Origin of the sequence: Thioalkalivibrio sp. ALE21 (assembly GCF_003208255.1) — a bacterium.
In the GTDB taxonomy this organism is placed as follows: Bacteria; Pseudomonadota; Gammaproteobacteria; order Ectothiorhodospirales; family Ectothiorhodospiraceae; genus Thioalkalivibrio; species Thioalkalivibrio halophilus.
The window spans coordinates 1-115,343 of the sequence record NZ_QKMA01000007.1; the positions used below are offsets into that span (position 1 = coordinate 1).

General features: G+C 67.0%; 100 protein-coding genes and 6 tRNA genes (1 of these 106 running past the window's edge). 87 read left to right on the forward strand and 19 right to left on the reverse strand.

All coding sequences use genetic code 11. The features are described 5' to 3' along the window. Nucleotides 1-990: 990 nt before the first annotated feature. Together D893_RS07515 and D893_RS07520 are read right to left on the reverse strand one after the other, a co-directional pair. Nucleotides 991-2,709 (reverse strand): proline--tRNA ligase, encoded by a 1,719-nt coding sequence (locus tag D893_RS07515; protein ID WP_110619480.1) that lies wholly within the window; start codon nucleotides 2,707-2,709, stop codon nucleotides 991-993. 49 nt (nucleotides 2,710-2,758) lie between these two features. Then, nucleotides 2,759-3,100, reverse strand: a complete 342-nt coding sequence (locus D893_RS07520) for a phenylpyruvate tautomerase MIF-related protein (protein ID WP_018946422.1) — start codon at nucleotides 3,098-3,100, stop codon at nucleotides 2,759-2,761. A gap of 287 nt (nucleotides 3,101-3,387) precedes the next feature. Between D893_RS07520 and D893_RS07525 the strand changes: the two genes are divergently transcribed. The 5 genes from D893_RS07525 (at nucleotide 3,388) to D893_RS07545 (ending at nucleotide 12,125) form a co-directional block, all read left to right on the forward strand. Further along, nucleotides 3,388-4,437, forward strand: a complete 1,050-nt coding sequence (locus D893_RS07525; RefSeq protein ID WP_110619481.1) for an efflux RND transporter periplasmic adaptor subunit — start codon at nucleotides 3,388-3,390, stop codon at nucleotides 4,435-4,437. Further along, nucleotides 4,434-7,733, forward strand: coding sequence for an efflux RND transporter permease subunit (locus D893_RS07530; RefSeq protein ID WP_110619482.1), 3,300 nt, complete (start codon nucleotides 4,434-4,436; stop codon nucleotides 7,731-7,733). The genes D893_RS07525 and D893_RS07530 overlap by 4 nt, the downstream gene beginning before the upstream one ends. 103 nt (nucleotides 7,734-7,836) lie before the next feature. Continuing rightward, nucleotides 7,837-8,055: a hypothetical protein gene (locus D893_RS07535; protein ID WP_018870032.1), complete on the forward strand. Its 219-nt coding sequence runs from the start codon at nucleotides 7,837-7,839 to the stop codon at nucleotides 8,053-8,055. 19 nt (nucleotides 8,056-8,074) lie between these two features. After that, entirely contained in the window at nucleotides 8,075-8,281 is a 207-nt protein-coding gene (locus tag D893_RS07540; protein ID WP_018870031.1) for a hypothetical protein, read from the forward strand. Then, complete coding sequence (locus D893_RS07545) at nucleotides 8,265-12,125, forward strand: PAS domain-containing protein (protein ID WP_110619483.1); 3,861 nt, start codon at nucleotides 8,265-8,267, stop codon at nucleotides 12,123-12,125. Before D893_RS07540 ends, D893_RS07545 begins: the two co-directional genes overlap by 17 nt. On the opposite strand, the gene D893_RS07550 is transcribed toward D893_RS07545, so the two are convergent. The 3 genes from D893_RS07550 to D893_RS07560 are packed head-to-tail and all read right to left on the reverse strand — an operon-like array spanning nucleotide 12,116 to nucleotide 14,736. Further along, complete coding sequence (locus D893_RS07550) at nucleotides 12,116-13,462, reverse strand: nucleoside recognition domain-containing protein (RefSeq protein WP_018946418.1); 1,347 nt, start codon at nucleotides 13,460-13,462, stop codon at nucleotides 12,116-12,118. The genes D893_RS07545 and D893_RS07550 overlap by 10 nt on opposite strands. Nucleotides 13,463-13,481: 19 nt before the next feature. After that, a complete protein-coding gene (locus D893_RS07555) occupies nucleotides 13,482-14,342 on the reverse strand; it encodes an SDR family oxidoreductase (protein ID WP_110619484.1) in 861 nt (286 codons plus the stop codon). Nucleotides 14,343-14,358: 16 nt separating this feature from the next. Beyond that, nucleotides 14,359-14,736 carry a DsrE family protein gene (locus tag D893_RS07560; RefSeq protein WP_018946416.1) on the reverse strand — a complete coding sequence of 126 codons (378 nt, stop codon included), beginning with the start codon at nucleotides 14,734-14,736 and terminating at the stop codon, nucleotides 14,359-14,361. A gap of 170 nt (nucleotides 14,737-14,906) precedes the next feature. On the opposite strand from D893_RS07560, the gene D893_RS07565 reads away from it, so the two are divergent. The 28 genes from D893_RS07565 to D893_RS07700 all read left to right on the forward strand — a co-directional run bounded on the left by D893_RS07565 (nucleotide 14,907) and on the right by D893_RS07700 (nucleotide 38,704). Beyond that, the gene (locus tag D893_RS07565) at nucleotides 14,907-15,203 is read left to right on the forward strand and encodes a zinc ribbon domain-containing protein (protein WP_018946415.1); all 297 of its coding nucleotides are present in this window, start codon (nucleotides 14,907-14,909) and stop codon (nucleotides 15,201-15,203) included. Nucleotides 15,204-15,208: 5 nt separating this feature from the next. Then, nucleotides 15,209-15,859, forward strand: coding sequence for a DUF502 domain-containing protein (locus D893_RS07570; RefSeq protein WP_018946414.1), 651 nt, complete (start codon nucleotides 15,209-15,211; stop codon nucleotides 15,857-15,859). Nucleotides 15,860-15,959: 100 nt separating this feature from the next. Continuing rightward, nucleotides 15,960-17,747 carry an aspartate--tRNA ligase gene (gene aspS / locus D893_RS07575; protein WP_018946413.1) on the forward strand — a complete coding sequence of 596 codons (1,788 nt, stop codon included), beginning with the start codon at nucleotides 15,960-15,962 and terminating at the stop codon, nucleotides 17,745-17,747. Between the two features lie 19 nt (nucleotides 17,748-17,766). Then, a complete protein-coding gene (locus tag D893_RS07580; RefSeq protein ID WP_018946412.1) occupies nucleotides 17,767-18,396 on the forward strand; it encodes an alpha/beta hydrolase in 630 nt (209 codons plus the stop codon). Nucleotides 18,397-18,453: 57 nt separating this feature from the next. After that, the gene (locus D893_RS07585) at nucleotides 18,454-19,197 is read left to right on the forward strand and encodes a YebC/PmpR family DNA-binding transcriptional regulator (protein WP_018870022.1); all 744 of its coding nucleotides are present in this window, start codon (nucleotides 18,454-18,456) and stop codon (nucleotides 19,195-19,197) included. Between the two features lie 29 nt (nucleotides 19,198-19,226). After that, nucleotides 19,227-19,739 carry a crossover junction endodeoxyribonuclease RuvC gene (ruvC, locus tag D893_RS07590; RefSeq protein WP_018946411.1) on the forward strand — a complete coding sequence of 171 codons (513 nt, stop codon included), beginning with the start codon at nucleotides 19,227-19,229 and terminating at the stop codon, nucleotides 19,737-19,739. Then, nucleotides 19,736-20,347 (forward strand): Holliday junction branch migration protein RuvA, encoded by a 612-nt coding sequence (gene ruvA / locus D893_RS07595; protein WP_018946410.1) that lies wholly within the window; start codon nucleotides 19,736-19,738, stop codon nucleotides 20,345-20,347. Before ruvC ends, ruvA begins: the two co-directional genes overlap by 4 nt. A gap of 98 nt (nucleotides 20,348-20,445) precedes the next feature. Next, nucleotides 20,446-21,474 carry a Holliday junction branch migration DNA helicase RuvB gene (gene ruvB, locus D893_RS07600; protein ID WP_018946409.1) on the forward strand — a complete coding sequence of 343 codons (1,029 nt, stop codon included), beginning with the start codon at nucleotides 20,446-20,448 and terminating at the stop codon, nucleotides 21,472-21,474. After that, a complete protein-coding gene (gene ybgC / locus D893_RS07605) occupies nucleotides 21,471-21,908 on the forward strand; it encodes a tol-pal system-associated acyl-CoA thioesterase (protein ID WP_018946408.1) in 438 nt (145 codons plus the stop codon). The genes ruvB and ybgC overlap by 4 nt, the downstream gene beginning before the upstream one ends. 30 nt (nucleotides 21,909-21,938) lie before the next feature. Beyond that, nucleotides 21,939-22,616, forward strand: a complete 678-nt coding sequence (tolQ, locus tag D893_RS07610) for a protein TolQ (RefSeq protein ID WP_024329003.1) — start codon at nucleotides 21,939-21,941, stop codon at nucleotides 22,614-22,616. A 3-nt stretch (nucleotides 22,617-22,619) separates the two neighbouring features. Next, nucleotides 22,620-23,069, forward strand: coding sequence for a protein TolR (gene tolR / locus D893_RS07615; protein WP_018946406.1), 450 nt, complete (start codon nucleotides 22,620-22,622; stop codon nucleotides 23,067-23,069). A 10-nt stretch (nucleotides 23,070-23,079) separates the two neighbouring features. After that, nucleotides 23,080-24,039 carry a cell envelope integrity protein TolA gene (gene tolA, locus D893_RS07620; protein WP_019569115.1) on the forward strand — a complete coding sequence of 320 codons (960 nt, stop codon included), beginning with the start codon at nucleotides 23,080-23,082 and terminating at the stop codon, nucleotides 24,037-24,039. Between the two features lie 43 nt (nucleotides 24,040-24,082). Then, on the forward strand, nucleotides 24,083-25,372 hold the full coding sequence (gene tolB / locus D893_RS07625) for a Tol-Pal system beta propeller repeat protein TolB (protein ID WP_018946404.1): 1,290 nt from the start codon (nucleotides 24,083-24,085) through the stop codon (nucleotides 25,370-25,372). Between the two features lie 53 nt (nucleotides 25,373-25,425). Further along, nucleotides 25,426-25,995 carry a peptidoglycan-associated lipoprotein Pal gene (gene pal, locus D893_RS07630; protein ID WP_018946403.1) on the forward strand — a complete coding sequence of 190 codons (570 nt, stop codon included), beginning with the start codon at nucleotides 25,426-25,428 and terminating at the stop codon, nucleotides 25,993-25,995. After that, entirely contained in the window at nucleotides 25,995-26,822 is an 828-nt protein-coding gene (gene ybgF / locus D893_RS07635) for a tol-pal system protein YbgF (RefSeq protein WP_018946402.1), read from the forward strand. Before pal ends, ybgF begins: the two co-directional genes overlap by 1 nt. Before the next feature lie 2 nt (nucleotides 26,823-26,824). Further along, complete coding sequence (queE, locus tag D893_RS07640; RefSeq protein ID WP_110619508.1) at nucleotides 26,825-27,517, forward strand: 7-carboxy-7-deazaguanine synthase QueE; 693 nt, start codon at nucleotides 26,825-26,827, stop codon at nucleotides 27,515-27,517. Next, complete coding sequence (gene queC / locus D893_RS07645; RefSeq protein WP_018946400.1) at nucleotides 27,517-28,203, forward strand: 7-cyano-7-deazaguanine synthase QueC; 687 nt, start codon at nucleotides 27,517-27,519, stop codon at nucleotides 28,201-28,203. Before queE ends, queC begins: the two co-directional genes overlap by 1 nt. Nucleotides 28,204-28,365: 162 nt before the next feature. Continuing rightward, nucleotides 28,366-29,637, forward strand: coding sequence for a YeeE/YedE family protein (locus D893_RS07650; protein WP_018946399.1), 1,272 nt, complete (start codon nucleotides 28,366-28,368; stop codon nucleotides 29,635-29,637). 103 nt (nucleotides 29,638-29,740) lie between these two features. Continuing rightward, nucleotides 29,741-29,816: transfer RNA gene (locus D893_RS07655), tRNA-Lys, on the forward strand. A gap of 95 nt (nucleotides 29,817-29,911) precedes the next feature. Then, nucleotides 29,912-29,998, forward strand: a tRNA-Leu gene (locus D893_RS07660). Between the two features lie 76 nt (nucleotides 29,999-30,074). After that, a complete protein-coding gene (gene tig, locus D893_RS07665) occupies nucleotides 30,075-31,382 on the forward strand; it encodes a trigger factor (RefSeq protein ID WP_018946398.1) in 1,308 nt (435 codons plus the stop codon). Then, entirely contained in the window at nucleotides 31,379-32,032 is a 654-nt protein-coding gene (gene clpP, locus D893_RS07670; protein WP_018946397.1) for an ATP-dependent Clp endopeptidase proteolytic subunit ClpP, read from the forward strand. Before tig ends, clpP begins: the two co-directional genes overlap by 4 nt. Before the next feature lie 91 nt (nucleotides 32,033-32,123). Continuing rightward, nucleotides 32,124-33,404, forward strand: a complete 1,281-nt coding sequence (gene clpX, locus D893_RS07675) for an ATP-dependent Clp protease ATP-binding subunit ClpX (RefSeq protein ID WP_018946396.1) — start codon at nucleotides 32,124-32,126, stop codon at nucleotides 33,402-33,404. 87 nt (nucleotides 33,405-33,491) lie between these two features. After that, nucleotides 33,492-35,972 (forward strand): endopeptidase La, encoded by a 2,481-nt coding sequence (lon, locus tag D893_RS07680; RefSeq protein ID WP_018946395.1) that lies wholly within the window; start codon nucleotides 33,492-33,494, stop codon nucleotides 35,970-35,972. Between the two features lie 232 nt (nucleotides 35,973-36,204). Then, nucleotides 36,205-36,492 carry an HU family DNA-binding protein gene (locus tag D893_RS07685; protein WP_255349426.1) on the forward strand — a complete coding sequence of 96 codons (288 nt, stop codon included), beginning with the start codon at nucleotides 36,205-36,207 and terminating at the stop codon, nucleotides 36,490-36,492. 11 nt (nucleotides 36,493-36,503) lie between these two features. Further along, nucleotides 36,504-36,579: transfer RNA gene (locus tag D893_RS07690), tRNA-Val, on the forward strand. A gap of 40 nt (nucleotides 36,580-36,619) precedes the next feature. After that, nucleotides 36,620-36,696 (forward strand) — tRNA-Asp (locus tag D893_RS07695). 118 nt (nucleotides 36,697-36,814) lie between these two features. Next, nucleotides 36,815-38,704 (forward strand): SurA N-terminal domain-containing protein, encoded by a 1,890-nt coding sequence (locus tag D893_RS07700; RefSeq protein ID WP_110619485.1) that lies wholly within the window; start codon nucleotides 36,815-36,817, stop codon nucleotides 38,702-38,704. A gap of 108 nt (nucleotides 38,705-38,812) precedes the next feature. On the opposite strand, the gene D893_RS07705 is transcribed toward D893_RS07700, so the two are convergent. Both D893_RS07705 and D893_RS07710 read right to left on the reverse strand, forming a co-directional pair. Further along, nucleotides 38,813-39,613 carry an enoyl-ACP reductase gene (locus tag D893_RS07705; RefSeq protein ID WP_018870002.1) on the reverse strand — a complete coding sequence of 267 codons (801 nt, stop codon included), beginning with the start codon at nucleotides 39,611-39,613 and terminating at the stop codon, nucleotides 38,813-38,815. An 88-nt stretch (nucleotides 39,614-39,701) separates the two neighbouring features. Further along, entirely contained in the window at nucleotides 39,702-41,294 is a 1,593-nt protein-coding gene (locus D893_RS07710; protein ID WP_168409934.1) for a LysM peptidoglycan-binding domain-containing protein, read from the reverse strand. A gap of 91 nt (nucleotides 41,295-41,385) precedes the next feature. Between D893_RS07710 and D893_RS07715 the strand changes: the two genes are divergently transcribed. From D893_RS07715 to dnaQ, 3 genes are read left to right on the forward strand one after another with little or no spacing between them, the layout of a single operon-like run. After that, nucleotides 41,386-42,060: a hypothetical protein gene (locus tag D893_RS07715; RefSeq protein WP_018870000.1), complete on the forward strand. Its 675-nt coding sequence runs from the start codon at nucleotides 41,386-41,388 to the stop codon at nucleotides 42,058-42,060. Next, nucleotides 42,053-42,514, forward strand: coding sequence for a ribonuclease HI (rnhA, locus tag D893_RS07720; protein WP_018946391.1), 462 nt, complete (start codon nucleotides 42,053-42,055; stop codon nucleotides 42,512-42,514). Before D893_RS07715 ends, rnhA begins: the two co-directional genes overlap by 8 nt. Before the next feature lie 37 nt (nucleotides 42,515-42,551). Next, a complete protein-coding gene (gene dnaQ, locus D893_RS07725; RefSeq protein WP_018946390.1) occupies nucleotides 42,552-43,268 on the forward strand; it encodes a DNA polymerase III subunit epsilon in 717 nt (238 codons plus the stop codon). 7 nt (nucleotides 43,269-43,275) lie between these two features. On the opposite strand, the gene smpB is transcribed toward dnaQ, so the two are convergent. Further along, nucleotides 43,276-43,755, reverse strand: a complete 480-nt coding sequence (smpB, locus tag D893_RS07730) for an SsrA-binding protein SmpB (protein WP_024328995.1) — start codon at nucleotides 43,753-43,755, stop codon at nucleotides 43,276-43,278. A 110-nt stretch (nucleotides 43,756-43,865) separates the two neighbouring features. Here smpB and D893_RS07735 point away from each other — a divergent pair, with 110 nt between their 5' ends. Genes D893_RS07735 through D893_RS07745 form a run of 3 tightly spaced genes read left to right on the forward strand, consistent with a single transcriptional unit; the run spans nucleotide 43,866 to nucleotide 45,986 of the window. Continuing rightward, nucleotides 43,866-45,224 carry a sodium-dependent transporter gene (locus tag D893_RS07735; protein WP_018946388.1) on the forward strand — a complete coding sequence of 453 codons (1,359 nt, stop codon included), beginning with the start codon at nucleotides 43,866-43,868 and terminating at the stop codon, nucleotides 45,222-45,224. After that, nucleotides 45,224-45,664, forward strand: coding sequence for a type II toxin-antitoxin system RatA family toxin (locus tag D893_RS07740; protein ID WP_018946387.1), 441 nt, complete (start codon nucleotides 45,224-45,226; stop codon nucleotides 45,662-45,664). Before D893_RS07735 ends, D893_RS07740 begins: the two co-directional genes overlap by 1 nt. Then, nucleotides 45,657-45,986, forward strand: a complete 330-nt coding sequence (locus D893_RS07745; protein ID WP_019589306.1) for an RnfH family protein — start codon at nucleotides 45,657-45,659, stop codon at nucleotides 45,984-45,986. Before D893_RS07740 ends, D893_RS07745 begins: the two co-directional genes overlap by 8 nt. A gap of 28 nt (nucleotides 45,987-46,014) precedes the next feature. Here the strand turns inward: D893_RS07745 and bamE are convergent, their stop codons facing one another. Continuing rightward, nucleotides 46,015-46,374, reverse strand: coding sequence for an outer membrane protein assembly factor BamE (bamE, locus tag D893_RS07750; protein ID WP_018869993.1), 360 nt, complete (start codon nucleotides 46,372-46,374; stop codon nucleotides 46,015-46,017). 101 nt (nucleotides 46,375-46,475) lie between these two features. Here bamE and fur point away from each other — a divergent pair, with 101 nt between their 5' ends. After that, the gene (fur, locus tag D893_RS07755) at nucleotides 46,476-46,901 is read left to right on the forward strand and encodes a ferric iron uptake transcriptional regulator (protein WP_018946385.1); all 426 of its coding nucleotides are present in this window, start codon (nucleotides 46,476-46,478) and stop codon (nucleotides 46,899-46,901) included. Nucleotides 46,902-46,924: 23 nt separating this feature from the next. Here fur and recN read toward each other — a convergent pair whose 3' ends face one another. Both recN and D893_RS07765 read right to left on the reverse strand, forming a co-directional pair. Then, the gene (recN, locus tag D893_RS07760) at nucleotides 46,925-48,589 is read right to left on the reverse strand and encodes a DNA repair protein RecN (protein WP_110619487.1); all 1,665 of its coding nucleotides are present in this window, start codon (nucleotides 48,587-48,589) and stop codon (nucleotides 46,925-46,927) included. Between the two features lies 1 nt (nucleotide 48,590). After that, nucleotides 48,591-49,469: an NAD(+) kinase gene (locus D893_RS07765; protein WP_077243662.1), complete on the reverse strand. Its 879-nt coding sequence runs from the start codon at nucleotides 49,467-49,469 to the stop codon at nucleotides 48,591-48,593. A gap of 115 nt (nucleotides 49,470-49,584) precedes the next feature. Between D893_RS07765 and hrcA the strand changes: the two genes are divergently transcribed. From hrcA to dnaJ, 4 genes are all read left to right on the forward strand, one after another. Then, complete coding sequence (gene hrcA, locus D893_RS07770; RefSeq protein WP_018946382.1) at nucleotides 49,585-50,646, forward strand: heat-inducible transcriptional repressor HrcA; 1,062 nt, start codon at nucleotides 49,585-49,587, stop codon at nucleotides 50,644-50,646. A 99-nt stretch (nucleotides 50,647-50,745) separates the two neighbouring features. Next, nucleotides 50,746-51,324, forward strand: a complete 579-nt coding sequence (gene grpE / locus D893_RS07775; RefSeq protein WP_018946381.1) for a nucleotide exchange factor GrpE — start codon at nucleotides 50,746-50,748, stop codon at nucleotides 51,322-51,324. Between the two features lie 159 nt (nucleotides 51,325-51,483). Next, on the forward strand, nucleotides 51,484-53,418 hold the full coding sequence (gene dnaK, locus D893_RS07780) for a molecular chaperone DnaK (protein ID WP_018946380.1): 1,935 nt from the start codon (nucleotides 51,484-51,486) through the stop codon (nucleotides 53,416-53,418). 136 nt (nucleotides 53,419-53,554) lie between these two features. After that, nucleotides 53,555-54,700, forward strand: a complete 1,146-nt coding sequence (gene dnaJ, locus D893_RS07785; protein WP_018946379.1) for a molecular chaperone DnaJ — start codon at nucleotides 53,555-53,557, stop codon at nucleotides 54,698-54,700. Nucleotides 54,701-54,724: 24 nt separating this feature from the next. On the opposite strand, the gene D893_RS07790 is transcribed toward dnaJ, so the two are convergent. Genes D893_RS07790 through epmB form a run of 3 tightly spaced genes read right to left on the reverse strand, consistent with a single transcriptional unit; the run spans nucleotide 54,725 to nucleotide 59,798 of the window. After that, nucleotides 54,725-56,791, reverse strand: coding sequence for a GGDEF domain-containing phosphodiesterase (locus tag D893_RS07790; protein WP_018946378.1), 2,067 nt, complete (start codon nucleotides 56,789-56,791; stop codon nucleotides 54,725-54,727). An 18-nt stretch (nucleotides 56,792-56,809) separates the two neighbouring features. Further along, nucleotides 56,810-58,678 carry a hypothetical protein gene (locus D893_RS07795; protein ID WP_110619488.1) on the reverse strand — a complete coding sequence of 623 codons (1,869 nt, stop codon included), beginning with the start codon at nucleotides 58,676-58,678 and terminating at the stop codon, nucleotides 56,810-56,812. A gap of 43 nt (nucleotides 58,679-58,721) precedes the next feature. Next, nucleotides 58,722-59,798, reverse strand: a complete 1,077-nt coding sequence (epmB, locus tag D893_RS07800; RefSeq protein WP_110619489.1) for an EF-P beta-lysylation protein EpmB — start codon at nucleotides 59,796-59,798, stop codon at nucleotides 58,722-58,724. 82 nt (nucleotides 59,799-59,880) lie between these two features. On the opposite strand from epmB, the gene efp reads away from it, so the two are divergent. Beyond that, entirely contained in the window at nucleotides 59,881-60,444 is a 564-nt protein-coding gene (efp, locus tag D893_RS07805) for an elongation factor P (protein WP_019589311.1), read from the forward strand. A gap of 10 nt (nucleotides 60,445-60,454) precedes the next feature. Continuing rightward, on the forward strand, nucleotides 60,455-61,435 hold the full coding sequence (gene epmA / locus D893_RS07810; protein WP_018946375.1) for an EF-P lysine aminoacylase EpmA: 981 nt from the start codon (nucleotides 60,455-60,457) through the stop codon (nucleotides 61,433-61,435). 18 nt (nucleotides 61,436-61,453) lie between these two features. Here the strand turns inward: epmA and asd are convergent, their stop codons facing one another. After that, the gene (gene asd / locus D893_RS07815) at nucleotides 61,454-62,317 is read right to left on the reverse strand and encodes an archaetidylserine decarboxylase (protein WP_018946374.1); all 864 of its coding nucleotides are present in this window, start codon (nucleotides 62,315-62,317) and stop codon (nucleotides 61,454-61,456) included. 84 nt (nucleotides 62,318-62,401) lie between these two features. Here asd and prmB point away from each other — a divergent pair, with 84 nt between their 5' ends. Further along, nucleotides 62,402-63,295 (forward strand): 50S ribosomal protein L3 N(5)-glutamine methyltransferase, encoded by an 894-nt coding sequence (gene prmB, locus D893_RS07820; RefSeq protein WP_018946373.1) that lies wholly within the window; start codon nucleotides 62,402-62,404, stop codon nucleotides 63,293-63,295. A 22-nt stretch (nucleotides 63,296-63,317) separates the two neighbouring features. On the opposite strand, the gene D893_RS07825 is transcribed toward prmB, so the two are convergent. Both D893_RS07825 and D893_RS07830 read right to left on the reverse strand, forming a co-directional pair. Beyond that, nucleotides 63,318-63,779 (reverse strand): rhodanese-like domain-containing protein, encoded by a 462-nt coding sequence (locus D893_RS07825; RefSeq protein WP_024328988.1) that lies wholly within the window; start codon nucleotides 63,777-63,779, stop codon nucleotides 63,318-63,320. A gap of 22 nt (nucleotides 63,780-63,801) precedes the next feature. Then, the gene (locus D893_RS07830; RefSeq protein ID WP_024328987.1) at nucleotides 63,802-64,317 is read right to left on the reverse strand and encodes a heme-binding protein; all 516 of its coding nucleotides are present in this window, start codon (nucleotides 64,315-64,317) and stop codon (nucleotides 63,802-63,804) included. Nucleotides 64,318-64,444: 127 nt separating this feature from the next. Between D893_RS07830 and aroC the strand changes: the two genes are divergently transcribed. From aroC to greA, 6 genes are all read left to right on the forward strand, one after another. Beyond that, nucleotides 64,445-65,572, forward strand: a complete 1,128-nt coding sequence (gene aroC / locus D893_RS07835) for a chorismate synthase (RefSeq protein WP_110619490.1) — start codon at nucleotides 64,445-64,447, stop codon at nucleotides 65,570-65,572. Nucleotides 65,573-65,711: 139 nt separating this feature from the next. Continuing rightward, nucleotides 65,712-66,878: an MFS transporter gene (locus tag D893_RS07840; protein WP_024328985.1), complete on the forward strand. Its 1,167-nt coding sequence runs from the start codon at nucleotides 65,712-65,714 to the stop codon at nucleotides 66,876-66,878. 55 nt (nucleotides 66,879-66,933) lie between these two features. Then, nucleotides 66,934-67,728, forward strand: coding sequence for a 4-hydroxy-tetrahydrodipicolinate reductase (gene dapB / locus D893_RS07845; RefSeq protein ID WP_026288907.1), 795 nt, complete (start codon nucleotides 66,934-66,936; stop codon nucleotides 67,726-67,728). A 79-nt stretch (nucleotides 67,729-67,807) separates the two neighbouring features. After that, nucleotides 67,808-68,941, forward strand: coding sequence for a glutamine-hydrolyzing carbamoyl-phosphate synthase small subunit (carA, locus tag D893_RS07850; protein WP_018946367.1), 1,134 nt, complete (start codon nucleotides 67,808-67,810; stop codon nucleotides 68,939-68,941). 73 nt (nucleotides 68,942-69,014) lie between these two features. After that, nucleotides 69,015-72,251 (forward strand): carbamoyl-phosphate synthase large subunit, encoded by a 3,237-nt coding sequence (gene carB / locus D893_RS07855; protein WP_018946366.1) that lies wholly within the window; start codon nucleotides 69,015-69,017, stop codon nucleotides 72,249-72,251. Further along, on the forward strand, nucleotides 72,248-72,727 hold the full coding sequence (greA, locus tag D893_RS07860; RefSeq protein ID WP_018869971.1) for a transcription elongation factor GreA: 480 nt from the start codon (nucleotides 72,248-72,250) through the stop codon (nucleotides 72,725-72,727). Before carB ends, greA begins: the two co-directional genes overlap by 4 nt. On the opposite strand, the gene yhbY is transcribed toward greA, so the two are convergent. Next, the gene (gene yhbY, locus D893_RS07865) at nucleotides 72,720-73,022 is read right to left on the reverse strand and encodes a ribosome assembly RNA-binding protein YhbY (RefSeq protein ID WP_110619491.1); all 303 of its coding nucleotides are present in this window, start codon (nucleotides 73,020-73,022) and stop codon (nucleotides 72,720-72,722) included. The genes greA and yhbY overlap by 8 nt on opposite strands. A 72-nt stretch (nucleotides 73,023-73,094) precedes the next feature. On the opposite strand from yhbY, the gene rlmE reads away from it, so the two are divergent. From rlmE to truB, 28 genes are all read left to right on the forward strand, one after another. Next, nucleotides 73,095-73,721 (forward strand): 23S rRNA (uridine(2552)-2'-O)-methyltransferase RlmE, encoded by a 627-nt coding sequence (gene rlmE, locus D893_RS07870; RefSeq protein WP_018946364.1) that lies wholly within the window; start codon nucleotides 73,095-73,097, stop codon nucleotides 73,719-73,721. Between the two features lie 58 nt (nucleotides 73,722-73,779). Continuing rightward, complete coding sequence (ftsH, locus tag D893_RS07875) at nucleotides 73,780-75,744, forward strand: ATP-dependent zinc metalloprotease FtsH (RefSeq protein WP_077243673.1); 1,965 nt, start codon at nucleotides 73,780-73,782, stop codon at nucleotides 75,742-75,744. Nucleotides 75,745-75,857: 113 nt separating this feature from the next. Then, entirely contained in the window at nucleotides 75,858-76,742 is an 885-nt protein-coding gene (folP, locus tag D893_RS07880) for a dihydropteroate synthase (RefSeq protein WP_110619492.1), read from the forward strand. An 11-nt stretch (nucleotides 76,743-76,753) separates the two neighbouring features. Beyond that, on the forward strand, nucleotides 76,754-78,094 hold the full coding sequence (glmM, locus tag D893_RS07885; RefSeq protein ID WP_110619493.1) for a phosphoglucosamine mutase: 1,341 nt from the start codon (nucleotides 76,754-76,756) through the stop codon (nucleotides 78,092-78,094). 120 nt (nucleotides 78,095-78,214) lie between these two features. Then, nucleotides 78,215-78,979, forward strand: coding sequence for a triose-phosphate isomerase (tpiA, locus tag D893_RS07890; RefSeq protein ID WP_018946360.1), 765 nt, complete (start codon nucleotides 78,215-78,217; stop codon nucleotides 78,977-78,979). Next, nucleotides 78,976-79,362 carry a preprotein translocase subunit SecG gene (gene secG / locus D893_RS07895; protein WP_018946359.1) on the forward strand — a complete coding sequence of 129 codons (387 nt, stop codon included), beginning with the start codon at nucleotides 78,976-78,978 and terminating at the stop codon, nucleotides 79,360-79,362. The genes tpiA and secG overlap by 4 nt, the downstream gene beginning before the upstream one ends. A gap of 18 nt (nucleotides 79,363-79,380) precedes the next feature. Next, nucleotides 79,381-79,465, forward strand: a tRNA-Leu gene (locus tag D893_RS07900). Between the two features lie 266 nt (nucleotides 79,466-79,731). Next, nucleotides 79,732-80,088, forward strand: coding sequence for an NADH-quinone oxidoreductase subunit A (locus D893_RS07905; RefSeq protein WP_018869963.1), 357 nt, complete (start codon nucleotides 79,732-79,734; stop codon nucleotides 80,086-80,088). Beyond that, on the forward strand, nucleotides 80,079-80,555 hold the full coding sequence (locus D893_RS07910; protein WP_018869962.1) for an NADH-quinone oxidoreductase subunit B: 477 nt from the start codon (nucleotides 80,079-80,081) through the stop codon (nucleotides 80,553-80,555). The genes D893_RS07905 and D893_RS07910 overlap by 10 nt, the downstream gene beginning before the upstream one ends. Nucleotides 80,556-80,572: 17 nt before the next feature. Next, nucleotides 80,573-81,298: an NADH-quinone oxidoreductase subunit C gene (locus tag D893_RS07915; protein ID WP_110619494.1), complete on the forward strand. Its 726-nt coding sequence runs from the start codon at nucleotides 80,573-80,575 to the stop codon at nucleotides 81,296-81,298. Further along, nucleotides 81,291-82,544 carry an NADH-quinone oxidoreductase subunit D gene (locus D893_RS07920; RefSeq protein ID WP_018946357.1) on the forward strand — a complete coding sequence of 418 codons (1,254 nt, stop codon included), beginning with the start codon at nucleotides 81,291-81,293 and terminating at the stop codon, nucleotides 82,542-82,544. The genes D893_RS07915 and D893_RS07920 overlap by 8 nt, the downstream gene beginning before the upstream one ends. Beyond that, complete coding sequence (locus D893_RS07925) at nucleotides 82,544-83,074, forward strand: NAD(P)H-dependent oxidoreductase subunit E (RefSeq protein ID WP_018946356.1); 531 nt, start codon at nucleotides 82,544-82,546, stop codon at nucleotides 83,072-83,074. The genes D893_RS07920 and D893_RS07925 overlap by 1 nt, the downstream gene beginning before the upstream one ends. Nucleotides 83,075-83,078: 4 nt before the next feature. Further along, nucleotides 83,079-84,359, forward strand: coding sequence for an NADH-quinone oxidoreductase subunit NuoF (nuoF, locus tag D893_RS07930; RefSeq protein ID WP_018946355.1), 1,281 nt, complete (start codon nucleotides 83,079-83,081; stop codon nucleotides 84,357-84,359). A 34-nt stretch (nucleotides 84,360-84,393) separates the two neighbouring features. Continuing rightward, the gene (gene nuoG, locus D893_RS07935; RefSeq protein ID WP_110619495.1) at nucleotides 84,394-86,799 is read left to right on the forward strand and encodes an NADH-quinone oxidoreductase subunit NuoG; all 2,406 of its coding nucleotides are present in this window, start codon (nucleotides 84,394-84,396) and stop codon (nucleotides 86,797-86,799) included. A gap of 14 nt (nucleotides 86,800-86,813) precedes the next feature. Next, entirely contained in the window at nucleotides 86,814-87,878 is a 1,065-nt protein-coding gene (nuoH, locus tag D893_RS07940) for an NADH-quinone oxidoreductase subunit NuoH (RefSeq protein WP_018946353.1), read from the forward strand. A 10-nt stretch (nucleotides 87,879-87,888) separates the two neighbouring features. Continuing rightward, complete coding sequence (gene nuoI, locus D893_RS07945; RefSeq protein WP_018946352.1) at nucleotides 87,889-88,377, forward strand: NADH-quinone oxidoreductase subunit NuoI; 489 nt, start codon at nucleotides 87,889-87,891, stop codon at nucleotides 88,375-88,377. A 14-nt stretch (nucleotides 88,378-88,391) separates the two neighbouring features. After that, nucleotides 88,392-89,030 carry an NADH-quinone oxidoreductase subunit J gene (locus tag D893_RS07950; protein ID WP_018946351.1) on the forward strand — a complete coding sequence of 213 codons (639 nt, stop codon included), beginning with the start codon at nucleotides 88,392-88,394 and terminating at the stop codon, nucleotides 89,028-89,030. 73 nt (nucleotides 89,031-89,103) lie between these two features. After that, entirely contained in the window at nucleotides 89,104-89,409 is a 306-nt protein-coding gene (nuoK, locus tag D893_RS07955) for an NADH-quinone oxidoreductase subunit NuoK (RefSeq protein WP_018869953.1), read from the forward strand. Nucleotides 89,410-89,415: 6 nt separating this feature from the next. Beyond that, complete coding sequence (gene nuoL, locus D893_RS07960) at nucleotides 89,416-91,410, forward strand: NADH-quinone oxidoreductase subunit L (protein WP_110619496.1); 1,995 nt, start codon at nucleotides 89,416-89,418, stop codon at nucleotides 91,408-91,410. A gap of 52 nt (nucleotides 91,411-91,462) precedes the next feature. Beyond that, entirely contained in the window at nucleotides 91,463-92,977 is a 1,515-nt protein-coding gene (locus D893_RS07965) for an NADH-quinone oxidoreductase subunit M (protein WP_018869951.1), read from the forward strand. Between the two features lie 13 nt (nucleotides 92,978-92,990). Continuing rightward, a complete protein-coding gene (gene nuoN, locus D893_RS07970) occupies nucleotides 92,991-94,439 on the forward strand; it encodes an NADH-quinone oxidoreductase subunit NuoN (RefSeq protein ID WP_018946349.1) in 1,449 nt (482 codons plus the stop codon). 18 nt (nucleotides 94,440-94,457) lie between these two features. Next, complete coding sequence (locus D893_RS07975) at nucleotides 94,458-94,802, forward strand: DUF2818 family protein (RefSeq protein WP_077243679.1); 345 nt, start codon at nucleotides 94,458-94,460, stop codon at nucleotides 94,800-94,802. A 55-nt stretch (nucleotides 94,803-94,857) separates the two neighbouring features. After that, nucleotides 94,858-94,934, forward strand: a tRNA-Met gene (locus D893_RS07980). Between the two features lie 174 nt (nucleotides 94,935-95,108). Continuing rightward, a complete protein-coding gene (gene rimP, locus D893_RS07985) occupies nucleotides 95,109-95,579 on the forward strand; it encodes a ribosome maturation factor RimP (protein ID WP_018946348.1) in 471 nt (156 codons plus the stop codon). Between the two features lie 48 nt (nucleotides 95,580-95,627). After that, nucleotides 95,628-97,121, forward strand: a complete 1,494-nt coding sequence (gene nusA / locus D893_RS07990) for a transcription termination factor NusA (protein WP_018946347.1) — start codon at nucleotides 95,628-95,630, stop codon at nucleotides 97,119-97,121. Nucleotides 97,122-97,187: 66 nt separating this feature from the next. Next, nucleotides 97,188-100,019, forward strand: coding sequence for a translation initiation factor IF-2 (gene infB / locus D893_RS07995; RefSeq protein WP_026288906.1), 2,832 nt, complete (start codon nucleotides 97,188-97,190; stop codon nucleotides 100,017-100,019). After that, the gene (rbfA, locus tag D893_RS08000) at nucleotides 100,019-100,471 is read left to right on the forward strand and encodes a 30S ribosome-binding factor RbfA (protein ID WP_018946345.1); all 453 of its coding nucleotides are present in this window, start codon (nucleotides 100,019-100,021) and stop codon (nucleotides 100,469-100,471) included. Before infB ends, rbfA begins: the two co-directional genes overlap by 1 nt. An 11-nt stretch (nucleotides 100,472-100,482) precedes the next feature. Beyond that, nucleotides 100,483-101,442, forward strand: a complete 960-nt coding sequence (gene truB / locus D893_RS08005) for a tRNA pseudouridine(55) synthase TruB (RefSeq protein ID WP_110619497.1) — start codon at nucleotides 100,483-100,485, stop codon at nucleotides 101,440-101,442. A gap of 18 nt (nucleotides 101,443-101,460) precedes the next feature. On the opposite strand, the gene D893_RS08010 is transcribed toward truB, so the two are convergent. Next, nucleotides 101,461-104,094, reverse strand: a complete 2,634-nt coding sequence (locus D893_RS08010; RefSeq protein WP_110619498.1) for an EAL domain-containing protein — start codon at nucleotides 104,092-104,094, stop codon at nucleotides 101,461-101,463. 172 nt (nucleotides 104,095-104,266) lie between these two features. Here D893_RS08010 and rpsO point away from each other — a divergent pair, with 172 nt between their 5' ends. From rpsO to D893_RS08040, 6 genes are all read left to right on the forward strand, one after another. Continuing rightward, complete coding sequence (gene rpsO / locus D893_RS08015; RefSeq protein ID WP_018934781.1) at nucleotides 104,267-104,536, forward strand: 30S ribosomal protein S15; 270 nt, start codon at nucleotides 104,267-104,269, stop codon at nucleotides 104,534-104,536. Nucleotides 104,537-104,665: 129 nt separating this feature from the next. Continuing rightward, nucleotides 104,666-106,753, forward strand: a complete 2,088-nt coding sequence (gene pnp, locus D893_RS08020; RefSeq protein WP_110619499.1) for a polyribonucleotide nucleotidyltransferase — start codon at nucleotides 104,666-104,668, stop codon at nucleotides 106,751-106,753. 58 nt (nucleotides 106,754-106,811) lie between these two features. Then, nucleotides 106,812-107,429, forward strand: a complete 618-nt coding sequence (locus tag D893_RS08025; RefSeq protein WP_077243682.1) for a class I SAM-dependent methyltransferase — start codon at nucleotides 106,812-106,814, stop codon at nucleotides 107,427-107,429. Nucleotides 107,430-107,536: 107 nt separating this feature from the next. Then, nucleotides 107,537-110,797 carry a hybrid sensor histidine kinase/response regulator gene (locus tag D893_RS08030; RefSeq protein ID WP_110619500.1) on the forward strand — a complete coding sequence of 1,087 codons (3,261 nt, stop codon included), beginning with the start codon at nucleotides 107,537-107,539 and terminating at the stop codon, nucleotides 110,795-110,797. Further along, a complete protein-coding gene (locus tag D893_RS08035; protein ID WP_110619501.1) occupies nucleotides 110,794-111,714 on the forward strand; it encodes a diguanylate cyclase in 921 nt (306 codons plus the stop codon). The genes D893_RS08030 and D893_RS08035 overlap by 4 nt, the downstream gene beginning before the upstream one ends. Nucleotides 111,715-111,729: 15 nt before the next feature. Further along, nucleotides 111,730-115,343, forward strand: partial view of a response regulator gene (locus D893_RS08040; RefSeq protein ID WP_110619502.1) — the 5' portion only. The gene runs 832 nt beyond the window's last position; the window shows 3,614 of its 4,446 coding nt (coding positions 1-3,614); it begins with the start codon at nucleotides 111,730-111,732; its stop codon lies beyond the right edge, outside the window.

A 115,343-nucleotide genomic window follows, 5' to 3' on the forward strand; every position in this document is an offset into this window, starting at 1 on the left:
TGCGCTCTCTCGCGAGCGCACCGCGAGGTCCTTTCTTGCTTGCCCAAGAAAGGACCCAAAGAAGGGCACCCGGAGCTCGCCCGGGAACCTTGCTCCGGGCACCCCGCGCCGGCGGCGCCGAACTCGCGAAGCTACGCTTCGCTCAGACATCCGGCGCCTTGTTTCCGGCGCGAGGCACCCTCCGCAAGGGGCTCGCAACGGGAGGGGGTAAACCGGAGGCGCTCCGGCCATTGGTGCCCCGGTCCCGGCCCGGCTGATCGTGGGGCGCCCGAATCGTGCATTCCCCGGTTCCTGATGCAGCGGCGGTCCGGTGCACCAACGGATTCAAGCTTTGGTACGGGCCCTTCGCAGAGCTCATTCCCGTCCATCCTTACAAAGGAATCGCGTGTGGGCAGAGGCTCCACCCCGAAACCCTGATGGAAGAAGATCATGTGGCTCGGCAGGGCATGCCCATGGCCCTACCCGGGCACCCTCCCGGTGCCGGGTGTGCAAAGGTGGCTGTGGGAGGCGAGCCCTCTCGCCGATCCGGCATGATCGGTCGCCAACGATCCTGTTCTCGGCCGGGCCGTTCACAGCCGCGGCCTGCCCGCCTGGCGGAAAAGGAACGGGCGGTGGGCCGGCGGCCCCGTTTGCCGCACCGAGCGCAGAGGTCGGGTGCGGGAGAAAAGGCGCTGCTTGTCTGAGCGAAGCGCAGCTTCGCGAGTTCAGCGCCGCCCGCGCCCGGCCTCGGAGCGAGGGAATCCCGGGCCGCGTCAGCGGACCGGGATGCGGCAGTCGGGGTGACTTCTTTGGGTCCTTTCTTGTTCACACAAGAAAGGACCTCGCGGCGCGCTCGCGAGAGAGCGCAACACCCCCGGCGGCAGCCGAAAACCGCCGACTCCGCAGCGTCAGCTCAAGGCCTGGCGGCAGCGGTCAAGCACGGGCACCAGCAGCCCGATCGCTTGCTTGCAAGCTCCTGCAGCCGCATCCGGGCGCCGGTGCGGGTGGCGCCTACGCGCCGTGCCCCGTGCGTTCGCGCAGGGCCGCCACCAGCCCGTCCATCGGCAGGTGTTCGGCCTCGCCGGCGGTGCGGGCCTGGTATTCGAGCTCGCCGGCGTCCAGGCCGCGCTCGCCGATCACGATCCGGTGCGGGATGCCGATCAGCTCCATGTCGGCGAACATTACGCCGGGGCGCTGTTCGCGATCGTCCAGCAGGACCTGGAAGCCGGCGGCCTCGAGCTCGTCGTGCAGCTGTTCCGCGGCCTCGCGCACGCGCTGCGACTTCTTCGCGCCGATCGGGCACAGGGCGATGTCGAACGGGGCGATGGCGGTGGGCCAGCAGATGCCGCGCTCGTCGGAGTTCTGCTCGATGGCGGCGGCGACCACGCGCGAGACGCCGATGCCGTAGCAGCCCATGGTGACGATCTGCTCGCGCCCGTCCTCGTCCAGTACCCGGGCGCCCAGGGCCTCGGAGTACTTGTCGCCGAGCTGGAAGATATGGCCGACCTCGATGCCGCGGCGGATCTCGATGGGGCCGGAGCCGTCGGGCGCGGGTTCGCCCTCGGTGATGTTGCGCAGGTCGGCACCCTCCGGGCGCGGCAGGTCGCGTTCCCAGTTGACGCCGGTCAGGTGGTGGCCGTCCTCGTTGGCGCCGACCACCATGTCGGCCATGCCGAGCACGGCGTGGTCGGCCAGCACCGGGATCGGGCTGTCCACCGGGCCCAGGGAGCCGGGGTCGGTGCCGAACACGGTACGGATCTCGGCCGCCTCTGCCATGCGCAGCGGCTCGGCGATCCAGGGGTGCTTCTCGGCCTTCACGTCGTTGAGTTCGTGGTCGCCACGCAGCACCAGGGCGACCAGATCGGCGTCGATCGCGTCGCTGGCGGCCACCACCAGGGTCTTGACCGTGCGCTCGGTCGGCACGTCGAGGAAGGCCGCGAGATCGGCGATGGTGTGGATGTCCGGGGTGGCGACCTTCTGCAGCGTCTCGGCGGGGGCGGCCGGCGCGGCCGGGCCGGGGCAGGGCGCGAGTTCGACGTTGGCGGCAAAGCCGCCCGGGGAGAAGGCGATCGCGTCCTCGCCGGAGGCGGCCAGCACGTGGAATTCGTGCGAGGCGTTGCCCCCGATCGCGCCGGTATCGGCTTCCACCGCACGGAAATCCAGGCCGCAGCGCTGGAAGATGCGGCAGTAGGCATCGTGCATCTGCTGGTAGGTCTGCCCCAGCGAGTCGGCATCCAGGTGGAAGGAGTAGGCGTCCTTCATCAGGAATTCGCGCGCGCGCATCACGCCGAAGCGCGGGCGGCGCTCGTCGCGGAACTTGGTCTGGATCTGGTAGTAGTTCACCGGCAGCTGGCGGTAGCTGCGGATCTCGCGGCGGACCAGATCGGTGATGACCTCTTCATGGGTCGGGCCATAGCAGAAATCGCGTTCGTGGCGGTCCTTGATGCGCAGCAGCTCGGCCCCGTAGAAGTCCCAGCGCCCGGATTCCTGCCACAGCTCGGCCGGCTGGATGGCCGGCATCAGCACCTCCAGGCCCCCGGCGCGGTCCATCTCCTCGCGCACGATGTTCTCCACCCGGCGCAGCACGCGCAGCCCCAGCGGCAGCCAGGTGTACAACCCGGAGGCGAGCCGGCGGATGTAGCCGGCGCGCAGCATCAGCTGGTGGGAGACGATCTCGGCGTCGGCCGGGGTTTCCTTCAGGGTGTTCAGCGGGAATTGCGAGACGCGCATGGGGCTCGGGCCTTGTGGTCGGTGGTCGTTGAGCGGACGGAGTTCGGGATCAGAACGTGGTGCCGTTGGTGCCCCAGAAATGGCGCGGGGCATCGGCGAACTCGATGTAGACGCGCGCCGGCTCCACGCCCAGTTCGGCCTGCAGGGCGTCGCACAGCTTGCGTGACAGCTCGCGGGTCAGGCCCTCGGGCAGACCGATGCTCTTGAGTTCGCAGTAGGCGAGCGCCTCGGTGCTGCCGCCGAAACGCATGTGGGCGTTGTGGCCGAGGGCGACCATCACGTAGCCCTCGGGCTTGTTCAGCCATTCGGCAACCGCAGTCGACAGGCGGGCGGTGACGGCATCCGGATCGGCGGGCAGGGCAACGTTGGTCTCGATACGCAGCAGTGGCATGGCGGTCTCCCGGGAATGAAACGGCGGTCGGGGAACGTCCCCGTGCGGGTGCCGACATGATACGGACAGACGCGGCGCGGTGCAGGGGGTTGCAGGGCTCTGCTGCAAAACCGACGGGGAAAGCTATACTCCGGGCAGTTACCGGGGTTGCGTTCGGGGATTTGCCTGCCCGTGGCCGGCTCCGTTACATTAGGGAAAACTAATATATTAAAGAACGGCCCCGTGACGGCTGACCGCCCCGCAAGAAGGGTGGCAGGAGAGGGCCGAATATCCGGAAGGACCACACCATGACACGACTCCCGATCCTCGGGGCCGCGCTGCTTGCGCTGGCTCTGCCGCTGACGGCCCAGGCCGATGATCTGCCCTTTGAAACCGCCGAAGCCGAGCGTCTGACCCTGCCGCAGGAGCGTGTGCTGGATGGCCGTGTCGAGGCGGTCCAGCGCTCCACCATCTCGGCCCAGACCTCCGGGCGGGTCCGCGAGATCTACGTGGACGTGGATGACTTTGTCGAGGAAGACGAGCTCCTGCTGCGCATCAGCGATGTCCAGCAGCAGGCGCGTCTGAGTCAGGCCGAGGGTGACCTGGCCGATGCGCGGGCACGTTTCCGCGAGGCGCGTTCGGAGTTCGAGCGCATTCGCGAGGTGTTCGAGCAGAACGTGGTGTCGCGCTCGGAGTTCGAGCGCGCCGAGGCCCAGCTGGAATCGGCCCGTGCGCGCCTGCGCTCGGCCGAGGGGCGGGTGGACGAAGCCCGCGAACAGCTGGGTTACACCGAGGTGTATGCGCCGTACTCCGGGATCGTGACCGAGCGCATGGTCGAGGTCGGGGAATCGGTGTCGCCGGGATCGCCACTTCTGGCGGGACTGAGCCTGGATCGCCTGCGGGTCGAGGTGGACGTCCCGCAGCGCCTGATGCCCGGGTTGCGGGATCGCCGCGAAGCCGAGGTCATCCTGGATTCCGGTGAGCGGATCGCCGCCGAGAATCTGACCCTCTTCCCCTACGCGGATCCGCGGAGCGGCACCTTCCGGGTGCGCGTGAACCTGCCCGAGGACGAGAACAATCGTGGTCTGTTTCCCGGCATGTTCGTGAAATCGGCTTTCGTGGTGGACGAGGTCGAGCGGCTGATGGTGCCGCAGGAGGCCGTGGCCTATCGCTCCGAGGTGATCGCGGTGTACGTGATCGACGAACAGGGCCGGGTGCGCTTTCGTCAGGTCCGGACCGGGCGCGAGCATGACGGCATGATCGAAATCCTGGGCGGGCTGCGCGAGGGTGAACGCGTCGCCCTGGATCCGGTGCATGCCGCGATCTTCATGAAGGAACACCAGCAGGTGACGCGATGAGCGGCGGCAGCGCGGAAGCGGCTCCGGAGCGCATGGGGATCTCCGGGCGCATCGCGAAGGCGTTTCTGACGACCCAGATCACGCCCCTGCTGGCGCTGGTGGGCCTTTTGCTGGGGTTGTTCGCCATCCTGGTGACCCCGCGCGAGGAAGAGCCGCAGATCAACGTCACCATGGCGGACGTGTTCATCCCGTTCCCCGGAGCCAGCGCCGAGGAGGTGGCCCACCTGGTTTCCACGCCGGCGGAGCAGGTGCTGTCCGAGATCGAGGGGATGGATGACATCTACTCCACCTCGCGTCCGGACATGGCGCACATCACCGTGCAGTTCGAGGTCGGCGAGGACCGCACCGCGGCGCTGGTACGGCTGTACAACCAGATCTTCTCCAACGATGACTGGATACCGCAGAACCTCGGGGTCGGCGAGCCGATGGTGCGGCCGATGGGCATCGACGACGTGCCCATCGTCAACGTGACCCTGTGGACCGAGGACGAGGAGCGCGGCGGACACGACCTGCTGCGGGTGGCCCACGGGCTGGAAACGCAGCTCAAGCGCGTCTCCGGCACGCGCGACATCTACACCGTGGGCGGGCCCGATCACGTGGTTCACGTGCGCTTCAAGCCGGAGATGCTGGCGGCGCACAACCTCGCGGTGGACGACCTGCGCGAGGCCCTGGCAGTGTCGAACTTCTCGCGCGATGCCGGGCATCTGTATCAGGACGACGAGGAGATCCTGATCCAGGCCGGCGATTTCATCACCGAGCCCGAGGCGTTTGCGCGGCTGGTGGTGGGGATGCATGACGGACGTCCGGTGCATCTGGAAGACGTGGCCGAGGTCGAACAGGGCCCCGGCTATCCGAGCGAGCAAGTACGCTTCGCCCATGGTGCCGCGGCCGAGGGCGGCGGGCACATCGGCCAGAGTCACCCGGCGGTGACCGTGGCGGTGGCCAAGCAGCCCGGCACCAACGCCCCTGACATCGCCGACCAGGTCATCGAGCGTCTGGATCAGCTGAAGGGGACTTACATTCCCGAGGGCGTGGAGGTCTCGATTACCCGCAATTACGGGCAGACGGCCGAGGACAAGGCGTCCACGCTGATCCAGAAGCTGATGCTGGCGACCGCATCGGTGATCATTCTGGTATGGATCGCCCTGGGCTGGCGTGAAGCCTTCATCGTCGGCGTGGCGGTGATCATTACCCTGGCGCTCACGCTGTTCGCGTCCTGGGCCTGGGGCTTTACCCTCAACCGGGTGTCGCTGTTCGCGCTGATCTTCGCCATCGGCATCCTGGTGGACGACGCGATCGTGGTGGTGGAGAACATCCACCGACACATGGTCCAGGGCGGGCGCAAGTTCCTCGAATCCATCCCGCTGGCGGTGGACGAGGTGGGCGGCCCGACCATCCTCGCGACCTTTACCGTGATCGCGGCGCTGCTGCCCATGGCCTTCGTTACCGGGCTGATGGGGCCGTACATGAGCCCCATCCCGATCAACGCCTCCATGGGGATGGTCCTGTCGCTGGCGGTGGCCTACGTGGTGACTCCGTGGCTGACCTACAAGGTGCTGCGGCGTCAGGGCGAGCAGCTGGAGGCCGGCGGCGGCCATGGTGCGCACGAGGGCGAAGCTGCTTCTGCCGGCCTGATGCGCCTGTTCAATTTCGTCCTGCTTCCGTTCCTGGGAACCGGCGGGCGGAAGAAGGTGAATCGCATGGTGCTGTGGATCGGCACGCTGGTGCTGATCCTGGGCTCGGTGTCGCTGGCGTATTACCAGCTGGTGGTGCTGAAAATGCTGCCATTCGACGACAAGTCGGAGTTCCAGGTCGTGCTGGACATGCCCGAGGGCACCAGTCTGGAACGCACCGGCCAGGTGCTGGGCGAGATGGCCGACTACCTCAAGACGGTGCCCGAGGTGCACGACGTGCAGACCTACGCGGGCACGGCCACGCCCATCAACTTCAATGGCCTGGTGCGGCAGTACTACCTGCGCGAGGGCAGCCATGTCGGCGACATCCAGGTGAACCTTGTGCACGACTCCGAGCGTGACCGCCGCAGCCACGACATCGCGCTGTCGGTGCGCGACGAGATCAATGCCATCGCCGGGCGCTATGACGGCGCGGCGGTCAAGGTGGTCGAGGTGCCGCCGGGACCGCCGGTGATGTCGCCGATCGTCGCCGAGATCTACGGTCCGGACTACGACGGTCAGATCGAGGTGGCGAAGCAGGTGCGCGAGGTGTTCGAGGACACCGAGGGTCTCACCGACATCGATGACTTGGTGGAACACCCGGGGCCGAAGAAGATCCTGCAGGTGGACCGCGAGCGCGCCGCGCACCTGGGTGTGCCGCAGATGGCCGTGGTCGAGGCCATCGATACTGCGCTGTCGGGCGAGGATGTCACCTACCTCTACGGCTCGAACATCAAGTACGCGGTACCGGTCCGTCTGGAGTTCGATCGCGCGGAGAAGGGCAGCCTGGAGCCGGTTCTGGGACTCAAGGTCCGCTCGCAGAGCGGGGAGCTGGTGCCGCTGTCCGAGGTAGTGACCGTGGTGGATTCGAGTCGCGAGCACTCCATCCATCACAAGAACCTGCTGCCGGTGGTCTATGTCCAGGGTGACCTGGCGGGGGGTCTGGACAGTCCGCTGTACGGCATGTTCGACATGTTCTTCGGGCTGCGCGACACGCCCATGGTCCATGGCGAGCCGCTGGAACAGCGGTTCATCAGCCAGCCGGGCGATCCGTATAACTACAGCCTGAAATGGGACGGCGAGTGGCAGGTGACCTACGAGACCTTCCGCGACATGGGCATCGCCTATGGCGTGGGGCTGATCCTGATCTATCTGCTGATCGTCGCGCAGTTCCGCTCGTACATGGTGCCACTGGTCATCATGGCACCCATCCCGCTCACGGTGATCGGGGTGATGCCGGGACACGCCCTGGTGGACGCGTTCTTCATGGACGCCAAGTTCACGGCGACCTCGATGATCGGGATGATCGCGCTGGCCGGGATCATCGTGCGCAACTCGATTCTGCTGGTGGACTTCATCAACGATGAGCTGCGTCGCGGGGTGGATACCATCGAGGCGGTCGTGCATGCCGGTGCGGTACGCGCCAAGCCCATCGTGCTGACGGGCCTGGCGGCGATGGTCGGGGCCGGGTTCATCCTGGATGACCCGATCTTCTCCGGGCTGGCGATCTCGCTGATCTTCGGGGTGTTCGTCTCCACGGTGCTGACCCTGGTCATCATCCCGGTGCTGTACTACCTCTACGTGCGCAACCGGGTGGATCAGATCCGCGAGCAGGCGGCGTAAGCCAGGGGGCATTGCCTGGCAATGGCACGACCGGAGTCCGGCGTTTTCGCCGGGCGACGGTACCGGCATACAATCGGGGGCCCGAACGAACCGGAGTGGCTCGATGAATGTGGACATGGGAGACGAGGGCCTGGATGTCACCGGGATCAGTCGCGAACAGTGCGCGACCCTGGTGGAGGCCCTGAAGGCCAGCAGTGATCAGAGTTTCATGGAGGATCCGGAGCTGCGCAAGCTGTTCAAGCTGCTCGCCGTGCTGCAAAGCGATCTGTGGGACGAGATGACCGCGGGTCAGTTCGATTTCAGTCAGTACAAGAAGCAGTAAGCCACTGCAGGAGCCTGTCATGTCCGATCCGTCCGGCGGCCGCCCCTCGAATTTCGTCATCGGCAATATCCTGCTGGGGCTGGCGGCCCTGATGCTGTTCTTTTTCGTTCCGCTGTGGGAGCGGATCGGCGTGGTGGCCCTGTTCCTGTGGATGGTCCTCGCTGCGGCGGGGGTGTACTTCATCGTGAAGGACAAGGACATAACGCCCGGTGGACCGCCGAACTGATGCCCCCGGGGCGGGGGAGCAGGCAGCCGGTTTCGAGGGTCCGGACACCGTGTCCGGCGGGCGCTCGCGGGCCGCTTTTCCGACCTTTCTGAGCGAGCGGCTCGCGCGCCTGCGCGATATTGCCGGCGAGATCGACCAGCTTGAATGCTCCGGTGACTGTGTGGACCGGCTGTATCGCGAGGTCAGTGCCCTGGCCCGCGTTGCGCGGATCCACGGGGTGCAGGAGATCCTGCGCCTGGCCGAGTCACTACAGGCCACCCTGGCCGGGCTGCGGGCCCGTCCGAATACCGCCGATCGCGAACTGCTGCGTCTGGGCCTCGCGCGCCTGGAGGCCGCCGCGGAGGCCTGGGCGCGTCAGGAACAGGGGGTGCCGGAGACGCGCCTCCAGCCGCAGGTGTCGGCGGATGCGGGTGGCGGCCGGGTGCAGGTGGTCGCGGAGGACCCGGAAGTGGGCGAGGCGGTGGCGGGCATGCTGTGCGACCGCGGCTTCGCCGTGGTGCTGACCGGCGCCGAACCGGAGGCGGCGGGCGCCGGCGGGTTCACCGCGCGGGTGGTCTGCGTCGGCGAGGTGGCCCCGGAGTCCGCGGTGCTCACGCGACTGCAGGAGCCGGGACGCGGGTTTCTGCCGACCCTGGTGGTGGCGCGCTCCTGGAGCCCCGGGGCGCGCCTGCAGGCCGTGCGCGAGGGCGCGGCCCGCTGCCTCGATTACCCGCTGGCGGACGATACCCTGCTGGAGCAGTTGGTGCAGATCGGCGGGGTGGTCGCGGAAACGGGGTACCGGGTGCTCCTGGCGAGTGCCCGCCCCGAGGCCGCCGACGATACCCTGGCGGCGGGCCTGCGGGAGGCCGGACTGACGGTGGAGGTCCAGCCGGACCCCGATGCCGCGCTGGTCCGCCTCCACAGCGGCGAGGTCGAGGTCCTGGTGCTGGATCTGGACGAAGGGGGGTGCAGCGCCGCGGAGTTCGCGGCGCTGCTGCGCACCCGCGACAACGGTTCCTCCAGCCCCATGCTGGTCCTGACCGCCGATCCCGGGCGGGTGAACGAGCTGATGGCCCCGCACCCCGGGGCCAGCGGGGTGTTCCTCAAACCGGTGGAACCGCGCCGCCTGGCGGATACGGTGGTGGCGCGTGCCCGCCAGCAGCGGCAGATGGACGGGGTGACCCGTGCTTATCGCCAGGCATTGTACGAGCGTGAGCGCGAACACCTGGCGGTCAACGAGCACGCGCTGGTGAGCATCACCGACGTGGCCGGCGACATCATCTATGCCAACGAGCGGTTCGCGCGGGTCAGCGGCTATAACGTATCCGAGCTGCTGGGGCGCAACCATCGCCTGCTGAAATCGGGGGTGCACACTCCCTCGGTCTATGCGGAACTCTGGGAAACCATTGCCGCGGGCCGCATCTGGCAGGGCGAGCTCTGCAACCGCGCGCGGGACGGCTCGCTGTACTGGGTCGAGACCACCATCGTTCCCTATCTGGATGGCGACGGCCTGCCGTATCAGTACGTGTCGATCCGCACCGACATCACCACGGTGAAGCGTCAGGAGCATCGCCTGCGCAGCAGCCAGCGCTTCGCCAACATGGGGACCTGGGAATGGACCCCGGGACGCGAGGAACTGCAGTGGTCCGAGCGTATCGCGCCCCTGCTGGGCCACTCTCACGGAGACCTCGAGCCCACGGTGGAAAACTTTCTCGGTGCCGTGCACCCGGAGGATCGCGAGCGGGTGGAAAACGCCATCCGCAGTTCCCTGCGTCGCGGGTCCTATCTCGAACTGGAGCACCGGGTGGTCTGGCCGGATGGCACGGTTCGCTGGCTGCTGCAGCGCGGTGACGTCGAGCGCGACGCCAGTGGCGGCGTGCTGCACATGCTGGGTGTGTCGCAGGACATCACCAAGCGCAAGCAGTCCGAGCTGGCGTTGACCCGTCAGACCACGCGGCTGCGCGAAGCCCAGCGCCTTGCGCGCGTGGGGCACTGGGAACACGATCCGGTGACCGGGGCGCTGTGGTGGTCCGACGTGGTCTACGAGATCTTCGCCCTGTCCCCGGGCGACGCCCCGGTGAGCATGGAGGGCTTTCGTGCGTTCGTGCACCCCGAGGATCGCGAGCGGCTCGACCGCGAATATGCCGGGGTGCTGGCCGAGGGGCGGGGCGAGGTGTTTCTGCGCATCCGGCGCGATGACGGCGAACTGCGGCACCTGCATCTGATTGCCCATGGCGAAAGCACCGGGGGCCGGGAACAGAACGGCCGGCTGACCGGAACCGTTCAGGATGTCACCGAGCTGCAGCAGGCCCAGGAGGAACTGTCGCTGTTCCGGCGCATCTTCGAGGCCTCGGAACAGGCGATCTCGGTCGCCGACCGGGAAGGCCGCATGGTGTACAACAACCCCGCGGTGCTGGAGATGACCGGCTTCGAGGAGGCCGATCTGGCGGGCCGATCCTATCGCGAACTGATCCCGGCGGAGGCGGAACAGTCGGCGCGCGAGATCGACGAAATCCGCGAGGCTGGCGGGGCCTGGACCGGTCAGCTGCCGATCCGCTGCCGCGACGGCGCGGTGTTCATGTCCAGCAGTACCATCGGCGTGGTGCGTGACAGCCGTAGCGAGCCGCAGTACATCTTCAACATCTTCGGTGACTTCACCGCCGAACTGCAGCGCCGCGCCGAACTGCAGCGGGCCCGCGAGGAGGCCGAGCAGGCGAGCCGGGCGAAGTCCGACTTCCTGTCCAACATGAGCCACGAGCTGCGCACGCCGATGAACGCCATCCTGGGCTTTGCCCAGCTGTTGCAGCGCGACACGTCGCTGGGCGAGCGCCAGCAGAGTCAGCTGGACGAGATCGCCCGCGCCGGTCGGCACCTGCTGGAGCTGATCAACGAGATCCTGGACCTCGCGCGCATCGAATCGGGGCGGCTGCAGGTGATGCCGGAACCGGTGGACGTGGCGGACGTGGTGGACGAGTGCCTGTCGTTGCTGCGGCCGCTGGCACAGGAGCGCGAGGTTCGCCTGGAAGGCGCGCGGGCGGCCACCGCGGATGCCCCCCGCGTGCAGGCCGACCGTACCCGGCTCAAACAGGTCCTGCTGAATCTCTTGTCCAACGCCATCAAGTACAACCGCGAAGGCGGGCGGGTGACGCTGCTGGGCGCCCCGGGGCAACAGGGGCTGCAGCTGGAGGTACATGACACCGGCCCCGGACTGACCGCCGAGCAGCAGGAACGGCTGTTCCAGCCCTTCGACCGGCTGGAGGCGGACGCCAGCGGGGTGGAGGGCAGCGGGGTGGGACTCACCATTACCCGGCACCTGGTGGAGATGATGGACGGCCGGCTGGGCGTGACGAGCACGCCGGGCGAGGGTTCCTGCTTCTGGTTCGAACTGCCGCTGGCGGCGGACAGCGATCCCGGGGCAACACCCGGGGGCGGGCCCGATCACCCGGCCGCGACCGGCGCCACGGAACTGCCGGCGTCCGGCACGCCGCGCACGGTGCTGTGCATCGATGATCAGCCGGCCAACCTGCGCTTGATGGAAGAGGTCCTGGGGCCGGAGCCGGACCTGGAAACGGTGGTGGCCGAGACCCCCCTGAAGGGCCTGGAGGAGGCGGCACGGCTGGCGCCGGACCTGATTCTGCTGGATCTGGCGATGCCCGGCATGGACGGTTATCAGGTGCTGCGCGCGTTGCGGGCCGACGACCTGCTGGCCGGCGTCCCGGTGCTGGCGGTGACCGCCGATGCCACCGACCCGACGCGTGAGCGTGCGCTGGCGGCCGGTTTCGCTGAGGTGATCACCAAGCCGGTGGATCCGGCCGGACTGCGTGAACGGGTGCGCCAGGCGTTCGCGGGCAGCGCTCAGAGGTAGAGCCAGGCGACGATCGCGACCGCGGCGACCACCGCCACCGCGTCGGCGCTCAGCGCGGCGGCCAGGGTGTGGCGTACCCGCTTGACCCCGATCGCGCCGAAATACACCGCGAGCACGTAGAAGGTGGTCTCGGTGGAACCCTGCAGGGTGGACACCAGCATGCCGACGTGGGTATCCGGCCCGGTGGCGGGATCCTGCATGATCCCGGCCATGATCCCGTAGGCCCCGGATCCGGACAGCGGGCGCAGCAGCGCCATCGGCAGGGCCTCGGCGGGCAGTCCGAAGGGTGTGGTCCACGGCCCGACCAGCCCGACGAACATCCCCAGCGCGCCGCTCTCGCGCAGCATGCCCACCGCGACCAGGATCGCCACCAGATACGGGATGATCCGCAGGGCCACGTTGAAGCCTTCCTTTGCCCCCTCGACGAAGACCTCGTATACCGGCACGCCGCGGATGACGCCATAGGTGAGGAAGCCCACCACCAGTCCCGGGATGATCCACGGGGCGATGGCCTGGCCGTAGATGATGGTCAGCGGGATGATCGCCAGCACCCCCAGCAGGACCAGGATCGAGACCCAGGCGGGATAGCCCTCGGCCGGGACCTCGATGTTCATCGGCTGGGGCTGCTCGCCCGGCTCCGTGTCCCGGTCCGCATCGGAACGCCGGTCCCCGGGGTCGGCTTCGGCGTCGGGGTCGTCAAGGCCGCCGGGCGGGATCTCGCGGGTGGCCGCCGGGGGGCGGAACCAGCGTTGCAGGACCAGCGCGCTGGTGATTCCGGCGACCGTGGCGAACAGCGTCGCGAACAGCGTGGTCGGCAGGATGGCGGCCGGATCCTCCGAGCCCAGCGAGGCACGCAGCGCGATCACCCCGGTGGGCAGCAGGGTGATGCTGGAGGTGTTGATCGCCAGGAACAGCGCCATCGCGTTGGTGGCGGTGCCCGGGTGGGGATTGAGCTTCTCCAGCTCCTGCATCGCGCGGATGCCGAAGGGCGTGGCGGCATTGCCCAGGCCCAGAATGTTGGCGGAGAAGTTGAGGATCATCGCGCCCATTGCCGGATGTTCCGGCGGGACGTCGGGGAACAGGCGCACCATCAGCGGCCGCAGCAGGCGGGCGAGGACGGTGAGCAGGCCGCCGGCCTCGGCGATCTTCATCAGGCCCAGGAACAGCGCCATCACCCCGACCAGCCCCAGCGCCAGTTCCACCGCGGCGCCGGCTGCCTCCACTGCGCCTTCGGAGAGGTCCGCCATGGGGCGTTCCTCCGGATCGGTGGAGCGCAGCTCGCGCAGCGCCGCGGTGGTGAACGCGATGACGACCAGCGCAAGAAAGATCGCGTTCATGCGCCGGGGGCCGTGATGTTCAGCGGTTCTCGCCGCGCGAGACCAGCCGCAGGAAGGCGTCCATCCAGCGCGCCGGCAGGATCGCCTTGAGGAAGGCGAACAGATGCGTGGGGAAGGTCACGCGGTAGCGCAGCTTCGGCCGCCGCGCCTCCAGGGCGTGGATCACGCAGCGGGTCACGGCCTCCGGCCCGAGGGTGAACGGGGCGTCGGCCTCCGCGTTCGCCATGCGCGCCTCGGCGGCCTCGTAGGTCCGCGCCCAGGGGCTGTGTGCCCGGTGGATGTGCTGGCGGAAGGCCTTCAGCGCGTTGGCGCGGAATTCGGAGCGGATGGGACCCGGCTGGATGATGGAGACCCGGACGCCGCTGCCGTGGAGCTCCTGGCGCAGGGTGTCGGACATCCCCTCGATCGCGAACTTGGAGGTGACGTAGGCCCCGCGCAGGCGCAGCGGGGCGAAGCCCAGCACCGACGAGTTCTGGATAATGCGCCCCTCGCCGGCGCGGCGCATCGCCGGGATCACCAGGTTGGTGAGCTCCAGCCAGCCCAGCACGTTGGTCTCCAGCTGGGCGCGCAGGGCGGCGCGCGAGAGGTCTTCCACCGCCCCCGGCTGGCCGTAGGCGCCGTTGTTGAACAGGCCGTAGAGCTTCCCGCCGGTGCGGTGCAGGACCTCGTGCGCCGCGCTGCGGATGCTGGCGGAGTCGTTGAGGTCCAGTTGCAGGGCCTCGAAACCCTCGTTCTTCAGACGCGAGATGTCTTCCGCGGCGCGCGCGGTGGCGAACACGCGATAGCCACGGTCGCGCAGAGAACGGGCTGCGTGGGCCCCGATCCCGGAGGAGCAGCCGGTGATCAGGACGGCGCGGGCATCGGTATCGGCGGCACTCACGAGGGATCCCCCGGAATCAGTAGGTGAGGGAGGCGACACCGTCCTCGACGACCTCGCCGATGAAGGCCCCGCCGCCACGCATGCCATCGAGCTCGGGCACCGCGTTGTCCAGCGTCAGGCCGTTTTCGTCCATCGCGCCGGCGCAGGCGTAGAATCGCGCGCCGGCCTCGTGGGCGTCCTGCATGAAACTGTAGACCGATTTTTCCTGCGCTTCGCCCGGGTACATCTGCTCGGCCACGCCCCGGCGCAGCAGACGGGTGGTCTGCGCGGCGAAGTAGATCTCCACTTCCAGATCCATGGCGGCGGCCACGGTGGCCTGGAAGAACGGCGCGCCCAGGGTGCCGGGGCGGTCGAGGTCCAGGTTCAGGAGCATGATCACGATCTTGTCGGCCATCTCTTCTCTCGCTTTTCAGGGCGGGTTGGATACGGTTTGCGCAATGCGCTGCATGATCCGACCTCCGGCCGCGCGAAGCAATCGCCATGGATGCTTTTAATCCGGGCCGCCGCCCGCATAATACGGCTATCCACTGTTGATCGATGAACCGACTTCGGGAGAATACCGTCATGCCGATCTATGAATACGCCTGCCAGGAATGCCGCCAGGTCTCCGAGATCCTGCAGAAGATCTCCGACCCGCCCGCCACCACCTGCCCGCAGTGCGGCGCCGAAGCCCTGACCAAGCAGGTCTCGGCCGCCGGGTTCCGCCTGTCGGGCGGCGGCTGGTACGAGACCGACTTCAAGCAGGGCGGGCAGCGCAACCTGAAGGACGGTGCAGGTTCCGGGGGGAGTTCCGGTGCGGACAGTTCGGGGAGTTCGGGTTCCGGTGACAGCGGTGGCAAGGCTGCCGCGTCCGGAGGCTGAGCCGTATGCTGGCCGCGCTCCGGCGTTACGTGATCGCGGGCCTGCTGGTCTGGTTGCCACTGGTGGTGACCGGCTACGTCATCAAGCTGCTGGTGGACCTGCTGGATTACAGCGTGCTGGTGCTGCCGGAGGCCTGGCGCCCGGAGGCATGGCTGGGCTTCGACCTGCCGGGTGCCGGGGTGGTGCTGGCGGTGGCGATCGTGCTGGTGACCGGGATGATCGTGGCCAACATCGTTGGCCGCCGTCTGGTGCACCTGGGCGAGGCGGTGGTGCGGCGCATCCCGCTGGTGAGCACCATCTATGGCGCGGTGAAACAGGTTACCGAGACGGTCTTCACCAACGGCGGGGAGTCGTTTCGCAAGGTGGTGATGATCGAGTATCCCCGTCGGGGGACCTGGTCCATCGCGTTTCTGACCGGTACCGCCACTCCGGAGACCCGCGAACGCACCGGCGAGGACATGGTGACGGTGTTCGTGCCCACCGCCCCCAACCCGACCTCCGGCTTCGTCCTGCTGACCCCGCGCACCGAGGTCACCGAGCTGGACATGTCGGTGGAGGACGGGCTCAAGTTCGTGATGTCGCTGGGGGTGGTGATACCGTCCGATGATCCCGTCAGCGCGCCGCTTCCGGTTGCGCGGGACGGGGGCAGGCCGTAACATTTCCGGCCCTTTGACGGGCGTGACGCGCCCGTTTTCCCCGATCAACCCGCGCGGCCGCCATCACCGGCATGCCGCGCCCGGCAGCTGGAACGGCGCAATGCGAACGCATCTCTGTGGGCAGGTCACCGAACGCGACCTCGATTCCGAAGTGACCCTGTGTGGCTGGGTCAACCGCCGCCGCGACCACGGCGGCGTGATCTTTGTCGATCTGCGTGATCACGCGGGACTGGTGCAGGTGGTGTTCGATCCCGACCGTGCCGAGGTCTTTGCGCGCGCCGAACAGCTGCGCAGTGAATACGTGATCCGCATGACCGGGCGCGTACGCCGGCGCCCGGAAGGCACCGAAAACCCCGAGCTGACCACCGGCGCGGTGGAGATCCTCGGGCTGGAGCTGGAGGTGCTGAACGCGGCGAAGACGCCGCCGTTCCCGCTGGATGACGAGGACGTGGGCGAGGATACCCGCCTGCGCTATCGCTACATGGATCTGCGCCGGCCGGTGATGCAGGAGCGCCTGCGCCTGCGCGGGCGGGTCACCGCGGCGATGCGCCGGTTCCTCGAGGAGCGCGACTTCCTCGATCTCGAGACGCCGATGCTGACGCGTGCGACCCCCGAGGGCGCGCGCGATTACCTGGTGCCGTCGCGCACCCACGCGGGCAGCTTCTTCGCCCTGCCGCAGTCGCCGCAGCTGTTCAAGCAGCTGCTGATGATGTCCGGCATGGACCGCTACTACCAGATCACCCGCTGCTTCCGCGATGAGGATCTGCGTGCCGACCGCCAGCCGGAGTTCACCCAGCTGGACATGGAGATGGCGTTCGTCGACGAGGCCGACGTGATGGGCGTGACCGAGGAGCTGATGCGTCATCTGTTCCGCGAGGTCATGGGCATCGAGCTGGACGATCCGTTCCCGCGCATGAGTCATGCCGAGGCGATGACCCGCTTCGGCTCCGACAAGCCGGATCTGCGCATCCCGCTGGAGTTCACCGAGCTGACCGAGGTGATGCAGGCGGTGGAGTTCAAGGTCTTCAACGCGCCGGCGAACGACCCCGAAGGGCGGGTGGCCGCCCTGCGCGTGCCGGGCGGGGCGGAGCTGACCCGCAAGGAGATCGACGGCTACACCGAGTTCGTCGGACGCTACGGGGCGAAGGGTCTTGCGTACATCAAGGTCAACGACCCCGCCGATCCTGCGAACGGGCTGCAGTCGCCGATCCTGAAGTTCCTGCCCGAGGACGTGATCCGCGAGATTCTCGCGCGTACTGGCGCGGCCGCCGGCGACCTGATCTTCTTCGGCGCGGACCGCGCCGACGTGGTGAACGAGGCGCTGGGTGCGCTGCGCGTGCAGGTCGGCCATGATCGCGGCCTGGTCGAGCCCGGCTGGCGCCCGCTGTGGGTGGTGGATTTCCCGATGTTCGAGTGGGATCCGGACGACAAACGCCTGTACGCCCTGCATCACCCGTTCACCGCCCCGGCCACCGACAGCCCCGACGCTCTGCGCGAGAACCCGCGCGAGGCCATGTCGCGGGCCTACGACATGGTGCTTAACGGCACTGAGGTCGGCGGTGGCTCCATCCGTATCCACAACCCGGAGATGCAGCAGGCCGCGTTCGAGGCGCTGGGCATCGGCGAGGAAGAGGCGCGCGAGAAATTCGGCTTCCTGCTGGATGCGCTGAACTTCGGCGCCCCGCCGCATGGCGGCCTGGCGTTCGGGCTGGATCGGCTGGTGATGTTGATGAGCGGCGCCCACTCGATCCGCGACGTGATGGCGTTCCCCAAGACCCAGACCGCGGCCTGTCTGCTGACCGACGCCCCGGCGCCGGTGGGCGAGAAGCCGCTGCGCGAACTGGGCATCCGCCTGCGGGCCGGGGTTGCCGGCGACGGCGCGCAATAGGCCCGGGGGCAGCGCGGCGATGACGGCCATGCGGACCACGGTGGTGACCCTGCATGGCTGGCACATGACCGGGGTGGAGATGGTGCTGCTGCGGCGCCGTCTGCGCGCGGCGGGCTACCGGGTGCGGGCGTTTCGCTATCCGTCGCGCCGGGCCAGTCCCGAGGAAGTCGCGCGCGCCCTGGCGGCCTGGCTGGAGACCCTGCCGGACGACATGGTGCACCTGGTCGGCCACAGCCTTGGCGGGGTGATCCTGCGGCACCTGTTCGCGGTGGCGCCGGTGCAGCGGCCGGGGCGCGTGGTGATGCTGGGTTCCCCGCTCGCCGGCAGTCGGGTGGCCGCGCGGCTGGCCGCCAACCGGGCCGGGCGCTGGTGGTTGGGGCGCGCGCTGGATCGCGGTCTGCTGGGCGGCAGCCCGGTGCTGCGCGGGCGCCAGGTGGGGATGATCGCCGGTACCCGCGGGCGTTTTCCGGGGCCGCTGCTGACCGAACTGCCCGAACCGCATGATGGCCTGGTCGCGGTGGAGGAGACCCGGGGGCCGGAAGTGTCCCGGCATCTCCAGGCACCGGTCACCCACATGGGCCTGATCTTCAGCGATCCGGTCGCGCAGGCCGTCGCGCATTTCCTGGAGCACGGGGAATTCGACCTCTGAACCCCGTTACACTGAGCAGCGTTTCCCTGAGCACAGGCAACGAGGAGGCGGAACACCATGGCCGGTCACAGCAAGTGGGCGAACATCAAGCACCGCAAGAGTGCGCAGGACGCCAAGCGCGGCAAGCTGTTCACCAAGCTGATCCGCGAAATCACCGTCGCCGCGCGCCATGGCGGGCCGGATCCGGAGACCAATCCGCGGCTGCGTCTGGCCTTTGACAACGCCCTCAAGAACAACATGACGCGCGACACCATCGAGCGCGCGGCGAAGCGGGGTGCCGGGGAGACCGAGGGCGAGGCCTACGAGGAGCTGCGCTACGAGGGCTACGGCCCCGGGGGGGCGGCGATCATGGTCGACTGCATGACCGACAACCGCAATCGTACGGTGTCGGAGGTGCGCCATGCCTTCAACAAGATGGGCGGCAATCTCGGCACCGACGGTTCGGTGGCCTATCTGTTCGAGAAGAAGGGCGTGATCAGCTTTGCTCCGGGGCTGGACGAGGAGACGGTGATGGAGCCGGCGCTGGAGGGCGGTGCCGAGGACGTGCTGGTGGACGATGACGGTTCCATCGAGGTCCTCACCGACCCGGACGCCTATCAGGACGTGCGTCAGGCCCTGCTGGATCACGGTCTGGAGCCGGAAAATTCGGAGGTCACCATGCGTCCGGAGACCCTTTCCCCGCTGGACGAGGAAACCGCCGAGACGGTGCTGAAGCTCCTGAACATGCTGGACGATCTGGACGATGTGCAGAACGTCTACACCAACGCCAACTTCCCCGAAGGGGTGGGCGGCGATGGTTGAGCTCCGGATTCGGCGGCGGGGCTGAAGCGGTGCGCATCCTCGGCATTGATCCCGGTTCGCGCCTGACCGGTTTCGCGGTGATCGAAACCGGGTCGCGGCAGTCGCGCTCGCTGGGGCACGGCGTGGTGCGCCCGCGGGCGAAGGCGTTCCCCGAGCGCCTCGGCGAGATCTTTGCGGGGATCGAGGAGGTGATCGCCGAGCTGGCCCCCGACGTGCTCGCGATCGAGAGCGTGTTCGTCGCACGCAATGCGCAGTCCGCGATCAAGCTCGGGCAGGCGCGCGGGGCGGCAATCTGTGCCGCTACCCGGGCGGGGTTGCCCGTCCACGAATACACCCCGCGCGCGATCAAGCTGGCCGTGGTCGGGGTTGGCGGTGCCGGCAAGGAGCAGGTACAGCACATGACGCAGCAGATCCTTTCTCTCGGCGAACCGGCGTCCAGCGACGCCGCCGACGCCCTGGCCGTGGCGCTGTGCCATGCGCATACCGATGCCAGCCAGGCGCGGTTGCAGCCGGCCGCCGCCATCGGCGGAGGCCGCACATGATCGCGCGTCTGGAGGGGACCCTGATCAGTCGCGAGCCCGGCGGCGTGCTGCTGGACGTTGGCGGCGTCGGCTACGAGGTGGACGTGCCGGTGTCCACGCTGGCCCTGTTACCGGACCCGGGCGAGACCGTGGTGCTGGCCACCCATCTGGTGGTGCGCGAGGACGCCCATCAGCTGTACGGGTTCCATCATCGCCGCGACCGTGACCTGTTCCGCCGGCTGATCCGGGTGAACGGCATCGGTGCGCGTCTGGCGCTGGCGATGCTGTCGACCTATGCCGGCGACGAGCTCGCCGGGCTGATCCGGTCCGGCGACACCACCGGGCTGGCGAAGGTGCCCGGGATCGGCAAGCGCACAGCCGAACGCGTGGCCCTGGAGCTGGGCGAGCGTCTGGGCGAACTCGGCTTTGGCGGGTCGGCTCCGGAGGCGGGGGGCGATGCGGCGCCGGTTACGGCCGGCCCGTCGATGGAGGACGAGGCCCTGGCGGCGCTGGAGGCCCTGGGCTATGCGCGTGCCAGCGCGGAGAAGATGGTGGCCGCGGTGCGCGAACAGGCGGATTCGGTGGAGACCCTGGTGCGCCTCGCCCTGCGTGCGACCGTGCGTTCCTGAGGCTGCATGCCGGGCGGGCGTGATCCGGCCCGGATTCCGCGAAAACCACAGCCGGGAGCCCCTGTAAATGGTTCCCGGCAGGATGCATACTGCAGCGCATGGAATCCCGCCTGGTCGACATGCAGCATCAGTCCGAGGACGCCGGCGCCGAAGTGAGCCTGCGGCCGAAACGGCTGACGGACTACACCGGCCAGCCGCAGGTCGTGGAACAGCTGGGTCTGTTCATCGATGCCGCCCGCGGCCGGGGCGAGGCCCTGGATCACACCCTGGTGGCCGGTCCGCCGGGGCTGGGCAAGACGACCCTGGCGCACATCGTCGCCCACGAACTGGGGGTGGGGCTGCGCCAGACCTCCGGCCCGGTGCTGGAACGCGCCGGGGATCTGGCCGCGATCCTCACCGCGCTGGAACCGCGCGATGTGCTGTTCGTCGACGAGATCCACCGCCTGCCCACGGTGGTGGAAGAGGTGCTGTACCCCGCGCTGGAGGACTCGCAGCTGGACATCGTGATCGGCGAAGGGCCGGCCGCGCGCTCCATCAAGGTCGATCTGCCGCCATTCACCCTGGTCGGGGCCACCACCCGCGCGGGGCTGCTGTCGGCGCCGCTGCGTGACCGTTTCGGCATCGTGCAACGCCTCAATCATTATTCCGTCACCGACCTGGCGCATATTGTCGAGCGGGCCGCCGGGCTGCTGGGCGTGGGCATCGATGCCGCCGGGGCCGAGGCCATCGCGCGGCGCGGGCGTGGGACCCCGCGGCTGGCCAATCGCCTGCTGCGGCGGGTGCGCGACTACGCCGAGGTGCGCGCCAGCGGGGTGATTACCGCCGAGGTCGCGGAGCACGGTCTGGATCTGCTGGCGATCGACGCCGGTGGCCTGGACGCCCAGGACCGGCGCCTGCTGGAGGTGCTGGTGGACAAGTTCGATGGCGGGCCGGTGGGCGTGGAGAGCCTGGCCACCGCGCTCAACGAGGATCGCGGCACCCTCGAGGACGTGGTCGAGCCGTTCCTGATCCAGCAGGGTTACCTGCAGCGCACCCCGCGCGGCCGCCAGGCCACCCGGCGCACCCTGGCGATGTTCGATCTGCCCGGCGGGGACGGCGACCTGCTGGCCGGCGGAGGGCGTGCATGACTGCAGCCACGGATTTTCGCTGGCCGGTGCGCGTCTATTACGAGGACACCGACGCCGGCGGGCTGGTCTACCATGCCAACTACCTGAAATTCATGGAACGGGCGCGCACGGAATGGCTGCGGGAACTCGGCTACGGGCAGGACCGTCTGAGGGCCGATTGCGGTGTGGTGCTCGCGGTCCGTCGCGCCAGCCTGGACCTGCGCCGGCCGGCGCGTTTCGACCAGTCCCTGGAAGTGACGTGCCGGCCGCAGCGGCTGCGCCGCGCGAGCGTGGGGTTTTACCAGGAGGTTATCCGCGACGGCGAGGTGCTGGTGCAGGGCGAGGTAATGATCGCCTGCATGGATCCGGATCGGGGCGTGCCGGCCCCGGTGCCCGAGCCCGTACACCGCGCGATGCAGACGGCCATCGCAGACACGACCGAAGCAACCGGCTGAGGGGGAGGACCCGTGGAAGTCGATTTTTCGATGTACCAGCTCATCATGGAGGCCAGTCTGGTGGTCCAGCTGGTGATGATCATCCTTGTGCTGGCCTCGGTGTTCTCGTGGCTGGCCATCATCGTAAAGGCGCGCACGCTGCGCGGCGTGGACCGTGCGGCCGATGACTTCGAGGAACGTTTCTGGTCGGGCGCGGATCTGTCCCATCTCTACGAGGGATTGCGGCGCAAGACCGTACTGAACCCGATGGAACATGTGTTCTCCTCCGGGTTCAAGGAGTTCCTGCGTGCGCGCCAGCACGGAATGGCGCCCGCCGAGCCGGCCCAGGGCGCGATGCGGGTGGCGATCTCGCGCGAGCTGGACGGCATGGAGCGCTATCTGCAGTTCCTGGCCACGGTCGGGTCGACCAGCCCGTACATCGGCCTGTTCGGTACCGTCTGGGGCATCATGCATGCGTTTCTCGGGCTTTCCGGGGTGCAGCAGGCGACCCTGGCAATGGTCGCCCCGGGCATTGCCGAGGCCCTGATCGCGACCGCGCTGGGGCTGTTCGCGGCGATCCCGGCGGTGATCGCGTACAACCGTTTCTCGGGGGACGTGGATCGCATCGCCGGGCGGTTGGAGAACTTCAGCGAAGAGTTCGCGGGCCTGCTCAACCGCCAGTCCCATCCGCGCGCAAGCGAGGCGTCGGTCGCCACGACCGGCGAATAAACCATGGCGAAGACCTCGCTCCGCAGTCAGCGTCGCAGCCGGCGGCCGATGTCGCAGATCAACGTCGTGCCGTTCATCGACGTGATGCTGGTGCTGCTGATCATCTTCATGATCACCGCGCCCATGCTGCAGCAGGGGGTGGAAGTGGATCTGCCCGAGGCTCAGGCCGAGGCGCTGGATGACGGGACCGAGGCGGCCGAACCGCTGGTCGTCACGGTGGACGCCGCGGGCGCGCTGAGCCTCAACCAGGGACCGCGGGTGAATGAACCGCTGGCGCCCGAGGAGATGACCGAGATCGTTATCCAGTTCCTCGAGGACCACCCGGGCACGCAGACCTACGTGCGCGGCGACCGCAATGTGGACTACGGACGGGTGATCGACGCGATGATCGCGCTGCAGCGGGCAGGGGGCGGCCGCGTGGGCCTGATCACCGAACCGCCGCGCGACGACTGAACCGGCCGCCGTGTTCGAACTGCTGCGACAACATCCGTTTGCCCTGCTGCTGGTGCTGGCGCTGCATGGCGTGCTGTTCGCGGCGCTGTTGCTGAACGTCAACCTTGCGCCGGACAGCCGTTCCGGGGAGCCCCTGGAGATCACGACCGGCGACGAGGTGGAAGTGGTTCAGGCCGAGGCGGTCGACGCCGAGACCTTCGACCGCATCCAGCATGAACGCGAAGTCGCGGAGCAGGAGGCGATCGCCGAGGCCCTGCGCGAGGAAGAGGAACGCCGCCGCGCCGAGGAACAGCAGCGGCTGGAAGAACAGCGCCGGCGCGAGGCCGAGGAGCAGGCCCGACGCGAGGCACTGGAAGAGGCGGAACGGGCGCGGCGGCAGGCACAGGAAGAAGCCGAACGTCTGGAGCGCGAGCGCGAGGCCGCTGAACAGGCCCGGCGCGAGGCGGAAGCGGAACGCGAGCGCGCGGAGCAGGAACGGCGCGAACGCGAGGAGGCCGAACGTCAGGCCCGCGAGGAACAGGAGCGTCGCGAGCAGGAGGAGGCCGAACGCAGGGCACGCGAGGAAGCCGAGCGGCGTGCCGAAGCCGAGCGCGAACTCGAGGAGCAGCGCCGGCGCGAACGCATGGAAGAGGAGATGCAGCGCATGGCCGAGGCCGCGGAACGGCGCGAGGCGGCGCAGGCGGCCGCCGAACGCCGCGAGGCGATCGAGGAGTGGCAGGCACAGGCCAGCGCGGTGGTCCAGCGCCGCTGGCGCGAACCCGCGGACGTCAGCGCGTCGGACCGGGCGACGGTGCACGTGCGGGTCAACGAGACCGGGCGTATCATCAGTTTCGAGGTGGAGCGCTGCGCCGGAGGGCCGGCCTTCTGCGCGTCCGTGGAGGAGGCGATCGAGCGCCTGCGTGCCCTGCCGGAGCCGCCGGATGCCGACGCCGCGGCGCGCGGAGTCCGGATCCAGTTCGAACCGCAGTGACGGTGAGGTTTCAATGGCATTGCAGGCACCAATGATGAAAAAGATGTTGCGGCCCCTGACGGGCCTGCTCGGGATTGCCCTGATGCTGGGGGCCTCCCAGGCGCACGCGGTGCTGGAGGTCACGGTGACCGAGGGCGTGTCGGGGGCGATCCCGGTAGCCGTGGCGCCGTTCGAGTGGCGCGGCGAAGGTGAGCCGGAGACCCGCATGAGCGGGATCCTGGGGGACAATCTGCATCGCAGCGGGTTGTTCGAGGTGCTGCGCGAAGACCTGCCTTCGGGGGCCACCGGGCCTGCGGACTTCATTCCGGAGCCCTGGGGTGCGGCCGGGGCCGAGTACGTGGTGGTCGGCAGCAAGCGCCCGGACGGCGACCGTGTGGTGGTGGATTTCCATGTGTTCGACGTGCTTGCCGAGGAACGCCTCGGCGGCTGGCGCATCCCGGTGCCGGCCGACATGCTGCGGCGCGGCGGGCACCGGGTGTCGGATCTCGTGTTCGAGGCCATCACCGGTGATCCGGGCGCGTTCAGTGCGCGCATCGCCTTCGTCCAGGTGCAGCGCGACGGCGACGGCCGCGAGTTCCGGCTGCAGGTGGCCGACTCCGACGGCGCGAATCCGCGCACCCTGTACCGCTCGTCGGATCCGGTGATGTCTCCGGCCTGGTCGCCGGATGGCAACGAACTGGTGTATGTGTCGTTCGAGAACCGCCAGTCCGAGGTCTTCCGCCACGACGTGCGCAGCGGCGAGCGGGTGAGCCTGGCCCGGTTCCGGGGAATCAACAGTGCGCCGGCGTGGTCGCCGGACGGACGCTACCTGGCGCTGAGCCTCTCGCGCGACGGCAGTCCCAATATCTATCGGCTGGATCTGCAGAGCGGGGACCTGGAGCAGCTGACGCGGTCCTCCGCGATCGAGACCGAGCCGGCGTGGTCGCCGGACGGCGGGACCATCTATTTCACCTCCGACCGTGCCGGGGCACCGCAGATCTACCGCATGGACGCCGACGGCGGGGATGTCCGGCGGCTGACCTTCGAGAGCGGATATGCGGCGGGTGTCACGGTGTCCCCGGACGGTGATTCGGTAGTGTACGTGGAGGGGGGCGATGGCGGCTTCCGTCTGGCCCGCCTGGATCTCGGCGACCGTCGTGTCACGCGACTGACCGATTCCGGTAATGCCGAATCCCCGAGCTTTGCTCCCAACGGCAGCATGATTCTGTACGCCATCAGCGAAGGCACTCGTGGCGTCCTGGGCTCGGTGAGCCGGGATGGCCGGGTACACCAGCGGCTGGAGGGCCGGGACGGCGAGGTGCGTGAACCGGCCTGGTCGCCACTCGGCGAATAATGAGGGTCTGCCCGGATTCTTTGATGATTGACAACACCCTGAGGAAACAAACGATGAACCACCTGATTCGCTGGGGCATTCTGGCCCTTGTCGTGGGCTCGCTGGTGGCCTGCGCCCAGCCGGTGCGCGATGCCGAGGATCCGGCCGAGCGTGAGGCACGTGAGGCGGCCGAAGCCGAAACCGAGGCCGAGCGTGAGGCCCGCGAGCGGCGCGAGCGCGAGGCACGCGGGCTGGGCGAGGACCGGCGCCTGGACGCCGCGGCGCTGGATGACCCGGACAGCCTGCTGGCCGAGCGTTTGGTGTATTTCGAATTCGACCGTGACGAGGTGAAGCGCGAGTACGAGGAGATGCTGGAGGCGCATGCCGAGTATCTCGCGGCCAACCCCGGTGCGCGGCTGCGTCTGGAAGGGCATACCGACGAACGGGGTACCCGTGAGTACAACCTGGGGCTGGGCGAGCGCCGTGCGCAGTCCGTGCGTCGGGTGCTGAACCTCAACGGGGCCGAGGACGAGCAGATCGAGGTCGTCAGCTACGGCGAGGAGATGCCGGTGGCCTTCGAACAGACCGAAGAGGCCTGGGCGCAGAACCGGCGCGTGGAACTGGTATACGACCGTCGGCAGTGATGATGGTGATGGATACGCGTCCCATGCAGGCGATTCGGCGGCGGGCCGGGCAGCGTTTCCCGCAGGGTGCCCTTCGGGGCGCCCTGCTGGCCGGGATGCTTCCGGCGCTGCTGCTGGCCGGCCCCCCGGTGCTGGCGCAGGAAGACGGCATCGTGGCGACGCAGTCGCAGGTGCGCGAGCTGGACCGCCGGCTGGATCGCATCGAGCGCAGGCTGGATTCCAGTGCGCTGGCGGACATGCTGCGCGGCGTCGAGGAGATGCAGCGGGATCTGCGCAATCTGCGCGGAGAAGTCGATACCCTGAATCACCGCCTTGACCGCCTGGAAGAGCGCCAGCGGGACCAGTTTGCTCATCTGGACGAGCGGCTGGCGACGCTGGAGGCCGGAGGCGTCGCCAGCGAAGGCGAGGCGCCGCAAGAAGAAGTGGTGGATTTCGATCTGCCGGACGCGGGCGAGCAGGAGGCCTACCAGGAGGCCTTCTCGGTCCTGATGGACGGGGATTATGCCGGGGCGATCCGGCAGCTGGAGGCGTTCATCGAGCGGTTCCCGGACGGGGATTTTGCCGCCAACGCCTGGTACTGGCTGGCCGAAGCCAAATACGCCAGTGGCGATTTCGAGGCCGCGCTGGAAGACTTCGAGCGGTTGCGTGAGCAGTTCCCGGAGAGTGACAAGCAGGGCGATGCCCTGCTGAAGATCGGTTACTCGCATTACGAGCTCGAGGATTTCGAGGCCGCAAGCGAGGCGCTGGAACAGGTGCGCGAGGAATACGGCGGCACCACGCTGGATCGCCTCGCGCGCGAACGCCTGCAGCGGATGGATGGCTCGTGAACGTGGAAGCACCGCTGCGCCGCGCCACGGCACCGGCCTCCGCGTCCGGGGGTGCACCCCGGCTGCGCCTGAGCGAGATGTTCGTTTCGCTGCAGGGCGAGGCCGCGCAGGTGGGCTGGCCCACGGTGTTCGTGCGCCTGACCGGCTGCCCGCTGCGCTGTCGCTGGTGTGACACCGAATACGCCTTCGAGGGCGGCGAGACCACCGACGTGGCCACGGTGCTGCAGCGGGTGACGGGCGAGGGGGTGCGCCACGTGTGTGTCACCGGGGGTGAGCCGCTGGCCCAGCCGGGCAGCCGTGCCCTGATCACGGGCCTGTGCGATGCCGGCCTGGCGGTCACGATCGAGACCTCCGGTGCCATGGACGTGAGCGACGTGGATCCGCGCGCCGGGCTGGTCATGGACTGGAAGGCACCCGCGTCCTGCGAGTCCGGGCGTAACCGGGCGGAAAACCTCGCGTATCTGGGGGAGGGCGACCAGCTGAAGTTCGTGCTCGCCAACCGGGCGGATTTCGAATGGGCGCGTGACGCCCTCTCCGGGATGGGCCTGGATTCGGCGGTGGAAGTCCTGTTTTCCCCGGTACATGGCGAGCTGGAGCCGCGGCTGCTGGCCGACTGGATCGTGGCCGAACGCCTGCCGGTGCGTTTTCAGATGCAGCTGCACAAGTGGCTGTGGGGCGACGAGCCGGGGCGTTGATGGCCACGGGGGCGAATGAACGCGCCGTGGTCCTGCTGTCGGGCGGACTGGACTCGGCCACCTGCCTGGCGCTGGTGCAGGAACAGGGGCTGGAATGTCACGCCCTGTCGGTCGACTACGGGCAGCGCCACGCCACCGAGCTGCAGGCGGCGCGGCGTGTGGCCGCGGCCGCCGGAGTGGCCGACCATCGCGTGGTCCGTGTCGACCTGACTGCCATTGGTGGCTCCGCGCTGACCGACTCGGCCATCGAGGTGCCCGAGGCCGGCGGCGAAGGTATCCCGGTGACCTACGTGCCGGCGCGCAACACCGTGTTTCTGTCGCTGGCACTGGGGTTTGCCGAGACCCTGGGCGCCCACCGCCTGGTGGTGGGCGCCAACGCGGTCGACTACTCCGGCTATCCCGATTGCCGCCCCGCGTTCATCGAGGCCTTTCAGTCCCTGGCGCGCGTTGCGACGGCCACCGGCGTGGAGGGCGCGCCATGGTCGGTGGAGGCCCCGCTGATGCATCTGAGCAAGGCGCAGATCATCCGCGAAGGGGCGCGTCTGGGCGTGGACTATTCGCTGACGGTGTCATGTTACCGGGCCGACGCGGACGGGCGCGCCTGTGGCACCTGCGATTCCTGCCGCCTGCGTGCCGACGGTTTTGCGGCGGCCGGGATCCCCGATCCCACCCGTTACGCCGGATGAGCCCCGGCCCCGGAAGATTCGCCCGGGGAAGCACGGAATGAAACCTCTCTCGATCTCGTCTGGTGGTCGATGTATGCTGCGCGGCCCTGAACGGCGAAACCGGATACCTTGCTCCGGTCGGTCGTGCAGCCCGAGTGACAACTGATCAAGAGGGTTTGACGCATGGAATTCTCCAGCTTTTCCGCAGCCGCCACGGCGGTGCTGGTCGGGACGTTCATCCTCGCCTTCATCATGGGGGCGGTCGCCAACAAGACCAACTTCTGCACCATGGGCGCGGTCTCCGACTGGGTGAACATGGGTGACACCGGGCGCATGCGCTCCTGGCTGCTGGCCATCGCCGTGGCCATGCTGGGCGTGAGCACCCTGGAATTCTTTGGCGTGCTGAGCGCCGAAGGTTCGTTTCCTCCCTATCGCATGGACAACCTGAACTGGCTCGGGCACGTGCTGGGCGGTTTCCTGTTCGGGATCGGCATGACCTACGGCTCGGGCTGCGGTAACAAGACCCTGGTGCGCGTGGGCGGCGGCAACATCAAGTCGGTGATGGTGATGGTCCTGATCGGCATCGTCGCCTACTTCCTGCTGAGCACGCAGTCGGTGTTCGGCACCGGCGAGACCCTCAATCAGCTGCTGTTCGGCTGGATGGACGCCACCGCGATCACGCTGTCCGGCGGCCAGGATCTTGGCTCGATCGTCGCGGGCGATGCCGACGGCACCGCGCGTCTGGTGCTGGGCCTGGTCATCGGCGTGCTGCTGCTGGCGCTGATCTTCAAGGCGGCGGACTTCCGCAAGAGCTTCGACAACATCCTGGGCGGGCTGGTGATCGGCCTGGTGGTGATCGGTGCCTGGTGGCTGACCAGCAACGTGCAGGTCGCCGACGAGATGGGTGACACCTACACCCCGACGGCCTATCTGGCCGACTGGGATTTCCTGGGCGAGCCCGGTGAAGAGCGCCCGGCCGACCAGGTGCGTTTCTGGAACAACCAGTCCTTCACCTTCATCGCGCCGATGGGCCAGAGCGCGGCCTACGTGAAGGAAGGCTTCGACAGCCGCTTCCTGTATTTCGGCGTGATGGCGCTGGCGGGCGTGATCCTGGGCTCGTTCTTCTGGTCGCTGGTGTCGCGCAGCTTCCGCATTGAGTGGTTCTCGTCCCTGCGTGATTTCTGGAACCACTTCGCCGGGGGCATCCTGATGGGCGTGGGCGGCATCCTCGCGATGGGCTGTACCGTGGGGCAGGCCATCACCGGGGTCTCCACGCTGGCGATCGGCGGGTTCCTGACCTTCATCTTCATCGTGTTCGGCGCGGCCCTGACCATGAAGATCCAGTACTACAAGATGGTCTACGAAGACGAAGCCAGCTTCGGCAAGGCGCTGATCACCTCGCTGGTGGACATGAAGCTCCTGCCGTCGAAGATGCGCAGCCTCGAAGCGATCTGATCGCCGGCGGGGCGGGAACCTTCTGCCCGGGCGGGCCGCGATCGCGGCCCGCCTTGCGTTTTGGTGACGGGGCCGTACACTACGCCCCCGTTGCAGATCACACGGGTCGTTAGCTCAGTTGGTAGAGCAGTGGACTTTTAATCCATTGGTCGTAGGTTCGAATCCTACACGACCCACCATCTCCCCGGTCCCGGACCGGCACAAGGCCCGTTCAGCGGGCCTTTTGTGTTTCCGGCATGCAGACACGCTACAATGTCGGGTTACGAAACCAACGGCGAAAGTGGCGGAACTGGTAGACGCGCTGGGTTTAGGTCCCAGTGGGGTAACACCCGTGAGAGTTCGAGTCTCTCCTTTCGCACCAGGAACCCCGTCCGGCCGCGAGACGACGGCCCCGCGCCCGGACACGACGATTTCCGAACCATTTGACGAGGCCCTCCATGCAAGTTTCCGTTGAAGCCACTGGCAACCTGGACCGCAAGATGACCGTCCAGGTCCCCTCCGAACGCGTCGACACCGAGGTCGACAACCGCCTGAAGAACCTCGCCAAGCGGGTCCGGCTCGACGGGTTCCGCCCGGGCAAGGTGCCGCTCAAGGTGGTGCGTCAGCGCTACGGGGCCGGGGTGTACCAGGAGGTGCTCAGCGAAGTCCTGCAGGAGAGTTACCGCGAGGCGGTGCAGCAGGAGGGCCTGGAGCCGGCCGGCAGCCCGAGCATCGAGCCGAAATCGGTGGAAAACGGTCAGCCGATCGAGTTCGAGGCGTCCTTTCAGGTCTTCCCGGAGATCGAGGTCGCCGACCTGTCCGGGGTCGAGATCGAACGCCCGGTGGCCGAAATCGGTGACGAGGACATCGATCGCGTGATCGACACCCTGCGCGAACAGCACAAGGAATGGCAGGCGGTCGAGCGTGCGGCGGCCTCGGGCGACCGCATCACCCTGGACTTCCTCGGCAAGCTCGACGGCGAGGCCTTCGAGGGCGGACAGGCCGAGGACTTTCAGGTGGAGATCGGCAGCGGGCGGCTGCTGGCGGAGTTCGAGAACCAGCTCGAAGGCGTGAAAACGGGCGAGGAAAAGACCATCGAGGTCACCTTCCCCGAGGATTACCCGGCGGAGGTCCTCAAGGGCCGGACCGCGACCTTCGATATCACGGTCAAGGCGGTGGAAGAGGCCCGGCTGCCCGCGGTCGACGCGGCCTTCGCGGAGAAATTCGGCATCGAGGACGGCTCGGTGGAGAAACTTCGCGAGGATGTGCGGTCCAACATGGAGCGGGAGCTGAATCAGGCTCTGAAGAGCAAGATCAAGCAGCAGGTCATGGATGCGCTGGTGGAACGCCACGGCTTCGACCTGCCGGATGCCCTGGTGAAATCCGAAATCAACCGCCTGCGCGAAGACGCCGAGAAGCGGTTCGGCGGGGCGGAGCAGACGCAGCCGCTGCCGGACAGCCTGTTCGAGGAAGAGGCGAAACGGCGGGTGCGCCTGGGCCTGGTGCTGCGGCATCTGATCGACGACAAGGGCTTCGAGGTGGATCGCGAGCGGGTCGAGCAGGAGCTCGACAACATGGCCGCGACCTACGAAGACCCCGAAGAGGTCAAGCAGTACTACCGCACGCAGCCCCAGGCCATGCAGAACCTGGAGTCCATCGTCCTGGAAGACCAGGTGGTGGACTGGGTGGTGGAACAGGGCAACGTCACCGACAAGCCCACCACCTTCCAGGACGTAATGAATCCGAACAAGGAGTCGAGCGAATGACGCACGACATGGGCGATCAGGGCGCGCAGCATACCCAGGGCCTGAACCTGGTGCCGATGGTGGTCGAGCAGACCGCCCGCGGCGAACGCGCCTATGACATCTACTCCCGGCTGCTGAAAGACCGGGTGATCTTCTGCGTGGGGCCGGTCGAGGACTACATGGCCAACGTGATCGTCGCGCAGATGCTGTTCCTGGAATCCGAGAATCCGGACAAGGAAATCAGCCTCTACATCAATTCGCCGGGTGGTGCGGTCACCGCCGGCATGGCGATCTACGACACCATGCAGTTCATCAAGCCGCAGGTGTCCACGCTTTGCGTGGGCCAGGCGGCGAGCATGGGGGCGGTGCTGCTGGCCGGCGGCGCCGAGGGCAAGCGCTACGCCCTGCCGCATTCGCGCGTGATGATCCACCAGCCCCTGGGCGGCTTCCAGGGTCAGGCGACGGACATCGACATCCATGCCCGCGAGATCCTCAAGATCAAGGAAGAACTCAACCGCGTGCTGGCGAAGCACACCGGTCAGACGGTGGAACAGATCGAGCAGGACACGGATCGCGACCGCTTCATGACCGCGGCCGAAGCGCAGGAATACGGCCTGGTCGACAACGTGCTGGCCGATCGTGCGGAAGCCGGCGAGAAAGCCGGATCCTGATGCCTAGACCGCACGAACACTTGGCTCGTTTGCACCGGTCGGTGAAACGGGGCATGTTCGAAAGGAATTGCAATCCAATCGAGGGCAACGGATGAGCGACGACAAGACCCCTCCCGCGGACGGCAAGCTGCTGTACTGCTCCTTCTGCGGGAAAAGCCAGCACGAGGTGCGCAAGCTGATCGCGGGACCCTCCGTGTTCATCTGCGATGAGTGCGTTGAGCTGTGCAACGACATCATCCGCGAGGAAATGCAGGAGGCCGGCCAGACCGAGCATGCCTCGCTGCCGCGGCCCCGTGAAATCCGGGACACCCTGGATGATTACGTAATCGGCCAGAACGACGCGAAGAAGATCCTCTCCGTCGCCGTCTACAACCATTACAAGCGCATGGAGGCGCGGGCCGGCAAGGATGAAGTGGAGCTGTCGAAGTCCAACATCCTGTTGATCGGCCCGACCGGATCCGGCAAGACCCTGCTGGCGGAGACCCTTGCGCGGGTGCTCAACGTCCCGTTCACCATCGCCGACGCGACCACCCTGACCGAGGCGGGCTACGTTGGCGAGGACGTCGAGAACATCATTCAGAAGCTGCTGCAGAAGTGCGATTACGACGTCGAGAAGGCCGAGAGCGGGATCGTCTACATCGACGAGATCGACAAGGTGTCGCGCAAGGCCGACAACCCCTCGATCACCCGTGATGTCTCGGGCGAGGGCGTGCAGCAGGCCCTGCTCAAGCTGATCGAGGGCACGACCGCCTCGATCCCGCCGCAGGGCGGACGCAAGCATCCGCAGCAGGAATTCCTGAACGTCGACACCAGCAACATCCTGTTCATCTGCGGTGGTGCCTTCTCCGGCCTGGACAAGGTGATCCAGCAGCGGGCGGAGAAAGGGACCGGCATCGGTTTTTCCGCGGCGCTGGCAAGCAAGGACGAGGACGCCTCCTCGGACCGCTGGCTGAAGCAGCTGGAGGCCGACGATCTGGTGCGTTACGGCCTGATCCCGGAATTCGTCGGGCGTCTGCCGGTGCAGGCGACCCTGGACGAGCTCGACGAGGATGCGCTGATCACGATCCTCACGCAGCCGAAGAACGCGCTGATCAAGCAGTATGCACGGCTGTTCGAGATGGAGGGTGTCGAACTGGAGTTCCGCGACGATGCACTGCACGCGATCGCCGCGAAGGCGCTGGAGCGCAAGACCGGTGCCCGCGGCCTGCGGACCATCCTGGAGAACATCCTGCTGGACACGATGTACGAACTGCCGTCCATGGAGGGGGTCACCAAGGTCGTGATCGACGAGGCGGTGATCCGCGGGGACGCCGAGCCCTACCTGATATACGACAACACCTCGTACACCCGGCAGGCCGCCGCGGACTCCTGAGCGGGAAACATCGGCCGGGCGACCCTTGAAAGCCGCGCGGGTCGCCCCCATTTCCCCCCTACATTCGCCCAGCCCTGAGGGGGCCACATGACCGACGACCGTCCTTCCCAGAACGAGGTGGAATCGCCCGTGAAGCGCGTTGCGGTGCTGCCGCTGCGCGATGTCGTGGTGTATCCGCACATGGTCATTCCGCTGTTCGTCGGGCGCGAGAAATCGATTCGCGCGCTGGATTCGGCGATGGCAGAGAACAAGCAGGTCCTCCTTGTCGCGCAGAAGAGCGCCGAGGTGGACGAACCCGACGCCGGGGATCTCCACGAGATCGGAACCCTCGGCAACATCCTGCAGCTGCTGCGCCTGCCCGACGGCACCATCAAGGTGCTGGTGGAAGGCGCGCAGCGTGCCCGCGTGATGGATGTCTCCACCACCGGGGATCCGGAGCAGGAAGAAGACTACTTCGTCTCCGACATCAAGCTGATCGACGAGGAATTCGATACCGAGGACAAGGAACTCGAGGTCCTCGGGCGCTCCGCGCTGAACCAGTTCGAGCAGTACATCAAGCTGAACAAGAAGGTCCCGCCCGAGATCCTGACCTCGCTGGCCGGGATCGACGACACCTCGCGCCTGGCCGACACCATCGCCGCGCACATGTCGCTGAAGCTCGAGGAGAAGCAGCAGGTCCTCGAGATCGCCAACGTGCGCGAGCGCCTGGAGCATCTGGTCGCCAAGATCGAGGGCGAGATGGACGTGCTGCAGATCGAGAAGAAGATCCGCGGCCGCGTGAAGCAGCAGATGGAGAAGTCCCAGCGCGAGTACTACCTGAATGAGCAGATGAAGGCCATTCAGAAGGAGCTGGGCGACCTCGAGGACGCACCCAACGAGCAGGAGGACCTGGCGGAAAAGATCGAAAACGCCGGGATGTCCGAAGAGGCGAAGAAGAAGGCGACCGCCGAGCTCAACAAGCTCAAGATGATGTCGCCGATGTCCGCCGAGGCCACGGTGGTGCGCAGCTACATCGACTGGCTGGTGTCGCTGCCGTGGAAGAAGAAGACCCGCGTCTCCAAGGATCTCAAGCGTGCCGAGAAGATCCTCAACGAGGATCACTACGGGCTGGAAGAGGTCAAGCAGCGCATCCTGGAATACCTCGCCGTGCAGTCGCGCGTGCGCAAGCTGAAGGGCCCGATCCTGTGTCTGGTGGGGCCGCCCGGCGTCGGCAAGACCTCGCTGGGGCAGTCCATCGCGCGGGCCACCAACCGCAAGTTCATGCGCATGGCGCTGGGCGGGGTACGCGACGAGGCCGAGATCCGCGGTCACCGGCGCACCTATATCGGGTCGCTTCCGGGCAAGATCATCCAGAACCTGTCCAAGGTCGGGGTGCGCAACCCGCTGTTCCTGCTCGACGAGATCGACAAGATGGCCATGGATTTCCGTGGCGATCCGGCCTCGGCGATGCTCGAGGTACTGGATCCGGAACAGAACCACACCTTCAGTGACCACTACCTGGAGGTGGACTTCGATCTCTCGGACGTGATGTTCGTGGCCACGGCCAACAGCATGCACATCCCCGGGCCGCTGCTGGACCGCATGGAAGTGATCCGCTTGTCCGGCTACACCGAGGACGAAAAGGTCAATATCGCGCACACCTACCTGATCCCCAAGCAGATCAAGACCAATGGTCTGAAGAAGGGCGAAATCAACATCTCCGATGCGGCGGTGCGCGACGTGGTCCGCTACTACACCCGCGAGGCCGGGGTGCGTGCGCTGGAGCGCGAGATCGCCAAGATCTGCCGCAAGGTGGTCAAGCAGCGCACCCTGTCGAAGGGCAGAGACGCCGACCGCATGACTTCGGTGACGCCGAAGACCCTGGACAAGTACCTGGGTGTCCGGCGCTACCGCTTCGGCCAGGCCGACGAGGCCGACCGGGTCGGCCAGGTTACCGGGCTGGCGTGGACCGAGGTGGGCGGTGAACTGCTGACCATTGAGGCCTCGGCGGTGCCCGGCAAGGGCAAGACCCAGCAAACCGGCAAGCTGGGGGACGTGATGCAGGAGTCCATCCACGCCGCGCTGACAGTGGTCCGGTCCCGCGCTGCCGCCCTCGGTCTGGAAGAGAATTTCCACGAGAACAAGGACCTCCACATCCACGTTCCCGAGGGGGCCACGCCCAAGGACGGACCGTCTGCAGGTATCGGTATGTGCACGGCCATCGTTTCCGCCCTGACCGACATCCCCGTGCGTGCCGATGTGGCCATGACCGGCGAGATCACCCTCCGCGGGCAGGTGCTGCCGATCGGCGGGCTCAAGGAGAAACTGCTGGCGGCGCATCGCGGGGGTATCCGTACGGTCCTGATCCCCGAGGAAAACGAGAAGGATCTGGTGGATATCCCGAAGAACATCAAGCAGAAGCTGGATATTCGCCCGGTGCGCTGGATCGACGAGGTGCTGGAAGTCGCCCTGGCCGAGATGCCGGAAGCCCGTACCGGCGAGCCGGCGGAGGGCGAGGAGCCCGCCGAAGAAGTCGTCTCCGGCAAGAAGAAACCGTCGCGGGGGCGTGGTCGAGTCCGGCATCACTGATCGGTCCGCACACCCGGGGGAGAGGGCCCGGGGGAGAGGGCTTTTGTCGAGCCGGTCGCAGGGAGCGGCGACCGGCGTTTGACACCATTTTCGCAGCCTTGCTATAACCCTGATCGCATTGTCCGGATCCGGCTGTCGAACCCATTCCCGTTCCCTGCACAGGCCGTGGCGGCATCGGCCCGGATTGTTGTAAGCTTGGCTCTGCCGGCTGCACGCCCGAGTCACCAAAACGATAAGGAACCGTTTCATGAATAAATCCGAATTGATCGACGCGATCGCCGCGGAAGCCGATGTTCCCAAGGCTCAGGCCGGCAAGGTGGTCGATGCCATGGTCAGCGTAATCGGGGATTCCCTTGCCAAGGGTGATCAGGTATCATTGGTTGGCTTCGGGACGTTCCTCGTCCGCGAACGTGAGGCGCGCACGGGGCGCAACCCGCGCACCGGCGAGACGATTCAGATCGCCGCGTCGAAAACGCCCGGTTTCAAGGCTGGCAAAGCGTTGAAGGATCGGGTAAACTAAAGAGCTTTACCGGGTGCTTAGCTCAGTTGGTAGAGCGTCGCCCTTACAAGGCGAATGTCGGCGGTTCGAATCCGTCAGCACCCACCAGGCGCAGACCTGCTTGATGCGGCTGCGCTGAAAAGAAAACGGAGCGGTAGTTCAGTTGGTTAGAATACCGGCCTGTCACGCCGGGGGTCGCGGGTTCGAGTCCCGTCCGCTCCGCCATATTTCGAAAGGCGCCCTCCGGGGCGCCTTTTTTGTTGGTGTGTCCGACAGACGGCGGAGGACGCGCCTGCTACCATTGATCTGTTTTCCCTGCTGAACCCGAACGGACAAAACCAGCATGCTGCAAGCAATTCGAGATCGGGCGACCGGCTGGCTCGCCTACGTAATCATCGGCCTGATCGCGGTCCCCTTCGCCCTGTGGGGCGTGGGCGAATACTTCGGCGGAGCCGGCGACATCGTGGCTGCCGAGGTCAACGGCGTGGACATCGATACCCGGTCCGTGCATCAGGAGGCGCGTGCCCAGCGGGATGAACTCCGCCGCATGTTCGGCGGCGAGATCCCGGACGAATTCGACGACGAGGGGATTCGGCTGCAGGCGCTGGAGAGCCTGATTCGCGAGACCCTGTTGCGTCAGGCGGCCGATGATCTCGGGTTTACCGCCGCCAGCGAATCCGTGCGTCGCGAGATCCGTGCGATGCCGGTGTTTCAGGAGGGCGGACAGTTCAGTCCCGAGCGCTATTCCCAGCTGCTGTCGGCTCAGCGCATCAGCCCCGCGGATTTCGAGGATGACATCGGTCGCTCGCTGGTGATGTCGCAGATCCAGACCGGGATTCGGGAGTCGGGTCGCTTCGACGAAGGCCTGGTGGACGAGTACGCCGCGCTGCGCAATCAGGTGCGCACGGTGAGCTGGCGGGTGTTCGCGGCGGAAGACTTCGATCGCCCCGGCGTGGTGGACGAGGACGCCGTTGAGGCGTACTACGAGGCGAATCCGGAGGAGTTCACGACCGAAGAGCGTCTGCGGGTGGAGTATCTTCAGCTCGATCCGGCATCGCTGGAAGAGGCCGTCGAGCTGAGCGAGGAAGACATCGAGGAGCACTACCGCGCCAACCGGTCGCGTTACGAGGAACCGGAACTGCGTGACGTCCGGGTCATTCGTCTGGCGGACGAGGACGACGCCGAGGCACGGATTGGCGAGCTGCGTCAGCGTATCGAGGACGGCGAGGATTTTGCGGAGCTTGCCGAGGAATACTCCGAGGATTCCCTGAGCGCGCCGCGGGGCGGACGCATGGGGGAGCTGGCCCGCGGGGATCTGGGATCGTCGACCCTGGAGACGGTGATCTTCAGTCTGCCCGAGGGGATGGTGAGCCAGCCGGTGCGGACCGATCAGGGCTGGTACATCATCCAGGTGACTGCGGTCGAGGATGCCCGCGCACAGCCGCTGGAGCAGGTGCGTGACGACGTGGAATCCGACCTGCGCGACCGGCGTGCCGAGCAGATGCAGATCGATGCACTGGACGACTTGATGTCGCTTACCGTCGAGTTTCCGGAAAGTCTGGAGCCCGCGGCCGAGGCGACCGGGCTGGAGATCCGCACGACCGACTGGTTCACCCGCGACTCGGGCAGCGGCATCGCGGACTCACGTTCCGTGCGCGATGCGGCCTTCGGCGAGCGGGTGCGCGAGCGCGGAGAGAACAGCGATGCCCTGGATCTTGATGATGGCTCGACGATCGTGCTGCGCGTGGCCGAACGGGAAGAGTCGGAGCTGCGTCCGCTGGCCGAGGTCGAGGACGAGATTCGGTCCCGGCTGCAGGCCGAAGCGGCCGCCGACGCGGCGCGCGAAGCCGGCGAGGCCCTGCTGGAAGACCTGCGCGAGGCTGACGACTGGGCGGCTGCCATCGAAGACGAGGGCAGCTGGACGCGCTCGCGCGAGCTGCGCCGGGATACCCGCGACGGTGACGTGCCGGACGGCCTGGTGGCACCGGTGTTCCGTCTGGCCGCACCCGAAGAGGACGGGCCGCGGCTGGCGGGCCTGACGCTGTCCGGCGGTGACTTTGCCGTGGTGGCCCTGGAGGCGGTGCAGGCCGGGGGCGTGCAGGAGGACCCGGCTCTGCGCCAGCAGGCCCGCGATCAGCTGCGCAACGCCTACGGCGGTGCCGAGATGCGTGCCTATCTGGCGTGGCTGGAGGCCGAGGCGGATATCCAGCGTTATCCGGAGAACCTGGAGTAGGGGAAGAGTCGGGCGGTACCAGGCCGCCCGGCCGCGCACAAAAAAGGCCCGGCCAGATGACTGGTCGGGCCTTTCTCGGTTCAGAGACCCGGCAGCCGGGCAGGCCGCCTAACTGTCCAGGCCGATCTCGTGCTGGCCGAGGCCCACGGTGTTGTAACCGGAGTCGACGTACATCACCTCACCGGTGATTCCCGAAGCCAGGTCGGAGCACAGGAATGCCCCGGCATTGCCAACCTGATCAATGGTGACGTTGCGCCGCAGCGGGGCGTTGCTCTCGACATGGTCGAGGATGCGCTTGAAATCCCCGATCCCGGATGCCGCGAGGGTGCGGATGGGACCGGCGGAGACGGCGTTCACGCGGGTGCCCTCCGGCCCGAGGGTGTAGGCCAGATAGCGGACATTCGCTTCGAGGCTCGCCTTCGCCAGACCCATCACGTTGTAGTTGGGCATGGATCGCTGGGCGCCCAGGTAGCTGAGCGTCAGGATAGAGGCATCGCGATCCTTCATCATCGCGCGTCCGGCCTTGGCGAAGGCCGCCAGCGAGTAGGAGCTGACATCATGCGCGGTGCGGAAGCCGTCGCGGGTCATGTTGTCGAGGAAATCGCCGTCCAGTTCCTCCTTGGGCGCATAGGCCACGGAGTGAACCAGAATGTCGACGCCGTCCCAGTAGTCGTCCAGGTGTTCGAAGACCTGTTCGATCTCTTCGTCACTCTCGACGTTGCAGGGGATCAGGATGTCCGAGTCGAAATCGGCGACCAGTTTTTCCACGCGGTCGCGCATCCGTTCGTTCTGATAGGTGAAGGCCAGCTCCGCGCCCTCCCGGTGCAGCGCCGCGGCGATGCCATAGGCGATGGAACGGTTGCTGGCGACCCCGACGACCAGGGCGCGCTTGCCGGTGAGAAAGCCCATGAAACTCTCCTTGCTGGTTTGATGCGATTGGCGTCGCGGACGCGTGTTTCCGGGATCATACCGATGTGCCCCGGGTCGGGCCAGCGCGTCAGGTGTCCACGCGGGCGACGGTCGCGTCGTCGTGATCGATGTGCAGGACCAGGGTCTCGCCGGCGCGGATGCGGTCCCCGTTAAGGCCGTTCCAGCGCCGCACGTCTTCCACCGAGACCTCGAAGCGCCGGGCGATGCCGGACAGCGAATCCCCCGGGCGGACCTCGTAGTGCACCGTGCCTTCATCGCCGTGTGCCGCCGCGACCTGGAGTACATCCCCGGGCTGCAGGGTGGTGTCGCGCCTGAGGTCGTTGACCCGGCGCAGTTCGCTCAGGCTCATGCCGGTGGACTGGCTGATGGTCCAGAGGCTGTCGCCGCGGCGGACTTCGTATTCCGTCAGTGAATCCGCATCGCCGGCCTCGGCGACGGCCGTGGCGGCCCCGGCGTCGTCCCCGCCCACCGGCAGGCGCAGGGTCTGGCCCGCGCGAATCAGGTCGCCATTGAGATCGTTCATCTGCCGTACGACCGCGACCTCGGTACCGGCGTCGCGTGCGATACGGCCGAGGTTGTCGCCCGCGCGCACGGTGTATTCGCGGAAACGCAGCAGCGGATCGTCGCCGTGTTCCGCCAGCGCGGTTTCCAGACGGTCCGCGGCTTCGGCCGGCACGAACAGGTGCCGCGCATGTTCGGGGTGCGTGGCGTGCCGGTGGTAGCCGGGGTTCAGGCGTTCCAGCTCGGCGCGGTCCAGATCGGCCATGTCCGCGACCAGGGCCAGATCCGCCTGACGTTCCGGGCGGACGATCTCGAGCGCCGGTTCGTTGGCCACGGGGGTCAGGGTCACGCCGTGTTCATCCGGCGCGCGGAACAGCTCGCGCAGGGCCAGCAGGCGGGGAACGTAGGCATGCGGTTCGGCCGGCAGGTCGAGGCTCCAGTAGTCGGTGTCGCGGCCCTGCGCGGCATTGGCCTCCATCGCCCGGCGGACGTTCCCCTGGCCCCAGTTGTAGGCGGCCAGGGCGAGGTACCAGTCGTCGAAGCGGGAATGCAGGTATTCGAGATAGTCGAGTGCCGCCAGGGTCGACTGGTAGACATCGCGCCGGCCGTCGTACCAGTCGTCGCGGTGCAGGTCGAAATGATCCCCGGTGGACGGTATGAACTGCCAGATCCCGGCGGCACGTCCGCTGGAGGTGGCTTCCGGGGCATAGCCGCTCTCCACGATGGGAAGCAGCAGGAGTTCCGCCGGCATGTCGCGAGCCTCGAGCTCCGACAGGATAAAATAGGCGAAGGGTTCGGCCCGCCGCGTGGAGAGTTCGATGATCCGCGGCTGATCGCGATAATGGTCGAGATAACGCTGGACGCGATCGTGGTCGAGTTCGTCGCTGAAACCGTAGTTCAGCCGGGCACGTTCCCACAGGTCGTCGGTTTCGGCGGCACGCTTTTCCGCCTTCTCGGCCTGGCGCTGCATGGCGGCTTCGACGTCTTCGGTGTCGTAGGTGCGCGCCTGTGGCGTACGCGCCTCGGCCGGACTCCCGGCACCGGTGTCGGCAGTATCCAGTGACCGCTCGCGGTCGTGTAGGCTACAACCGGAGAACAGGGCCACGGTAACGGCGAGGGCCAGCGGGCGAACGGGGACAGCGGGGCATCGAAGTTTCATGGGGACGAAGGATAAACCAGCCAACCCGGAGCACCAAGCACGGGCACGCGATTGCCTCGCCCGGTGGTATGCCCAGCCTCAGGGCCAGCGGGTGCGCGAGCGCCTGCTGGATCGCATGCGCCGCCACGCGACCGGGAGCCCGTTGAACGTTGCGGTGGAACTGGCGCCGGCGCCGTTGATGGATCCCGACGCCCCGGATCAGGCACGGGTGCTGCGCGTGGCGGATCCGGGGGCGCAGGTCCGGATCGATCCGGAGGCCTGGGCGCTGGAATCCGCCGGGGCGCGGATCATCGTGCTGGGCCATCCCTGCAGCTGGAGTCCGGAGCCGCAGGTGGTGGTCAACGAGGCGGCCCGGGTCCTGGAGCCCGAGGGGCATCTGTTCATGCTGGAGGCCAACCGGCTGCACGGCGATCCGGAAGCCGGCCTGCGCCCGTCCCCGCTGCCCGAGGGACTGCGCAGCGTACGCTATCGCGGGATGCTGGCGGCCGCCGGCCTGGAAGTGCTGGAGCAATGGAACCTCAGCGTGCTGCCGCCCGGCCTGTCGGTGGCCTGGCAGCGCCGGCTGGCACGCCTGGACCGCTGGGCTCTGCGTGGACTTCCCCCGCTGGCCGGGGTCATCCTGACCATCGCGCACAAGCGGGTGGAGGAGCCCCTGCGGCCGGCACGTGCGCTGCGCTTCGCGCCGCCGACGGGTGCTCCCGGCGCGGCCGTTTCGCGCGTATCATGCGCCGGCGAACGCGGCCGAACGAGGGACGGCAATGAGTGACGACGACGAGCAGGTGTACATCTATACCGACGGCGCCTGCCGCGGCAACCCCGGTCCCGGCGGCTGGGGGGCGGTGCTGCGCTACCGCGGGCACGAGCGCGAGCTGTACGGCAGCGAGGCCGAGACCACCAACAACCGCATGGAGCTGACCGCGGCCATCCGGGCGCTGGAGACCCTGCAGCGGCCCTGCCGGGTGGAGCTGGTCACCGATTCCAAGTACGTGAAGCAGGGCGTGACCGAATGGCTGCCCGGCTGGAAACGGCGCAACTGGCGCTCGGCCAGCGGCCAGCCGGTGAAGAACCGGGATCTTTGGGAGGCCCTGGATGCCGAGGCGGCGCGCCATTCGATCGAGTGGTACTGGGTCCGCGGCCACAGCGGGCACCCGGAGAACGAACGCGCCGACGAGCTGGCGAATGCCGGCATCGATGAACTCCTGAGCGGGGCGGCCAGCTGAGCCATCCGCGGGACGACCGAACTGAAGGGAACGCAACATGCGCCAGATCGTGCTGGACACCGAGACCACCGGCCTGGAACCGGCGGACGGGCACCGCATCATCGAGATCGGCTGTCTGGAGGTGGACAATCGCCGGCCGACCGGCCGGGTGTGGCATCACTATATCCAGCCGGACCGGGAGATCGATGCCGGTGCGGTGGCGGTGCACGGGATCGACAACGAGTTTCTCGCGGACAAGCCGCGTTTCGCCGATCTGGCCGGGGAATTCGTGGAGTTCGTGCGCGGGGCGGAACTGGTGATTCACAACGCCCCGTTCGACATCGGCTTCCTCGATCACGAGCTGGCGCTGCTGGGCGAGCAGGCGCCGGCGGGCTCCATCGGCGAGATCTGCGGGGTGCTGGATTCGCTGGTGCTGGCGCGGCGCATGCATCCGGGCAGCCGCAATTCGCTGGACGCGCTGTGCAAGCGTTACGGGGTGGATGCCTCGGACCGGACGCTGCACGGCGCGCTGCTGGACGCGGAGCTGCTCGCCGATGTCTACCTGGCGATGACCGGCGGGCAGGTGAGCCTGACCCTGGACAGCGACAGCGAGCAGGATGCGGGGGATCAGGCGCCGGCGCGGGCGCGGCGGTCGGGGCAGCCCCTGCCGGTCGTGGAGCCGTCGGCGGAGGAGGCGGCCGCCCATGCCGAGCTGCTGGCGGTGCTGGACGAGGCGGCCGGGGGTGCCTGCCGCTGGCGCGCGGCCCGCGAGTGAGGCCGCGTCAGCCGTTCTTCATGATGCGCGCGCGTTCGCGCTGCCAGTCCTTTTCCTTCTTGTCGGCGCGCTTGTCGTAGGACTTTTTGCCCTTGGCCAGGCCGATCTCCACTTTGGCCCGACCGCGTTTCCAGTACAGGGCCAGCGGGACCAGGGTGAAGCCGCGGCGTTCCACCGCACCGATCAGTCGGTTGATCTCGGAGCGGTGCAGCAGGAGCTTGCGCGTGCGGCTCGGATCCGGATTGATGTGCGTGGAGGCGGTGGGCAACGGAGTGAAATGGGCGCCGAACAGGTATGCCTCGCCGTTGCGCAGCAGGACATAGGCCTCGCTGATCTGTGCGCGGCCGGCCCGCAGCGACTTGACCTCCCAGCCCTCGAGGGCCAGCCCGGCTTCCAGCCGGTCCTCGATGTGGTAGTCGTGACGCGCGCGGCGGTTGAGCGCGATGGTACTGGAGCCGTCCCCGGCGGTTTTCTTCTTCTTGCCCATGGGGGCGGAGTGTACTCCAGGCGTCAACGTCGGGCATCCATGGACCGGCACTCAGTTGAGTGCCGGCCGGCCTTGGCTCACAATCCACGGGCAAAAACACGGAGATCCGCATGCCACCCACCGCATCGATCCATGGTCAATGGACCACCCGTCTGGCCTTCATCCTCGCGGCGACGGGCTCGGCCGTCGGGCTCGGGAATATCTGGCGTTTCCCCTACATCGCCGGCGAGAACGGCGGTGGCGCCTTCGTGCTGGTGTACCTGGGCTGCATATTGCTCATTGGCCTGCCGGTGATGATCGCCGAGATCATGCTGGGCCGTCGCGGGCGGCAGTCGCCGATCAACACCATGACCAGCCTGTCGCGCGAGGAAGGGGTGTCGGCCGGCTGGTCGTCCATCGGCTGGATCGGCGTGGTGACCGGTTTCCTGATCCTGTCGTTCTACTCGGTGGTCGCGGGCTGGGCCCTGTCGTACATCTTCAAGAGCGGGGCGGGTGGCTTTGTCGGCCTGGACGCCGGGGGCTCCGAGGCGATGTTCGACGGCATGCTGGCCTCCCCCGAGGCGCTGCTGGCCTGGCACACCATCTTCATGGTGATGGTGGGCATTGTGGTCGCGCGCGGGGTGCAGTCGGGGCTGGAGAAGGCCGTGACCATCCTCATGCCGCTGCTGTTCGTGATGCTGCTGGTGATGGTCGGCTACGCGGTGGTGCAGGGGAACTTCGCCGAGGGCCTGGCGTTCATGCTGGCGCCGGACTTCTCGGAGCTGTCCGCCAACGCGGTGCTGCTGGCCATGGGGCAGGCCTTCTTTACCCTGAGCCTGGGCATGGGCGCGATCATGATCTACGGCAGCTATCTGCAGAGCGACGCCTCCATCCCGCGCACCGCCGGGGTGGTCGTGGGGGCGGATACCCTGGTCGCGATCGTGGCCGGGCTGGCGATCTTCCCGATCGTGCTGGGCGCCGGACTGTCGCCGGGCGAGGGGCCGGGGCTGATCTTCGTGACCCTGCCGCTGGCCTTCGGCGAGATGCCCGGCGGGCTGATCTTCGGCACGGTGTTCTTCATCCTGTTGAGTTTCGCGGCCTGGACCTCGGCGATCTCGATCGCCGAGCCGGCCGTGGCCTGGCTGGTGGAAACCGTGGGCATGACGCGGGTGGCCGCGACCACGGTGCTGGCGATCGCGGCATGGACTCTGGGGCTCGCCGCGCTGCTGTCGCTCAACGTCTGGTCGGACTACACCCTGTTCGACATGGGCGTACTCGATTTCCTCGACTACCTGACCGCGAACATCCTGCTGCCGCTGGGCGGATTCCTGATTGCCGTGTTCGCCGGCTGGCGCATGACTCGCGGGTCGGTGAGTGCGGAGCTGGCGATGCGCTCCCCGGCGCTGTTCGGGCTGTGGTACTTCCTGGTGCGTTTCGTCGCGCCGGTCGCGATCCTGCTGGTGTTCCTGCGTGCGGTGGAGCTGATCTGATGGGCTCGAAGATCCAGCGTTCGGCCGACGTACCGCATTCGCGCGAACAGATGTTCGACCTGGTGGACGACATCGACGCCTACCCGGAATTCCTGCCGGGCTGTCGCAGCGCGTCCGCACGCAACCGGACCGAGACCCAGGTGGAGGGCACCATCGAGCTTGCCAAGGGGGCGCTGCACAAGTCCTTCACCACCCGCAACACGCTGCGGCGGCCGGAGTCCATCGACATCCGTCTGGTGAAGGGGCCGTTCCAGCGCCTGCACGGTACCTGGCGCTTCACCGAGCTGGAGGGCGGCGGCACGCGTATCTCGCTGGAGCTGGAATTCGAATTCGCCAGCCGGCTGATGTCGTTCGCCATCGGTCCGGTGTTCCACCAGATCGCCAACTCCCTGGTGGACGCCTTTGTCCGCCGGGCGCAGGAGGTGCACGGGAATGGCTGAGGCAGACGATGGTGGCGAGGGGCCGATGACGGTCGAGGTCGCCTATGCGCGGCCCGACCGTCAGGTGATCCTGTCGCTGGAGGTCTCGCCCGGAACGACCGTGGAGCAGGCGCTGCGCCAGTCCGAGATCGACCGGCAGTTTCCGGAGATCGATCTGGACAATGCGAAGGTCGGCATCTTCGGCAAGATTACCCGCCGCGATACCGTGCTGCGGCCGCGCGACCGGGTGGAGATCTACCGCCCGCTGATCGCCGACCCGAAAGAGGTGCGGCGCCAGCGTGCCGGCAAGGGCAAGACGAAAGAAAAGGGCGGGGAGGCGTGACCCCGGTGACGCGGCCCGCCCGTCTCCCTCAGTCGTCCATGTCCACCGGGTGGTCCTCCAGGGCGACCGGCTGCGGCACGTCGGAGTCGATGTAGGCGACCACGCCGTCCTGGAAATACACGCTCACGCGCTGGCGTTCGGTGGGGCCGATCCCCGGACGCCGGTAATAGACATAGTCCCAGCGGTCCTCGCTCTTGAAGGCCGCGTCCAGTTGCGGCGTCCCCAGCAGGAAACGCACCTGGCCGGGCGTCATGCCGGGCTGGACGCGCGCCACGTCGGTGGCGTCGATCACGTTGCCCTGCTGCACGTCGAGACGGAACTGGTTAAAGCCACTGCACGCGGTAAGCGTGCTTGCGGCGACCGCGATAGTAATGAGAATCTTGTACATCGAGCGCGCGGGACCTTGAACGAGTCTGGAAACGCGCATGGTACACCAAAGCATCCGGTGGCTCTCAATGCCCGGAGCCCGACGCGATGCAGGGATCGTGCATGGAAACGAGCAATCTCAAGAAGGCCGGTCTGAAAGTCACGCTGCCGCGGATGAAGATCCTGGAGATCCTGGATCAGTCGGAGACGCGGCACCTCACGGCCGAGGCGATCTACCGCGAGCTGCTGGATTCCGGCGAGGAGATCGGCCTGGCCACGGTGTATCGCGTGCTCACCCAGTTCGAGGCCGCGGGCCTGGTGTGCCGGCTGCATCTGGAAGGCAATCAGGCGGTATTCGAGCTGGAGCGTGGCGGTCATCACGACCACATCGTCTGCAACCAGTGCGGGCGGGTCGAGGAGTTCTACGACGAGACCATCGAGCAGCGCCAGCAGAAGATCGCCAGTGACCATGGGTTTTCGATCCGGGATCATGCCCTGGTGTTGTACGGCGACTGCAGCGACGAGGCCTGCCCTCGCCGCCCCGCCTGAACCTTCTCCCCCGGGAGCGGGGATCAATCGCCGGGCGTTTCCAGCAGCTCCCGTGCGTGGGCGCGACTGCTCTCGGTGAGGGCGCTGCCGCCGATCAGACGGGCCAGGGCGTCCACCCGGTCCTCGTGATCCAGGCGGCGGATGCCAGTGCAGGTGTGATCCTCGGCCGTGGTCTTGGCCACTTCCAGCTGATGATGGGCCTGCGCGGCGACCTGCGCGAGGTGGGTGACGCACAGCACCTGATGGCGTTCCCCCAGTCGCCGCAGCTTGCGCCCGACGACCTCGGCCACCGCGCCGCTGATGCCCGAATCGACCTCGTCGAAGATCAGGGTGGGCACGGTCTGCTGCTGGCTCGCGAGCACCTGCAGGGCCAGGCCGATACGTGACAGTTCGCCGCCCGATGCCACCCGGGCCAGTGGCTGCGGGGTCTGGCCGGGGTTGGCGGCGACGCGGAATTCCACCCGGTCGGCGCCGTGGGCGCGGGGTTCGTCGTCGGGTTCCACGGCGATCTCGAAGCGCCCGCCGGCCATGCCCAGTTCCTGCATGGTTTCGGTGACAGCGGTCTCGATGCGCCGCGCGGCCTGTTCGCGTGCGCGGGTGAGTTCCGCCGCGGCGTCCTCCAGCGCGGAACGCGTCTGTGCGGCCCGGGTTTCCAGTTCTTCTACCGTGCGGTCTCCGGATTCCAGACGCTCCAGTTCGTCCATCAGACGCCGTTGCAGCCCGGGCAGTTCCTCCGGTTCCATCCGGTGCTTGCGCGCCAGACGCAGGTACTCCCCCAGTCGCGCATCCAGTTCCGCCAGGCGCTGCGGGTCGGGGTCGATGTCCTCGGCCAGCCGGCGCAGGGTGTCTCCGGCCTCGTCGATCTGGATGCGGGCCGATTCCAGCAGCTCGATCCCGGGCTGCAGGCGGTCGTCATGGCGGGCCGCCTCCTGCAGCCGGTGCAGCATCTGGCCGAGGAGGGCATCCAGCCCGTTGTCCTCGCCGATGGTGTCGTCGGCGGCCTGGAGGGCCTGCAGGACCTCGGTGCCGTGCGCCAGCCGGCTCTGTTCGGTGGATAGCTCGGGGTATTCGTCGGGCTCCGGCGCCAGTTCGGCCAGTTCGCCGGTCTGAAAGCGCAGCAGGTCCAGCCGGTCGCCGGCCTCGGCCAGTTCCGCGCGGGCCTTTTCCAGGGCGCTGCGGGCCTCGCGCCATTGCTGGAAAGCCGTGGTGACTGCGTGGCGCAGGGGCGCCTCGACAAAGCCGTCGAGCCAGGCCCGCTGGGTATCGCGCCCGAGCAGCTGCTGATGGGCATGCTGCCCGTGGATGTCGACCAGCCACTGGCCCAGTTCCCGCAGCTGGGTGACGGTCGCGGGGCGCCCGTTGATCCAGGCGCGGCTCTTGCCCTGGCGCGTGAGCACGCGCCGCAGCAGGAGCGGGTCGCCGTCCTCGCCGGCCAGGCCGGCCTCGGCGAGCCAGGCATGCGCCGGGCTGTTGTCCGGGAGTTCGCATTCGGCCCCCAGTTCCGCCTGTTCGGCGCCCTCGCGCACCATGGAAGCGTCGGCCCGGTCGCCCAGCAGCAGGCCGACCACGTCGACCAGGATGGACTTGCCGGCGCCGGTCTCGCCGGTCAGGGCGTTGAGGCCGTCGTCGAGCTCGAGTTCGAGTTCGTCGACGATGGCGAAATCGCGGATGTGGATCAGGCGCAGCATGTCAGGGCTGTTCTCCCCAGCGCAGCTTGGAACGCAGCATGCGCAGGAACTGGTGATTGTGCGGGTGGATCAGGGTCATGCCGTATTCGCGGCGGCGGATGCGCAGGCGGTCGCCGGGCCCGAAGTCGACGTTCTCCTGACCGTCCAGCGCGACCTGTGCCGGCGAGCGGCTGTCGGGGGACAGCTGGATCTCGATGACCGAATCACCGCCCACCACCAGCGGGCGGTGGTTCAGGCTGTGCGGCGCGACCGGGACGATCACCATGCCGTCCATCTGCGGGGTGAGGATGGGGCCGCCGGCCGACAGGGCGTAGGCGGTGGAGCCGGTGGGCGTGGCAACCACCAGTCCGTCGGCACGCAGGCGCCCGACGTCCACGCCATCGATGGTGGTGTCGAACTCGATGATGCGCACCACGCTGAGTACGTGCAGCACGGCGTCGTTGACCGCGACCCCGGTGTGCACGGTCACGCCGTCGCGCACCACTTCGGCCTCCAGCATGGAGCGCGGTTCCAGCACGTAGGCGCCGTCCAGGACCTCCCCCAGTTCCTCCGGCGCGGTATCGGGGGATACGTCGACCAGGAAGCCCAGGCGGCCGAGATTGATCCCCAGCAGCGGCGTGCCGATCCCGGCGGTGACCCGGGCGGTCGCCAGCAGGGTGCCGTCGCCGCCGATCACGATCAGCAGGTCGGCTTCGCGCGCCAGCTCGCCGACCGGCCGGATCGGTACATCGGCCGGGCGCTGGAAACCCTCGATGTCGGCCTCCATCAGTATGTGTCGCTCGCGCTCGCACAGCAGCTGCACCAGCCGGTCCACCAGCGGAGCGGTGCGCGGGTCGTTGGCCTTGCCGATCAGGCCGACGGTCTTGAACTCTGGCATCATGCCGGCATTATCCGGAAAACGGGGTGGTCCTGCATCCAGCCGCTTGACGCTGGCGCAACGCCCCCGAAAACTTGGACGGTTGTGGCACTCGTCCGGAAGGAGCGCTGATACCAGCATGAATGACTCGTCGATCCAGCTCGATTCCCGCGAGCGGACCCTGCTGCGGACGCTGATCGAGAGCTATATCAGCGACGGTCAGCCGGTGGGGTCCCGCAACCTCGCGCGCGCATCGGGCCTCAAGGTGAGCGCCGCGACGGTGCGCAACGTGATGGCCGATCTCGAGGATCGTGGCCTGATCCAGGCGCCGCACACCTCGGCCGGGCGGGTTCCGACCACCGCCGGCTACCGGCTGTTCGTCGACAGCCTGCTGGAGGTGCGCAAGCCCAGTCGCGAGCAGATCGATGCGATCGAATCGCGCTTCGATCCCGGCGCCTCCACCCAGGACCTGCTGGACAGCGCCAGCAGCGTGCTGTCCCAGGTGACGCGCATGGCCGGGATGGTGCGGCTGCCACGGCATCGCAACGTCGCGTTGTCGCAGATCGAATTCCTGCGCCTGGGCGAGGGCCGGGTGCTGGCGATCCTGGTGATCGACGGCCGCGAGGTGCAGAATCGCGTCCTCGAACTGGAGCGGGACTTCAGTCAGGACGACCTGCAGCGCATGGCCAATTATCTCAACGCGCATCTCGCGGGGAAGAGCCTGCATACGGTGCGCGCCGAACTCCTGCGGGAAATGCGCGAGGTGCGCGACGACCTGGACGTGCAGATGCTGGCTGCCATCGACCTGGGCGAACAGGCGCTGGGCGACGAGGACCCCGACGACGTGGTGGTGGCCGGTCAGACCCAGCTGCTGGGTTACGAGGAGCTCGCGGACATGGAGCGCCTGCGGCAGCTGCTGGAAGCGTTCAACGAGAAGCGCGAGATCCTCGGTATCCTGGACCAGTGCATCCGCGGGGACCGGGTGCAGATCTTCATCGGCCGCGAGTCCGGTCTTGACTGGTTCGAGAACTGCTCGGTGGTGACCGCCCCCTACAGCGTGGATGGCGAGGTCGTGGGCGTGCTGGGTGTGATCGGTCCGACACGCATGTCCTACGACCGGGTCGTCCCCATCGTGGACGTCACCGCCCGATTGCTGGGCTCGGCCTTGAATGTGCGCGGGGAATCCCCAGACTCCCAGTAAACACCGCGAAGGCGGGGCCGCGAGCCCCGCCTTCCTGCTTGTGCGCCGGCGACAGGCGGCGCCCGTCCGAACAACACTCGATACGAACGCGAGGGAAGCATGTCCGAACAGCCGGAATCCCGGGAAACCCCCGAAAACGAAGCGCAGGAGTCGCCCTCCCCCGAGGAACAGGAAGCGGCCGCGGCGGCCGGCGAGGCCGATCGCATCCAGGAGCTGGAGGCGCTGGCCGAGGAGCGGCGCGACCAGGCCCTGCGCGCGCAGGCCGAGCTGGAGAACCAGCGCCGGCGCTTCGAACGCGAGCTGGAGAACGCGCACAAGTATGCGATGGAGAAATTCGCCTCCGAGATGCTGGAGGTCTGTGATTCCCTGGAGATGGGGCTGCAGGCCGCGCGCGAGTCGCAGGACGTGGACCGCGTCATCGAGGGCGTGGACCTGACCCTCAAGAACCTGCACAAGGTCTTCGACAAGTTCGGCATCCAGGCCGAGGAGCCCACCGGCGAGCGTTTCGATCCGGAGCGCCATCAGGCGATGTCGATGCAGGAGGATCCCGAGCAGCCGCCGAACACCGTGGTCGCGACCATGCAGAAGGGCTACATGCTGCAGGACCGGGTCCTGCGTCCGGCGATGGTCATGGTTTCCAGGGCTCCCAGCTCCCCTGGCATCGACGAGAACGCCTGATCGCCCTTCGCGCCCGGTGGCGAGCGTCCCGGGCGTGGCGGCTCGACAACGATTTTTTGTCCGCGGCGGTTGAAAAGACCGTCACGGCCCCCAGATCACCGGACAAACGGGCAGGGTTCCCCCTGTCCCGCGAACTTTCAATTTCAGGAGAATTCAGCCATGGGCAAGATGATCGGAATCGACCTCGGGACCACCAACTCCTGCGTCGCCGTGATGGAAGGCGACCAGGCCAAGGTCATCGAGAACGCCGAGGGCGCGCGCACCACGCCGTCCATCGTCGCCTTCAGTGAAGACGGCGAGGTGCTCGTCGGCCAGGCGGCCAAGCGCCAGGCGGTGACCAACCCGCAGAACACGATCTTCGCGGCCAAGCGTCTGATCGGCCGCAAGTTCGACGAAGGCGAAGTGCAGAAGGACATCGATCTGGTGTCCTACAGCATCGTCAAGGCCGACAACGGCGATGCCTGGGTCGAGGCGCAGGGCAAGAAGATGGCCCCGCCGGAGATCTCCGCGCGCGTGCTGCAGAAGATGAAGAAGACCGCCGAGGATTACCTCGGGGAAGAGGTGACCGAAGCGGTCATCACCGTGCCGGCCTACTTCAACGACTCGCAGCGCCAGGCGACCAAGGACGCCGGCAAGATCGCCGGGCTGGAGGTCAAGCGCATCATCAACGAGCCGACGGCCGCCTCGCTGGCCTACGGCATGGACAAGCAGCGCGGTGACCGCAAGATCGCGGTGTACGACCTGGGTGGCGGTACCTTCGACATCTCGATCATCGAGATCGCCGAGGTGGATGGCGAGCACCAGTTCGAGGTGCTGGCGACCAACGGCGATACCTTCCTCGGTGGCGAGGACTTCGACAACCGCCTGATCGACTACCTGGCCGACGAGTTCAAGAAGGACCAGGGCATCGACATCAAGGGCGATCCGCTGGCCATGCAGCGCGTGAAGGAAGCCGCCGAGAAGGCGAAGATCGAGCTGTCCTCCGCGCAGCAGACCGAGGTCAACCTGCCGTACATCACGGCCGACAATACCGGGCCCAAGCACCTGGCGATCAAGGTCACCCGGGCCAAGCTGGAGAGCCTGGTCGAGGACCTGATCCAGCGCTCCATCGAGCCCTGCAAGGTCGCCCTGAAGGACGCCGGCCTGTCCGCCTCCGAGGTGGACGACGTGATCCTGGTCGGCGGTCAGACCCGCATGCCCAAGGTGCAGGAAGCGGTCTCCGGCTTCTTCGGCAAGGATGCACGCAAGGACGTGAACCCGGACGAGGCGGTCGCGGTCGGCGCCGCGGTGCAGGCCGGCGTGCTGGGTGGCGACGTCAAGGACGTGCTGCTGCTGGACGTGACCCCGCTGTCGCTGGGCATCGAGACCATGGGCGGCGTGATGACCAAGCTGATCGAGAAGAACACCACCATCCCGACCCGGGCGCAGCAGGTGTTCTCCACCGCCGAGGACAACCAGACCGCGGTGACCGTGCACGTGCTGCAGGGTGAGCGCGACATGGCCAGCGCCAACAAGTCGCTGGGCCGCTTCGACCTGCAGGACATCCCGGCCGCGCCGCGTGGCGTGCCGCAGATCGAGGTCACCTTCGACATCGACTCCAACGGCATCCTGAACGTCTCGGCCAAGGACAAGGCGACCGGCAAGGAGAACAAGATCGTCATCAAGGCCTCCTCCGGCCTGTCCGAGGACGAAGTCGAGCAGATGGTCAAGGATGCCGAGGCCCATGCCGAAGAGGACAAGAAGTTCCAGCAGCTGGTGCAGGCGCGCAACCAGGCCGATGCGATGGTGCACTCCGCGGAGAAGTCGCTCAGTGATCTGGGCGATCAGGTCTCCGACGAGGAACGCTCCGAGATCGAGTCGGCGGTGAGCGAGGTCAAGACCGCGATGGAAGGTGACGATGCCGAAGCCATCGAACAGACCACCCAGAAGCTGGCCGAAGCCTCCGGCAAGATCGCCGAGAAGGCCTACGCGCAGCAGGGCGGCGATGCCGCCGGGGACGATGCCGGCGGGGAAGCCGGCGGCCAGCAGCAAGGTGACGACGTGGTCGACGCCGAGTTCGAGGAAGTCGACGACAACGACAAGAAGAACGGCTGATCCGCCGTGGCCGGCCGGCCACGCGCCGGTCGGCCCCCCCTTGCCAGCCACCACGCCCGGGCCCGCGCACGCGAACCCGGGCGCTTTCGTTCCCGGCAACGGCTGAACGCCCCGGACTATCCGCAGGAAAACGATCATGGCAAAACGCGATTACTACGAGGTGCTGGGGGTGTCGAAGGACGCCTCCGCCGCCGACATCAAGAAGGCCTTTCGCCGTCTGGCGATGAAGTATCACCCCGACCGCAACCCCGGGGATGAGGATGCCGAGGCCCGTTTCAAGGAGGCCCGCGAGGCCCACGACGTCCTGAGCGACGATCAGAAACGGGCGGCCTACGACCGTTACGGCCACGCCGGTGTGGACGGCTCGGCCGCCGGCGGCTTCGGCGGCGGTGCCGGAGGGTCCAACTTCAGCGACATCTTCGAGGATATCTTCGGCGACATCTTCGGTGGCGGCGGCGGTCGCGGCGGGCAGCGGGCTTACCGCGGTTCGGACCTGCAGTACAACCTGGAGCTGACGCTGGAGGAGGCGGTGTTCGGGACCGAGGTGCAGATCCGGATCCCGACGACCAGCACCTGCGAAGTCTGTGACGGATCGGGGGCCGAGCCGGGGACCTCCACCGAGACCTGTCCCACCTGTAACGGCATGGGTCAGGTCCGTATCCAGCAGGGCTTTTTCTCGGTGCAGCAGAGCTGCCCCCGCTGTCATGGCAGCGGGCGCATCATCCCCACGCCCTGCAAGGCCTGCGGCGGCCAGGGCCGGGTGCAGGAACAGAGCACCCTGGATGTCAAGGTGCCTGCCGGAGTGGACACCGGCGACCGCATCCGCCTGTCCGGGCAGGGCGAGGCCGGACTCAACGGGGGCCCGCCGGGGGATCTCTACGTGCAGGTGCGGGTCAAGCCGCATCAGTTGTTCCGGCGTGACGGCAACGACCTGCACTGTGAGGTCCCGATCTCCTTCGCCACCGCCGCTCTGGGCGGCGAGCTGGAGGTGCCGGCGCTGGACGGCCGCGTGAACCTCAAGATCCCGCCGGAGACCCAGAGCGGCAAGCAGTTCCGCGTCAGCGGCAAGGGCGTGAAATCGGTGCACGGTGGCGGCGTGGGCGATCTGATCTGCCGCGTGGTGGTGGAGACGCCGGTTAACCTGACCAAACGGCAGAAGGAACTGCTGCAGGAATTCGAAGAAGAGACCCGGGCCGGCGGCACCAAGCACAGCCCCAAGGAACACTCCTTCTTCGACGGGGTGCGCTCGTTCTTCGACGACCTGAAGTTCTGGTCGAAATAGGGGCGCGAGCCGGCCCCGATTGCCTCAGACGGACTCGAAGTCGAAGTCCGGCTCGGGCATCGGGGCCTGCAGGAAGAAGCCCTGCACCAGGTTGACGTTGAGGCCGTACAGCACGGCAAGCGCGGAGGCGTCCTCGATGTGCGGGACGATGACCTGCTTGCCCTTGGCGTGGGCGGCCTCGGTATATTCGCGGATCGTCTCCTGGTTTTCCTCGCTTTCGGCGAGGTTCTTGACGAACGAGGCGTCCAGCTTGATGTGGTCGGCATCCAGGTGTTGCAGCAGCTGGAACGGCTTGAGGCCGTTGCCGAAATCGTCCACGCACAGGTGACTGTGCATTTCCTTCAGCCCGCGGCCCACGTTCATCGCCGGCTTGAGATGGGTGACGATGGTCGGTTCCTTGAGTTCCACCACCACGTTGTCCGCGGGGATGCGCAGGGCGTGCAGGTCGTCGTTCAGCCAGGTCAGGACGGACGGGTCGCCCAGCGAACCGTTGGTCAGCTTGAGGAAGAACTGCGTGCGCGAGTCCTTCTTCAGCTGCCGGGCCAGCACCGCCAGGGCATGGCGCAGGATCCAGCGGTCGATCCGGGTCGCCACCTCGGTGCGTTCGGCGCTGGGCAGGAATTCCACTGGCTCGTGTACCGTGCCGTCGGCGTCCAGCAGGCGTACGAACACGCTGTAGCGCGGCCGGTCGGCGCCGTGCAGGTTGACCACCGGCTGATAGCGCAGCTCCAGACGGTTCTCTTCCAGCGCCTCGAGGATGCGGTTCTTCCATTGCTGATCCAGCTGCGCCTGGGTCAGCTCGCCCTCGGCGGGGCGGTAGAAGCGATGGGTGCCGCCACCGGCCTTCACCGCGTCTTCCAGTGCACGGTCGGTCTGCGCCAGCAGTTCCTCGGTGTCCGGCGCGGTCTCGTCGGCGATGACCCCGCCGGCCGAAACGCTGCCGTGGGTGGACAGCGTGCCCACCTCGAACACCCGCGAGGCGATGGCCTCCTGCAGCGCATTCAGGCGTTCTTCTGCGGCGGCCTGCTGGGCTTCGGGCAGCAGCACACCGAAGCGTTCGGCCTCCAGCCGTGCGATCACCGCGGTTTCCGGGAAATGGCTCTCGATGATCTGGCCGACGTCGGCCAGCATCAGGTCGGCCCCGGACATCCCGGCGTTGGCGCGGATTTCGGGGAAATGGTCCACCGCCACGGTCAGCAGGGCGAAGGGCTTTTCGGTTTCCGCGGCCCGCGTGCGCGTGGTTTCGATGGCGTCCTGGAAGTACTGCCGGTTGTACAGGCCGGTGACCAGGTCGCGCTGTGACAGATAATCGATCTTCTGCGCCAGCTCCTTGTCTTCGCCGGAGCTGAGCTGGACCTGGGTCGCGGCCTCGCCTTCCACGGTCGTGGAGGACAGGTGCAGCTCCGCCTCGAAGGCCTCGCCGTCCAGCGTGCGTAACTGGAAATGTTGCGCCATGGCCTCCTCGCTGCCCTCCTGGTAGCTGCGCAGGAAGCGCTTGAGGTCGTCGCGGCTGTCCGGCGCGACCAGATCCATCAGCGGCAGACCCTCGATGTCGTCGGGATCGTCAACGCCGAAGCGTTCGCGCCAGGAGGCGTTGGCGTACACATGCATGCCGTCATGGATGTAGGCGATGGCGTCGCGCGAGTTGTCCAGCAGCAGCTGGCTGCGCCGCTCGGACTCCTGCAGCGAGTTCTCCATGCGCTTGATCTGCTGTCGCAAATGCAGCGAGTCGGCCGCACGCAGGGTCAGGATCGCGGTGAGCTCCACCAGCTGATGGTCCACCACGGCGAATACACCGGCCTCGTAGTCGGGCAGGCGTTCCTCCTCCGGGCGTTCCGTCATCAGGACCAGGGGGGTGCGGCGGCCACTGGCCTGCAGGGCCGCATCCACGTCGCTGCGCGCCAGATTGAGACCAGGTTCGGTGAAGACGACGACCTCGAAGCGGGTTTCCCGCAGCGCCGTGGTCAGACCCTCGCCGTCATCGACCTGTTCCGGGCGCACCGCGCACCCGCGGGACCGGATGCTGCTGATGACCTGTTCCGCCAGGTTGGGATTGGCGGTCACGAAGAGGACGCGAATGGATTCGATCATGGAAGTGGGGGCACTCGGTTAATGCGGGTCCAGGGAGAGCGCATCTCCCGCATCCGGGGTTCCCGGTTCGTCCGTCGGGGCCTCGTCCAGCTCGATATCGGTCATGCGGCAGCCGACTTCCGTGAACAGTGTAGTGCCCGTGCGCTCTGCGTCCAGAGCCAGCACGCGTGCGCGGCCGTTGAGCCAGACCACGAGGCGCTGTTCGTGATCCAGTTCCTGTGCCGGCAGCATAAGTGCCGCCCCCTCCTGACCGATGCGGACCGGCGCGAACAGCCCCGGTCGTGGCTCGCGCACGGCACGGCCGGCGCGATACAGCTGGACCAGGACCGGCATGCAGCGCTGGGCGAGATATTCCACGCCGATGCTGATCTCGTCGTCGGTTTCGAAGCGGATCCAGCGCAGCACGCCCACGGTCCACCCGATCTGACCGGGGTCCTGTTCGCGCAGTCCGACCAGATCCCCGATCAACAGTGTCTGCTGCGGATTCTGCAGGCGCAGGCGGACACCGCCGGCGCCGATGTCCTCGACCTGCCAGTGCTCCGGCTGCTGGCGCTTGACGATCGGGGCCTTTGGCTCTTCGTGGTCTGCGATTTCCAGGCCCCGGCCAACGTCCTCCCAGGCGTGGCCGGCCCGGTCGGTACCCTGGTCGGCCAGGGGGTGCGGATCGTCGTCGGGCTCCGTGGAACGGTGGCCGTCACTGAGGCTCAGTCCGCTGTCGGCGCGCGCAGCATCCGACATCTGAATCACGTTAACCGTGGCCGGTCGTCCATCGGGATGAACGTCGTCGTCTTGCGGGGCCTCGGTTGTCGCCGTATCGGTGGGTGCCGGCCGGGCAGGGCCCTGCCGGCTGTCCAGTGCCGCCTGCATGTAGGCCTGGATGCGGGTCAGGCCGAACAGGCAGTAGCGTTGTTCGTTGACGCTTTCGCGCGAGTGGCGGCGGGTGGGCAGGCGCAACCACAGGCGCAGCATGCGCTCGGCCAGAGTGCGACCGTCGGCCCGGCGTGCGGGGTCCAGCGATTCGGGCTGGTTGCGCAGGGCTTCGAGCAGGGGGCCGAGTTCGACATGCGTGCTGTTTTCTCCGGCCGGCAGGTTGCGCAGTACGAGGCCGGGCGGGTGATCGGTATCGAGGTCCGCGCGCAGCACCGGAAGATCCGGGTGCTCCTCCGGATTCGGGGTCGCGCTGCCGTGCACCGGGAGCTCGGCGATCCAGCGTGCCAGGAGGTCGATGTCGCCGATCTCCAGCGCGTTGACGCCGGTGCTGCCCAGCACGAACAGGCGTGCCGTGGTGGCGTCGATGGTGTCGGGGCCCAGCGGGCTGATGGCCTCCCGGCGCAGCGCTTTTTGCTGATCCACGCCCAGCTCACGAGCGAAGAACAGCAGGCCGTAGATCTGTCGCCACAGCCCCCGCGGCAGCGGCTGGTACAGGCGCCAGTGATGGATGGCCAGCGCGGCCAGGGCATCCACGGCGGCCTGCAGGTGGGGAACGGCCTTTTCGCGCGATGCCTTGTTGCTGGGCACGCTGACCGGGGTCAGCAGAAGGTGCATGTTGGCCAGTTCGCGCAGGGCGTCGCCGAAGATCCGGGCACGATGCAGACTGCGGTTGGCCAGAGGCAGCGGCCGGCGACGCAGGCCGCGTTCGACTTCCGGGATCAGCGGCAGCAGATGTTCTTCGATGAGGTCTGCTAGTTCGTCCCGCACGCCGGGCTTGAGCGCGACCCGGTTGAGGGAGCCGAGAACGGCGCAGAGCTTTTCGATGGCCGCCTCGCGGTCGGCGCGGGGCAGATCTTCGCACCACGTACGCAGGGCCCTGACCGTGTGCGGCGGGAAACCCTCCGGCTCGGGTTCGGTCTCGGGCAGGGGTGGAAAGACGGCATCCGAATCGATCATGGCCTGTTCCGGCAATAGTGGGATATCCCCAGAAGGTACCCGATCAAAAGTCGGGGTAAAAGTCGGGGAATGACGTTTCGCCGTCAGCCGGTATTCCGGCGATCGGGGTTTTGCCCGGTTCGCCGGCGATTTCGCGCACCCGGCGCGGCAGCAGGTAGCCCGGGAGTCGGCGGTGCATTTCTCGGTAAATGGCGGCGGCGCGGTCCGGAGGTACCTCGAAGTGCGCGGTGCCGCGGGTGCGATCGAGGCAGTGCAGATAGTAGGGCAGCACGCCGTGGCGGAACCCGGTTTCCTGCAGGTCGACCAGGGTGTCGGCGTCGTCGTTGACGCCGGCGAGCAGTACGGCCTGGTTGAGGAGGGCGATGCCGCTCGCCCGCAGGCGTTCCAGGGCGCGATCGGCGGGGGCCGCGAATTCACGCGGGTGGTTGGCATGCAGCACCAGCACGTGCTGCAGGCGTCCCCGGCCCAGCCAGTCCAGCAGGGCGTCGTCCACCCGCTCCGGCAACACCACCGGGAGCCGAGTGTGGATGCGCAGGCGTTCGACGTGAGGAATGGCTTCCAGACGCGCTACCAGACGCGCCAGCCGGGTGTCGGACTGGCTCAGGGGATCGCCACCGCTGAGGATGACCTCGTGGATGTCGGGGTGCGCCGCGAGATAGTCCAGCGCCGGGCCCCAGTCGTCGCGCGCCGGGTTGTGGTCGGCGTAGTCGAATTCGCGGCGGAAGCAGTAGCGACAGTGGATGGCGCAGGCCCCGGTGGTCAGCAGCAGGGCGCGTCCGGCGTACTTGTGCACCACGCCCGGAGCCGCCAGCGCGTCATGGTCGCCGACCGGGTCGGCGACGAAGCCGGGCACCTCGTCGGCCTCCTCCGCCAGCGGAAGCACCTGGCGCAGCAGGGGGTCCGCCGGGTCGCCGGGCGCGATGCGTGCGAGCCAGCTCTCGGGCACGCGGATCGGGAAACTTGCGTGGCCGGCGTGCATCCCGGGCAGGTGCTCCGGGGCGAGGGACAGGCGCCGGGCGAGGGTGGCCGGGTCGCGGATTGCGGTGGCCAGCGCGCGCTGCCAGGGGGGCGTATGGGTTGCCGGCGGCGTACGCGTTATCATGATCGGATTTTTGGGCATGGTCGGTTCCCGGCGGGACGGCCGGCCCGCGTTGTTTGAACGGCTGGAAGAACTGGCTGGAAACCCTCGAGGACTACGCGCAATGGCAACCTACAGTACCAACGAATTCAAGGGCGGTCTCAAACTCCTGCTGGACGGCGATCCGATGTCGATCGTGGAGAACGAGTTCGTCAAGCCGGGCAAGGGGCAGGCCTTCAACCGCGTGAAGCTGCGCAACCTGCGCACCGGGCGCGTGGTGGAGAAGACCTTCAAGTCGGGCGAGTCGGTGGAGGCCGCCGACGTGCTCGAGACCGAGATGCAGTATCTCTACAACGACGGCGAGTTCTGGCACTTCATGACCCCGGAGAGCTTCGAGCAGTATGCGGTGAGCAAGGCCGCGCTCAACGGCTCCGACCAGTGGCTGAAGGAACAGGACATGTGCACCGTGACCCTGTGGAACGGCGAGCCGCTGTCGGTGGAGGCGCCGTCCTTCGTCGAGCTGCAGATCACCCAGTGCGACCCGGGCATCCGCGGCGACACCGCCCAGGGCGGGACCAAGCCGGCCACGCTGGAGACCGGCGCGGTGGTCAAGGTGCCGCTGTTCGTCGAGGAGGGTGAAACCATCAAGGTGGACACCCGCAAGGGTGAATACGTCTCGCGCGTCTGATCCGGCGTCCGTGTCGGACTGGCGGCCGCGGGCCGCCGGGTCGCGCGTGGCCCGGGCCCGCCTGCTGGCCGAACTGCGGGGCTTCTTCGCGCGCCGCGGCGTGCTGGAGGTGGAGACCCCGATCCTCGGCCGGGGCACGGTCCTCGACCCCGCCATGGAGAGCTGGCATGCGCAGGCCGGCGATGGCGCCGGCGGGCGCGAGGGGGGCTGGCTGCAGACCTCGCCGGAATACCCGATGAAGCGCCTGCTGGCAGACGGCTCCGGGGACATCTACCAGATCGCCAGGGTGTTCCGCGGCGGCGAAAGCGGTGCCCGCCACAACCCCGAGTTCAGCCTGCTGGAATGGTATCGCCTCGGGTTCGACGACCGGACGCTGGCCGACGAGGTGGTGACCCTGCTGCAGGAGGTCGCTGCGGCGGACCCGGCGTGGCAAGCGCCGGACCCGGAGCCGCGGGTGGTCGCCTACCCGGACCTGCTTGACGAGGTTCTGGGCGTCGACGCGCTGAACGACGACGCGGCGCGCCTGCAGGCCGTGGCCGCGGAGCGCGGCCTGACCGTCCACGGCGAACTGGACCGCGATGCCTGGCTGGATGCGCTGATGTCGCTGTGCGTGGTGCCCGGGTTCCCGCCGGGACGTATCACCATCCTGCACGACTATCCGGAAAGTCAGGCGATCCTCGCGCGGCGCAGTCGCGAGCGTCCCGGCTGTGCCGCGCGTTTCGAGGTCTACTGGGGCGATCTGGAGCTGGCCAACGGCTACTTCGAGCTGACCGACCCGGTGGAATTCCGCCGGCGCCGCGAGCAGGACCGGGCGCGGCGGCGCGCGCGCGGCCAGCCGGAACCCGCGGCCGATCCGTTCCTGGAGGGTGCGCTGGAGGCGGGACTGCCCGACTGCGCCGGGGTGGCGCTGGGGGTGGACCGCCTGCTGATGCGCCTGCTGGGCGAGGACGATATCCGGCGGGTGATCGATTTCCCCTGGGGACGCGCCTGAAGTGCCCGCGGGGTTGGCTCAGTCCCGGCCGGTGTAACGGCCCAGGGCGCTGCGAACCTGCACCTCGGTTTCGGGCGTCAGCGCCGGTTCCAGTTCCAGCGGGCCCGGGGGCAGCAGGAGGACCACCGAGGACCCCAGGTTGAAGCGGCCCATCTCCGCGCCGCGCTCCAGTGCGATGTCGCGTTCCGGCCAGGTCACGCAGCTGGCCTCGCGGGCCGCGGGCGGCGTGATCTCCCCGGCCCATACGGTCTCGATCGAGCCCACGTTCTGGGCGCCGATCAGGGCCGTCGCCATAGGGCCGAAGCGGGTGTCGAACAGCGCCACCACGCGCTCGTTGCGGGCGTAGATGCGCGGCACGTGACGCACGATACGCGGGGCCACCGAAAACAGCCGCCCGGGGACATGGATCGCGTGGGTTAGCGTGCCGTCCAGCGGCATATGCAGGCGGTGGTAGTGGCGCGGGGACAGGTACAGGGTGACGAAATGCCCGTCGCGAAATGGCACCGCGAGGTCGTTCTCGCCGCCCAGCAGTTCTTCCACCGAGTAGTCGTGCCCCTTGGCCTGGAAGATGCGCCCGGCCTCGATGCGCCCGCTGGCGCTGACCCGCGCATCCGCCGGGCTGACCACGGTGGCGGGATCGCCCTCCAGCGGGCGTACCCCGTCGCGCAGGGCACGGGTGAACAGGGCGTTGAAGCTGGGGTAGGCGGCGATGTCCGGCTCCGCGGCCTCGCTCATGTCGAGCCCGAACCGGCGCACGAAGGCACGCAGCAGCGGCTGCACGCGCGGGGACTCGATGCGGGCCAGCCGGTGCACCAGCCGCGACAGGGCGTGATGGGGCAGGGCGTGGGACAGGCGGGCAAGCCAGGGATCGACGGCGCTCATGGGGTTCTCGTGGCGTGGGATCGGGTGCATGATGCCGGTCGCGGTTTATCATGACGACCCTTCAACCCCTCCCGGAGTGTGAAAATGGAACCCGGTACCGGTTTGCTCACCCTGCGCGACTTCATTCGCTACGGCGCGTCGCAGTTCCGTGCGGCGGGGCTGTCCTTCGGGCACGGCACCGACAACGCCTTTGACGAAGCCGCCTGGCTGACCCTGCACGCGCTGCACCTGCCGCTGGACCTGGAGGCGCACTGGTGGGACAGCCGGTTGACCGAGGCGGAGCGCGAACGGGTCGAGGGCCTGCTGCGCGAGCGCATCCAGTCGCGCAAGCCGGCGGCCTATCTGGCGCGCGAGGCGTGGTTCGCCGGGTTGCCCTTCCACGTGGACGAGCGCGTGCTGGTACCGCGTTCACCCTTCGCCGAAGTGATCGAGTCGGGGTTCGAACCGTGGGTGGATCCGGACGCCGTGGAGCGCGTGCTGGACCTGGGCACCGGCGCGGGCTGCATCGGCATCGCCGTGGCGCTGGTGCTGCCGCAGGCGCGCGTCGATCTGGCCGACATCTCGCCGGATGCGCTGGCGGTGGCGCGCGACAACGTGGCGCGTTACCAGCTGGAGGACCGGGTCCGGCTGGTCGAGAGCGATGTCTTCGAAGGGCTGGGGCCGGAGGATCGCTACGATCTCATCGTGACCAATCCGCCGTACGTGGACGCCCGCGACATGGCCGAACTCCCGGACGAATACCGCCACGAACCCGAACTGGGGCTGGCGGCCGGGGAAGACGGTCTCGACATCGTGCGCCGCATCCTCGCCGGCGCGCGCCGGCATCTGACCGACGAGGGGGTGCTGATGGTGGAGGTCGGCAACAGCCAGGAGGCCGTAGAGGATGCGTTCCACGACATCCCGATGGTGTGGCTGGATTTCGAGGCCGGCGGTCACGGGGTGTTCGTGGTGCGGGCAGAGGACCTGCCCGCGGACTGAAGCCGCACCGGAGGGGCGCGGATCAGCACTGCTCCCAGGGCAGGCCGTGGTAACGCCACCCGCCCACGGTGGAACGGTGGTGCTGCTCGTCCAGCGGACCCTCGAAACCCTCTTCCACCGAATACACGTTGTGCACCCCGGCCTGCAGCAGGGCCTCGGCGGCCGCCAGGGTACGCTTGCCGCTGCGGCAGATCAGGTACACCGACGGGGCGTCCTCGGCGGTGTCCATGGCCCCGCCCAGCAGCAGCTTGCGCACCTGCGGCACGAAGTCCGGGTTCACCGTCCAGTCCGGTTCGTCGATCCACGGGATGTGGATCGCCCCGGCGGGGTGTCCCACGAACAGGAACTCCATGGTCGAACGAACATCGACCAGCAGATCCCGGGGCCGTTCGCGCAGGCGCTCCCGGGCCTCCACCGGGTGGATGCGGGGGACGTCGGCGCCGGTGTCCGGCGAGTGTCCGTGCGGGTCGGAATGTTCGCTCATGCGATGGTCTCCGGTTGCAGGGTTACATGGCGAAGTCCAGTTCTTCCCGGATCGCCTCCATGCCTTCTTCGGCGCAGGCGCGGTCCAGATCGCCGCCCGGGGCGCCGGAGACCCCCACCGCACCGAGCATGCGGCCGGCGGCCTCGATCAGGATGGCCCCGTCCAGCATCAGGATGCCGTCGACGTTGTTCATTTCGTCACGGATATCCTCGCGGTTGGCCACGAAGTCACCGGAGTCCAGGCCGGACATGACCGAGGCGCGGGCCTTGTCACCGGCGATCGAGATGGTCTGCGGTGCGGCCCGGTCGTCGCGCATGACGACGCGATCGTTGCCGCTGCGGTCCACCACCACGGCGCTGACCTGGTGTCCGTCGTCGCGGCAGGACTGCACGGTGGCCATCGCCAGCTCCTGGGCCAGGTCCAGGTTCAGGCTGGGCAGCTCGGTGTAGACGTCGGCCGCGGCCGAGCCGCCGAAGCCCAGCATCCCGCTCAGGACGGTGGCCAGGGCGGTGCGGCGGAGCGATTGCAGACGGGTCATGGAGAACTCCTTGCGGTTGAGTGACAGGAGCATAGACGAAAGGACGGCGACGCGGATTCCGGTGGTGGTACCCGGGTCGCTTCCATGGACGGGCGACATCCCCGGCGGCTGGCGGTAAACTGGCGCCATGTCAGGAAACAGCTTTGGACGACTGTTCGTCGTCACCACATTCGGCGAGAGTCACGGACCGGCCCTGGGCGGGGTCGTGGACGGCTGCCCGCCCGGGATCCCGCTCACCGAGGCCGATCTGCAGAAGGACCTGGACCGGCGGCGTCCGGGTCAGTCGCGTCATACCACCCAGCGGCGCGAGCCGGACCAGGTGCGCATCCTGTCCGGGGTGTTCGAGGGCGTGACCACCGGCACCCCCATCGGGTTGCTGATCGAGAATACCGATCAGCGCTCGAAGGACTACGGCGAGATCAAGGACCAGTTCCGGCCGGGACACGCGGACTACACCTACCACCGCAAGTACGGCGTTCGCGACTATCGCGGGGGCGGACGCAGTTCCGCGCGCGAGACCGCGCTGCGGGTGGCGGCCGGGTCGGTGGCCCGGCGCTTCCTGGAGGAGCGCTACGGCATCGTGATCCAGGGCTGGCTGTCGCAGCTGGGGCCGCTGGGGCTGGAGGAGAAGGACCTCGCACGCACCGAAGATAACCCGTTCTTCTGCCCGGATCCCGACCGGGTCCCCGAGCTGGAAGAATTCATGGACCAGCTGCGCAAGTCGGGGGATTCCATCGGGGCGCAGGTGACGGTGGAAGCCCGGGGGGTCCCGGCCGGCTGGGGCGAGCCGGTGTTCGACCGCCTGGACGCCGAGCTGGCCCACGCCCTGATGAGCATCAATGCGGTCAAGGGCGTGGAGATCGGGGCCGGCTTTGACAGCGTGGCCCAGCGCGGCACCGAGCACCGCGACGAAATCACCCCGGAGGACGGTTTCCTGTCCAACCATGCCGGTGGCGTGCTGGGCGGGATCTCCACCGGTCAGGCGCTGCGCGCGAACCTGGCGCTCAAGCCGACCTCGTCGATCCGCCTGCCGGGCCGCAGCATCGACACCGCCGGCGAGCCGGTGGAGGTGGTGACCAAGGGGCGTCATGACCCCTGCGTGGGCATCCGCGCCGCGCCCATCGCCGAGGCGATGACGGCGCTGGTGCTGGCCGATCACGCGTTGCGCCATCGCGGTCAGAATGCCGACGTGCCGGACCGCGGCCCGCATCCCGGGGAAGGCCCGGGACCCGAGTCCGGGTATCGCTCCGGGTAATGCGCCGGAGGCGTGACCCCGGCTCCTGAGTCCGGGGTCACGCCTCCGGCGTCGATGCCCGGGGTCGAGTCCCGGCTCCTTTCAGCGTTTTCACCCTCCGTGCCGGATCCGGCACGGAGCGTTATCCGTGGTTCCGGTCGTGACGCCCAATCTGCGCCTGTCCAGCTTCTACTTCTTCTATTTCGCCACCATCGGGGCGTTCATGCCCTACTGGGGGCCGTATCTGTCCGAGCTGGGGTTCTCCGGCTCGCAGATCGGCGAGCTGATGGCGATCGTGCTGGCGACCAAGATCATCGCGCCCAATGTGTGGGGATGGCTGGCGGATCGTACCGGCACCCACATGCCGCTGGTGCGCTCGGGGGCGCTGGCGGGGCTGATCGCCTTCACCGGGGTGCTGCTGTATTCCGGCTACTGGTGGCTGGCGGCGGTGATGGCGGTGTTCAGCTTCTTCTGGAACGCGATCCTGCCGCAGTTCGAGGCCACCACCCTGCGGACCCTGGGACGCGACAGCCACCGCTACGCCCTGGTGCGGCTGTGGGGCTCGGTGGGCTTCATCGTGGCGGTGGCCTCGCTGGGCTGGTTGTTCGACTACATCGAGGTCGCGTGGCTCCCGTGGCTGGTGCTGCTGCTGTTCGTCGGACTGTATGCCAGCACGCTGCAGGTCCCGGAGCCGCCGCGTGACGAGGTGGCCGAGAACAACGTGCCGTCGATCGGGAGCGTGCTGCGGCGGCCCGAGGTCATCGGGCTGTTCCTGGCGTGTTTCTTCATGCAGGCGAGTCACGGGCCGTACTATGCATTCTTCACCCTGTACGTGGAGGAGGCGGGTTTCTCCCGCTCGATGGCCGGGCAGCTGTGGGCCCTGGGCGTGCTGGCCGAGGTGTTCCTGTTTCTGATCACGCCGCGACTGATCCTGCGTTTCGGCGCGTGGTTCCTGGTGACCCTGGCGCTGGTGCTGACCACGCTGCGCTGGTCGCTGCTGGCGGCGGTGCCGGAGTCACTGCCGATGCTGCTGTTCATCCAGACCCTGCATGCCTTCAGCTACGGGGTGTATCACGCGGCGGCGATCTCGCTGATCCATTATTTCTTCCCCGGCCGGCTGCAGGGGCGCGGACAGGCGCTTTATTCGTCGCTGGCCTTCGGCATCGGAGGTGCGCTGGGCAGTCTGGCCGCCGGCTATCTGTGGGACGGCGTGGGCTCGGCCTCGGTCTACGTGCTGGCCGCGGGGCTGGCGGCAGCCGGGGTAGTGGCCTCGCTGTTCGGCCACTGGCGCCACCGGCGAGTGGCGGCCCGGACCCGGGCGGGCTGACGCATCGCCGGGGCTCGCGTAGGCTTTGTGCAACTGACAGGAGGACGCAACGATCATGATCCGAGTAGCAGTCGCGGGCGCCGCCGGGCGCATGGGCCAGAACCTGGTGCGCGCGGTGGAGGAACACCCGCAGGCGGAGCTGGGTGCGGCCAGCGAACGCCCCGGCAGCGAGGCCATCGGCCAGCCGGTGGATACGGCCGGCCGCGTGCACCTGGTGGAGGATCTGGGCACGGTGACCGGGGATTTCGACGTGCTGATCGATTTCACCCGCCCCGAGGCAACTATGGAACACCTCGAGATCTGCCGTCGGGCGGGGCGCACCCTGGTGGTCGGCACCACCGGCCTGGATGCGACGCAGGAGGCGGCGCTGCGCGAGGCGGCCGCGGAGCATACGGTCGTGTATGCCCCCAACATGAGCGTGGGGGTCAACCTGACCTTCAAGCTGGTGGAGCTGGCGGCGCGCGCCCTGGGCGACAGCACTGACGTGGAGATCCTTGAGGCCCATCACCGGCACAAGGTGGATGCCCCGTCGGGCACCGCGCTGCGCCTGGGGCGCATCGTGGCCGACACCCTGGGGCGCGACCTGGAGCAGGACGCGGTGTACGGCCGCGAGGGTCACACCGGCGCGCGCGAGCGCAGCACCATCGGCTTTGCCACGGTGCGCGGCGGCGACATTGTCGGCGAGCACACCGCACTGTTCGCCGGCGAGGGCGAGCGGGTGGAGATTACCCACAAGGCCTCGGACCGCGGGATCTTCGCATCCGGGGCGGTACGTGCGGCGGTGTGGGCCAGCGAACGCGGCCCCGGGCTTTTCGATATGCAGGATGTCCTCGGCCTGCGCGAGCTGTGACGCCGCGTTGGACGGGGATTTGGGCCCTGGCGTACACTTGTTACATCCCGTTTGATGATCCCCTGCCGGAGGTTCGCCCGTGCCCGCGCCCGCCCTGCTCGTCCTTGAAGATGGCACCGTGTTCCATGGTCAGGCGATCGGCGCCCTCGGCCAGACGGTTGGCGAGGTGGTGTTCAACACCGCCATGACCGGCTATCAGGAGATCCTGACGGATCCCTCGTATGCGCGGCAGATGGTGACCCTGACCTATCCGCATATCGGCAACACAGGGACCAACCCGGAGGACGACGAGTCGTCGCGGGCGCAGGCCGCCGGGCTGATCGTGCGCGACGTGCCGCCGCTGGTGTCGAATTTCCGCTCGCGCGAATCGCTCCCGGATTACCTGCTGCGCCACGGGATCGTGGCCATTTCCGGCATTGATACCCGCAGGCTGACCCGTCTGCTGCGAGAGAAGGGCGCGCAGAACGGCTGTATCCAGGCAGGCGAGGTGGACGAGTCCGCGGCCCTGGCCGCCGCCCGCGAGTTCCCCGGCATCAAGGGCATGGACCTGGCCCGGGAAGTCACCACGCGCAAGCGCTACGAGTGGCTGGAGGGCACCTGGCAGCTGGGCGGGGAGCCGCGGCAGCTGAGCCCGGACGCGGCCGAGTATCACGTGGTCGCCTACGACTTCGGAATGAAACAGAACATCCTGCGGATGATGGTGGACCGGGGCTGCCGGGTGACCGTGGTCCCGGCCGAGACCTCGGTGGAGGAGGTGATGGAGCTGTCCCCCGATGGCGTGTTCCTGTCCAACGGGCCGGGGGACCCTGAACCCTGCACCTACGCAATCGAGGCGATTCGCGGTTTCTGCGAACGCCGTGTGCCGCTGTTCGGGATCTGCCTGGGGCACCAGCTGCTGGGGCTGGCCAGCGGGGCGCAGAGCGTGAAGATGAAATTCGGCCACCACGGCGCCAACCACCCGATTCGTCACGAGGCCAGCGGACGCGTGATGATCTCTTCGCAGAACCACGGGTTCGCGATCGACGAGGACCGTCTGCCCGGGACCCTGACGCCGACCCACCGTTCGCTGTTCGACGGTACTCTGCAGGGGGTCGCACGGACGGACTGTCCGGCGTTCAGCCTGCAGGGCCATCCGGAGGCGAGCCCGGGGCCGCATGACGTGTCCGCGGCGTTCGACGATTTCGTCGAGATGATGCGCGCCGCCCGCGCCTGAGAATCCCGGCGGCGCGTCCCGCGTGCCGTCCGCCGAACCCGAATCCTGACCCGACAGCCAGCGAGAGGGCCTCATGCCCAAGCGTACCGATATCCAGAGCGTCCTGATCCTCGGGGCCGGCCCGATCGTGATCGGCCAGGCCTGCGAGTTCGATTACTCCGGCGCCCAGGCCTGCAAGGCCCTGCGCGAGGAGGGCTACCGGGTGATCCTGGTGAACTCCAACCCGGCGACCATCATGACCGATCCGGAGATGGCGGATGCCACCTATATCGAACCGGTCGAATGGAAGACGGTGGAGAAGATCATCGCCGCCGAGCAGCCGGATGCCCTGCTGCCGACCATGGGCGGACAGACCGCGCTGAACTGCGCGCTGGACCTCTCGCGCGAAGGGGTGCTGGAGAAGCACGGCGTGGAGATGATCGGCGCCAACGAGGCGGCCATCGACATGGCCGAGGACCGCGATCACTTCAAGGCCGCGATGGCCGACATCGGCCTGGACACCCCCACCGCGGAGCTGGCGCATTCCTGGGAAGAGGCGCAGCAGATCCAGCCGCGCATCGGCTTCCCGGTGATCATCCGGCCGTCGTTCACGCTTGGTGGTTCCGGCGGCGGCATCGCCTACAACCGCGAGGAGTTCGAGTACATCGTCAAGAACGGGCTCGACCTCTCGCCGGTGAATCAGGTGCTGCTGGAGGAATCCGCACTGGGGTGGAAAGAGTTCGAGATGGAGGTGGTCCGCGACCAGGCGGACAACGCCATCATCATCTGTTCGATCGAGAACGTCGACCCGATGGGGATCCATACCGGCGACTCGATCACCGTGGCCCCGGCGCAGACCCTGACCGACAAGGAATACCAGATCATGCGCGACGCCTCGCTGGCGGTGCTGCGCAAGATCGGCGTGGAGACCGGCGGCTCCAACGTGCAGTTCGCGATCAACCCGGAGAACGGGCGCATGATCGTGATCGAGATGAACCCGCGGGTGTCGCGTTCCTCCGCGCTGGCCTCCAAGGCGACCGGCTTCCCGATCGCCAAGGTCGCCGCCAAGCTGGCGGTGGGGTACACCCTCGACGAGCTGAAAAACGAGATCACCGGCGGGCTCACCCCGGCGTCGTTCGAGCCGTCGATTGACTACGTGGTCACCAAGATCCCTCGCTTTACGTTCGAGAAGTTCCCCCAGGCCGAGGCGCAGCTGACCACGCAGATGAAGGCCGTGGGCGAGGCCATGGCCATCGGCCGGACCTTCCAGGAGTCCCTGCAGAAGGCGCTGCGCTCAATGGAGACCGGCATGGACGGACTGGACGAGCGCATCGATCTCGATGCGCAGGATGTGGTGGAACGCTTGCGCACCGCACTGGCCAACCCGACGCCCGACCAGCTGCTGTACGTGGCCGACGCCTTCCGCCATGGCTTCAGCGTGCAGGACATCTTCGAACTGACTGCCATCGACCCCTGGTTCCTGGCGCAGATCCAGGAGCTGGTGGATCTGGAAAAGGCGGTGCGCGACCGCATCCTCGGTGAGATCGATGCCGAGGAGATGTATCGGCTGAAGCAGCGCGGTTTTTCCGACCTGCGCCTGGCCCGGCTGCTGAACGAGACCGAGAAGGCCGTGCGCAAGCACCGTCATCGTCTTGGCGTGCGCCCGGTGTACAAGCGGGTGGACACCTGTGCGGCCGAGTTCGCCACCACCACCGCATACATGTATTCCTCCTACGAGGAGGAGAACGAGGCGGAGCCGACCGACCGGCAGAAGATCATGGTGCTGGGCGGGGGTCCCAACCGCATCGGCCAGGGCATCGAGTTCGACTACTGCTGCGTGCATGCCGCACTCGCCATGCGTGAGGACCAGTACGAGACCATCATGGTCAACTGCAACCCGGAGACGGTTTCCACCGACTATGACACCTCCGACCGGCTGTATTTCGAGCCGCTGACGCTGGAGGACGTGCTGGAAGTCGTGGAGACCGAACGGCCCACCGGCGTGATCGTGCAGTACGGCGGGCAGACCCCGCTGAAGCTGGCGCGCGACCTGGAGGATGCCGGGGTCCCGATCATCGGCACCAGCCCCGACTCGATCGACCTGGCCGAGGACCGCGAGCGCTTCCAGGCCCTGCTGAACAAGCTGGGGCTCAAGCAGCCGCCCAACCGCACTGCGCGCAGCGAGGAAGAGGCCGAGAAGCTGGCCGACGAGATCGGCTATCCGCTGGTGGTGCGTCCGTCCTACGTGCTGGGCGGGCGCGCGATGGAGATCGTGCGTGACCGCGAGGACCTGCGCGGCTACATGCAAAGCGCGGTCTCGGTCTCCAACGAGGCGCCGGTGCTGCTGGACCGTTTCCTAGACGACGCGATCGAGGTCGACATCGACGCCGTCTGCGACGGCCAGGACGTATTCATCGGCGGGGTGATGGAACACATCGAACAGGCCGGTGTCCATTCCGGAGATTCCGCCTGCTCGCTGCCACCGTTCTCGCTGTCGCTGGAGCTGCAGGAGCGCATGGTGGATCAGGTGCGCAAGATGGCCGTGGGCCTTCGCGTGGTCGGTCTGATGAACACCCAGTTCGCGGTCAAGGGCGACGACATCTACGTCCTGGAGGTCAATCCGCGTGCCTCGCGCACCGTGCCCTACGTGTCCAAGAGCGTCGGTCTGCCGCTGGCCAAGATCGCCGCGCGCTGCATGGCCGGAACCTCGCTGGCCGAGCAGGGCGTCGGCGGCGCGGTGTTCCCCGACTACTATTCGGTCAAGGAAGCGGTTTTCCCGTTCGCCAAGTTCCCCGGGGTGGATCCGATCCTCGGGCCGGAGATGAAGTCCACGGGCGAAGTGATGGGGGTGGGCCGCAGTTTTGCCGAGGCCTTTGCCAAGAGCCAGCTGGGTGCGGGCGTTCTGCTGCCGTCCACCGGCAAGGCCTTCGTGTCAGTGCGCGACATCGACAAGCCGGAGGTTACCGGGATCGCCCGGCGGCTGGTCGAGCTGGGCTTCGAGGTGCTGGCCACCCGGGGCACCGCCGGGCTGCTGGAAGAACAGGGCATCGCCGTGACCCGCGTGAACAAGGTCACCGAGGGGCGCCCGCACATCGTCGACATGATCAAGAACGACGAGGTCAGCTTTATCATCAATACGGTGGAAGGCAAGCAGTCGACTGCCGATTCCTACACCATTCGGCGCGAGGCCCTGATGCACAAGGTGGGTTATACCACCACCATCGCCGGGGCCCGGGCCACGGTCCAGGCACTGGACCATCTGGAGGGCAGCGAGGTGTTCCGCTTGCAGTCGCTCCACCAGGAGAACCGAGCAGGAGGGTTGGGTTCATGAAGAAGACACCGCTTACCTTGAACGGCGCCGAGAAGATGAAGGAAGAGCTGCGGCGCCTGAAGGCCGAAGACCGGCCGAAAGTGGTCAACGCGATCGCCGAGGCGCGTGAGCACGGGGACCTCAAGGAAAATGCCGAGTACCATGCGGCGCGCGAGCAGCAGAGTTTCATCGAGGGGCGGATCCGCGAGCTGGAGGCGACCCTGTCCAATGCCGAGATCATCGACGTGACCGCCCTGCCGCAGACCGGCAAGGTGGTGTTCGGCACGACGGTGGTGCTGGAGGCCACCGAGGACGGGCGCGAGGTGACTTACAAGATCGTCGGGGACGACGAGGCCGATATCAAGCAGAACATGATTTCGGTGTCCTCGCCGATCGCCCGGGCGCTGATCGGCAAGGAAGAGGGCGACATCGTGACCGTTCAGGCGCCCGGCGGCGAGACGGAATACGAGATCCTCGAGGTGCGCTACGTCAACTGACGGGCTCGAGGCTGACCTTCGGCGCCTCCGGGTTGCGCCGGAACAGCGTGGCCACGTGGCCGATGCGCTGAACCAGCTCCGCGCCGGTGCGCTCGCACATGTCGTGGATGACCTCGGCGCGGGCGTCACGGTCGCCGATCCCGACCTTCACCTTGACCAGTTCGTGATGGGCCAGCGCCTGTTCCAGTTCGGCCAGCACTGCCTCGGACAGGCCGTGGCGACCAAGGGTCACGACGGGCTTGCGCGGGTGGGCGAGGCTGCGCAGATGGCGGCGTTCCGCGTCAGTCAGATTCACGGGAGGCTTGCTTCATTTTGAAACGGTACGAGTGTAGCACGCCGCCGCCGGCACGAAACCGGGGGGCGGGCGATGCCTAAGCGCAAGCGCTCCAGTCAGCGCTGGCTGAAGGAGCATTTCGATGACCCGTACGTGCAGCGCGCGCAGCAGGAAGGGTATCGTGGGCGTGCGGTCTACAAGCTGGAAGAGCTGGACCAGCGCGACCGCCTCCTGCGGCCCGGCATGCGCGTGGTGGATCTGGGGGCGGCCCCCGGAGGGTGGACCCAGTACGCGGCCGGGCGCGTCGGGCGCAAGGGCGTGCTGGTCGCCTCCGACATCCTGCCGATGGACCCGGTCCCCGGCGCGGAGGTCGTGACCGGGGATTTCCGCGAGGACGAAGTGCTGGACCGCATCCTCGAGACCCTGGGCGGCGAGGGTGCGGATCTTGTGCTTTCCGACATGGCCCCCAACCTTACCGGTACGGATGCCGTTGACCAGCCGCGTTCGATCCATCTGTGCGAGCTGGCGCTGGATCTGGCGCTGCGCGTCCTGAAACCGAATGGCGCGTTTCTGGTCAAGCTGTTCCAGGGGGAAGGCTCGGATGCCTACCTTGCGGAGCTGCGCCGGTGTTTCGCACAGGTGAAGGTGCGCAAGCCGAAGGCGTCGCGGCCCCGCTCACGCGAAGTGTACGTATTGGCGCGGAACCCACGGGATGTGTAACGATCCATTAGTATCCACGCATACGCGTTCGGCCCAGCACAGCTTTTGAGGTGTCGTTTTGAATGGCCTGGTAAAGAATCTGATCATCTGGGCGGTGATTGCCGTCGTCCTGATGTCCATCTTCAACAATTTCGCGCCCGATCCCGAGCAGCAGGCGACGCGCAGCATCACCTACTCGGAGTTCATCCAGCAGGTGCAGAGCGGTCGCGTGGACAGCGTCACCATCGAAGGTGACAAGATCTCCGGGCAGATGGCCGACGGAGAGCGCTTCTCCACCGTCAACCCGAACGATTCGGGGCTGATCGGCGATCTCCTCAACCACAACGTGGAGATCAACGCCGAGGAGGAGGCCGAGCGCGGCCTGTTGATGAGTATCCTCATCAGCTGGTTCCCGATCCTGCTGCTGATCGCCGTGTGGATCTACTTCATGCGGCAGATGCAGGGCGGTGGTGCTGGCGGCAAGGGCGCGATGTCCTTCGGCAAGTCCAAGGCCAAGCTGATGTCGGAGGATCAGGTGAAGGTTACCTTCGCCGACGTGGCCGGCTGCGACGAGGCCAAGGACGAGGTCGTGGAGCTGGTCGACTTCCTCAAGGACCCGGGCAAGTTCCAGAAGCTCGGCGGCCAGATCCCGCGCGGCGTGCTGATGGTCGGCTCCCCGGGTACCGGGAAGACCCTGCTGGCCAAGGCGATCGCCGGAGAGGCCAAGGTGCCGTTCTACAGCATCTCGGGCTCCGACTTCGTCGAGATGTTCGTGGGCGTGGGCGCCTCGCGCGTGCGCGACATGTTCGCCGAGGCCAAGAAAAACGCCCCGTGCATCATCTTTATCGACGAGCTGGACGCCGTCGGGCGTCAGCGCGGCGGCGGCATGGGCGGTGGCGGTCACGACGAGCGCGAGCAGACCCTCAACCAGCTGCTGGTCGAGATGGATGGCTTCGAGGGCACCGAGGGCGTGATCGTGATCGCCGCGACCAACCGTCCCGACGTGCTGGACCAGGCGCTGCTGCGTCCGGGCCGCTTCGACCGTCAGGTCGTGGTGCCGCCGCCGGACGTGCGCGGTCGCGAGCAGATCCTCAACGTGCACATGAAGAAGACGCCGATCGCGGAAGACGTGAACCCGCACAAGATCGCGCGCGGCACGCCGGGCTTCTCCGGTGCGGACCTGGCCAACCTGGTCAACGAGGCGGCGCTGTTCGCTGCCCGCGCCGGCAAGCGCCTGGTGGACATGAGCGACTTCGAACGCGCCAAGGACAAGATCATGATGGGCGCCGAGCGCCGCTCCATGGTGATGTCCGAGGACGAGAAGAAGCTGACCGCCTATCACGAGGCCGGGCACGCGATCGTGGGGCTGACGGTCCCCGAGCACGACCCGGTGTACAAGGTCAGCATCATTCCGCGCGGCCGGGCACTGGGTGTCACCATGTTCCTGCCGGAGGAGGATCGTTACAGTCACTCCCGGACCAAGCTGGAGAGCCAGATCGCCAGCCTGTTCGGCGGGCGCCTGGCCGAGGAGATCATCTTCGGCGAGAAATCGGTGACCACGGGGGCATCCAACGACATTGAGAAGGCCTCGCAGATCGCGCGCAACATGGTGACCAAGTGGGGCCTGTCGGAGAAGCTGGGACCGCTGGACTATGGCGAAGACGAACAGCAGTCCTTCCTCGGACCGTCGATGGGCAAGCCGAAGCAGATGTCGGACGACACCGCCAACGCGATCGACGAGGAAGTGCGCAAGATTATCGATACCCATTACAACCATGCGCGTCAGATCCTGGTAGACAATCTCGACAAGCTGCACGCGATGGCGGGCGCGCTGATGAAGTACGAGACCATCGACGACAAGCAGATCGGGGACATCATGGCCGGTCGCGAGCCGCGTGAACCCGCCGACTGGAACGATGGTTCCTCCGGCGGCGACGATGCCGGCACTCCGGCCGGTGAAGGCGAGGCCGGGGACGGCTCTGACGATTCTCGCGACAGCGACAGCGACCGCGGGGTGGTCGGCGGGCCCGCGCCGCAGTCCTGATCGACGTTCGGCTCCGCCGCACTCCGGGGGGCTGCCCGCGCATCATCATGGCCGCCGTGGCTCTGTCGCGGCGGCCTTTTCTGTTGCCGTGTTTCGCTTTCATGGGAGGACTGATGACGGTTCCAACGGCACCCACACTGCTGTATGGCCCGGCCGGTCCGCTGGCCTTCGATCGCCCGCGGGTGATGGGTATCCTCAACGTGACGCCGGATTCCTTCTCGGACGGTGGCGCACATGACCGCGTGGATCGGGCCGTGGCCCGTGCGCGGCAGATGCAGGACGAGGGCGCGGATCTGATCGACGTGGGCGGGGAATCTACCCGCCCGGGGGCCGAACCGGTGTCGCTCGCGGAAGAACGTCGACGTGTCCTGCCGGTGCTGGAGGCGCTGGCGGCGGAGGTTTCCTTGCCGGTCTCGGTCGATACCATGAAGCCGGAGATCATGCGCGACGCGGTGCGGGCGGGCGCGGCCATGCTCAACGACGTGAATGCCTTCCGTCGGCCGGGCGCCGAGGAGGAGGCGGTGGCGGCCGCCCGGGAGCACGGCGTGGCCCTGTGCGTGATGCACATGCAGGGCGAGCCGCAGTCCATGCAGCACGCCCCGCATTACGGCGACGTGACCGCCGAGGTCCGGGCGTTCCTCGACGCACGCTGCAGTGCACTGCAGGCCGCGGGGGTGCCGCCGGACCGGCTGGTGGTGGATCCGGGCTTCGGTTTCGGCAAGACGCTGGAGCACAATCTGGAACTGTTTCGCCATCTCCCGGACCTGGTCGGTGATGGTTGGCCAGTGCTGGTCGGGGTCTCGCGCAAGTCGATGATCGGGGCCCTGCTGGGACAGCGGCCGGTGGCGGAGCGTGGCAGCGGGAGCGTGGCCGCCGCGTTGCTCGCCGCGCAGCAGGGGGCGCGCATCCTGCGTGTGCACGACGTCGCGGCCACGGCGGACGCCCTCGCGATATACTCCGCGCTGGATCCCCGCGGTACTGACGGGGTCATGTCTTAGGGAGGAACCGCATGGGACGTTATTTCGGGACCGACGGCATCCGCGGGCGAACCGGCGAATGGCCGATGACGCCGGAGTTTGCCCTGCGCCTGGGCTACGCCGTGGGCGAGATCCTGGGCGAGAACGGACATGCCCAGGGGCCGGTGCTGGTCGGCAAGGATACCCGGGTCTCCGGCTACATGTTCGAATCGGCGCTGGAGGCGGGTCTGTCGGCGGCCGGGCTCGACGTGGCCCTGCTGGGCCCGATGCCCACGCCGGCCATCGCCTATCTGACCCGGACCTTCCGCGCGACGGCGGGCGTGGTGATCAGCGCCTCGCACAACCCGTTCAATGACAACGGGTTCAAGTTTTTCACCCCGGAGGGCGACAAGCTGCCCGACGCGGTGGAGGCCGCGATCGAGGCGCGCCTCGACGAACCCGCGCAGGCCATCGACGGGCGGCGCCTGGGCAAGGCGGTACGCATCTCCGACGCTGCCGGGCGCTATGTCGAATTCTGCAAGAGCGCCATACCCGCGCGGTCCGAATTGCGCGGCATGCGCATCGTCCTCGACTGTGCCCACGGGGCGACCTACAACGTCGCGCCGCATGTGTTCGAGGAGCTCGGGGCGGAGGTCGAACTGACCGGTGCCGCGCCCGATGGCTACAACATCAACGAGGGTGTGGGGGCATTGCACCCCGACCGCCTCGCGGAACGTGTACGCGCGACGGGATCCGATCTGGGCATCGCTCTGGACGGGGATGGTGACCGCGTGATCCTGGTGGACGCTGCCGGCCAGATCGTGGACGGTGATCGCATCCTCGGGATCCTCGCCCTGGAACGCCTGCACCTGGGTACGCTGGGCGGTGGCGTGGTCGGCACCCAGATGACCAATCTCGGCCTGGAAAACGCGCTGGCGGAGGTCGGAGTGCCGTTCGTGCGCGCGCGGGTGGGGGACCGCTATGTCCTCGAGGAACTGCGGCGCTACGGCTGGTTGCTGGGCGGTGAGAGTTCCGGACATATCATCTGTCTGGATCACACCACCACCGGTGACGGCACCGTGGCCGGACTGCAGATCGCGCACCTGATGCAGCGCAGCGGCCGGTCCCTGGCCGAACTGGCCGCGGCCATCCCGCAGTTCCCGCAGGCCCTTGTCAACGTGCGCCTGGACGAGGGAGCAGACGAGCGTCTGGATGCGCCGCCGGTCCGCGCCGCCGTGGCCGAAGTGGAATCCGAGCTGGGTCGCCGCGGCCGGGTGCTGTTGCGACCGTCGGGCACGGAACCCCTGATCCGCGTCATGGTCGAGGCGGAAGACGCAGGCGCCACGCAGGCTGCCGCGGAACGCATTGCGGACGCGATCCGCGCGGTCGCCTGACTCCCGCCACCCGGTGTGCGTGACGCGGCGCCCGGGTGGTCGGTTGATTTGCCGGGAACGCGCCGGTAACATCCCGCCGCTCAATCATGGAACCCTGGCCATCGCAGGAGGAACCACCGCATGCGCAAGCCGCTGGTCGCCGGAAACTGGAAAATGAACGGCTCCCGCGACGCCAATCGCGAGCTTCTGTCCGCGCTCCAGTCGGAGCTGGACGGGCTGGCCGGCGTCGAGCTGGCCGTGTGCCCGCCTGCGGTCTATCTGCCCGAAGTGGTCGAGGCCCTGGCCGACAGCCCCATTGAGGTCGGGGGGCAGGACTGCTCCGATCAGGCTTCCGGCGCTTACACCGGCGAGGTCGCCGCGGCCATGCTCAAGGATGTGGGCTGCCGTTACGTGATCGTGGGGCACTCCGAGCGCCGCGACCGCCAGGCCGAGGACAGCGCCTGGGTGGCGGCCAAGTATCAGGCGGCCCTGGCCGCCGGCGTGACCCCGATCCTGTGCGTGGGCGAGCAGAAGGAAGAGCGCGAAGCCGGCCGCACCGAAGCGGTGGTGGGCGAGCAGCTCGATGCCGTGCTGGATGCCGCCGGAGTCGAATCGCTGGACCGCGCCGTGATCGCCTACGAGCCGGTCTGGGCGATCGGCACCGGCCTGACGGCCACCCCGGAGCAGGCGGCCGAGGTGCATGCGTTCATCCGTAACCGGGTCGCCGGCCGCGATCCGCGCGTGGCTGCCGACCTGCGGATCCTGTATGGCGGCTCGATGAAGGCCGACAACGCCGCCGGGCTGCTGGCGCACGATGACATCGATGGCGGCCTGGTGGGCGGAGCCTCGCTGGATGCCGCGAATTTCGCCGGGATTGCGCGGGCCGCGACCGGGGCGGGCGAATGATCTACGGGATCCTCCTGGTCGTTCAGGTGGTGGTGTCGATCTCCATCATCGCGCTGGTGCTGATGCAGCACGGCAAGGGCGCGGATGCCGGGGCCGCATTTGGCAGCGGGGCTTCGGCCACCGTGTTCGGTGCCCAGGGGTCGGCCAACTTCCTGAGCCGCGCCACGGCCTTTCTGGCCGCGGTGTTTTTCATCAACGGGCTGGCGCTGGCCTATATCGCTGCGTCGGAACCCGAGGCGCGCAGCCTGATGGATGAACCGACGCCCGAAGAGGCGGTCGAGGACGATATCCCGATCGGGGATGTTCCGGGCATGGCGCCGGACGATTCCCCTGCCGACGAGCCGGCGGATCCGCCCTCGCGGCCGCAGGACGTGCCACAATAGGGCTTCAGTCAGGAATACGCAGATGTGGTGGAATTGGTAGACACGCTATCTTGAGGGGGTAGTGGCGCAAGCCGTGTGGGTTCGAGTCCCACCATCTGCACCATTTTTCAGGGAAGGTTCCGTCCGGAGGTCCGGGCGGAACCTTTTTATTGTAAAGCCTTTATAAACAATAACTTGGCGTTTTATGTGAGCTTGACACCGTTTTCCGGCTTCACCTAGACTGCCTCACCGGTGAGCGCACCGGCCCGATCGCCCGAGGGCCGCGGCCCCGGCGCATTCACCCAGCAACGCTGAACCGCCCATGGTCCGGCCCTCCTGTTCGGCCGACCCGTGGACCTGCCCGCCCGAGGCGGCGTACGGGAGAGAGACATGCTGGAAGGATATCTGCCCATCCTGCTGTTCATTGCAGTAGGCATCGTGATCGGTATCGTGCCGCTGGTGATCGGCATGGCCGTGGGGCCCCGCAAGGCGGATGCCGCCAAGGATTCGCCGTATGAATGCGGCTTCGAGGCGTTCGAGGATTCGCGCCTCAAGTTCGACGTTCGGTTCTATCTGGTCGCCATCCTTTTCATCATCTTCGATCTCGAGATCGCCTTTCTGTTTCCCTGGGCCGTCTCCCTCGATGCCGTAGGCCTGTTCGGGCTTCTTGCGATGGCGCTGTTTCTGCTGATTCTGGTAGTCGGCTTTGTCTACGAATGGAAGAAGGGGGCGCTGGAATGGGAATAGAAGGCGTTCTGGAAAAGGGCTACGTCACCACCTCGGCTGACAAGCTCATCAACTGGGCCCGCACCGGCTCCCTGTGGCCGATGACCTTCGGCCTGGCCTGCTGCGCGGTGGAGATGATGCACACGGGTGCCGCGCGCTACGACATGGACCGGTTCGGAGTGGTATTCCGTCCGAGTCCGCGTCAGTCCGACGTGATGATCGTGGCGGGTACGCTGGTCAACAAGATGGCACCGGCGCTGCGCAAGGTGTACGACCAGATGTCGGAACCGCGCTGGGTGATCTCCATGGGCTCCTGTGCCAACGGCGGCGGGTACTACCACTATTCGTATGCCGTGGTTCGGGGTTGCGACCGCATCGTGCCGGTGGACATCTACGTGCCGGGCTGTCCGCCGACGGCCGAGGCTCTGCTTTACGGCATCATCCAGCTTCAGAACAAGATCCGGCGCACGAACACGATCGCGCGCTGAGCGACCCGGGGTGGCAGATGGCTGAACAACAGACCTGGATTGACGTGCTGCGCGCGAAGCTGGGCGAACGCCTGGACGGAGTGCGGGTGGTCAACGGCGAGGCAACCATTGAAGTACCGGTGGACGCCTGGCGCGAGATCGCCGAGACCCTGCGCGACGACGAGGATTTCGGATTCGACATCCTGATCGACCTGTGCGGCGTGGACTATCTCGAGTACGGACAGACCGAATGGGCCACCGATGATGCCTCCAGTGAGGGTTTCAGTCGGGGCGTCCAGTCCGCCACCTCGGGCCGGTTCACGTTCGATGATGCGCCCGGCGAATCGTGCTGGGACGGTCCGCGCTTCGCCGTGGTGGTCCATCTGCTGTCGGTGCAGAACAATCGTCGCCTGCGCATGCGTGCCTGGCTGCCGGATGATGAATTCCCGGAGCTGGAGTCGCTGGTGGACGTCTGGGCGTCGGCCAACTGGTTCGAACGCGAGGCCTTCGATCTGTTCGGGATCCTGTTCTCGGGGCATCCGGACCTGCGTCGTATCCTGACCGACTACGGTTTTGTCGGCCATCCGTTCCGCAAGGACTTCCCTCTGATCGGGCACGTAGAGATGCGCTACGACACCGAGCAGGCTCGCGTGGTGTACCAGCCGGTGACTATCGAGCCGCGCGTGCTGGTGCCGAAGGTGATCCGCGACGACCATCGCTACACCGATGGCGACGCGCCGGCGGAAGGAGCCGATCATGCCTGAGATTCGCAATTTCACCCTGAACTTCGGCCCCCAGCATCCGTCCGCGCACGGCGTGCTGCGGCTGGTCCTGGAGATGGACGGCGAGGTGGTGCAGCGCGCCGATCCGCATATCGGCCTGCTGCATCGGGGGACCGAGAAACTTGCCGAGAGCAAGCCATATAACCAGTCGATCGGCTACATGGATCGTCTGGACTACGTGTCCATGATGTGCAACGAGCACGGTTACGTGCTCGCCATGGAGCGTCTGCTCGGGATCGAGGCGCCGCTGCGGGCGCAGTACATCCGGGTGATGTTCGACGAGATCACCCGCATCCTGAATCACCTGATGTGGCTGGGTGCGCACGCCCTGGATATCGGCGCGATGACGGTGTTCCTGTACGCGTTCCGCGAGCGCGAGGACCTGATGGACTGCTACGAGGCGGTCTCGGGTGCGCGCATGCACGCGACCTATTACCGTCCCGGCGGTGTGGCCCGCGACCTGCCGGGCACCATGCCGAAATACCAGCCGTCGGCCTGGAAGTCGCAGGAAACGGTCGACGAGCTGAATGCCAATCGTCAGGGTTCGCTGCTGGACTTCATCGAGTCGTTCACCGAGCGCTTCCCGGGCTGCGTGGACGAATACGAGACCCTGCTGACCGACAACCGGATCTGGAAACAGCGTACGGTTGGTATCGGCGTGGTGGATGCCGACCGGGCGAAGCAGCTCGGATTCACCGGACCGATGCTGCGCGGATCCGGGGTGGAATGGGATCTGCGCAAGAAGCAGCCCTACGAGGTCTATGACCAGCTGGATTTCGACATCCCGGTCGGGGTCAATGGGGACTGCTACGACCGTTACCTGGTGCGCATGGAAGAAATGCGCCAGTCCAACCGCATCATTCGGCAGTGCGTCGACTGGCTGCGCAGGAATCCCGGCCCGGTGCTGCTGGAGGATCACAAGATCACGCCGCCGAAGCGCGAAGAGATGAAGGCGGACATGGAATCGCTGATCCATCACTTCAAGCTGTTTACCGAAGGGATGTGCCTGCCGGAGGGCGAAGCTTACGCCGGCATCGAGCATCCCAAGGGCGAGTTCGGCTGCTATCTGGTGTCGGATGGCGCCAACAAACCGTATCGCCTCAAGGTGCGCCCGCCGGGCTTTGTCCACCTTTCCGCCCTGGACGAGATGGCGCGCGGCCACATGCTGGCCGACGTCGTGGCCATTATCGGAACCCAGGATATCGTCTTCGGGGAGATTGATCGCTGATGGCTGCCGAACCCAAACCCGTTGCCTTTCACAAGCCGGCCGAGCACAAGGTCGACCTGAGCGACCACGAGCGCGAGGAGATCGATCACTGGCTGGCCCGCTATCCGGAGGACCAGAAGCGCTCGGCGGTACTCGCCGCGCTGCGGGTGGTCCAGCACGAGGACGGCTATGTCTCCACCGCGAAGATGGACGCGGTTGCCGACTACCTGGGGCTGCCGGCCATCGCCGTCTACGAGGTGGGTTCGTTCTATTCGATGTTCGAACTCGAGCCGGTGGGCAAGCACACCATTGCGGTGTGCAACAACATCTCCTGCAGTCTGCGCGGCTCGGCCGGGATTATCGAGCATCTGGAAAACCGGCTCGGCATCACCCTGGGCGAAACCACGCCCGACGGGAAGTTCTACCTGAAGAAGGAAGAAGAATGCCTCGCCGCGTGTTGCGGGGCGCCGATGATGCAGGTGAACCACGTCTATTACGAGAATCTGACGCCGGAGCGCGTGGACGAGATTCTCGACGGCCTGGAGTCCTGAAACGATGGCCAACCAGATCTGTTTCGCGACCCGCTACCTGGATGACCCGTCGTCGCTCGAGACCTATCGCAGCGTCGGCGGATACCAGGCGCTGGAAAAGGTGTTCGGCGGCAAGATGGCCGCGGAAGACGTGATCGAGGAGGTCAAGACCTCCAACCTCCGCGGCCGCGGAGGCGCGGGGTTCCCGACCGGGATGAAATGGTCGTTCATGCCGCGCAATTCTCCGGGCCAGAAATACATCGTCTGCAACTCGGACGAATCGGAGCCCGGCACCTGCAAGGATCGCGAGATCCTGATGTACAACCCCCATGCGCTGATCGAGGGCATGGCGATCGCGGGTTACGCGATCGGCGCAACGGTGGGATACAACTACATGCGCGGCGAGTTCATGGACGAGGTCAATACGCGCTTCGAGGCCGCCCTGAAGGAGGCCTACGAGGCCGGCTACCTCGGGAAGGATATCCTTGGCTCGGGCGTGGACTTCGATCTGTATCCGACGCTGGGCGCGGGCGCCTATATCTGCGGCGAGGAAACCGCGTTGCTGGAGTCGCTCGAGGGCAAGAAGGGGCAGCCGCGCTTCAAACCGCCATTCCCGGCGAACTTCGGGGTCTACGGGAAGCCGACGACGGTCAACAACACCGAGTCGCTCGCCTCCATCCCGTCGATCATTCGCAACGGCGGACAGTGGTTCGCGGACCTGGGCGTGCCCAAATCGGGCGGCGAGAAACTGTTCTCTGTGTCCGGACACGTCAACAAACCCGGCAACTTCGAAGTGCCCCTGGGTATGCCGTTTCGGGAACTGCTGGAGATGGCCGGTGGCGTGCTCGATGGCCGCCAGCTCAAGGCGGTGATCCCGGGCGGTTCGTCCGTGCCGGTGGTGCCGGGCGACACGATGCTGCAGACCAACATGGATTACGACTCCATTACCCAGGCCGGATCCATGCTCGGCTCCGGCGCGGTGATCGTGATGGACGAGACCACCGACATGGTGAAGGCGCTGCAGACGATCTCGCGCTTCTATTATTCGGAATCCTGCGGCCAGTGCACGCCGTGCCGCGAGGGCACCGGGTGGCTGTACCGCATGCTGACCCGCATCGTGGAAGGAAAGGGTCGTCCCGAGGACCTGGAACGCCTGGACGACGTCGCGAGCAAGATCGAGGGGCACACCATTTGCGCCCTGGGGGATGCCGCCGCGATGCCGGTGCGCAGTTTCGTGAAGCATTTCCGTCACGAATTCGAACACTACATCCAGCACGGCCGGAGCCCGGTGGCCAGCGCCGCCTGATCGCCCCGTCGCGCACACGCAGCAGGAATCGAACATGAGTCAGGATCAGCCACAGGATCTGGTCACCGTCGAGATCGACGGGCAGACCTTGCAGGCGCCCAAGGGCACCATGCTCATCGAGGTTGCGGACGAGGCCGATATCCGGATTCCGCGCTTCTGCTATCACAAGAAACTGTCCGTGGCCGCCAATTGCCGGATGTGCCTGGTGGAGGTCGAGCGAGCGCCCAAGCCGCTGCCGGCCTGTGCCACGCCGGTGATGGACGGCATGAAGGTGTACACTCAGTCGCCCCTCGCCATTTCCGCGCAGAAGGGCACGATGGAATTCCTGCTGATCAATCACCCGCTGGATTGTCCGATTTGTGATCAGGGCGGCGAGTGTGAACTGCAGGACGTGGCGATGGGGTATGGCGAGTCCGTTTCGCAATACACCGAAGCCAAGCGGGTCGTGCACGACAAGGATATCGGTCCGCTGATCGAAACCGAGATGACCCGCTGCATTCACTGCACCCGCTGCGTGCGCTTTGGCGAGGAGATCGCGGGCGTGCGCGAACTGGGTGCGACCGGGCGCGGCGAAGACATGCGGATCGGGACCTATGTCGAGAAGACCGTCGCGCACGAGCTCTCCGGGAACGTGATCGATCTGTGTCCGGTGGGCGCGCTCACCGCCAAGCCGTCGCGCTACGGCGCACGTGCCTGGGAATACGCCCAGGCCCCCAGTATTGCCCCGCACGACGCGGTGGGTTCCAACATTGCCGCCCATACCTATGACGGGCGCGTGATGCGGGTGGTCCCGCGCGACAACGAAGCGGTCAACGAGACCTGGATCTCGGACCGGGACCGTTTCTCCTACGCGGGGCTGTATGCGGAGGACCGCGTGACCACTCCGCGGATCAAGCGCGACGGGCAGTGGCAGGACGTGGACTGGGAGACCGCCCTGCAGCATGCGGTGGAAGGCCTGCGCAAGGTGGCCCCCGAGCGGATCGGCGGGCTGTTTTCTCCGTCGCTGTCGCTGGAGGAACACTACCTCGGCCAGAAACTGCTTCGCGGGCTGGGCGTGCGCGACATCGACCATCGCATGAGCCAGCAGGATTTCCGCGACGACGACGCCGCGCCCCTGTTCCCCTGGCTGGGCAGCCCGATCGCCGATCTGGACCGCGCCGATGCGATCCTGCTGGTCGGCACCAATCCGCGGCGCGAGCAGCCGCTGCTGGCGCATCGCCTGCGCAAGGCGGTTCTCAACAACGATGCCCGGGTCACCCTGGTGCACAACCAGTTGCTGGACCTGACCTACCCGGTGGCGGCCCAGCTGGTCGGCAACGAGCACGACCAGGTCATGGCCCTGGCCGGGATCGCCGGCCGGATCGCGGCGGCCGGCGAGGGCCTGCCCCCGCGCCTCGAGAAGATTGTGAAGTCGGCCGAGACCGATGATCCGGATACCCGCGAAGCGTTCGAGCGGGCCGCGCGCTCGCTGCTGGACGGGGAACAGGGCCACGTGCTGCTGGGTGCGGACGCCATGGCCAGCCCGGCGTTTGCGACCCTGCGGGCCCTGGCCGGCTGGATCGCCCGCCATACCGGGGCCCGTCTCGGGTACATGCCCGAGGGCGCGAATGCTGCCGGTGCCTGGCTGGCCGGGGTGCTGCCGCATCGCGGCGTGGCCGGTCAGGCGCTCGAGACCAGCGGACGCCCGGCGCCGGAGATGATGAACGAAGGCCGCGACGCGTTCGTCGTTGCCGGACTCGAGCCCGGCCGCGACGGACATGATCCGGTCGCTTTCCAGCAGGCAGTGCGCGAGGCGGGATTCGTGGTCGCACTGACCGCGTTTGCCGACGCCGAATTGCAGGCATCGGCCGACGTTCTGCTGCCGGTCGCGACCAGCTTCGAATCCTCCGGGACCTTCGTGAACGCCGAAGGACGCTGGCAGAGCTTCCGCGCGGCGAGCCGCGCCCCGGGCGAGGCTCGTCCGGGATGGAAGGTCTGGCGCGTGCTGGGCAACCTGTTCGCGCAGAAGGGCTTCGATTACCTCGATTCGCCCGCAGTGCGCGACGAGCTGAAGGGCCTCCTCGCGGACGTCAGCTTCGACAACACGGTCAACCTGAACCGTGTGCACGTTGAGGAACCGGAAATCGCAGACCCGGGCAAACGAGGGTTGCGGCGCGTCGCCTCGCGTTCGCTGTACGCCACCGATCCGCTCGTGCGTCGGGCCGAACCGCTGCAGCGCAGCCCCGAGGGTCAGCTGGCGAATGCGGTGCAGGTGCACCCCGACTCGGCCGGCGGGATCCCCGACGGCAGTCGCGTCCGCGTGCAGCAGGGCCGGGCCGAGGCCGAACTGACGCTTGTGCTTGACGATTCCGTACCGCCGGGCCTGGCCATCACCCTCACCGGTGGTGCCGCCGCCCCGCTTGGTGCCCCGGGCGAGCCGGTCACGCTCGCACGCGCCTGACAAGGGACTGAACCATGTTCGACTGGATTCTCAACCTGTTCCATTCGCTGCCAACGGTGATGCAGATCCTGATCGGCATCCAGCTGATCATCATCCCGTTGATGCTGGGTGTCGCCTATCTGACCTTCGCCGAGCGCAAGATCATCGGCTATATCCAGGTGCGCGTCGGGCCCAATCGCGTGGGACCGCGCGGATGGCTGCAGCCGATCGCGGACGCGCTGAAGCTCCTCATGAAGGAGGTGATCGTCCCGTCGAATGCCAACCGGTTCCTGTTCTTCAGCGCACCGGTGCTGACGATCGCACCCGCGCTGGCGGCCTGGGCCGTGATTCCGTTCTTCGAGGGCGGTGCGCTGGCGGACGTGAATGCCGGTCTTCTCTATCTCCTGGCGCTGACGTCGCTGGGCGCCTACGGGATCATCATTGCGGGATGGGCATCCAACTCGAAATACGCCCTGATGGGCTCGCTGCGATCGGCGGCGCAGCTGGTTTCGTACGAGATCGCGATGGGCTTCGCACTGGTGGGCGTACTGATGGCCGCGGGTTCCATGAACGTCGGCGACATCGTCCAGGCCCAGTCGGGCAGCGTCTACCACTGGTTCCTGCTGCCGCTGCTGCCGTTGTTCTTCGTATTCTTCATCTCCGGGGTTGCCGAAACCAACCGCGCCCCGTTCGACGTGGCCGAAGGGGAATCCGAGATCGTGGCCGGCTTCCACGTGGAATATTCCGGGATGGCGTTCGCGGTGTTCTTCCTCGCCGAATACGCGAACATGATCCTGGTATCCGCGTTGACCGCCGTGCTGTTCCTGGGGGGATGGCTGTCGCCGTTCCAGGGCATCCTCCCGGCGGCGATGTTCGACTGGCCGCTGATCGGAACCCTGTTGGGCGACGGTCTGCACTGGTTTCTGATCAAGACCGCGCTGTTCCTGTTCATCTTCCTGTGGCTACGTGCCACCTTCCCGCGCTATCGCTATGACCAGATCATGCGGCTGGGCTGGAAGGTGCTGATCCCGGTCACCATCGTATGGCTGTTCGTGCTGGGCGTGTTCGTCGCGTTCGACGTCGGCCCGTGGTTCGCGTAAGGAGTTCGCCATGAAATCCGTGCGTCATTTCTTCAAGAGCTTCCTGTTCTTCGAACTGCTGCTGGGCTTGCGGCTGACCGGCCGGTACCTGTTCCGCCGCAAGTTCACCGTGCAGTATCCGGACGAGAAGACCCCGATGTCGCCGCGTTTCCGCGGGTTGCACGCGCTGCGCCGTTATCCCAACGGCGAGGAGCGCTGCATCGCCTGCAAGCTGTGCGAAGCGGTGTGCCCGGCGCTGGCGATCACGATTCATTCGGAAGAGCGCGAGGACGGTACGCGGCGGACGTCGCGGTATGACATCGACCTGTTCAAGTGCATCTTCTGCGGGTTCTGCGAAGAGGCCTGCCCGGTGGATTCCATCGTCGAGACGCACATCTTCGAATACCACTTCGAGAATCGGGGCGAGCAGATCATGACCAAGGACAAACTCCTGGCGATCGGTGATCGCTTCGAGAAGGAGATCGCCGAGGCCCGTGCGATCGACGCCCCGTACCGGTAATCAGGGACGCAACGATGACCTTCGAGCTCTTTCTGTTCTATCTTTTTGGCGCCATCCTGCTGGGTGCCGCGCTGGCGATGATCAGCGTGCGCAATCCGGTGCATGCCGCGCTGTTTCTGGTGGTGTGCTTTGTCTCCGCTGCGGCGCTGTGGTTGATGGCGGAGGCCGAGTTCCTCGGACTTGTACTCGTGCTGGTCTATGTCGGCGCAGTCATGGTGCTGTTCCTGTTCGTGGTGATGATGCTGGACATCAACATCGCCCGGCTGCGGGAGGGCTTCAGTGAATACCTCCCGGTTGGCCTGGTGGTCGCTGCCGCGATGGCGACCGTGCTGGTGCTGGTGATCACGCGTTACATCACCATGGATGCACCGGAACGGGCAGGCCCCGAGTACGCCAACACCGAGGCGCTGGGGGCGGTTCTGTACACCGAATACGTGTACCCGTTCGAGATTGCCGCCGTGATCCTGCTGGTGGCGATCATCGCGGCGATCTCCCTGACCATGCGCCGGCGGCCGGACAACAAGCGGATCGACCCGGCGCGCCAGATCGAGGTCTCGCGCGAGGGGCGCGTGCGCATGGTGTCGATGAAGTCGGAGGACAAGGCGCGCCGGGCCCGCGGGGCCGAACGCGACGACGACCCGAACCAAGAGTGACGCCGGCGGGAGCGCCGGTGCCGAGCCACCGCGGGGCGGATGACCGTCCCCCAACGGAATTCAGGGCCAGACAATGATTACGCTAGAGCACTACCTGGTGCTGGCCGCGCTGTTGTTTTCGATCAGCGTGGCCGGGATCTTCCTGAACCGAAAGAACGTGATCGTGCTGTTGATGTGCATCGAACTGATGCTGCTGGCGGTGAACATCAACTTCATTGCGTTCTCGTTCTTCCTGCAGGATCTGGCCGGGCAGGTCTTCGTGTTCTTCATCCTCACCGTTGCCGCGGCGGAAGCCGCGATCGGGCTGGCCATCCTGGTGTTGCTGTTCCGTAATCGCGGGACGATCAACGTCCAGGATCTGGACGAAATGAAAGGATAACGGGCCATGGATACGATCTATCTCCTTCTTGTCCTGGCGCCGCTGGCGGGCGCGATCGTCGCCGGTCTGTTCGGGCGTCAGATCGGCCGGGTGGGCGCGCACAGCGTGACGATCGCCGGGGTGGCCATCTCCTTCCTGCTGTCCGTGGTGGTGTTCTATCAGCACGTGTTCGGCGGAGTCGGGGTGTACAACGAATCGGTGTACACCTGGATGGTTTCTGACGGGATCCGGTTCGAGGTCGGTTTCCTGGTCGACAACCTGACCGCCATGATGATGCTGGTGGTGACCTTCGTGTCGCTGATGGTGCACATCTACACCATCGGCTATATGCAGGACGATCCCGGCTACCAGCGGTTCTTCGCGTACATTTCGCTGTTCACCTTCTCCATGCTGATGCTGGTGATGGCGAACAACTTCATGCAGCTGTTCTTCGGCTGGGAGGCCGTGGGGCTGGTCTCCTACCTGCTGATCGGCTTCTGGTACAAACGCCCCACGGCCATTTACGCCAACATGAAGGCGTTCATCGTCAACCGCGTCGGGGACTTCGGATTCCTGATCGGGATCGCCGCGCTGGTGTTCTACACCGGCAGCCTCAACTACACCGAGGTGTTCGCCGAAGGGCAGGCGATGAGCGAGGCGACCATCACCATCTGGCCGGGCTGGACCTTCGGTCTGCTGGATCTGGCGCTGATCTTCCTGTTCATTGGTGCGATGGGTAAATCCGCCCAGGTGCCGCTGCACGTGTGGCTGCCGGACTCCATGGAAGGCCCGACCCCGATCTCGGCGCTGATCCACGCGGCGACCATGGTGACCGCGGGCATCTTCATGGTGGCGCGCATGTCGCCGCTGTACGAGTTCTCCGTGCCGGCTCTGTCGTTCATCCTGGTGATCGGGGCGATCACGGCCTTCTTCATGGGTCTGATCGGTCTGGTGCAGAACGACATCAAGCGCGTGGTCGCGTATTCGACGCTGTCGCAGCTCGGATACATGACCGTCGCCCTGGGGGCCTCGGCGTATGCGGCGGGTGTGTTCCACCTGATGACCCACGCGTTCTTCAAGGCGCTTCTGTTCCTGGCCGCCGGCTCGGTGATCATTGCGATGCACCATCTGCAGGACATGCGCGCCATGGGCGGGCTGCGCCGGCACATGCCGATCACCTACGTGACCGCGCTGATCGGGTCGCTGGCGCTGATCGGGTTCCCGTTCTTCTCCGGGTTCTTTTCCAAGGACGCGATCATCGAAGCAGTCGGGTACTCCGAGATTCCGGGGGCGACCTTTGCTTACTGGATGGTGCTGCTGGGCGTGTTCGTAACCGCGCTGTACACCTTCCGCATGTTCTTCATGGTGTTCCACGGGGAGGAACGCTACGACCAGGCACATCACTACATGCCGGATCACGGGGACGGTGAAGATCACCATCATCACGGTACCCCGCATCCGCACGAGACCCCGTGGGTGGTTACGCTGCCGCTGATCCTGCTGGCGATCCCGTCGGTGGTGGCCGGGTACTTCATCGGCCCGATGCTGTTTGGCGACTTCTTTGCCGATTCGATCTTCGTCAGCGAGGCGAAGGACGTACTGGCGCAGAAGGGCGAGAGCTACACCGGGGTGTTCGGGTTCGTGCTGCACGGGCTCGTGGCGCCGGCGTTCTGGTTCGCGATGGCCGGGCTGGTGACCGCCTGGTACCTCTACATCAAACGGCCCGATCTGCCGGCGGTGATCGCCGACCGTCTGCGGCCGGGTGTGCGCATCCTCGAGGACAAGTACGGGTTTGACCGCTTCAACGACTGGTTCTTCGCCGGTGGCACGCGGCGCCTCGGGCGCTGGCTGTGGCGCTATGGCGACGCGATGATCATTGACGGCTGGCTGGTCAACGGCGCCGCGCGTTCGGTGGGCTGGGTGTCGGCCCGGGTGCGCCATGTGCAGTCCGGCTTCCTCTATCACTATGCATTCGTGATGATCATCGGCCTGCTGGTCCTGATGTTCGCCTTCGTGATCTGAGGGGTTTCGACGATGACCGCTGCGAAGCCCACCGCTGTTTCAAGGAACGACCATGTTTGCTGACTGGCCCATTCTGAGTCTGTTGATCTGGCTGCCGATCCTCGGTGGCTTCCTGACGCTTGCCGCCGGGCGCGACGCGCCGGTGGTGGCCCGGCGCCTGGGCCTCAGCGTGGCCGTGGCCACTTTCGTGGCAAGCCTGCCGCTGTGGTTCATGTTCGAGCGCGGCACCGCGGAGATGCAGTTCCAGGAGGTGGCCTCCTGGATCCCTGCGTTCAACGTGAACTATCACCTCGGGGTCGACGGCATCTCCATGCCCCTGATCCTCCTGACCACGCTGATCACGGTGGTCGTGGTCATCGCCGCATGGGAGTCGGTGAAGGATCGCATCGCCTACTACCTCGCCGCGATGCTGGTCATGGAAGGACTGATGATCGGCATGTTCGCGGCGATGGACGCGGTGCTGTTCTATGTGTTCTTCGAGGCGATGCTGATCCCCATGTTCCTTGTCATCGGGATCTGGGGCGGGCCGCGCCGCGTGTACGCAACGATCAAGTTCTTCCTCTACACCTTCCTCGGGTCGGTGTTCATGCTGGTCGCACTGATCTGGATGTACATCCAGTCCGGCAGCTTCCTGATCCAGGACTTCCATGCCCTGCAGATCGGGATGACCGCGCAGATACTGATCTTCCTCGCGTTCTTCCTGGCGTTTGCGGTCAAGATCCCGATGTTCCCGGTGCATACCTGGCTGCCGGACGCGCACGTCGAGGCGCCGACGGGGGGGTCGGTGATCCTGGCGGCGATCATGCTGAAGATCGGCGGCTACGGCTTCCTGCGTTTCTCGCTGCCGATCACGCCGGATGCGTCCGCGGTGCTGGACACGCTGATGATCGTGCTGTCGCTGATCGCGGTGGTGTACATCGGGGTGGTGGCGCTGATCCAGAGCGACATGAAGAAGCTGATCGCGTACTCGTCGATCGCCCACATGGGCTTCGTGACTCTGGGCTTCTTCCTGGCGTTCTACATCTACTCGAATACCGGCGACTGGCAGGGCGCGTCGCTGGGTATCGCAGGCGGCATGGTGCAGATGATCTCGCACGGCTTCATCTCTGCGGCGATGTTCCTCGCGGTGGGCGTGCTTTACGACCGGCTGCACAGTCGGCAGATCGCGGATTATGGCGGCGTCGTCAACACCATGCCGTGGTTCGCCGCGTTCTTTGTGCTGTTCGCGATGGCCAATACCGGTCTGCCGGGCACCTCGGGCTTCGTGGGTGAATTCATGGTGATCCTGGCTGCCTTCAAGGCTGATTTCTGGATTGCCTTCCTCGCCGCGACCACGCTGATCCTGGCGGCGGGGTACACCCTGTGGCTGGTCAAGCGCGTGATCTTTGGCACCGTGGCCAACGAGAACGTGGCCGGCCTGTCCGATATGAACCGGCGCGAATTCTTCCTGATGGGGCTGCTGGCGTTTTTCACGCTGCTGCTGGGCGTGTGGCCGGCACCGCTGCTGGAAGTGATGAACGCGACCATCGACAACCTCGTGGCGCATATCGCGCACTCGAAGCTCTGAACGGACGCCTGACATGAATTTCGAGATTCCTGCCTTTCTGCCCGCCGTTCCCGAGATGTTCGTCCTCGGGATGGCGTGCTTCATCCTGATACTGGATGCGTTCCTGCCGGATTCGCGCCGCGACATCACCTACGGCCTGGTGCAGGCGACGCTCGCGGGAGCCGCGGTGCTGACGCTGTGGCTGGCCGGTCCGGAAGTGGTGCTGACCTTCAGCGACAGCTTCATCAAGGACCCGATGAGCGACGTGCTGAAGCTGGCGGTGTACGTCACGAGCTTCTTCGTCTTCCTCTACTCGCGGCCGTATCTGATGGCGCGCGACATCCACAAGGGGGAGTTCTACATCCTCGGGCTGTTCGCGGTCCTGGGGATGATGATCATGATCTCGGGGCACAATCTGCTGACCCTGTACCTGGGCCTGGAACTGCTGTCGTTGTCCTCGTATGCGCTGGTGGCGTTCTGGCGCGACAACACCCGGGCCAGCGAAGCCGCGATGAAGTACTTCGTGCTGGGGGCGCTGGCGTCCGGACTGCTGCTGTACGGCATGTCCATGATCTACGGCATGACCGGCTCGCTGGATATCGCGGTGATCGCCTCCGAACTGACGACGGCCGACGAGGCCCTGAACGTCCCGCTGGTGTTCGGTCTGGTGTTCCTGGTGGTGGCGATCGCGTTCAAGCTGGGGGCGGTGCCGTTCCACATGTGGGTGCCCGACGTCTATGACGGGGCGCCGACGGCGGTGACGCTGTTCATCGCGACCGCGCCGAAGATCGCGGCCTTCGCGTTCCTGATGCGGCTGCTGGTCGAGGGCATGGGACCGATGCATGCCGACTGGCAGGGCATGCTCATCATCCTGACCGTGCTGTCGCTGGCGGTGGGCAACGTGATTGCGATCGCGCAGACCAGCATCAAGCGCATGTTCGCGTATTCGACCATCGCGCATGTCGGGTTCCTGTTCATGGGGATCCTCGCGGGGACCGATTCGGGCTACGCCTCGGCGATGTTCTACGTGATCGTGTATGCCCTCACTGCGGCCGGCGGGTTCGGCATGATCGTGTTCCTGTCGCGCCGGGGTTACGAGGCCGATCGCCTGGACGACTTCGCCGGGCTGGCGAAACGCAACCCGTGGTTCGCCTTCATCATGCTCCTGCTGCTGTTCTCCATGGCCGGGGTCCCGCCGACCGTCGGTTTCTACGCCAAGCTGGCCGTGATTCAGGCGGCCGTGGGTGCGGGCCTGGTCTGGCTGGGTGTGGTCGCGGTGATCTTCAGCATCATCGGTGCGTTCTACTACCTGCGGGTGGTGAAGATCATGTTCTTCGACGAGCCGAAGGAGGAGGCCAGCGAGCCGGTGCAGCCTTCGGGTGCGCTGGCCACGGCGCTGAGCATCAATGGCCTGGCAGTGCTGTTGCTGGGAATTTTTCCGGGCCTTCTGCTGTCCGTTACCCACTACGCCATTGCTGGCTGATCCGCCCCGGAGGATGTCTTGAATCAACTGGTCCCGTTTGAAGTCCTGGTCTGGGGGTTTGTGGCGTTTGCCTTCGTGGCCGCCAACCTGCCGTGGCTGACCGATCGCATCGCGCTGATGTTCCTCCCGGCGACCGGGACCAAGGGAGGCTGGACCCGGGTCTTCGAATGGCTGGTGCTGTTCCTGCTGGTGGGGCTGATCGGCAAGGGTCTCGAACATCAGGCGACGGGCAGTGTTCATGCACAGGGCTGGGAGTTCTACGTGATCGGGCTGTCGATGTTTGCGGTGTTCGCGATCCCCGGGTTCATCTGGCGGCATGATCTTCGCCCGCATTTGCGTCAGCGGGCGCGCCGTTCTCGCTGATTCCGATCGGGGCTTGCAAGCCGGCCCGCGGCTTGGTAAAGTACGTTTTCTCGGATGCGGGGTGGAGCAGTCTGGCAGCTCGTCGGGCTCATAACCCGAAGGTCGCAGGTTCAAATCCTGCCCCCGCTACCAGTTTTCGAAAGGGCCCCTTCGCGGGGCCTTTTTCTTGGGGCCGCGCTCCCGCGCGCCGACAGGCTTCGAGCTGCAGCCTGTTTCCATGACGGAAGGTGTAAAGGGGCGTTCAACGCCCTTTTTTTGTTTCCGGACTCCGTGCACCGGTGCAGTGGAATCGAGGTCGACAGACATTTGTCCGAGCAGGTTGAACAACTGAAGGCGCTACTGGGACCCGTGGTCGAAGGCCAGGGTTGTGAACTCTGGGGTATCGAACACCATGCGGGTTCGAAGCCGCAGATGCTGCGCATCTATATCGATCGTTCGACCGGCGTGACCGTGGATGACTGTGCACGCGTCAGCGAGCAGGTGAGCGCGGTCCTCGATGTGGAAGAGCCGATCCGCGCGGACTACACGCTCGAGGTGTCCAGTCCGGGCATCGAACGTCCCCTGTTTACTCCCGATCAGTTCCGCGAGTACGTCGGACGTGCGGTCAAGGTGCGTCTGACCTGGCCGGAGCACGGGCGGCGGAACTACCGTGGGCAGCTGTTGTCCGCGGACGACACCATGATCGAGGTGGCGGTCGATGGCACGGCCTACGAGTTGCCGCTGGCCGCGATTCACAATGCGCGCGTGCTGGAAGAAGACCCGGGGACGCAATCATGAACAACCTGATGTCGACAGGCGACTGTCGAGGCTGCGAAGAGGCATGACATGAACAAGGAGATCCTGCTGGTCGTCGACGCCGTTTCCAACGAGAAGGGCGTCGAGAAGGGCGTTATCTTCGAGGCCCTGGAATCGGCCCTGGCGATGGCCACGCGCAAGTATCACGGTGGGCGCATGGATGTGCGCGTGAGCATCGACCGCGAAAGCGGCGATTACGAGGCCTATCGCCGCTGGACGGTGGTGGACGACGAGGATCCCGAGTTCGAGTCTCCCGACTATCAGATGCTGCTGTCCTACGCGCAGCAGAAATACCCGGAGATTCAGATCGGAGAGGTGATCGAGGAACCGGTCGAGGCCGTGGACTTCGGGCGTATCGCCGCGCAGACCGCCAAGCAGGTGATCGTGCAGAAGGTGCGTGATGCCGAGCGGCAGAAGGTCGTCGAGGAGTACGAGGACCGGGTCGGTTCGCTGGTGATGGGGATCGTCAAGCGTACCGACCGCAACGGGACCTACGTGGACCTGGGCAACAACGCCGAGGCCCTGGTCCCGCGCGAGCACATGATTCCGCGCGAGACGGTACGCACCAATGATCGCCTGCGCGGCTATCTCAAGGAGATCCGGCCGGACGCTCGCGGACCGCAACTGATCCTCAGCCGCACCGCGCCGGAGTTCCTCATCGAGCTGTTCAAACTCGAGGTCCCGGAGGTGGGACAGGAGATCATCGACATCCTCGGGGCGGCCCGCGATCCGGGCATGCGGGCGAAGATCGCGGTGCGCTCGAATGACCCGCGGCTGGATCCGGTGGGGGCCTGCGTGGGCATGCGCGGTTCGCGTGTGCAGTCGGTCTCCAACGAGCTCGCGGGCGAACGCATCGATATCATCGTATGGGACGAGAATCCGGCCCAGTTCGTGATCAATGCGATGTCGCCGGCGGAAGTCCTCTCGATCGTGGTCGACGAAGAGAAGCAGTCGATGGACATCGCGGTGGCCGAGGACAAGCTTTCGCTGGCGATCGGTCGCGGGGGGCAGAACATCCGTCTGGCCTCGCAGCTGACCGGCTGGGAGCTGAACGTGATGACCGAGGAGCAGGCCGAGGAGAAGAGCGAGGCCGAGGCCCGGCAGCTGGTGACCTACTTCATGGAGGCGCTGGACGTCGACGAGGAGGTGGCCGGGATCCTGGTGCAGGAAGGCTTCAGCACCCTGGACGAGGTGGCCTATGTGGACGAGGCGGAACTGCTGTCGATCGAGGAATTCGATGAGGACGTGGTCGCGGAACTTCGCAACCGGGCCAGCGACGCGCTCCTGACGCGGGCGATCGCGGCACAGGACGGCGGGGGTGGCGAGCCGGCCGAGGATCTGCTGAACATGGATGGCATGACCGTGGCGCTGGCGAATCGGCTGGCAGCCAGCGGGGTGTGCACCATGGAGGACCTCGCCGAGCAGGCCGCGGACGACGTGGTGGAAATGCTGGGCATCTCCGAGCAGGAGGCGTCCGAATTGATCATGACCGCGCGCGCCCCCTGGTTCGAAACCGGGGAATGATCGCGACGCAGCGGCGGTGGTCGGGCAGCGGCACGCCGGAACAGAATCTGGAATGGAGGTAGCGCCATGGCGCAAATGACAGTGCAGCAATTCGCGGAATCGGTGGGCAAGCCCGTCGATCGTCTCCTGGAGCAGCTCAAGGAGGCGGGCGTCGAGGTGGCCGGGCCCGAGGCGCCCATCACCGATGCCGAGAAGCGCCAGCTGCTGGACCATCTGCGCCAGGGTTCCTCCGGCGGGGCGAGTGACCGCGTGACTCTGCGGCGGCGTTCCCAGGCGCAGACGCTGAAGGTCAGCTCGGGCCAGGGCAAGACCAAGACGGTTAACGTGGAGGTGCGCAAGAAGCGCACCCTCAAGCGCAAGCCGGCGGATGCAACACCGGCGCCGGAGGATCGCCCGGAGGCGGCCGAGAATGTGGAATCCGAAGCCGCTGCGGCACCGGAAGAGACCCGTCCCGATGCAGAATCGCCGGTGACCCCGGAAGTCGAGGAGGCCGCAGCCGGCGAGGCGTCGGAGGCGGAAGCACCGGCGGATGAGCCGGTGGTGGCCGAGACGCCGGAACCGGAACCTGAACCGGCGGCCGACGAGGCCGCGGCGGAGGAACCGGCGGACGTCGAGGAAGAGCCCGAAGCGGCGGAGGCGGCCGCAGCCGAGGCACCGGAGTCACCCGAGGCGGAAGAGGCGGCCGAGGAGCCGGCCGCAGCCGCGGAAGAAGCGCCGGCCGCCCCGAAGAAGCCGCTGAGCCGCACGCAGCAGCTGGCCATGCAGCTGGAAGCCGAGCGGGAAGCTCAGCGCAAGGCTGTGGAAGCGCGCAAGCAGGAAGAGGTCGAACGCGAGGAGCGCCAGAAGCGCAAGCAGGAAGAGCAGGAGAAGCAGGAGGCGAAGCGCGAGAAGGAAGAACAGGCGCGCCTGGAACGCGAGGCCGCGCAGCAGCGCCAGGCACCGGCTCCCGCCGCGGCACCGGCGGAACCCGCCAAGTCCGGCAAGGGCCGCAAGGGTGGCCGCAAGGACGACCGCAAGGAACTGCATGTCGCCGGCGACCGTCGTGGTCGGCGCAAGAAGGGTGACAAGGGCAAGGGCGCCGGGCAGTCGCAGGCGGCCCAGGCCGTGGCCGGCAAGCACGGCTTCGCCAAGCCGACCGCACCGGTGGTGCGCGAGGTGGAAGTGCCGGAGACCATCACGGTGGCCGATCTGGCGCAGGCGATGGCGATCAAGGCACCGCAGCTGATCAAGACCCTGATGGGCATGGGCGTGATGGCCACCATCAACCAGTCCATCGATCAGGAAACGGCGATGCTGGTGGTCGAGGAAATGGGCCACACCGCGGTGCCCGCAAGGGAAGAGACCATCGAGGATCAGATCGAGGTTGCCCAGGAGCAGACCGCCGAGCCCAAGGCCCGTCCGCCGGTGGTGACCGTGATGGGCCACGTGGACCATGGCAAGACGTCGCTGCTGGACCATATCCGCAAGACGCGCGTGGCCTCCGGAGAAGCCGGCGGGATCACCCAGCACATCGGGGCCTATCACGTCGAGAACGGGCATGACGGGGTGACGTTCCTCGATACGCCGGGACATGCGGCGTTCACCGCGATGCGTGCCCGGGGTGCCCAGTCCACGGACATCGTGATCCTGGTGGTTGCGGCGGATGACGGCGTGATGCCGCAGACGCTCGAAGCCATCAACCATGCGAAGGCCGCCGGCGTACCGATCGTGGTCGCGGTCAACAAGATCGACAAGCCGGAGGCGGATGCCGACCGGGTGATCAACGATCTCGCCCAGCACGAGGTAATCCCCGAGGAATGGGGTGGCGACACCCAGTTCATCCGGGTCTCGGCGCATTCCGGGGAAGGCATCGACGAGCTGCTGGAAGGCCTGGGTCTGCAGGCGGAGCTGATGGAGCTGATGGCCCCGGACGAGGGGCCGGCGCGCGGCGTGGTGATCGAGTCGCGGCTGGACAAGGGCCGTGGCCCGGTGGCCACGGTGCTGGTGCAGTCCGGCAGCCTGAAACATGGCGACATCGTGCTGACCGGCAAGGAATACGGCCGTGTGCGGGCGATGTTCGACGACACCGGCACGGCGGTAAAGGAAGTCGGTCCGTCGATGCCGGTGGAGATCCTGGGGCTCTCCGGGGTGCCGGAGGCCGGCGACGAGATGCTGGTGGTCGCGGACGAAAAGACTGCCCGCGAAGTGGCCGAGTACCGCGACACCAAGCAGCGCGAGCGCAAGCTGGCGGCGCAGCAGGCGGCCAAGCTGGAAAACATCTTCAACCAGATGCAGGAAGGCGACGTCGGCACGGTCAACATCCTGATCAAGGCCGACGTGCAGGGATCCGCCGAGGCGCTGCGCGAATCGCTGGTCAAGCTGTCCAACGAGGAGGTCCGGGTCAAGGTGATTTCCACCGGGGTCGGCGGTATCTCCGAGTCGGATATCAACCTGGCGACCGCTTCGGATGCGATCGTGATCGCGTTCAACGTGCGTGCCGACGCCGGCGCCAAGCGTGTGGCGCAGGAAAACGGGATCGACGTCCGCTACTACTCGGTCATCTACGAGGCCATCGAGGACGTGAAGCAGGCCCTGTCCGGGCTGCTGGCGCCGGAGACCCGCGAGGAAATCGTGGGCCTGGCCGAGGTGCGCGAGGTGTTCAAGGCCTCGAGCTTCGGCCAGGTGGCCGGCTGCCTGGTGGTCGAGGGTTCGGTCAAGCGGGGCAACCCGATCCGCGTGCTGCGTGACAACGTGGTGGTGTACGAGGGCGAGCTGGAAAGCCTGCGCCGCTTCAAGGACGACGTGAACGAGGTTCGCGCCGGTACCGAGTGCGGCATCGCGGTGAAGAACTACAACGACGTGAAGGCCGGAGACCAGATCGAGGTCTTCCAGCGCGTCGAGGTCCAGCGGTCGCTGTAATGCCCGGACCCCGCGACTTTCAGCGTAGTGATCGGGTCGGCGAGCAGATCCAGCGCGAGCTCGCCGAGCTGGTGCGTGTCGAGGTGAAGGACCCGCGGGTCGGCATGGTGACCATCTCGGGGGTGGAGGTCTCGAAGGACCTGGCCCACGCCCGGGTGTATTTTACCCGGCTGGGTGGCGAGGAGGGTGGCCGCGAGGCGCAGCAGGGCCTCAACAACGCGGCCGGCTTCCTGCGGCGGGCGCTGGGTAGCCGGATTCGCATGCGCAGCATCCCGCAACTGCGGTTCATCTACGATGACACGCCCGAACGGGGCGCGCGCATGTCTTCGCTGATCAGTCAGGCGCTGGCGGAGGATCGCGAGCGGCACGGCGACAGCGATGGGGAGGCCGATCCGGAAGGCGGCGGGGATCCGGATGGCTCCGGTGGTCCCGACGTCCCGGAAGACCGGTAAACCGACTCCCCGTGGCGCGCAGGAAGGGGCGTAACGTCGACGGCATCCTGCTGCTCGACAAGCCGCAGGGGCTCAGTTCGAGCCAGGCGCTGGGTCGGGTGAAATACCTCCTCGGTGCGCGCAAGGCGGGCCATACCGGCGCCCTGGATCCACGGGCGACCGGGCTTCTTCCTCTGTGTTTCGGGCAGGCGACCAAGGTGTCCGGCTGGCTGCTGGACGCGGACAAGCGTTACGTCGCCGTCGCGCGGCTGGGCGTGGAGACCGACTCGGCGGACATGGACGGAGAGATTCTCGCCGAATCTCCGGTCCCCGTGATCACGGACGAGGATCTTGCGCGGCTGGAACGCGACTTCACCGGCGATCTGGAGCAGGTTCCCCCGATGGTGTCAGCCCTGAAGAAGGACGGCCGGCGGCTGTATGAACTGGCGCGCGAAGGGGTGGAAGTGGACCGTCCGCCCCGGCCCGTGCGGATCCATTCGCTGAACATCGAACGGCTGGCGGATGATCGTCTGCGGCTGGAGGTGTATTGCAGCAAGGGCACCTATATCCGGTCGCTGGTGGCCGACATCGGGAATGCCCTGGGCTGCGGGGCGGCGGTGGAAGAGCTGCGGCGTACGGCGCACGGCGTCTTCGATGCCGAGGCGATGTGGACCCGCGAAGCCCTGGAGGAACGATTCGAGGCCGGTGGGCCGGCGGCGATCGAGGCCTGTCTTCTGCCGGCCGAGGCAGCCCTGGCGGGCTGGCCGCAGGTGCACCTGAATGCAACCGGCGCCGCGGCGCTGCGTCACGGGAATACGGCGGACGCGGAGACGGTGGACCGGCAGGTCACGGGGGCCTCGCCGGTGCCGGACGAGGCCGGGCCGGCCGGGATACTGGTGCGCATGCACGGCCCTGAAGGCGAGTTCCTGGGCGTGGGTTTGCAGGACGCGAAGGGGGCGGTCCGGCCGCGGCGCCTGTTCACCACGGCCTGAGGCTCGTCCGAGCCGGGTTCAGTCCCGGCGACAGGCCGGGACGGGGTCCTCGATCAAGGCCCCCATCTGCTCGGTGGACATCGGGCGGGCCAGGTAATAACCCTGAGCCTCGTCGCAACCGTCCAGGATGATCATGTCGCGCTGAGTGGCGGTTTCCACACCTTCGGCGATGACCGTCAGGCCAAGTTTGTGGCCCATGGCGATGATGGACGCGGTGAGCGCGGCGTCGGCGGCGTCGGTGTCGGCCCCCTGAACGAACGAGGCGTCGACCTTCAGGCGCTGGACGGGCAGGCGCTTGAGATAACTCAGCGACGAATAGCCGGTGCCGAAGTCGTCGATCGCCAGCTGCACGCCCATGGCCCGCAGCTCTTCGAGTACCGCGATGCCGCGTTCGGCATGGTCCATTACGAAGCCCTCGGTGATCTCCAGTTCCAGGCGCCACGGCTCCAGGCCGGTCTCTTCCAGCACCGCCCGCACGTCCCCGGCGATGTCGCCGAACAGGACCTGGTGCCCGGAGACGTTGACGCCGATTCGCCCCAGTCGTTGCGGTCCCCATTCGCAGGTCCTGCGGACTGCCTCCCGCAGGACCCACCGCCCCAGCAGTCCGATGGTGCCGTTCTCTTCCGCCACCGGGATGAATTCGGCCGGGCTGATCATGCCGAAATCCGGATGCCGCCAGCGGACCAGCGCCTCCGCGCCGGACAGGCCTTCGCCAGGCAGATACCATTGTGGCTGATACACGACCTCCAGCTCGTTGCCCTCGATTGCGCGGCGCAGGCCGGCCTCGATCGCCAGCCGGCGCTGACTGGCATCGGTGAGGTCCGCCGTGTAGAGCTGGACGTTATTGCGTCCGCGAGCCTTGGCGCGGTACATCGCCGAGTCCGCGTTGCGGATCAGCATGTCCGAGGAGGCCGCATCATCGGGAAACAGGCTGATGCCGATACTCGCCCCAATGAACAGTTCCTGACCTGCCACGTGGAAGGGGGCCTCCAGCGCACGCAGGAGATTATCGGCGACCCGTTCGGCATCGTCGGTGCCGGCAATGTGTTCGGTCAGGACCACGAATTCGTCGCCCCCGTGGCGCGCGATGGTGGAGTGCCGGTCGATGGCGCCCAGCAGGCGCCGGGCGACCGCTTCCAGGAGCTCGTCTCCGCGATGGTGGCCCAGACTGTCGTTCACGTACTTGAAGCCGTCCAGGTCGACGAACAGTACCGCCAGGCGCTCGTCGTGGAGCCGGCAGCGTTCAATCGCGCGCGCCAGGCGCTCGTCGAGCTGGGTGCGGTTGGGCAGGTCGGTGAGTGGGTCGTAGTTGGCCAGGTGACTGACCCGGCGCCGGGCCTCCTCGCGGCTGGTGACGTCGCGGGCCACGCCAAAGATATCCACTACGTGGCCGCTGTTGTATCGGACACGGGCGTTGAGTTCCAGCACCACCGGGTTGCCCGCCTTGTCAGTCACCTCGGCGCGGGCCGGTGGCAGCTCGGAATCGGTGCCGCCGTCGATGGGCACGGCGGTGCCCTCGAGATAGGGCAGGAAGGGTTCGACCAGGGCGCGCAGGGTGGTCTCTGGCAGGCGGTCCATGCTGCGGCCGAGGACCCGTTCCACGCCCGGCGAGATGTAGCGCGCCCGACCCGAGCGGTCGAAGCGATAGACGAAGCCGCTGGCGTACTCCAGCAGATCCTCCTGCTCCTCGGACGCGCGCTCCAGGGCCTCGGACTGCGCCACCACCTGGCGTGACAGCGGCCGGATCACGCCGATCAGCCCCAGTCCCGACAGCAATGCCATGCCCAGGACCAGTCCGACCGGCAGCGCCAGGTGGGCCATCATGCCGGCGTAGAGTTCCTCCTCCGGTACGGCCATCGACAGCCCCCAGCCCGGGCGTACCGGCACCGCAAAGACCACCTCGCCGTCCGTGCGCTGCAGGGCCTGCGATCCTCCGCGGGCCTGCTGCAGTGCCGGGGCCACCAGGTTCCCGGCGCCGGTCGGCATCAGGCTCCAGGTGATGTCGTCCACCCGCAGCACCACTCCCTGCGGGCCCTCCAGCCAGGCGGCCTTGCCGCCCTCGGCGGCGGACTCCAGCACGCCGACCAGGGCCTCGGCGGGGAACACCAGGATGTCGGCGCCCAGCCATTCGTCCTCGCGGGAGAGGATCGGCACCGCGATCATGATCCAGGCCCGGCCCTCCCAGGCCAGGTGATCGCGCATGCGGGTCTCGCGCATCGCCGGGTCGATGTCCGGCCAGTAGATCGGGTCCGGGTTGGCGTCGCCCACCGCCAGTACCTGGCGGCCTTCCGCATCCAGGCGGATGATGCCGGCCGCGCCGGAGGGGCGCAGGGCATCTTCCAGTTTGTCGTGACTGAAGTCCTGCAGGTCTTCGAGATCGGTCGCCCCGCGATTGTAGGCGGCCAGTTCGTCGCGGATGCGGCTGCGGCTGGCGACCTGCCAGGCGATGTCTTCCAGGCGGTCGAAATACTGCGCCACCGCCTGCCCGTGATGCTGCAGCGCGGCCTGCTGCGCCAGGTCCGCGCGGTCGCGCGCCTGCTGGTAGTAGGCGTGGGCCGTCAGACTGGCCGCAATCAGGCCCAGCAGCACCAGCACCGCAAGTGCCAGCAGCAGGATGCGGGCCTGGAGGCGGCGGGTTTCCTGCGTGGTCATGACTGTCCCTGTCGGGGAGTGATGGAGTTCACAATACAACAGAAACAGGTCAGGGGCAGCCGTTCGTCCGTTCGCTGTTCACGGTGCTTGAGCGCGTGCTAACATACGCGCCTGTTCGCCAGCGCCACTGGCCACTCAGACAGACGGTTCAGGAATCAGGAGTCAGCCTTACATGTCGCTCACTACCGAAGAGAAATCGGCTATCGTCGAGAAGCACAAGCGCGATGCCAGTGATACCGGATCGCCCGAAGTGCAGATTGCGCTCCTGACGGCGCGTATCCAGCATCTGATGGGTCATTTCGACAAGCACAAGCAGGACCACCATTCCCGGCGTGGCCTGCTGAAGATGGTCAGCCAGCGTCGCAAGCTGCTGTCCTATCTCAAACGCAAGGACGTCGAACGCTATCAGTCGATCGTGAAGGAACTGGGCCTGCGCCGCTAGGCCCCGCCCCCCCCGGGCCCGCGCCATTGGTGCGGGCCTGTTTGTTTGGGGCATTGATTGCGGAGAGAACTTTCAGCGGCTCGTCCACCGACGAGTCACATCGGGATTCAAAGGGAAACGGGAAAAAACGTGTCATACAAGAAGTCGTTCCAGTACGGAAATCACACCGTCACGCTCGAAACCGGGGACATCGCGCGCCAGGCCAGCGGCGCGGTGCTGGTGAACATGGCCGAAACCGTGGTCCTGGTCACCGTGGTCGCCCGCAAGGAAGCCGATCCGGGCCGCGACTTCTTCCCCCTGACCGTCAACTACCAGGAACGGACCTACGCCGCCGGCAAGATTCCGGGCGGTTTCTTCAAGCGTGAAGGGCGTCCGAGCGAGAAGGAAACCCTGACCTCGCGCCTGATCGACCGTCCGATCCGGCCGCTGTTTCCCGAAGGCTTCAAGAACGAAACCCAGGTCATCGCGACGGTGGTCTCGATCAACCCCGAGGTGGATCCCGACATCCCCGCGATGATCGGTGCTTCCGCGGCGCTGGCACTCTCGGGTGTGCCGTTCGGCGGGCCCATCGGCGCCGCCCGCGTGGGGTACCGCGCCGGTGAGTACCAGTTGAATCCGAGCTTCAGCGCGCTGGAGGAATCCGAGCTGAACCTGGTCGTGGCGGGGACCGAAAACGCGGTCCTGATGGTGGAGTCGGAGGCAAGCGAGCTGTCCGAGGAAACCATGCTGGGCGCGGTGATGTACGGCCACGAACAGCTGCAGGCTGCGATCCGCGCCATCAACGAACTGGCGGCCGAGGCGGGCGAACCCGCCTGGGACTGGCAGCCGCCGGAGAGCGAGGCCTCGGTGGAAGACCGCGTGGCCGCGGCCGCGCGCGATGAGCTGACCGAGATTTACCAGATCGCCGACAAGCAGACCCGCAGCCAGCGCCTGAGCGAACTGCGCAGCCGCCTGGTTGAATCGCTGGTGAGCGACGACGGTTCCGGCCCCGATGCCGATGCGGTCAAGACCACCCTGCACGATCTGGAATACCGTCTAGTGCGTGATCGCATTCTTGACGGGCATCCGCGTATCGATGGACGTGACACGAAGACTGTCCGTCCGATCGACGTGCAGACCGGCCTGTTGCCGCGTGCCCACGGCTCCGCGCTGTTTACCCGGGGCGAGACCCAGGCGATGGTGGTGGCCACCCTGGGCACCGACCGCGACGCCCAGGTGATCGACGCGATCGAGGGCGAGCGCCGCGACCGCTTCATGCTGCATTACAACTTCCCGCCATACTGCACCGGGGAGACCGGTTTCGTCGGCTCGCCCAAGCGCCGCGAGATCGGCCACGGCCGTCTGGCCAAGCGCGGCGTGGCCGCGGTGATGCCGAACGACGAGGACTTCCCCTACGTGGTGCGTGTGGTCTCCGAGATCACCGAGTCCAACGGTTCCAGTTCCATGGCCTCGGTGTGCGGCACCTCGCTGGCGCTGATGGACGCCGGCGTGCCGCTGAAGGCCCCGGTCGCGGGCATCGCGATGGGCCTGATCAAGGAAGACGACCGCTTCGCCGTGCTCTCCGACATCCTCGGCGACGAGGATCACCTCGGCGACATGGACTTCAAAGTGGCCGGCACCCATGACGGCGTGACCGCGCTGCAGATGGACATCAAGATCGACGGGATTACCCGAGAGATCATGGAAAAGGCCCTGGAGCAGGCGCGCGAGGGCCGGCTGCACATCCTGGGTTGCATGAACGCGGAACTGGACACCCATCGCCAGGAGATGTCCGAGCATGCGCCGCGCTTCATCACCCTGAAGATCAACCCGGACAAGATCCGCGACGTGATCGGCAAGGGCGGGGCGACCATCCGTACCCTGACCGAGGAGACCGGCACCACCATCGACATCGGTGACGATGGCACGGTCAAGATCGCCTCCACCGATGCGGCTGCCGGCAACGAGGCGAAGCGCCGCATCGAGGAGCTGACCGCGGACATCGAGGTGGGGCGTCAGTACACCGGAAAGGTCGCCAAGATCATGGACTTCGGCGCATTCGTGTCGATCCTTCCGGGGCGTGACGGTCTGGTGCATATCTCGCAGATCTCCGACGAGCGCGTGGAGAACGTGAGTGATTTCCTCTCCGAGGGGGATTCGGTCACCGTGCGGGTGCTGGAGGTCGACAAGCAGGGCCGTATCCGCCTGAGCATGAAGGCGGTCGAAGAAGACGCCTGAGGGCGGGTCGGCGGGCCCGGCCCGGGCCGGGCGGCGGTTTCCTTCGGGGGCGACAGGCATGGATCTGGTCAGTATTCGCAAGAGCTATCGGCGCTATGCGCGGCATTACGACGCGACCTTCGGGCGAGTGTTCGCCACCGGGCGGCACAGCGCGCAGAAGACCCTCGCGCCGCTGGAAGGCAAACGGGTTCTCGAGGTCGGGGTCGGAACCGGGATTTCGTTTCCGGAATACCCCGACGGCGTGGATCTGGTCGGGATCGACGTGTCGCGCGAGATGCTGCAGGTCGCGCAGGAACGCATCAACGGCGGTCTGCCGGGGGTGCGCGGCGTGGCCGAGATGGACGCCGAAGCACTCGGTTTCCGCGACGACAGCTTCGACGCCGTGGTCGGGATGTACGTGGCGTCCGTGGTCCCCAATCCCGACCGCATGTTCGCCGAGATGTGGCGGGTGTGCCGCCCGGGCGGACAGATCCTTCTGGTCAACCATTTCGCGTCCCGGCAATGGCTGCTGCGCGGGGTGGAACGCAGCCTGCGGCCTCTTTCGCGGGCGGTGGGCTTTCGTCCGGACATGGAGCTGGACCACTTCGTGCACCTGACCGGCTGCGAGCCCGAGGCGGTGGAACCCGCCAGCCTGTTCGGTTACTGGAAACAGGTGGCTTTCCGCAAACCCGCCTGATTCCCGGCCATCCGGCGGTGGTTGCGGTACGAGGGGCAAGACCCTTAGGGTTGTGCTGGAATAATCCCACGGCCGCAGCATGACATGCCCACCCCGGGGAACCGCGGATGACACAGCGCGATCAGGCCTCCTTTCAGTCCTTCCATTATCGGCTTCTGCTGCTGGTGCTTGCCGCCATCGTGCTGCTGGGCGCGGTGCTGGCGACCGTCGCCTACCAGATGCTGGAGACCGAAACCCGCGAGGCCGTCCGTTCGGAGGTCGCCTCCACCTCCGATTCCACTGCCCTGTACGTTTCTCACTGGTTCACGTCCAATGCGCGCCTGATCCGGGGGCTCGCCGGCGAGATCCCGCAGGGGCGGGATCCGCGTCCCGTCCTGCAGCAGTTCGAACGCATGGGCGAGGTGGATCTGACCTACATCGGGGATCAGCAGGGCGGCATGATCATGTCCGACCCCGAGGCCACGCTGCCGGACGATTTCGATCCGCGCACCCGCCCCTGGTACCAGGGGGCGGTGGAAGCGGATGATCTCTACATCACCGCGCCTTTCGAGGATGCCGCCCAGGACCGGCTGATCATCTCCATGGGCATGCCGGTGTATCGCGATACCGGAGGGCTTTACGGGGTCGCCGCGGGGGACATCGGTCTGCAGGAAGTGACGCGAAGCGTGACCGGTCTGGATCTGCGCTGGGACGGCGAGATCGTGCTGGTAGACGAGGATGGCATGGTGGTGGCCCATCCGGACTCCTCGCGGGTTCTCCGCCCGCTGGTCGACAGCATCGACGAAGGCAGCGGCTTCGATCCGCTGGATCCCGATCGCGAGGGCGAGCTCCGGGAGGTGACGGTTGACGGAGAGCAGCGCCTGCTGCACGTCACCCGGATCCCCGGAACCGACTGGCATCAGGTGCTCAGTCTGGATCGGGCGGCGGTCACCGAGCCCCTGCGCAATCTGCTGATCCAGTTCGCGGCCTGGACCGTGCTGGTGGTCCTGATCGTGGGCGGGGTCACCACGCTGATCCTGAATCGTCTGGTGCGGGTGCGTCGTGATCTCGAGGCCGAGATGCGTCGCGCCCGCGAGCAGGCGGAAAGCGCGACGCGTGCCAAGAGCGAGTTTCTTGCCAATATGAGCCACGAGATCCGCACCCCGATGAACGCGATCATCGGCATGAGCCATCTGGCACGGCGGACCGAGCTGACCCCGCGCCAGCGCGGGTACATGGACAAGATCGACAACGCCGCCCAGCGCCTGCTCGGCCTGATCAACGACATCCTCGACTTTTCCAAGATCGAGGCCGGCAAGCTCGAACTGGAAGATGCTCCGTTCCACCTCGATTCCGTGCTCAACGGGGTCACCGACGTGGTCGGCCACCGGGCCGAGGAGAAGGGACTGGAACTGGTGCACCACGTCGCGCCGGGTACACCGCGCCTGCTGCGAGGGGATGCCCTCCGGCTGGGGCAGATTCTGACCAATCTCGCCGGCAATGCGGTCAAGTTCACCGAGCAGGGCGAGGTTGTGGTGCATGTCTCGGCCGAGGCGATCGACGACGGCTATGCCACCCTGCGCTTCTCGGTGCGCGACACAGGACCGGGGATGTCCGAGGAGGAGGCCCGCAGGCTGTTCCGTTCTTTCACGCAGCTGGACAGCTCGGTGACCCGGCGCCAGGAAGGCACCGGGCTCGGGCTGGCGATCAGCAAGCAGCTGGTGGAAATGATGCACGGCGACATCGGGGTGGAAAGCACGCCCGGCGAGGGGGCGACATTCAGCTTTACCGCACGTCTGGGCGTGGAGACGGAGCAGGTACAGCCCGCGCGTCCGGTCGTGTCCCGATCACTGCGCGGGCGCCGGGTGCTGGTGGTCGATGACTCGGACGCGGCCCGGGAAACCCTGGCCGCGATGCTGAGCGATCTGGGAATCGAGGCGGATACGGCGCCCTCCGGCCCGGATGCCCTGGGCATGCTGGACCGGGCGGTGGAAAAGGGCGTGCATTACGATATGGTGCTGACCGACTGGCGCATGCCGGGGATGGATGGTCTGGAGGTGGCGCAGAACATCAATGCCGAACGCAAGCGACAGGTCCCTTCGGTTCTGATGGTGACCGGGTTCAGCCGCGATGAAATCCTGCAGAAGGCGGAAGAGACCGTGGATGGTCTCCTGCTCAAGCCGGTGACCGAATCCACGCTGCACGACACCCTGGTCGAACTCCTGAATGCGGATGATGAAGGCGACCGGGTGCGCGAAGCGGCCCCCGGCATGACGGCCGACACGCCGCGCCTGGACGGCTGCCGCATCCTGCTGGCGGAGGACAACGCCATCAATCGGGATCTGGCGGTGGAGCTCCTGGAGGATCTGGGCTGTGACGTCACCACGGTGGAGGACGGTCGCGAGGCGCTGGCGGCCGTTGAGGCCGCATCCTTCGACGCGGTGCTGATGGACATCCAGATGCCCGAAATGGACGGGCTGAGTGCCACGCGCGAGCTGCGGTGGGACGCGCGTTTCCGGGACCTTCCGGTGATCGCGATGACGGCCCATGCGATGGCCGGCGATCGCGAGAAGAGCCTGGAGGCGGGGATGAACGACCATGTCACCAAGCCGATCGACCCCGCTGCCCTGGCCCGGACACTTTCCGAGTGGATCGGATGCGTGCACCAGGGAGCCGCGTCCGGGGGGGCGGGCGATGACAGCACGGGCTCGCCAATGCCGTCTGCGACCACCGGTTCCGGTGCGTCGGGCGGCGACGGGCTGCCGCAGGAGCTGCCGCCGTTCGATCTCCCGGCGGCACTGGCGCGCTGCAACGGCAAGGCGTCGCTGCTGCGGCGCATGATCCTCAGCCTGGAGGAGCGTTACAGCGGGGTGGTCGAGGAATTGCGGTCGCTGCTGGAAACCGGCCACCGCGACGAGGCGCATCGACTGGCGCACTCGCTCAAGGGCGTCGCGGGTTCCCTGGAGTTGCGCGAAGTGCAGGCCTGCGCGCAGCGGATCGAGAATGAACTCGCGCAGGGAGACGAGGGCGCCGCGTTCGGGCGCCTTGCGGAGCTGGACGAGCACCTGGCGCCGGCACTGGAAGCGGCCCGTGGTCTGGTTGCCGACGGGGACGCGGAGGATGCCCCGGAGAGCGGTTCCGGGGACGGGCCCCTTCACGATATGGAGACCGGCCCCCTGCCCGAGGATGAGCTGCGCGAGCTGCGTGTGCTGATCGAAGGCAACAACCTGCGTGCCCGGGCGCATTTCCGCGAGCTGAGCGGACGGCTCCTCGGGCACGGCCAGGACGCCCTCGTGCGGGAACTGGGGTCCCGCATTGAACAACTGGATTTCGAACAGGCGCTGGTGGCGGTGGACCGGCTGCTGAGGGAAAGTGGAGAAGGCTTATGAACAGTGACCATCGGGCACGTATCCTCGTGGTGGATGACGAGCCTGCCAACATCGAGTTGCTGGCCGGGATCTTCGAGGACGAACACGAGGTGCTGTTCGCCACGAACGGGAAACGCGCGCTGGATCTTGCCGCCTCGGCGCGTCCGGACGTGATCCTGCTCGACGTGATGATGCCGGGAACGGACGGTTTTCAGGTCTGTGAATGGCTGAAGTCCGAGCGCGCGACGGCGAACGTCCCGGTGATCTTCATTACCGGGGTGGGAGATACCGAGGGCGAGGCCCGGGGTCTGGAACTGGGCGCGGTCGACTACGTGAACAAGCCCATCAATCCGCCGGTGGTCCGGTTGCGGGTGCAGCATCAGATCGAGCTCAAGCGCGCCCGCGATCAACTGACCCGCATGGCGGTGACCGACGGGCTGACCGGGCTGGCCAACCGGCGCCAGTTCGAGGAGACCCTGGAACGCGAGAATGCACGGCTCGCGCGGACCCAGGGCGAACTCTCGGTGATCCTCATGGATATCGACTATTTCAAGCCCTTCAACGACACGCTCGGGCATGTGCGGGGGGATGACTGTCTGCGCGAAGTGTCGCGGGTGCTGGACGAGACCATCTCGCGTCCCGCCGACCTGGCCGCACGTTACGGGGGGGAGGAGTTCGGCTGCATCCTGCCGGAAACCGCGCTGGAGGATGCCGCGGCAGTGGCCGAGCGGGTGCGGGAGGCGATCGTCGAACTCGGTGTCCCCCATCCGGCGTCCGAAGTGGCGGATCACGTGACCGCCAGCCTTGGCGTGGCCACGCTGCATTGCCAGCCGCGCCAGTCCGCCCTGCGGGTGGTGGCGCGGGCCGATGAGCAGCTCTACCGCGCCAAGGCGGAGGGACGGAACCGGGTCTGTGCTGCCGGCTCCGCGGAGCGCTGAGCAACGCAGCGCAAAATGGGGGCTTCCAGAAAGACCGTACTGATTGCCGGAGCCGGCCCTGTCGGGCTGGAAGCGGCCCTGTATGCCACGCGCCTGGGCTATCGTGTGCTGCTGGCCGAGCGTTCCCGCGCGGTCGCTCCCGCGTTGCGCGACTGGGCCGGGATACGGATGTTCACCTCCTGGCAACAGTGCACCTCGCCGCTGGGGCGTGACGCGTTGCGCGGGCAGGGACACGCTCTTCCCGATCCGGATGCTTTCCCGACCGCCGGCGAGTTTCGTCGCGAGTACTGCGAGCGGCTCGCCGGGGTGCTGGCACACCGGGATTGCGACCTTCTGCTCGAGACGCGAGTGCTGGCGGCAAGTCGCGACGGCATGCGGGCGAATACCGGCATTGGCGATCCGGAACGCGCCCGTCACCCGTTCCGCGTGCTGGTGGACGAGCAGGGACGTGAGCGCCAGCTGGAGGCCGATCTGCTGATCGACACCACCGGCGTGGCGGGACACCCACAGTGGCTGGGGCCCGGCGGGTTGCCGGCCTCGGGGGAGCGCGAGCTGGGCGGACGCATCCTGTACGGACCCCGGGCGCCGGAGGGCGAGGAGGGTCAAGCCCTGCCGCCCGCCGAATGCATCCTGGTGGCCGGCGGCGGAGCCGAGGCCGCGCTGGCGGTCGAACACTGGCTGGATCCGCCGACGGGCTCGCCGCCTGCGGAGCTGCTGTGGGCCTTCGAGGAACCGGCCCCCCTGCCGGCCGACTGGCCGCAGCGGGATCCGTTTCCCGAGCGCGGGGCTCGGTTCGCGCGGGTCCTGGACGCGACCGCCGGTGACCGTGGCGCACGGCGGCTGCCGCAGACGCAGGTGGTACGGCTGGAGCACGGCCCGGGCGTGCGTGGCGGGCTGGATGTGGAGCTCCGCGGACCCGACGGGACCCGGCGCATGAGCGTGGACCGGGTGCACGCGCTGACCGGCCATGTCCCGGACAACGCCTGGCTGGAACCGCTGCAGTTCCACGCCTGTTACGCCACCGGCGCGCCCATGGGGCTGGCTGCGGCCATGCTCGCGACCGTCGAGGATCCGCACGAGCTGTGGCACAGCCTCGGGGTGTCCACCGTGGGCAATCCCGAGCCGGGGCTTTTCGTGCTCGGGCGCAAGAGTTACGGACGCAGCCCCGGGTTCGTGCTGCCGGTCGGTCTGGGCCAGATCGTCGAGACCTTTCAGTCCATCACCGGGGACACGAGCCTGGATCTCTATGGCGACACCGTCCCGCGCCAGGGCAACCGTCCCGGCGGGGCCGCCATTGAGTCCGCGCAGCCGGTGACCTGCGATCTCCCGCCCGCAGCCACCGACACCGCCGGACCGGCCGGGCGTGATGCCGTGATCCCGGGCGACGGAGGAGAGGATGCCGCGGCCGACTATCATTTCCGGGTGATCGCCGAGAATCTCAAGGAGGTGGTGTTCCAGACGGATCTGGAGCATCGCATCACCTATCTGAGTCCGTCGTGGAGCGAAGTTACGGGCCTGGCGCGGGAGCCGTTCATCGGGCACAGCTGGATGGATCTGCTGCACCCGGAGGATCAGGGGTACGGTCGCAACCAGTGCGACGCCTTCGTGGGTGACCGGCTGGCCGAGTACAACGAGGAGTTGCGCGTGCTGACCAGCGAGGGTGCGGTGCGCTGGATGGACGTCACCGCGCGGGTGCTGCGGGATCGACAGGGTCGGGCGCGCGGGACGGTGGGCTCCATGCTGGATGTGACCCGCCGGCGCGAAAGCGAGGCCGAGCTGCGCGAGAGTCAGGAGCGCTTTCGCCTGATCAGCGATCTGGCGACTGACTGGATCTACTGGCTGACTCCCGAGTTCGAGTTCCGCTACTGCTCGCCTTCCTGTCAGGCGGTGACCGGCTACGGCGATGCCGAGTTCTACCGGAACCCCGACCTGTTGCGCGAGATCGTGCACGTGGAGGATCGCGAGGGGTTCGATCAGCATTTGTACGAGATCCACGAGAAGCATGTGGATGGCGCGTTTGATTTCCGCATCGTCACGCGCGCGGGCAAGGAACGCTGGCTGCGCCATCACTGCACCCCGGTGTATGCGGAAAGCGGGCTGTACATGGGACAGCGCGCGGCCAACTACGACATCACCGATCGTATCCGGGCCGAGGAGGCTCTGACCCGGGCCCGTGACGAGGCCGAGTCCGCCACCCGGGCCAAGAGCGAATTTCTCGCCAACATGAGTCACGAGATCCGTACGCCGATGAACGCGATCATCGGCATGACGCACCTGGCTCGGCGCACTGAGCTGACTCCAAAGCAGCGTGGCTATCTGGACCGTATTGACAGTGCTTCCCAGGCTCTGCTGGGACTGATCAACGACATCCTGGATTTCTCCAAGATTGAGGCCGGAAAGCTGGAGCTGGAGGAAAGCCCGTTCGCGCTGGAAGACGTGCTCCGCAACGTCTGGGACATCGTCGGTCTGAAGGCCGAGGACAAGGGGCTGGAGCTCGTGCACCGGGTGGATCCCGGTCTTCCGCATAACCTGACGGGGGACGCCCTGCGGCTCGGGCAGATCCTCACCAACCTGGTTGGCAACGCGGTGAAATTTACCGAGGAAGGCGAGGTGGTGGTGGGCGCGACCTGCGAACGCATGGAAGAGGACGAAGCCGTGCTGCGTTTCGAAGTGCGCGATACTGGCCCCGGCATGAGCCGGGAGGAGACCCGGCGGCTGTTCCAGTCCTTCACCCAGCTCGACGGCTCCGTGACCCGCCAGCAGGAGGGCACGGGCCTGGGTCTGGCGATCTCCAGGCAGCTGGTGGAGATGATGGGGGGCGAAATCGGTGTCGAGAGCGAGCCGGGACGGGGCAGTACCTTCCATTTCAGTGTGCGCCTGGGGCTGAATACGGCCGCCGGGGATCCGCACGAGACCCTGGGTGAACGGCTTACCGGCGCGGAGCTGGCCGGCCGCCGCGCGCTGGTGGTGGATGACAACGCCAGCGCGCGCGAGACGCTGGAGGAGATGTGCCGTTACCTCGGGATGGAGGTGGAGGTGGTGCCCTCCGGTGCTGCCGCACTGGCGCAGATCGATCAGGCACTGGAAGAGGGACGTCCCTACGATCTTGTGCTGACCGACTGGCGCATGCCGGGCGTCGACGGCATTGAAGTGGCGCAGCGCATCAAGGCCCACGAAGGGGCGCGAATGCCCGCGGTTCTGATGGTCACCGGCTTTGCCCGCGAGGAGGTTCTGGGGCGTGCGGAGCGCGCGGGGGTCGACGGCATCCTGCTCAAGCCGGTGAGCCAGTCCACCCTGCTGGATACCCTTTCGGGACTGTTTCACGTGCACCCGGAGGAGACCTCCCCGATGCCCGCGCCGGCGGAAAAGGGCAAACGGGAATCCGCGGACATGTCCGGGAGCCGGGTCCTGCTGGTGGAGGACAATGTCATCAACCGCGAGCTGGCGACCGAACTCCTGCAGGACCTGAGCTGCGAAGTGACCTGGGCGGAGGATGGGCGCGAGGGGGTGGAGAAGGCACGCAACGAGACGTTCGACCTGATCCTGATGGATATCCAGATGCCCCGGATGGACGGACTGACCGCGACCCGGCGCATCCGCGCACGCCCCGATCTGGCCGAGATTCCGAT

Coding starts and splice junctions, on each gene's coding strand:
- D893_RS07515 (WP_110619480.1), bottom strand. CDS start 2,709: ATGCGCGTCTCGCAATTCCCGCTGAACACCCTGAAGGAAACCCCGGCC.
- D893_RS07520 (WP_018946422.1), bottom strand. CDS start 3,100: ATGCCACTGCTGCGTATCGAGACCAACGTTGCCCTGCCCGCCGATCCG.
- D893_RS07525 (WP_110619481.1), top strand. CDS start 3,388: ATGACACGACTCCCGATCCTCGGGGCCGCGCTGCTTGCGCTGGCTCTG.
- D893_RS07530 (WP_110619482.1), top strand. CDS start 4,434: ATGAGCGGCGGCAGCGCGGAAGCGGCTCCGGAGCGCATGGGGATCTCC.
- D893_RS07535 (WP_018870032.1), top strand. CDS start 7,837: ATGAATGTGGACATGGGAGACGAGGGCCTGGATGTCACCGGGATCAGT.
- D893_RS07540 (WP_018870031.1), top strand. CDS start 8,075: ATGTCCGATCCGTCCGGCGGCCGCCCCTCGAATTTCGTCATCGGCAAT.
- D893_RS07550 (WP_018946418.1), bottom strand. CDS start 13,462: ATGAACGCGATCTTTCTTGCGCTGGTCGTCATCGCGTTCACCACCGCG.
- D893_RS07560 (WP_018946416.1), bottom strand. CDS start 14,736: ATGGCCGACAAGATCGTGATCATGCTCCTGAACCTGGACCTCGACCGC.
- D893_RS07565 (WP_018946415.1), top strand. CDS start 14,907: ATGCCGATCTATGAATACGCCTGCCAGGAATGCCGCCAGGTCTCCGAG.
- D893_RS07570 (WP_018946414.1), top strand. CDS start 15,209: ATGCTGGCCGCGCTCCGGCGTTACGTGATCGCGGGCCTGCTGGTCTGG.
- aspS (WP_018946413.1), top strand. CDS start 15,960: ATGCGAACGCATCTCTGTGGGCAGGTCACCGAACGCGACCTCGATTCC.
- D893_RS07580 (WP_018946412.1), top strand. CDS start 17,767: ATGACGGCCATGCGGACCACGGTGGTGACCCTGCATGGCTGGCACATG.
- D893_RS07585 (WP_018870022.1), top strand. CDS start 18,454: ATGGCCGGTCACAGCAAGTGGGCGAACATCAAGCACCGCAAGAGTGCG.
- ruvA (WP_018946410.1), top strand. CDS start 19,736: ATGATCGCGCGTCTGGAGGGGACCCTGATCAGTCGCGAGCCCGGCGGC.
- ruvB (WP_018946409.1), top strand. CDS start 20,446: ATGGAATCCCGCCTGGTCGACATGCAGCATCAGTCCGAGGACGCCGGC.
- ybgC (WP_018946408.1), top strand. CDS start 21,471: ATGACTGCAGCCACGGATTTTCGCTGGCCGGTGCGCGTCTATTACGAG.
- tolQ (WP_024329003.1), top strand. CDS start 21,939: ATGTACCAGCTCATCATGGAGGCCAGTCTGGTGGTCCAGCTGGTGATG.
- tolR (WP_018946406.1), top strand. CDS start 22,620: ATGGCGAAGACCTCGCTCCGCAGTCAGCGTCGCAGCCGGCGGCCGATG.
- tolB (WP_018946404.1), top strand. CDS start 24,083: ATGTTGCGGCCCCTGACGGGCCTGCTCGGGATTGCCCTGATGCTGGGG.
- pal (WP_018946403.1), top strand. CDS start 25,426: ATGAACCACCTGATTCGCTGGGGCATTCTGGCCCTTGTCGTGGGCTCG.
- ybgF (WP_018946402.1), top strand. CDS start 25,995: ATGATGGTGATGGATACGCGTCCCATGCAGGCGATTCGGCGGCGGGCC.
- queC (WP_018946400.1), top strand. CDS start 27,517: ATGGCCACGGGGGCGAATGAACGCGCCGTGGTCCTGCTGTCGGGCGGA.
- D893_RS07650 (WP_018946399.1), top strand. CDS start 28,366: ATGGAATTCTCCAGCTTTTCCGCAGCCGCCACGGCGGTGCTGGTCGGG.
- tig (WP_018946398.1), top strand. CDS start 30,075: ATGCAAGTTTCCGTTGAAGCCACTGGCAACCTGGACCGCAAGATGACC.
- clpP (WP_018946397.1), top strand. CDS start 31,379: ATGACGCACGACATGGGCGATCAGGGCGCGCAGCATACCCAGGGCCTG.
- clpX (WP_018946396.1), top strand. CDS start 32,124: ATGAGCGACGACAAGACCCCTCCCGCGGACGGCAAGCTGCTGTACTGC.
- lon (WP_018946395.1), top strand. CDS start 33,492: ATGACCGACGACCGTCCTTCCCAGAACGAGGTGGAATCGCCCGTGAAG.
- D893_RS07700 (WP_110619485.1), top strand. CDS start 36,815: ATGCTGCAAGCAATTCGAGATCGGGCGACCGGCTGGCTCGCCTACGTA.
- D893_RS07705 (WP_018870002.1), bottom strand. CDS start 39,613: ATGGGCTTTCTCACCGGCAAGCGCGCCCTGGTCGTCGGGGTCGCCAGC.
- D893_RS07710 (WP_168409934.1), bottom strand. CDS start 41,294: ATGAAACTTCGATGCCCCGCTGTCCCCGTTCGCCCGCTGGCCCTCGCC.
- rnhA (WP_018946391.1), top strand. CDS start 42,053: ATGAGTGACGACGACGAGCAGGTGTACATCTATACCGACGGCGCCTGC.
- dnaQ (WP_018946390.1), top strand. CDS start 42,552: ATGCGCCAGATCGTGCTGGACACCGAGACCACCGGCCTGGAACCGGCG.
- smpB (WP_024328995.1), bottom strand. CDS start 43,755: ATGGGCAAGAAGAAGAAAACCGCCGGGGACGGCTCCAGTACCATCGCG.
- D893_RS07735 (WP_018946388.1), top strand. CDS start 43,866: ATGCCACCCACCGCATCGATCCATGGTCAATGGACCACCCGTCTGGCC.
- D893_RS07740 (WP_018946387.1), top strand. CDS start 45,224: ATGGGCTCGAAGATCCAGCGTTCGGCCGACGTACCGCATTCGCGCGAA.
- D893_RS07745 (WP_019589306.1), top strand. CDS start 45,657: ATGGCTGAGGCAGACGATGGTGGCGAGGGGCCGATGACGGTCGAGGTC.
- bamE (WP_018869993.1), bottom strand. CDS start 46,374: ATGTACAAGATTCTCATTACTATCGCGGTCGCCGCAAGCACGCTTACC.
- fur (WP_018946385.1), top strand. CDS start 46,476: ATGGAAACGAGCAATCTCAAGAAGGCCGGTCTGAAAGTCACGCTGCCG.
- recN (WP_110619487.1), bottom strand. CDS start 48,589: ATGCTGCGCCTGATCCACATCCGCGATTTCGCCATCGTCGACGAACTC.
- D893_RS07765 (WP_077243662.1), bottom strand. CDS start 49,469: ATGATGCCAGAGTTCAAGACCGTCGGCCTGATCGGCAAGGCCAACGAC.
- hrcA (WP_018946382.1), top strand. CDS start 49,585: ATGAATGACTCGTCGATCCAGCTCGATTCCCGCGAGCGGACCCTGCTG.
- grpE (WP_018946381.1), top strand. CDS start 50,746: ATGTCCGAACAGCCGGAATCCCGGGAAACCCCCGAAAACGAAGCGCAG.
- dnaK (WP_018946380.1), top strand. CDS start 51,484: ATGGGCAAGATGATCGGAATCGACCTCGGGACCACCAACTCCTGCGTC.
- dnaJ (WP_018946379.1), top strand. CDS start 53,555: ATGGCAAAACGCGATTACTACGAGGTGCTGGGGGTGTCGAAGGACGCC.
- D893_RS07790 (WP_018946378.1), bottom strand. CDS start 56,791: ATGATCGAATCCATTCGCGTCCTCTTCGTGACCGCCAATCCCAACCTG.
- D893_RS07795 (WP_110619488.1), bottom strand. CDS start 58,678: ATGATCGATTCGGATGCCGTCTTTCCACCCCTGCCCGAGACCGAACCC.
- epmB (WP_110619489.1), bottom strand. CDS start 59,798: ATGCCCAAAAATCCGATCATGATAACGCGTACGCCGCCGGCAACCCAT.
- efp (WP_019589311.1), top strand. CDS start 59,881: ATGGCAACCTACAGTACCAACGAATTCAAGGGCGGTCTCAAACTCCTG.
- asd (WP_018946374.1), bottom strand. CDS start 62,317: ATGAGCGCCGTCGATCCCTGGCTTGCCCGCCTGTCCCACGCCCTGCCC.
- prmB (WP_018946373.1), top strand. CDS start 62,402: ATGGAACCCGGTACCGGTTTGCTCACCCTGCGCGACTTCATTCGCTAC.
- D893_RS07825 (WP_024328988.1), bottom strand. CDS start 63,779: ATGAGCGAACATTCCGACCCGCACGGACACTCGCCGGACACCGGCGCC.
- D893_RS07830 (WP_024328987.1), bottom strand. CDS start 64,317: ATGACCCGTCTGCAATCGCTCCGCCGCACCGCCCTGGCCACCGTCCTG.
- aroC (WP_110619490.1), top strand. CDS start 64,445: ATGTCAGGAAACAGCTTTGGACGACTGTTCGTCGTCACCACATTCGGC.
- dapB (WP_026288907.1), top strand. CDS start 66,934: ATGATCCGAGTAGCAGTCGCGGGCGCCGCCGGGCGCATGGGCCAGAAC.
- carB (WP_018946366.1), top strand. CDS start 69,015: ATGCCCAAGCGTACCGATATCCAGAGCGTCCTGATCCTCGGGGCCGGC.
- greA (WP_018869971.1), top strand. CDS start 72,248: ATGAAGAAGACACCGCTTACCTTGAACGGCGCCGAGAAGATGAAGGAA.
- rlmE (WP_018946364.1), top strand. CDS start 73,095: ATGCCTAAGCGCAAGCGCTCCAGTCAGCGCTGGCTGAAGGAGCATTTC.
- folP (WP_110619492.1), top strand. CDS start 75,858: ATGACGGTTCCAACGGCACCCACACTGCTGTATGGCCCGGCCGGTCCG.
- glmM (WP_110619493.1), top strand. CDS start 76,754: ATGGGACGTTATTTCGGGACCGACGGCATCCGCGGGCGAACCGGCGAA.
- tpiA (WP_018946360.1), top strand. CDS start 78,215: ATGCGCAAGCCGCTGGTCGCCGGAAACTGGAAAATGAACGGCTCCCGC.
- secG (WP_018946359.1), top strand. CDS start 78,976: ATGATCTACGGGATCCTCCTGGTCGTTCAGGTGGTGGTGTCGATCTCC.
- D893_RS07905 (WP_018869963.1), top strand. CDS start 79,732: ATGCTGGAAGGATATCTGCCCATCCTGCTGTTCATTGCAGTAGGCATC.
- D893_RS07910 (WP_018869962.1), top strand. CDS start 80,079: ATGGGAATAGAAGGCGTTCTGGAAAAGGGCTACGTCACCACCTCGGCT.
- D893_RS07915 (WP_110619494.1), top strand. CDS start 80,573: ATGGCTGAACAACAGACCTGGATTGACGTGCTGCGCGCGAAGCTGGGC.
- D893_RS07920 (WP_018946357.1), top strand. CDS start 81,291: ATGCCTGAGATTCGCAATTTCACCCTGAACTTCGGCCCCCAGCATCCG.
- D893_RS07925 (WP_018946356.1), top strand. CDS start 82,544: ATGGCTGCCGAACCCAAACCCGTTGCCTTTCACAAGCCGGCCGAGCAC.
- nuoF (WP_018946355.1), top strand. CDS start 83,079: ATGGCCAACCAGATCTGTTTCGCGACCCGCTACCTGGATGACCCGTCG.
- nuoG (WP_110619495.1), top strand. CDS start 84,394: ATGAGTCAGGATCAGCCACAGGATCTGGTCACCGTCGAGATCGACGGG.
- nuoH (WP_018946353.1), top strand. CDS start 86,814: ATGTTCGACTGGATTCTCAACCTGTTCCATTCGCTGCCAACGGTGATG.
- nuoI (WP_018946352.1), top strand. CDS start 87,889: ATGAAATCCGTGCGTCATTTCTTCAAGAGCTTCCTGTTCTTCGAACTG.
- D893_RS07950 (WP_018946351.1), top strand. CDS start 88,392: ATGACCTTCGAGCTCTTTCTGTTCTATCTTTTTGGCGCCATCCTGCTG.
- nuoK (WP_018869953.1), top strand. CDS start 89,104: ATGATTACGCTAGAGCACTACCTGGTGCTGGCCGCGCTGTTGTTTTCG.
- nuoL (WP_110619496.1), top strand. CDS start 89,416: ATGGATACGATCTATCTCCTTCTTGTCCTGGCGCCGCTGGCGGGCGCG.
- D893_RS07965 (WP_018869951.1), top strand. CDS start 91,463: ATGTTTGCTGACTGGCCCATTCTGAGTCTGTTGATCTGGCTGCCGATC.
- nuoN (WP_018946349.1), top strand. CDS start 92,991: ATGAATTTCGAGATTCCTGCCTTTCTGCCCGCCGTTCCCGAGATGTTC.
- nusA (WP_018946347.1), top strand. CDS start 95,628: ATGAACAAGGAGATCCTGCTGGTCGTCGACGCCGTTTCCAACGAGAAG.
- infB (WP_026288906.1), top strand. CDS start 97,188: ATGGCGCAAATGACAGTGCAGCAATTCGCGGAATCGGTGGGCAAGCCC.
- rbfA (WP_018946345.1), top strand. CDS start 100,019: ATGCCCGGACCCCGCGACTTTCAGCGTAGTGATCGGGTCGGCGAGCAG.
- D893_RS08010 (WP_110619498.1), bottom strand. CDS start 104,094: ATGACCACGCAGGAAACCCGCCGCCTCCAGGCCCGCATCCTGCTGCTG.
- rpsO (WP_018934781.1), top strand. CDS start 104,267: ATGTCGCTCACTACCGAAGAGAAATCGGCTATCGTCGAGAAGCACAAG.
- D893_RS08025 (WP_077243682.1), top strand. CDS start 106,812: ATGGATCTGGTCAGTATTCGCAAGAGCTATCGGCGCTATGCGCGGCAT.
- D893_RS08030 (WP_110619500.1), top strand. CDS start 107,537: ATGACACAGCGCGATCAGGCCTCCTTTCAGTCCTTCCATTATCGGCTT.
- D893_RS08035 (WP_110619501.1), top strand. CDS start 110,794: ATGAACAGTGACCATCGGGCACGTATCCTCGTGGTGGATGACGAGCCT.